The sequence below is a fragment of the Corynebacterium sp. H128 genome, from assembly GCF_037482625.1.
Classification (GTDB): Bacteria; Actinomycetota; Actinomycetes; order Mycobacteriales; family Mycobacteriaceae; genus Corynebacterium.
This window is the reverse complement of sequence record NZ_JBBHKW010000004.1, coordinates 1-114,076: the sequence shown is the minus strand read 5'-3', so window position 1 is coordinate 114,076 and position 114,076 is coordinate 1. Positions and strand designations below refer to the sequence as shown.

The 114,076-nt window shown below is 57.7% G+C and carries 117 protein-coding genes and 2 pseudogenes (1 of these 119 cut by a window edge); 81 read left to right on the top strand and 38 right to left on the bottom strand.

The genetic code is table 11. The features are described from left to right. Positions 1–1,072: the final stretch of a DNA-directed RNA polymerase subunit beta gene (gene rpoB / locus WG915_RS05275; RefSeq protein ID WP_339564419.1), read on the top strand. The gene continues 2,429 nt to the left of window position 1, outside the view; only the last 1,072 of its 3,501 coding nucleotides appear in the window; its start codon lies off the left edge, out of view; it ends in the stop codon at positions 1,070–1,072. A 120-nt stretch (positions 1,073–1,192) separates the two neighbouring features. Next, entirely contained in the window at positions 1,193–5,176 is a 3,984-nt protein-coding gene (locus WG915_RS05270) for a DNA-directed RNA polymerase subunit beta' (protein ID WP_339564333.1), read from the top strand. 109 nt (positions 5,177–5,285) lie between these two features. Here the strand turns inward: WG915_RS05270 and WG915_RS05265 are convergent, their stop codons facing one another. The 3 genes from WG915_RS05265 to WG915_RS05255 all read right to left on the bottom strand — a co-directional run bounded on the left by WG915_RS05265 (position 5,286) and on the right by WG915_RS05255 (position 7,597). Continuing rightward, on the bottom strand, positions 5,286–5,915 hold the full coding sequence (locus WG915_RS05265) for a DUF1707 SHOCT-like domain-containing protein (RefSeq protein ID WP_339564332.1): 630 nt from the start codon (positions 5,913–5,915) through the stop codon (positions 5,286–5,288). A gap of 225 nt (positions 5,916–6,140) precedes the next feature. Continuing rightward, a complete protein-coding gene (locus tag WG915_RS05260) occupies positions 6,141–6,437 on the bottom strand; it encodes a hypothetical protein (protein ID WP_339564331.1) in 297 nt (98 codons plus the stop codon). Between the two features lie 2 nt (positions 6,438–6,439). Continuing rightward, a complete protein-coding gene (locus WG915_RS05255; protein ID WP_339564330.1) occupies positions 6,440–7,597 on the bottom strand; it encodes an inorganic phosphate transporter in 1,158 nt (385 codons plus the stop codon). 415 nt (positions 7,598–8,012) lie between these two features. Here WG915_RS05255 and rpsL point away from each other — a divergent pair, with 415 nt between their 5' ends. The 4 genes from rpsL (at position 8,013) to tuf (ending at position 12,751) form a co-directional block, all read left to right on the top strand. Next, complete coding sequence (gene rpsL / locus WG915_RS05250) at positions 8,013–8,381, top strand: 30S ribosomal protein S12 (RefSeq protein ID WP_339564329.1); 369 nt, start codon at positions 8,013–8,015, stop codon at positions 8,379–8,381. Between the two features lie 5 nt (positions 8,382–8,386). Further along, the gene (gene rpsG / locus WG915_RS05245) at positions 8,387–8,854 is read left to right on the top strand and encodes a 30S ribosomal protein S7 (RefSeq protein WP_339564328.1); all 468 of its coding nucleotides are present in this window, start codon (positions 8,387–8,389) and stop codon (positions 8,852–8,854) included. A 270-nt stretch (positions 8,855–9,124) separates the two neighbouring features. Beyond that, on the top strand, positions 9,125–11,251 hold the full coding sequence (gene fusA / locus WG915_RS05240; protein ID WP_339564327.1) for an elongation factor G: 2,127 nt from the start codon (positions 9,125–9,127) through the stop codon (positions 11,249–11,251). A 309-nt stretch (positions 11,252–11,560) separates the two neighbouring features. After that, positions 11,561–12,751 (top strand): elongation factor Tu, encoded by a 1,191-nt coding sequence (tuf, locus tag WG915_RS05235; RefSeq protein WP_339564326.1) that lies wholly within the window; start codon positions 11,561–11,563, stop codon positions 12,749–12,751. Between the two features lie 83 nt (positions 12,752–12,834). Here the strand turns inward: tuf and WG915_RS05230 are convergent, their stop codons facing one another. From WG915_RS05230 to WG915_RS05205, 6 genes are read right to left on the bottom strand one after another with little or no spacing between them, the layout of a single operon-like run. Beyond that, positions 12,835–13,401, bottom strand: coding sequence for a hypothetical protein (locus WG915_RS05230; protein WP_339564325.1), 567 nt, complete (start codon positions 13,399–13,401; stop codon positions 12,835–12,837). Continuing rightward, the gene (locus WG915_RS05225) at positions 13,398–13,931 is read right to left on the bottom strand and encodes a DUF6286 domain-containing protein (RefSeq protein WP_339564324.1); all 534 of its coding nucleotides are present in this window, start codon (positions 13,929–13,931) and stop codon (positions 13,398–13,400) included. The genes WG915_RS05230 and WG915_RS05225 overlap by 4 nt, the downstream gene beginning before the upstream one ends. After that, positions 13,928–14,314 carry an Asp23/Gls24 family envelope stress response protein gene (locus WG915_RS05220; protein WP_339564323.1) on the bottom strand — a complete coding sequence of 129 codons (387 nt, stop codon included), beginning with the start codon at positions 14,312–14,314 and terminating at the stop codon, positions 13,928–13,930. The genes WG915_RS05225 and WG915_RS05220 overlap by 4 nt, the downstream gene beginning before the upstream one ends. After that, positions 14,314–14,505 (bottom strand): hypothetical protein, encoded by a 192-nt coding sequence (locus WG915_RS05215; RefSeq protein ID WP_339564322.1) that lies wholly within the window; start codon positions 14,503–14,505, stop codon positions 14,314–14,316. The genes WG915_RS05220 and WG915_RS05215 overlap by 1 nt, the downstream gene beginning before the upstream one ends. A 10-nt stretch (positions 14,506–14,515) precedes the next feature. Next, on the bottom strand, positions 14,516–14,797 hold the full coding sequence (locus tag WG915_RS05210) for a hypothetical protein (RefSeq protein ID WP_339564321.1): 282 nt from the start codon (positions 14,795–14,797) through the stop codon (positions 14,516–14,518). Further along, on the bottom strand, positions 14,798–15,223 hold the full coding sequence (locus WG915_RS05205) for an Asp23/Gls24 family envelope stress response protein (RefSeq protein ID WP_339564320.1): 426 nt from the start codon (positions 15,221–15,223) through the stop codon (positions 14,798–14,800). Between the two features lie 584 nt (positions 15,224–15,807). Between WG915_RS05205 and rpsJ the strand changes: the two genes are divergently transcribed. The 15 genes from rpsJ (at position 15,808) to WG915_RS05130 (ending at position 25,500) form a co-directional block, all read left to right on the top strand. Continuing rightward, positions 15,808–16,113 carry a 30S ribosomal protein S10 gene (gene rpsJ / locus WG915_RS05200; RefSeq protein ID WP_003848085.1) on the top strand — a complete coding sequence of 102 codons (306 nt, stop codon included), beginning with the start codon at positions 15,808–15,810 and terminating at the stop codon, positions 16,111–16,113. A 30-nt stretch (positions 16,114–16,143) separates the two neighbouring features. Beyond that, positions 16,144–16,800: a 50S ribosomal protein L3 gene (rplC, locus tag WG915_RS05195; protein ID WP_339564319.1), complete on the top strand. Its 657-nt coding sequence runs from the start codon at positions 16,144–16,146 to the stop codon at positions 16,798–16,800. Continuing rightward, a complete protein-coding gene (gene rplD, locus WG915_RS05190; RefSeq protein ID WP_339564318.1) occupies positions 16,797–17,453 on the top strand; it encodes a 50S ribosomal protein L4 in 657 nt (218 codons plus the stop codon). The genes rplC and rplD overlap by 4 nt, the downstream gene beginning before the upstream one ends. Beyond that, the gene (gene rplW, locus WG915_RS05185; protein ID WP_339564317.1) at positions 17,453–17,758 is read left to right on the top strand and encodes a 50S ribosomal protein L23; all 306 of its coding nucleotides are present in this window, start codon (positions 17,453–17,455) and stop codon (positions 17,756–17,758) included. The genes rplD and rplW overlap by 1 nt, the downstream gene beginning before the upstream one ends. A 32-nt stretch (positions 17,759–17,790) precedes the next feature. Beyond that, entirely contained in the window at positions 17,791–18,633 is an 843-nt protein-coding gene (gene rplB / locus WG915_RS05180) for a 50S ribosomal protein L2 (RefSeq protein WP_339564316.1), read from the top strand. Between the two features lie 13 nt (positions 18,634–18,646). Further along, positions 18,647–18,925: a 30S ribosomal protein S19 gene (rpsS, locus tag WG915_RS05175; RefSeq protein ID WP_339564315.1), complete on the top strand. Its 279-nt coding sequence runs from the start codon at positions 18,647–18,649 to the stop codon at positions 18,923–18,925. Between the two features lie 3 nt (positions 18,926–18,928). Then, positions 18,929–19,291 carry a 50S ribosomal protein L22 gene (gene rplV / locus WG915_RS05170; protein WP_339564314.1) on the top strand — a complete coding sequence of 121 codons (363 nt, stop codon included), beginning with the start codon at positions 18,929–18,931 and terminating at the stop codon, positions 19,289–19,291. After that, on the top strand, positions 19,291–20,037 hold the full coding sequence (gene rpsC / locus WG915_RS05165; RefSeq protein WP_339564313.1) for a 30S ribosomal protein S3: 747 nt from the start codon (positions 19,291–19,293) through the stop codon (positions 20,035–20,037). Before rplV ends, rpsC begins: the two co-directional genes overlap by 1 nt. Positions 20,038–20,039: 2 nt before the next feature. Then, entirely contained in the window at positions 20,040–20,456 is a 417-nt protein-coding gene (rplP, locus tag WG915_RS05160) for a 50S ribosomal protein L16 (RefSeq protein ID WP_339564312.1), read from the top strand. Further along, entirely contained in the window at positions 20,456–20,686 is a 231-nt protein-coding gene (gene rpmC, locus WG915_RS05155; RefSeq protein ID WP_339564311.1) for a 50S ribosomal protein L29, read from the top strand. Before rplP ends, rpmC begins: the two co-directional genes overlap by 1 nt. Positions 20,687–20,688: 2 nt before the next feature. After that, positions 20,689–20,976 (top strand): 30S ribosomal protein S17, encoded by a 288-nt coding sequence (gene rpsQ / locus WG915_RS05150; protein WP_339564310.1) that lies wholly within the window; start codon positions 20,689–20,691, stop codon positions 20,974–20,976. Positions 20,977–21,216: 240 nt separating this feature from the next. Continuing rightward, entirely contained in the window at positions 21,217–22,794 is a 1,578-nt protein-coding gene (locus WG915_RS05145) for an efflux RND transporter periplasmic adaptor subunit (protein ID WP_339564309.1), read from the top strand. A gap of 4 nt (positions 22,795–22,798) precedes the next feature. Further along, complete coding sequence (locus tag WG915_RS05140) at positions 22,799–23,503, top strand: ABC transporter ATP-binding protein (protein WP_339564308.1); 705 nt, start codon at positions 22,799–22,801, stop codon at positions 23,501–23,503. Beyond that, positions 23,493–24,797 carry an ABC transporter permease gene (locus tag WG915_RS05135; RefSeq protein ID WP_339564307.1) on the top strand — a complete coding sequence of 435 codons (1,305 nt, stop codon included), beginning with the start codon at positions 23,493–23,495 and terminating at the stop codon, positions 24,795–24,797. The genes WG915_RS05140 and WG915_RS05135 overlap by 11 nt, the downstream gene beginning before the upstream one ends. Before the next feature lie 19 nt (positions 24,798–24,816). Beyond that, complete coding sequence (locus WG915_RS05130) at positions 24,817–25,500, top strand: hypothetical protein (protein ID WP_339564306.1); 684 nt, start codon at positions 24,817–24,819, stop codon at positions 25,498–25,500. 4 nt (positions 25,501–25,504) lie between these two features. Here the strand turns inward: WG915_RS05130 and WG915_RS05125 are convergent, their stop codons facing one another. The 4 genes from WG915_RS05125 to WG915_RS05110 form a co-directional block, all read right to left on the bottom strand. Then, a complete protein-coding gene (locus WG915_RS05125) occupies positions 25,505–27,106 on the bottom strand; it encodes a GTPase family protein (protein WP_339564305.1) in 1,602 nt (533 codons plus the stop codon). 3 nt (positions 27,107–27,109) lie between these two features. Further along, the gene (locus tag WG915_RS05120; protein ID WP_339564304.1) at positions 27,110–28,786 is read right to left on the bottom strand and encodes a dynamin family protein; all 1,677 of its coding nucleotides are present in this window, start codon (positions 28,784–28,786) and stop codon (positions 27,110–27,112) included. Between the two features lie 80 nt (positions 28,787–28,866). Continuing rightward, a complete protein-coding gene (locus WG915_RS05115) occupies positions 28,867–29,559 on the bottom strand; it encodes a hypothetical protein (protein WP_339564303.1) in 693 nt (230 codons plus the stop codon). Between the two features lie 7 nt (positions 29,560–29,566). Continuing rightward, a complete protein-coding gene (locus tag WG915_RS05110) occupies positions 29,567–30,301 on the bottom strand; it encodes a hypothetical protein (protein ID WP_339564302.1) in 735 nt (244 codons plus the stop codon). Positions 30,302–30,533: 232 nt separating this feature from the next. Here WG915_RS05110 and rplN point away from each other — a divergent pair, with 232 nt between their 5' ends. From rplN to rplE, 3 genes are read left to right on the top strand one after another with little or no spacing between them, the layout of a single operon-like run. Beyond that, the gene (gene rplN / locus WG915_RS05105) at positions 30,534–30,902 is read left to right on the top strand and encodes a 50S ribosomal protein L14 (protein WP_339564301.1); all 369 of its coding nucleotides are present in this window, start codon (positions 30,534–30,536) and stop codon (positions 30,900–30,902) included. A gap of 3 nt (positions 30,903–30,905) precedes the next feature. After that, on the top strand, positions 30,906–31,220 hold the full coding sequence (gene rplX / locus WG915_RS05100) for a 50S ribosomal protein L24 (protein WP_339564300.1): 315 nt from the start codon (positions 30,906–30,908) through the stop codon (positions 31,218–31,220). A 1-nt stretch (position 31,221) separates the two neighbouring features. Continuing rightward, a complete protein-coding gene (rplE, locus tag WG915_RS05095) occupies positions 31,222–31,794 on the top strand; it encodes a 50S ribosomal protein L5 (RefSeq protein ID WP_339564299.1) in 573 nt (190 codons plus the stop codon). A gap of 296 nt (positions 31,795–32,090) precedes the next feature. On the opposite strand, the gene aceA is transcribed toward rplE, so the two are convergent. Further along, positions 32,091–33,386 carry an isocitrate lyase gene (gene aceA, locus WG915_RS05090; RefSeq protein WP_339564298.1) on the bottom strand — a complete coding sequence of 432 codons (1,296 nt, stop codon included), beginning with the start codon at positions 33,384–33,386 and terminating at the stop codon, positions 32,091–32,093. 467 nt (positions 33,387–33,853) lie between these two features. On the opposite strand from aceA, the gene glcB reads away from it, so the two are divergent. Then, complete coding sequence (gene glcB / locus WG915_RS05085; protein ID WP_339564297.1) at positions 33,854–36,058, top strand: malate synthase G; 2,205 nt, start codon at positions 33,854–33,856, stop codon at positions 36,056–36,058. A gap of 53 nt (positions 36,059–36,111) precedes the next feature. On the opposite strand, the gene WG915_RS05080 is transcribed toward glcB, so the two are convergent. Both WG915_RS05080 and WG915_RS05075 read right to left on the bottom strand, forming a co-directional pair. After that, positions 36,112–37,026 carry a DUF4862 family protein gene (locus WG915_RS05080; protein WP_339564296.1) on the bottom strand — a complete coding sequence of 305 codons (915 nt, stop codon included), beginning with the start codon at positions 37,024–37,026 and terminating at the stop codon, positions 36,112–36,114. Between the two features lie 11 nt (positions 37,027–37,037). After that, a complete protein-coding gene (locus WG915_RS05075; protein ID WP_339564295.1) occupies positions 37,038–37,916 on the bottom strand; it encodes a hypothetical protein in 879 nt (292 codons plus the stop codon). 187 nt (positions 37,917–38,103) lie between these two features. On the opposite strand from WG915_RS05075, the gene WG915_RS05070 reads away from it, so the two are divergent. After that, entirely contained in the window at positions 38,104–39,624 is a 1,521-nt protein-coding gene (locus WG915_RS05070) for a CoA-acylating methylmalonate-semialdehyde dehydrogenase (RefSeq protein WP_339564294.1), read from the top strand. A gap of 12 nt (positions 39,625–39,636) precedes the next feature. Further along, complete coding sequence (gene mmsB, locus WG915_RS05065; RefSeq protein ID WP_339564293.1) at positions 39,637–40,515, top strand: 3-hydroxyisobutyrate dehydrogenase; 879 nt, start codon at positions 39,637–39,639, stop codon at positions 40,513–40,515. Here the strand turns inward: mmsB and WG915_RS05060 are convergent. After that, positions 40,490–41,092, bottom strand: coding sequence for a TetR/AcrR family transcriptional regulator (locus WG915_RS05060; RefSeq protein WP_339564292.1), 603 nt, complete (start codon positions 41,090–41,092; stop codon positions 40,490–40,492). The two genes, mmsB and WG915_RS05060, sit on opposite strands and share 26 nt — an antisense overlap. Before the next feature lie 55 nt (positions 41,093–41,147). Between WG915_RS05060 and WG915_RS05055 the strand changes: the two genes are divergently transcribed. The 21 genes from WG915_RS05055 to eccB all read left to right on the top strand — a co-directional run bounded on the left by WG915_RS05055 (position 41,148) and on the right by eccB (position 59,083). After that, positions 41,148–42,575 carry a GntP family permease gene (locus tag WG915_RS05055; RefSeq protein WP_339564291.1) on the top strand — a complete coding sequence of 476 codons (1,428 nt, stop codon included), beginning with the start codon at positions 41,148–41,150 and terminating at the stop codon, positions 42,573–42,575. Between the two features lie 363 nt (positions 42,576–42,938). Then, positions 42,939–43,337 (top strand): 30S ribosomal protein S8, encoded by a 399-nt coding sequence (rpsH, locus tag WG915_RS05050; protein WP_339564290.1) that lies wholly within the window; start codon positions 42,939–42,941, stop codon positions 43,335–43,337. A 14-nt stretch (positions 43,338–43,351) separates the two neighbouring features. After that, positions 43,352–43,888 carry a 50S ribosomal protein L6 gene (gene rplF / locus WG915_RS05045; RefSeq protein ID WP_339564289.1) on the top strand — a complete coding sequence of 179 codons (537 nt, stop codon included), beginning with the start codon at positions 43,352–43,354 and terminating at the stop codon, positions 43,886–43,888. Further along, entirely contained in the window at positions 43,888–44,292 is a 405-nt protein-coding gene (gene rplR / locus WG915_RS05040) for a 50S ribosomal protein L18 (RefSeq protein ID WP_339564288.1), read from the top strand. The genes rplF and rplR overlap by 1 nt, the downstream gene beginning before the upstream one ends. 40 nt (positions 44,293–44,332) lie before the next feature. Next, positions 44,333–44,986, top strand: a complete 654-nt coding sequence (rpsE, locus tag WG915_RS05035) for a 30S ribosomal protein S5 (protein ID WP_339564287.1) — start codon at positions 44,333–44,335, stop codon at positions 44,984–44,986. A gap of 3 nt (positions 44,987–44,989) precedes the next feature. Further along, entirely contained in the window at positions 44,990–45,175 is a 186-nt protein-coding gene (rpmD, locus tag WG915_RS05030) for a 50S ribosomal protein L30 (RefSeq protein WP_339564286.1), read from the top strand. Between the two features lie 7 nt (positions 45,176–45,182). After that, a complete protein-coding gene (gene rplO, locus WG915_RS05025) occupies positions 45,183–45,629 on the top strand; it encodes a 50S ribosomal protein L15 (RefSeq protein ID WP_339564285.1) in 447 nt (148 codons plus the stop codon). A gap of 184 nt (positions 45,630–45,813) precedes the next feature. Beyond that, on the top strand, positions 45,814–46,503 hold the full coding sequence (locus WG915_RS05020; protein WP_339564284.1) for a DUF2786 domain-containing protein: 690 nt from the start codon (positions 45,814–45,816) through the stop codon (positions 46,501–46,503). A gap of 585 nt (positions 46,504–47,088) precedes the next feature. Next, positions 47,089–48,411: a preprotein translocase subunit SecY gene (gene secY, locus WG915_RS05015; RefSeq protein ID WP_339564283.1), complete on the top strand. Its 1,323-nt coding sequence runs from the start codon at positions 47,089–47,091 to the stop codon at positions 48,409–48,411. Continuing rightward, complete coding sequence (locus tag WG915_RS05010) at positions 48,408–48,953, top strand: adenylate kinase (protein ID WP_339564282.1); 546 nt, start codon at positions 48,408–48,410, stop codon at positions 48,951–48,953. The genes secY and WG915_RS05010 overlap by 4 nt, the downstream gene beginning before the upstream one ends. A gap of 69 nt (positions 48,954–49,022) precedes the next feature. Continuing rightward, a complete protein-coding gene (gene map / locus WG915_RS05005) occupies positions 49,023–49,817 on the top strand; it encodes a type I methionyl aminopeptidase (protein WP_339564281.1) in 795 nt (264 codons plus the stop codon). A gap of 66 nt (positions 49,818–49,883) precedes the next feature. Next, complete coding sequence (locus WG915_RS05000; protein WP_339564280.1) at positions 49,884–50,630, top strand: L,D-transpeptidase; 747 nt, start codon at positions 49,884–49,886, stop codon at positions 50,628–50,630. Between the two features lie 218 nt (positions 50,631–50,848). Next, complete coding sequence (gene infA, locus WG915_RS04995; RefSeq protein WP_291477496.1) at positions 50,849–51,067, top strand: translation initiation factor IF-1; 219 nt, start codon at positions 50,849–50,851, stop codon at positions 51,065–51,067. Between the two features lie 205 nt (positions 51,068–51,272). Further along, on the top strand, positions 51,273–51,641 hold the full coding sequence (gene rpsM, locus WG915_RS04990) for a 30S ribosomal protein S13 (RefSeq protein WP_339564279.1): 369 nt from the start codon (positions 51,273–51,275) through the stop codon (positions 51,639–51,641). Positions 51,642–51,643: 2 nt separating this feature from the next. Next, positions 51,644–52,048, top strand: coding sequence for a 30S ribosomal protein S11 (rpsK, locus tag WG915_RS04985; protein WP_339564278.1), 405 nt, complete (start codon positions 51,644–51,646; stop codon positions 52,046–52,048). Between the two features lie 25 nt (positions 52,049–52,073). Beyond that, positions 52,074–52,679: a 30S ribosomal protein S4 gene (gene rpsD, locus WG915_RS04980; RefSeq protein WP_339564277.1), complete on the top strand. Its 606-nt coding sequence runs from the start codon at positions 52,074–52,076 to the stop codon at positions 52,677–52,679. Between the two features lie 93 nt (positions 52,680–52,772). Beyond that, positions 52,773–53,789 carry a DNA-directed RNA polymerase subunit alpha gene (locus tag WG915_RS04975; RefSeq protein ID WP_339564276.1) on the top strand — a complete coding sequence of 339 codons (1,017 nt, stop codon included), beginning with the start codon at positions 52,773–52,775 and terminating at the stop codon, positions 53,787–53,789. A gap of 61 nt (positions 53,790–53,850) precedes the next feature. After that, on the top strand, positions 53,851–54,378 hold the full coding sequence (rplQ, locus tag WG915_RS04970; RefSeq protein ID WP_339564275.1) for a 50S ribosomal protein L17: 528 nt from the start codon (positions 53,851–53,853) through the stop codon (positions 54,376–54,378). Positions 54,379–54,456: 78 nt separating this feature from the next. Then, positions 54,457–55,320, top strand: a complete 864-nt coding sequence (truA, locus tag WG915_RS04965) for a tRNA pseudouridine(38-40) synthase TruA (RefSeq protein ID WP_339564274.1) — start codon at positions 54,457–54,459, stop codon at positions 55,318–55,320. An 80-nt stretch (positions 55,321–55,400) separates the two neighbouring features. Beyond that, on the top strand, positions 55,401–57,755 hold the full coding sequence (locus WG915_RS04960; protein WP_339564273.1) for a DUF6541 family protein: 2,355 nt from the start codon (positions 55,401–55,403) through the stop codon (positions 57,753–57,755). Positions 57,756–57,853: 98 nt separating this feature from the next. After that, entirely contained in the window at positions 57,854–59,083 is a 1,230-nt protein-coding gene (gene eccB / locus WG915_RS04955) for a type VII secretion protein EccB (RefSeq protein ID WP_339564272.1), read from the top strand. Here eccB and WG915_RS04950 read toward each other — a convergent pair. Beyond that, positions 59,080–60,237 carry a S8 family serine peptidase gene (locus WG915_RS04950; RefSeq protein ID WP_339564271.1) on the bottom strand — a complete coding sequence of 386 codons (1,158 nt, stop codon included), beginning with the start codon at positions 60,235–60,237 and terminating at the stop codon, positions 59,080–59,082. The two genes, eccB and WG915_RS04950, sit on opposite strands and share 4 nt — an antisense overlap. After that, entirely contained in the window at positions 60,237–61,616 is a 1,380-nt protein-coding gene (eccD, locus tag WG915_RS04945; RefSeq protein WP_339564270.1) for a type VII secretion integral membrane protein EccD, read from the bottom strand. The genes WG915_RS04950 and eccD overlap by 1 nt, the downstream gene beginning before the upstream one ends. Before the next feature lie 261 nt (positions 61,617–61,877). Here eccD and eccCa point away from each other — a divergent pair, with 261 nt between their 5' ends. From eccCa to WG915_RS04920, 5 genes and pseudogenes are all read left to right on the top strand, one after another. Further along, positions 61,878–65,462 carry a type VII secretion protein EccCa gene (eccCa, locus tag WG915_RS04940; RefSeq protein ID WP_445227786.1) on the top strand — a complete coding sequence of 1,195 codons (3,585 nt, stop codon included), beginning with the start codon at positions 61,878–61,880 and terminating at the stop codon, positions 65,460–65,462. After that, positions 65,462–66,364: a type VII secretion-associated protein gene (locus tag WG915_RS04935; RefSeq protein WP_339564268.1), complete on the top strand. Its 903-nt coding sequence runs from the start codon at positions 65,462–65,464 to the stop codon at positions 66,362–66,364. The genes eccCa and WG915_RS04935 overlap by 1 nt, the downstream gene beginning before the upstream one ends. 116 nt (positions 66,365–66,480) lie before the next feature. Beyond that, positions 66,481–66,798: a WXG100 family type VII secretion target gene (locus WG915_RS04930; protein ID WP_339564267.1), complete on the top strand. Its 318-nt coding sequence runs from the start codon at positions 66,481–66,483 to the stop codon at positions 66,796–66,798. Between the two features lie 18 nt (positions 66,799–66,816). After that, a pseudogene (locus WG915_RS04925) lies at positions 66,817–66,969 on the top strand (WXG100 family type VII secretion target); the annotation flags it as partial. Between the two features lie 81 nt (positions 66,970–67,050). Beyond that, positions 67,051–68,496, top strand: coding sequence for a recombinase family protein (locus WG915_RS04920; RefSeq protein ID WP_339564266.1), 1,446 nt, complete (start codon positions 67,051–67,053; stop codon positions 68,494–68,496). 93 nt (positions 68,497–68,589) lie between these two features. Here the strand turns inward: WG915_RS04920 and WG915_RS04915 are convergent, their stop codons facing one another. Continuing rightward, positions 68,590–70,020, bottom strand: a complete 1,431-nt coding sequence (locus WG915_RS04915) for a hypothetical protein (protein ID WP_339564265.1) — start codon at positions 70,018–70,020, stop codon at positions 68,590–68,592. Between the two features lie 261 nt (positions 70,021–70,281). Between WG915_RS04915 and WG915_RS04910 the strand changes: the two genes are divergently transcribed. After that, positions 70,282–70,521: an antA/AntB antirepressor family protein gene (locus WG915_RS04910; protein WP_339564264.1), complete on the top strand. Its 240-nt coding sequence runs from the start codon at positions 70,282–70,284 to the stop codon at positions 70,519–70,521. Here the strand turns inward: WG915_RS04910 and WG915_RS04905 are convergent. The 9 genes from WG915_RS04905 to WG915_RS04865 all read right to left on the bottom strand — a co-directional run bounded on the left by WG915_RS04905 (position 70,505) and on the right by WG915_RS04865 (position 77,058). Next, positions 70,505–70,771 carry a hypothetical protein gene (locus tag WG915_RS04905; protein ID WP_339564263.1) on the bottom strand — a complete coding sequence of 89 codons (267 nt, stop codon included), beginning with the start codon at positions 70,769–70,771 and terminating at the stop codon, positions 70,505–70,507. The two genes, WG915_RS04910 and WG915_RS04905, sit on opposite strands and share 17 nt — an antisense overlap. After that, complete coding sequence (locus WG915_RS04900) at positions 70,771–71,226, bottom strand: hypothetical protein (protein WP_339564262.1); 456 nt, start codon at positions 71,224–71,226, stop codon at positions 70,771–70,773. The genes WG915_RS04905 and WG915_RS04900 overlap by 1 nt, the downstream gene beginning before the upstream one ends. Before the next feature lie 449 nt (positions 71,227–71,675). Continuing rightward, positions 71,676–72,290, bottom strand: a complete 615-nt coding sequence (locus WG915_RS04895; RefSeq protein WP_339564261.1) for a hypothetical protein — start codon at positions 72,288–72,290, stop codon at positions 71,676–71,678. Between the two features lie 64 nt (positions 72,291–72,354). Beyond that, positions 72,355–73,122 (bottom strand): hypothetical protein, encoded by a 768-nt coding sequence (locus tag WG915_RS04890; protein ID WP_339564260.1) that lies wholly within the window; start codon positions 73,120–73,122, stop codon positions 72,355–72,357. A gap of 402 nt (positions 73,123–73,524) precedes the next feature. Continuing rightward, positions 73,525–73,821, bottom strand: coding sequence for a hypothetical protein (locus tag WG915_RS04885; protein WP_339564259.1), 297 nt, complete (start codon positions 73,819–73,821; stop codon positions 73,525–73,527). Continuing rightward, entirely contained in the window at positions 73,818–74,117 is a 300-nt protein-coding gene (locus WG915_RS04880; RefSeq protein WP_339564258.1) for an NUMOD4 domain-containing protein, read from the bottom strand. Before WG915_RS04880 ends, WG915_RS04885 begins: the two co-directional genes overlap by 4 nt. Before the next feature lies 1 nt (position 74,118). Beyond that, positions 74,119–74,322, bottom strand: coding sequence for a hypothetical protein (locus WG915_RS04875; RefSeq protein WP_339564257.1), 204 nt, complete (start codon positions 74,320–74,322; stop codon positions 74,119–74,121). A gap of 815 nt (positions 74,323–75,137) precedes the next feature. Then, a complete protein-coding gene (locus tag WG915_RS04870; RefSeq protein WP_339564256.1) occupies positions 75,138–75,641 on the bottom strand; it encodes an antA/AntB antirepressor family protein in 504 nt (167 codons plus the stop codon). A gap of 802 nt (positions 75,642–76,443) precedes the next feature. Next, a complete protein-coding gene (locus WG915_RS04865; RefSeq protein WP_339564255.1) occupies positions 76,444–77,058 on the bottom strand; it encodes a hypothetical protein in 615 nt (204 codons plus the stop codon). A gap of 239 nt (positions 77,059–77,297) precedes the next feature. Here WG915_RS04865 and WG915_RS04860 point away from each other — a divergent pair, with 239 nt between their 5' ends. Next, entirely contained in the window at positions 77,298–77,609 is a 312-nt protein-coding gene (locus WG915_RS04860; protein WP_339564254.1) for a hypothetical protein, read from the top strand. 515 nt (positions 77,610–78,124) lie between these two features. Here the strand turns inward: WG915_RS04860 and WG915_RS04855 are convergent. Continuing rightward, positions 78,125–78,592, bottom strand: a complete 468-nt coding sequence (locus WG915_RS04855; RefSeq protein WP_339564253.1) for a hypothetical protein — start codon at positions 78,590–78,592, stop codon at positions 78,125–78,127. Positions 78,593–78,667: 75 nt separating this feature from the next. Between WG915_RS04855 and WG915_RS04850 the strand changes: the two are divergent. From WG915_RS04850 to rpsI, 3 genes and pseudogenes are all read left to right on the top strand, one after another. Further along, a pseudogene (locus WG915_RS04850) lies at positions 78,668–78,814 on the top strand (WXG100 family type VII secretion target); the annotation flags it as partial. Positions 78,815–79,256: 442 nt separating this feature from the next. Continuing rightward, positions 79,257–79,700 (top strand): 50S ribosomal protein L13, encoded by a 444-nt coding sequence (gene rplM / locus WG915_RS04845; RefSeq protein WP_339564252.1) that lies wholly within the window; start codon positions 79,257–79,259, stop codon positions 79,698–79,700. Continuing rightward, positions 79,700–80,245, top strand: a complete 546-nt coding sequence (rpsI, locus tag WG915_RS04840; protein WP_339564251.1) for a 30S ribosomal protein S9 — start codon at positions 79,700–79,702, stop codon at positions 80,243–80,245. The genes rplM and rpsI overlap by 1 nt, the downstream gene beginning before the upstream one ends. A gap of 160 nt (positions 80,246–80,405) precedes the next feature. Here rpsI and WG915_RS04835 read toward each other — a convergent pair whose 3' ends face one another. The 3 genes from WG915_RS04835 to WG915_RS04825 are packed head-to-tail and all read right to left on the bottom strand — an operon-like array spanning position 80,406 to position 86,099. Continuing rightward, positions 80,406–83,594 (bottom strand): bifunctional proline dehydrogenase/L-glutamate gamma-semialdehyde dehydrogenase, encoded by a 3,189-nt coding sequence (locus WG915_RS04835; RefSeq protein ID WP_339564250.1) that lies wholly within the window; start codon positions 83,592–83,594, stop codon positions 80,406–80,408. Between the two features lie 43 nt (positions 83,595–83,637). Continuing rightward, entirely contained in the window at positions 83,638–84,666 is a 1,029-nt protein-coding gene (locus tag WG915_RS04830) for an ornithine cyclodeaminase (RefSeq protein WP_339564249.1), read from the bottom strand. A 23-nt stretch (positions 84,667–84,689) separates the two neighbouring features. Beyond that, positions 84,690–86,099, bottom strand: a complete 1,410-nt coding sequence (locus tag WG915_RS04825) for an amino acid permease (RefSeq protein ID WP_339564418.1) — start codon at positions 86,097–86,099, stop codon at positions 84,690–84,692. 484 nt (positions 86,100–86,583) lie between these two features. Here WG915_RS04825 and glmM point away from each other — a divergent pair, with 484 nt between their 5' ends. The 4 genes from glmM to WG915_RS04805 all read left to right on the top strand — a co-directional run bounded on the left by glmM (position 86,584) and on the right by WG915_RS04805 (position 90,071). Then, positions 86,584–87,927 (top strand): phosphoglucosamine mutase, encoded by a 1,344-nt coding sequence (gene glmM / locus WG915_RS04820; RefSeq protein ID WP_339564248.1) that lies wholly within the window; start codon positions 86,584–86,586, stop codon positions 87,925–87,927. A gap of 136 nt (positions 87,928–88,063) precedes the next feature. Continuing rightward, on the top strand, positions 88,064–88,336 hold the full coding sequence (locus WG915_RS04815; RefSeq protein ID WP_339564247.1) for a hypothetical protein: 273 nt from the start codon (positions 88,064–88,066) through the stop codon (positions 88,334–88,336). After that, positions 88,336–89,868 carry a hypothetical protein gene (locus WG915_RS04810; RefSeq protein ID WP_339564246.1) on the top strand — a complete coding sequence of 511 codons (1,533 nt, stop codon included), beginning with the start codon at positions 88,336–88,338 and terminating at the stop codon, positions 89,866–89,868. Before WG915_RS04815 ends, WG915_RS04810 begins: the two co-directional genes overlap by 1 nt. Continuing rightward, complete coding sequence (locus WG915_RS04805) at positions 89,862–90,071, top strand: hypothetical protein (protein WP_339564245.1); 210 nt, start codon at positions 89,862–89,864, stop codon at positions 90,069–90,071. The genes WG915_RS04810 and WG915_RS04805 overlap by 7 nt, the downstream gene beginning before the upstream one ends. Here WG915_RS04805 and WG915_RS04800 read toward each other — a convergent pair. Further along, complete coding sequence (locus WG915_RS04800; RefSeq protein WP_339564244.1) at positions 90,068–90,898, bottom strand: dienelactone hydrolase family protein; 831 nt, start codon at positions 90,896–90,898, stop codon at positions 90,068–90,070. The genes WG915_RS04805 and WG915_RS04800 overlap by 4 nt on opposite strands. 169 nt (positions 90,899–91,067) lie before the next feature. Here WG915_RS04800 and glmS point away from each other — a divergent pair, with 169 nt between their 5' ends. From glmS to groL, 10 genes are all read left to right on the top strand, one after another. Then, a complete protein-coding gene (gene glmS, locus WG915_RS04795; protein ID WP_339564243.1) occupies positions 91,068–92,933 on the top strand; it encodes a glutamine--fructose-6-phosphate transaminase (isomerizing) in 1,866 nt (621 codons plus the stop codon). Between the two features lie 377 nt (positions 92,934–93,310). Continuing rightward, on the top strand, positions 93,311–94,717 hold the full coding sequence (locus WG915_RS04790; protein WP_339564242.1) for an NAD(P)H-hydrate epimerase: 1,407 nt from the start codon (positions 93,311–93,313) through the stop codon (positions 94,715–94,717). Next, positions 94,692–95,777: an alanine racemase gene (gene alr / locus WG915_RS04785; RefSeq protein ID WP_339564241.1), complete on the top strand. Its 1,086-nt coding sequence runs from the start codon at positions 94,692–94,694 to the stop codon at positions 95,775–95,777. The genes WG915_RS04790 and alr overlap by 26 nt, the downstream gene beginning before the upstream one ends. Then, entirely contained in the window at positions 95,777–96,265 is a 489-nt protein-coding gene (tsaE, locus tag WG915_RS04780) for a tRNA (adenosine(37)-N6)-threonylcarbamoyltransferase complex ATPase subunit type 1 TsaE (RefSeq protein ID WP_339564240.1), read from the top strand. Before alr ends, tsaE begins: the two co-directional genes overlap by 1 nt. A gap of 5 nt (positions 96,266–96,270) precedes the next feature. After that, positions 96,271–96,906, top strand: coding sequence for a tRNA (adenosine(37)-N6)-threonylcarbamoyltransferase complex dimerization subunit type 1 TsaB (tsaB, locus tag WG915_RS04775; protein ID WP_339564239.1), 636 nt, complete (start codon positions 96,271–96,273; stop codon positions 96,904–96,906). Further along, a complete protein-coding gene (gene rimI, locus WG915_RS04770) occupies positions 96,903–97,355 on the top strand; it encodes a ribosomal protein S18-alanine N-acetyltransferase (RefSeq protein ID WP_339564238.1) in 453 nt (150 codons plus the stop codon). Before tsaB ends, rimI begins: the two co-directional genes overlap by 4 nt. After that, entirely contained in the window at positions 97,352–98,365 is a 1,014-nt protein-coding gene (tsaD, locus tag WG915_RS04765) for a tRNA (adenosine(37)-N6)-threonylcarbamoyltransferase complex transferase subunit TsaD (protein WP_339564237.1), read from the top strand. The genes rimI and tsaD overlap by 4 nt, the downstream gene beginning before the upstream one ends. A 97-nt stretch (positions 98,366–98,462) precedes the next feature. Then, a complete protein-coding gene (locus WG915_RS04760) occupies positions 98,463–98,882 on the top strand; it encodes a hypothetical protein (RefSeq protein ID WP_339564236.1) in 420 nt (139 codons plus the stop codon). A gap of 165 nt (positions 98,883–99,047) precedes the next feature. Continuing rightward, positions 99,048–99,341, top strand: coding sequence for a co-chaperone GroES (groES, locus tag WG915_RS04755; protein WP_339564235.1), 294 nt, complete (start codon positions 99,048–99,050; stop codon positions 99,339–99,341). Positions 99,342–99,347: 6 nt separating this feature from the next. Continuing rightward, the gene (gene groL, locus WG915_RS04750; protein ID WP_339564234.1) at positions 99,348–100,961 is read left to right on the top strand and encodes a chaperonin GroEL; all 1,614 of its coding nucleotides are present in this window, start codon (positions 99,348–99,350) and stop codon (positions 100,959–100,961) included. A gap of 55 nt (positions 100,962–101,016) precedes the next feature. Here the strand turns inward: groL and WG915_RS04745 are convergent, their stop codons facing one another. After that, positions 101,017–101,316: a WhiB family transcriptional regulator gene (locus WG915_RS04745; protein WP_339564233.1), complete on the bottom strand. Its 300-nt coding sequence runs from the start codon at positions 101,314–101,316 to the stop codon at positions 101,017–101,019. Positions 101,317–101,615: 299 nt separating this feature from the next. On the opposite strand from WG915_RS04745, the gene WG915_RS04740 reads away from it, so the two are divergent. Then, positions 101,616–102,179: a sigma-70 family RNA polymerase sigma factor gene (locus tag WG915_RS04740; protein ID WP_339564232.1), complete on the top strand. Its 564-nt coding sequence runs from the start codon at positions 101,616–101,618 to the stop codon at positions 102,177–102,179. Continuing rightward, positions 102,179–103,009, top strand: coding sequence for a hypothetical protein (locus tag WG915_RS04735; protein WP_339564231.1), 831 nt, complete (start codon positions 102,179–102,181; stop codon positions 103,007–103,009). Before WG915_RS04740 ends, WG915_RS04735 begins: the two co-directional genes overlap by 1 nt. Here WG915_RS04735 and WG915_RS04730 read toward each other — a convergent pair. Further along, entirely contained in the window at positions 103,006–103,374 is a 369-nt protein-coding gene (locus WG915_RS04730) for a DUF5319 domain-containing protein (protein ID WP_339564230.1), read from the bottom strand. The genes WG915_RS04735 and WG915_RS04730 overlap by 4 nt on opposite strands. Positions 103,375–103,456: 82 nt before the next feature. Here WG915_RS04730 and guaB point away from each other — a divergent pair, with 82 nt between their 5' ends. The 3 genes from guaB to guaA all read left to right on the top strand — a co-directional run bounded on the left by guaB (position 103,457) and on the right by guaA (position 107,976). After that, a complete protein-coding gene (gene guaB, locus WG915_RS04725; RefSeq protein ID WP_339564229.1) occupies positions 103,457–104,983 on the top strand; it encodes an IMP dehydrogenase in 1,527 nt (508 codons plus the stop codon). 12 nt (positions 104,984–104,995) lie between these two features. Then, positions 104,996–106,138, top strand: a complete 1,143-nt coding sequence (locus tag WG915_RS04720; RefSeq protein ID WP_339564228.1) for a GuaB3 family IMP dehydrogenase-related protein — start codon at positions 104,996–104,998, stop codon at positions 106,136–106,138. 281 nt (positions 106,139–106,419) lie between these two features. After that, a complete protein-coding gene (gene guaA, locus WG915_RS04715; RefSeq protein WP_339564227.1) occupies positions 106,420–107,976 on the top strand; it encodes a glutamine-hydrolyzing GMP synthase in 1,557 nt (518 codons plus the stop codon). Between the two features lie 115 nt (positions 107,977–108,091). On the opposite strand, the gene WG915_RS04710 is transcribed toward guaA, so the two are convergent. Then, a complete protein-coding gene (locus WG915_RS04710; protein ID WP_339564226.1) occupies positions 108,092–109,054 on the bottom strand; it encodes a PspC domain-containing protein in 963 nt (320 codons plus the stop codon). A gap of 73 nt (positions 109,055–109,127) precedes the next feature. Between WG915_RS04710 and WG915_RS04705 the strand changes: the two genes are divergently transcribed. From WG915_RS04705 to WG915_RS04690, 4 genes are all read left to right on the top strand, one after another. Then, on the top strand, positions 109,128–110,294 hold the full coding sequence (locus WG915_RS04705) for an ATP-binding protein (RefSeq protein ID WP_339564225.1): 1,167 nt from the start codon (positions 109,128–109,130) through the stop codon (positions 110,292–110,294). Then, positions 110,294–110,941, top strand: a complete 648-nt coding sequence (locus WG915_RS04700; protein WP_339564417.1) for a response regulator transcription factor — start codon at positions 110,294–110,296, stop codon at positions 110,939–110,941. The genes WG915_RS04705 and WG915_RS04700 overlap by 1 nt, the downstream gene beginning before the upstream one ends. 128 nt (positions 110,942–111,069) lie before the next feature. Next, on the top strand, positions 111,070–111,744 hold the full coding sequence (locus WG915_RS04695; protein ID WP_339564224.1) for a hypothetical protein: 675 nt from the start codon (positions 111,070–111,072) through the stop codon (positions 111,742–111,744). A 9-nt stretch (positions 111,745–111,753) separates the two neighbouring features. Beyond that, positions 111,754–113,250: a Y-family DNA polymerase gene (locus WG915_RS04690; RefSeq protein ID WP_339564223.1), complete on the top strand. Its 1,497-nt coding sequence runs from the start codon at positions 111,754–111,756 to the stop codon at positions 113,248–113,250. Here WG915_RS04690 and WG915_RS04685 read toward each other — a convergent pair. After that, a complete protein-coding gene (locus WG915_RS04685; protein WP_339564222.1) occupies positions 113,247–113,858 on the bottom strand; it encodes an AMIN-like domain-containing (lipo)protein in 612 nt (203 codons plus the stop codon). The two genes, WG915_RS04690 and WG915_RS04685, sit on opposite strands and share 4 nt — an antisense overlap. Between the last annotated feature and the right edge of the window lie 218 nt (positions 113,859–114,076).

The window sequence follows — 114,076 nt, the reverse complement described above, 5'->3', positions numbered from 1 at the left end:
CGCCATCTTTGGCGAGAAGGCCCGCGAAGTCCGCGACACCTCCATGAAGGTGCCACACGGTGAGACCGGCAAGGTCATCGGCGTGCGACGCTTCTCCCGCGAGGACGATGACGACCTCGCGCCAGGTGTCAACGAAATGATCCGCGTCTACGTGGCACAAAAGCGCAAGATCCAGGACGGCGATAAGCTCGCCGGCCGTCACGGCAACAAGGGTGTCGTGGGCAAGATCCTGCCGCAGGAAGATATGCCATTCATGCCTGACGGCACCCCAGTGGACATCATCCTGAACACCCACGGTGTGCCTCGTCGTATGAACATCGGCCAGGTTCTGGAAGTCCACCTTGGTTGGCTCGCAGCTGCGGGCTGGCACGTTGACCCTGAGGACATCAAGAACGCCAAACTGTTGGAGACCTTGCCAGAGGAGCTCTACGACGTTCCGGCTGGTTCGCTCACCGCAACACCAGTGTTCGACGGTGCTTCTAACGATGAACTGGCAGGTCTGCTGGCTAACTCGCTGCCAAACCGTGACGGCGAAGTCATGGTTAATCAAGACGGCAAGGCAGTGCTGTTCGACGGTCGTTCCGGCGAGCCATTCCCGTACCCAGTCTCTGTCGGCTACATGTACATCTTGAAGCTGCACCACTTGGTTGACGAGAAGATCCACGCTCGTTCCACCGGCCCTTACTCCATGATCACCCAGCAGCCACTCGGTGGTAAAGCCCAGTTCGGTGGCCAGCGCTTCGGTGAAATGGAAGTGTGGGCGATGCAGGCATACGGCGCCGCCTACACCCTGCAGGAGTTGCTGACCATCAAGTCTGATGACGTGGTTGGTCGTGTGAAGGTCTATGAAGCCATCGTGAAGGGTGAAAACATCCCTGACCCTGGCATTCCAGAGTCCTTCAAGGTGCTCCTCAAGGAGCTGCAGTCGCTGTGTCTTAACGTGGAGGTTCTCTCCGCCGATGGCACCCCGATGGAGCTCGGCACCACCGACGACGACGAGTTTGACCAAGCCGGTGCCTCCCTCGGCATCAACCTGTCCCGCGACGAGCGTTCCGACGCCGACATCGCGTAGCTCACGGTCTTTGCCGCTTTTCGACGGCCACTGGTTTGCACACTGTGGCCGTCGAAAAGCGAAAAGGCAAACACGCATTAGTTCTTTAGAAACCCAAGACATTTAGGGAAAGGGAGTTACGTGCTCGACGTCAACTTCTTCGACGAGCTCCGCATTGGGCTCGCCACTGCCGACGACATCCGTCGTTGGTCCAAGGGCGAGGTCAAAAAGCCTGAGACCATCAATTACCGTACTTTGAAGCCAGAGAAGGACGGCTTGTTCTGCGAGCGCATCTTCGGTCCAACGCGTGACTGGGAATGTGCCTGTGGCAAGTACAAGCGAGTCCGCTACAAGGGCATCATCTGTGAGCGCTGTGGCGTTGAGGTCACCAAGTCCAAGGTGCGACGTGAGCGCATGGGACACATTGAGCTCGCCGCTCCGGTAACCCACATTTGGTACTTCAAGGGCGTTCCGTCCCGCCTGGGCTACCTGCTGGACCTCGCTCCAAAGGACCTAGAGCGCATCATCTACTTCGCTGCCAACATCATCACCAGCGTTGATGACGAGGCACGCCACAATGACCTGACCACTCTGGAAGCAGAAATGCTCCTGGAGAAGAAGGACGTTGAGGCAGACATGGAGTCTGAGATCGCCGACCGCGCGCAAAAGCTGGAGGAGGACCTTGCTGAGCTCGAAGCAGCAGGCGCCAAGGCTGACGCACGCAAGAAGATCCAGAACGCGGCTGAAAAGGAAATGCAGCATATCCGCGAGCGCGCAGAGCGAGAGATCGCCCGCCTCGAGGAAATCTGGCAGACCTTTGTCAAGCTTGCTCCAAAGCAGATGATCATCGACGAGACCATCTACACCGAGCTCGTTGACCGTTACGAGGATTACTTCACCGGTGGAATGGGCGCTGAGGCGATCCAGAATCTCATCCGGGGCTTCGACCTCGATGCAGAAGCTGAAGAGCTGCGCACCATCATCAACGAGGGCAAGGGCCAGAAGAAGATGCGTGCCCTGAAGCGCCTGAAGGTCGTCGCGGCCTTCCAGCGCTCTGGCAACGATCCTGCTGGCATGGTGCTTGATTGCATCCCTGTGATCCCGCCAGAGCTCCGCCCAATGGTGCAGCTCGACGGTGGTCGCTTCGCAACCTCCGACCTCAACGACCTCTACCGTCGTGTGATCAACCGCAACAACCGTTTGAAGCGCATGATCGACCTGGGTGCCCCAGAGATCATCGTCAACAACGAAAAGCGCATGCTGCAGGAATCTGTGGACGCGCTCTTCGACAACGGTCGTCGTGGACGTCCGGTCACCGGACCAGGCAACCGACCACTGAAGTCCCTGTCTGACTTGCTGAAGGGCAAGCAGGGTCGTTTCCGTCAGAACCTGCTCGGTAAGCGCGTGGACTACTCCGGTCGTTCCGTTATTATCGTCGGCCCACAGCTGCGTCTCCACGAATGTGGTCTGCCTAAGCTGATGGCACTGGAGCTGTTCAAGCCATTCGTGATGAAGCGTCTGGTGGAGAACGATTACGCCCAGAACATCAAGTCCGCCAAGCGCATGGTGGAACGTCAGCGTCCAGAGGTGTGGGATGTGCTGGAAGAAGCCATCTCCGAGCACCCAGTGATGCTGAACCGTGCACCTACCCTGCACCGCCTTGGCATCCAGGCCTTCGAGCCTGTGCTGGTGGAAGGTAAAGCTATTCAGCTGCACCCGCTGGCCTGTGAAGCATTCAACGCCGACTTCGACGGTGACCAGATGGCAGTTCACCTGCCACTGTCCGCCGAAGCGCAGGCAGAAGCACGCGTGCTGATGCTTGCCTCGAACAACATCCTGTCTCCGGCATCCGGTAAGCCACTGGCCATGCCACGTCTGGACATGGTGACCGGCCTGTACTTCCTGACCCTAGACAAGAAGGAAGACGAATTCGGCGGCCAAGGCGCTTACCAGCCAGCAACCGCTGACGGTCCTGCCCAGGGTGTTTACTCCTCGATGGCAGAAGCCATCATGGCTTATGACCGCGGTGTACTTGGGCTGCAGGCTGAGATCAAGGTGCGTATTTCGCACCTGCGTCCGCCAGCAGACTTGGAAGCTGAGCTCTTCCCAGAGGGTTGGAACAAGGGCGACCGCTGGTTGGCCACCACCACCCTTGGCCGCATCATGTTCAACGAGCTGCTGCCATGGAACTACCCATACCTTGAGGGCGTTATGGTCCGTAAGGGTGGCGGCAGTGACAAGATCATGCTCGGCGACGTTATCACTGACCTTTCTGCGCGTTACCCAATGATCACCGTGGCGCAGACCATGGACAAGATGAAGGACGCTGGCTTCTACTGGGCAACCCGTTCCGGTGTGACCATCACCATGTCCGACGTTTTGGTGCTGCCGAACAAGGACGAAATGCTGGACCGCTACGAGGCCGAGGCCCGTACGATCGAGACCAAGTTCCAGTTCGGTAAGCTCACCGCCCGCGAGCGCTACGATCGCCTGGTTGAACTGTGGAAGGACGCCACCGACGAAGTCGGTAAGGCTGTCGAGGAACTCTACCCAGATGACAACCCGATTCCTATGATCGTGAAGTCCGGTGCTGCAGGTAACATGCGTCAGATCTGGACGCTTGCTGGCATGAAGGGCATGGTTGTGAACTCGAAGGGTGACTACATCACCCGACCAATTAAGACCTCCTTCCGTGAAGGCCTTACGGTGCTCGAGTACTTCAACAACTCTCACGGTTCCCGTAAGGGTCTGGCCGATACCGCGCTGCGTACCGCAGACTCTGGCTACCTGACCCGTCGTCTGGTCGACGTCGCACAGGACGTTATCGTTCGCGAAGAAGACTGTGGCACCCGCCAGGGCGTCCGCGTACCAGTGTCCGAGAAGTCTGGCGATAAGTTTGTGCGCCATACCCTCGTGGAGACTTCCGTTTCTGGTCGCGTGCTGGCAGCTGATGCCACCAACGCAGCCGGTGAGGTTGTCTTGCCAGCGGGCACTGACTTGGGCGAGCTTCAGATCGACGCGCTTGTCGACGCCGGTGTGGAAATGATCAAGGTTCGCTCCGTGCTTACCTGTCAAACGCCTACCGGTGTATGTGCGAAGTGCTACGGCAAGTCCATGGCCTCCGGACATCAGGTAGATATCGGTGAGGCTGTCGGCATCGTTGCTGCACAGTCCATCGGTGAGCCTGGTACTCAGCTGACCATGCGTACCTTCCACCAGGGTGGTGTCGGTGGCGACATCACCGGCGGTCTGCCACGTGTGCAGGAACTCTTCGAGGCCCGCGTTCCTAAGAACCGCGCCCCGATCGCTTCTGTCGCAGGTAAGGTACACCTCGATGATGAGGGCAACTTCTACACCCTGACGATCGAGCCAGAAGACGGCTCGGACAATGTTGTGTACGAGAAGCTCTCCAAGCGTCAGGGCTTGGCGATGATCAAGGTGCCAATGGAGTCGAATCCAGACGCCATGATCGAGCGCACGCTGCGTGAAGGCGACCGCGTCGAGGTGGGCGACCGCCTCCTGCGTGGCCCAGCCGATCCACACGACGTGCTCGAGGTCCTCGGTCGCCGTGGAGTGGAGCAGCACTTGATCGACGAAGTGCAGGCCGTGTACCGCGCCCAGGGTGTGGCTATTCACGACAAGCACATCGAAATCATCATCCGTCAGATGCTGCGTCGCGGTACCGTCATCGAATCCGGTTCTACCGAATTCCTGCCGGGTACCCTTGTTGATCTCTCCGAAGCAAAGCGCGCCAACGCCCAGGCAATCGCCGACGCTGGTCAGCCTGCCGAGCTGCGTTCCGAGATCATGGGTATCACGAAGGCTTCGCTGGCAACCGAGTCGTGGCTGTCTGCGGCTTCCTTCCAGGAGACCACCCGCGTGCTTACCGACGCCGCAATCAACAAGCGTTCGGATAAGCTCATTGGCCTCAAGGAGAACGTGATCATCGGTAAGCTAATCCCAGCTGGTACCGGTATCTCGCGCTACCGCAACATTTCGGTCAAGCCAACCGAAGCAGCACGTAACGCCGCGTACTCGATCCCAACCTATGGTGATTCGATTTACGGCGATGACGGCTACGGTGAGTTCACCGGTGCCTCCGTGCCTCTGGATGAGACTTACTAGTCTCCTTCTGCGGTCTGCATAACAATCAGCCCCGCTAGTCATAACTCCCAGTGGGTGGGAGCGACTAGCGGGGCTGATTCTTTAGATAAAAGAATGTTGGCGCTGAATCTCAGATGCGGGGCACTCGCCTCACATCCACGCCACCCATGAGTGCGAGGCCCGTTATTCGCACAGTCGGGGCATCATGTGGGATATCAGCCATTGCTAGGCGAACCTGCTTGTCATCGATGACCCCAAAACCGCCCATGAGCGCAACGCCGTCGCAAATGATCCGAACGTCTTCTGGAACAATAATGTCCACACCACCCATAACGGCGAAGGCGTTGATGGTTACCTTTTGTGCGGCAAAGCGAGCCTGGCGCAGGTCCAAAGAGGTACCACCCATGACTGAAATCGACAGGTGGCTTGGAGCTATGGTCCACACACCCTTCTTTTCGGTGCCGGACATCAGCGCAACACTGAAAGAGTCTCCGGCATCACCAGCGCTAATGGGCTGCCGACTTGGCACCACTGCGTGCGTCTGGGGGACAGCAACTTCACGCCCCAAGAACAACTCCGGATTGGGCATGAGATCTTGTAGGGGAGTAGCAAGCTCATCTCGGTAAGTTGCACTAGTAACTGCGTGTGAGCGTTCGTCGAACTCGGCGAAATTCAATTGCCCGTTCGTCATCGCCTCACTGAGGTAGGCAAGAACCTTGTTGCGTTCGGCGTCGGTGGCACGGATTCGAGGGTTGTTCATAACCTTAAGTCTATGCCGGGCTGCCGGACTATTTCTCGCGTGTGTCCTGCCCGGTGCCCGGGTTGTTCAGTACGACGAGGGGAATCAAAACCTCGTTGGCATCCTGGTGAAACCAATTCTTGACGATGGTTAACATTGCTTTTGCCTCCTTCGAGGTAGTTCGGTGTTAGAAACGATAACACCAGAATAGCAAAGAATTAACGCCTTGTTAACCGTTTGTTCACTTTACTTCATTTCGGTGCCAAATAAGTCGACCCCAAAGTGGTGGAAAACTACTGCCTTGGCGATCCAAAAGATGCCCACTATCACGGCTGCGATGATGATTCCGAAGATCACTACCGAGAGTGCGCGCTGCACGGGGGTGGCATCCTTCGTGTGTGTCACGCTGCCGTCCTCGTTGATCACGCCCGTGCCGGAGGCGAAGCGAATCCCCAGCGCAAACAGGGCGGGCAGTCCCGCGCCGAGCACTAGGCCACCCAGCAGTACATTGAAGATATCGGCGAGCATAGTCTGAAAGCTCATGGCTACTTGCCTTCCCAATCGGCGTTGACGTTAGAGGCGTTCACCGGCTCCTTAAAGGAGCGGATGAGGATGGCCGTGGTCATAGCCAGCAGCACTGCGAACGCGGCGATGATGCCCACCAGCTCAGTGGACAGTGCCCCCACATAGTGGGCGATGGCCCAACACAGTGCCCCCACGGCGGCGGCAGCGGGCAGTGTAATGACCCAAGCGATGGCCATTCGTCCCGCCACACCCCAGCGGACCTCGGCCCCGGAACGGCCCAGTCCCGTGCCCATGATCGAGCCCGTAGCAACGTGCGTGGTAGACAGTGCCATACCAAAGTGAGAGGAGGTCAAAATGATAGCGGCAGAAGACATCTCCGCGGCCATGCCCTGTGGCGGATCGATCTCTACCAACCCTTTGCCCAGGGTGCGAATCACGCGCCAACCGCCGGTGTACGTGCCAGCGGCAATGGCAATGGCACAAGCTGCCTTGACCCATAGCGGGACCTCGGCGGCGGCGTCGATATGCCCGGTGGCGATGAGCGCGAGCAGGATCACGCCCATGGTCTTCTGGGCGTCGTTTGTGCCGTGGGCCAGGGATACAAGGGCTGCCGAGCCGATCTGGCCCAGGCGGAAGAAGTGGTTCTTGCGTTCCTCCACCACGTGGTTCGTCAGCTTGTATACGATCCAGGTGCCCACGGTGGCCACGGTGCCCGCCACTACGGGGGCCGCGATCGCCGGAATGGCCACCTTTGCTGCCACTCCGGACCACAGCACGCCGTCCATGCCCAGTGATGCGACGGCGGCACCGATGAGGCCGCCGAACAGGGCGTGTGAGCTAGACGAGGGGAGCCCCAACAGCCACGTGAACAGGTTCCAGGTAATCGCGCCGATCAAGCCAGCGAAAACTACGATAAGGAGCTGGTGCGCGTCGTAGCTATCGGCGAGGTTAAAGCGCTTCAGGTCCACGATGCCCTTGGCCACGGTAGCTGCCACTTCCACCGAGAGGAACGAGCCGACCAGGTTCAGGCCAGCGGACAGCATTACGGCCGTTTTCGGGCGCAGTGCGCCCGTTGCGATCGAGGTCGCCATGGCGTTGCCGGTGTCGTGGAAGCCGTTGGTGAAGTCAAACACCAGGGCCGTGATGATAACAATGAGTAGGACGATTAATTCAGTCACAAGATTCCAGCGTGCAGAGTTGGGAGAGGTGTGAACCTATTGGCAACGCCGAGTTCACCCTTAATTAACCTCTAATGTTACAACCTCGCGCGCGAGGAAATGTAACGCAGGCGGCCAACTGCACTATTGGTGAGGAAATTCGGCGCGCCGAATGGGCGTTTCCTGGCGTCGAAAAGCGTGGCGGAAGCGTATAGGGGAGCGGTTTTTGTTTTTGGATGCGGGTGGGGTAAGGTTTGCTATCAGTCCCACGTCTAGATGGTGGGAGCCCAACTTTCCCAGTAAGCCAGCGAGAGCGGCTGACTGGGTTACGCACGTTTAAAAACGAACCGCGCACCTGTTGGGCTGTGAACGAGAACAATTCAATCTTCGGTCGGCCGCTAGGCCAAGACGGCCGACTTATACAGAAAGACGGTTCATGCCAACTATTCAGCAGCTGGTCCGCAAGGGCCGCCACGACAAAACTGCCAAGGTAGCTACCGCGGCACTGAAGGGATCTCCTCAGCGTCGTGGCGTGTGCACCCGTGTGTACACCACCACTCCAAAGAAGCCTAACTCTGCACTGCGTAAGGTTGCCCGTGTGCGCCTGACCTCCGGCATTGAAGTTTCTGCCTACATCCCAGGTGAGGGCCACAACCTCCAGGAGCACTCCATGGTGCTCGTTCGTGGTGGTCGTGTGAAGGACCTCCCAGGTGTTCGCTACAAGATCGTGCGCGGCTCCCTCGACACCCAGGGTGTCAAGGACCGCAAGCAGGCACGTTCCCGCTACGGCGCAAAGAAGGGATAAGAGGAATGCGTAAGGGAAAGGCTCCAGTACGCCCGGTCGTCAAGGACCCGGTATACGGCTCTGAAACTGTTACCCAGCTGGTTAACAAGGTGCTGCTCGACGGCAAGAAGTCTACCGCAGAGCGCATTGTGTACAACGCGCTTGAGGCTTGCCGCGAGAAGACCGGCACTGACCCAGTGCTGACCCTCGAGAAGGCACTTGGCAACATCAAGCCAGACCTCGAGGTTCGCTCCCGCCGTGTTGGTGGCGCTACCTACCAGGTTCCTGTTGAGGTTCGCCCCGGCCGCGCTAACACCTTGGCACTTCGTTGGTTGGTTAACTTCACCCGCCAGCGCCGTGAGAACACCATGGTTGAGCGTCTTGCTAACGAGATCCTCGATGCCGCAAACGGCCTCGGTGCTTCCGTGAAGCGTCGCGAAGATACCCACAAGATGGCGGAAGCAAACCGCGCCTTCGCGCACTACCGCTGGTAATAATTGCGTTAAGAAATGGCCCCGTCGCCGACAATCCCGATGCTGGCTCCTGCAAAGGTCCGCAGCGCGGCGACTCATCGGTACGGGGTCATATCTGTATCTAAGTCCACTGCGGGCACTACAAACCGAAACTTCGGGCTGTAATTCGCGAGAAATAGTGGCAGAATTAACCGAGTACATATATTCATCGGCGGATTTGGTGACCTGATCGCTACCCAGCGAAATATCCGGCACCAATAACGCCCACAACTGACGAGTTGGGGAACCACTGTGGCACAAGAAGTGCTTAAGGACCTGAAAAAGGTTCGCAACATCGGCATCATGGCGCACATTGATGCTGGTAAGACGACCACCACTGAGCGTATCCTGTTCTACACGGGTATTAACCGCAAGGTTGGCGAGACGCACGATGGCGCATCGACTACCGACTGGATGGAGCAGGAGAAGGAACGCGGCATCACCATTACCTCCGCTGCTGTTACCTGTTTCTGGCACGATAACCAGATCAACATCATCGATACCCCGGGCCACGTTGACTTCACTGTTGAGGTTGAGCGCTCCCTGCGCGTCCTCGACGGCGCAGTTGCTGTCTTCGACGGCAAGGAAGGCGTTGAGCCACAGTCCGAGCAGGTGTGGCGTCAGGCTGCGAAGTACGACGTTCCACGTATCTGCTTCGTGAACAAGATGGACAAGATGGGTGCGGACTTCTACTTCACCGTGCAGACCATCATCGACCGCCTTGGCGCCAAGCCTTTGGTTCTCCAGCTTCCTATCGGTGCTGAAGATGACTTCGACGGCATCGTTGACCTCGTCGAGATGCGGGCATTGACCTGGCGCGGCAAGGTTGAGGTCGGTGCCGACACAACCATCGAGGAAATCCCAGCCGATCTCGTCGATAAGGCTAACGAGTGGCGCGAGAAGCTGCTCGAAGCAGTTGCAGAGTCCGATGAAGCTCTCATGGAGAAGTACTTCGGTGGCGAAGAACTCACCATCGAGGAGATCAAGGGCGCCATCCGCAAGATGACCGTCAACTCTGAGGTCTACCCAGTTCTTTGTGGCACCGCATACCGCAACAAGGGCGTACAGCCACTGCTCGACGCCGTTATTGACTACCTGCCTACCCCGCTGGACATCGGCGAGGTTCACGGCCACAAGGTGAACGACGAGACCGTCGACTTGATCCGTAAGCCTTCTGACGAAGAGCCATTCTCTGCTTTGGCATTCAAGATTGCTGCACACCCATTCTTCGGCAAGCTGACCTTCGTCCGTGTCTACTCTGGCATGGTTGAGCCAGGCGCTCAGGTGATGAACTCCACCAAGGGTAAGAAGGAACGTATCGGCAAGCTGTTCCAGATGCACGCCAACAAGGAGAACCCTGTTGACGCAGCACACGCTGGTAACATCTACGCCTTCATCGGCCTGAAGGACACCACCACCGGTGACACCCTCTGCGATGCAAACGATCAGATCATCCTCGAGTCCATGGACTTCCCGGATCCGGTTATTGAAGTTGCCATCGAGCCTAAGACCAAGGCAGACCAGGAGAAGCTGGGTACTGCTATCCAGAAGCTCGCGGAAGAGGACCCAACCTTCACCGTGAAGCTTGATGAAGAGACCGGCCAGACCGTCATCGGCGGCATGGGCGAACTTCACCTCGACGTTCTTGTTGACCGCATGAAGCGTGAGTTCAAGGTTGAGGCTAACGTTGGTGCTCCTCAGGTTGCCTACCGCGAAACTATTCGTAAGGCAGTTGAGAACCTCGACTACACCCACAAGAAGCAGACCGGTGGTTCCGGCCAGTTCGCAAAGGTCATCGTTTCCATCGAGCCTTATGCTCCAGAGCTGGAAACCCTGGAAGAGGGCGAGTCCCCGATCTACAAGTTCGAGAACGCCGTCACCGGTGGCCGCGTGCCTCGCGAGTACATCCCGTCTGTGGACGCTGGTATCCAGGACGCCATGCAGTACGGCTTCCTTGCTGGTTACCCACTGGTCAACATCAAGGCAACCCTCGTAGACGGCGCATACCACGACGTTGACTCTTCGGAAATGGCCTTCAAGATCGCCGGCGCTCAGGTCCTCAAGGCTGCCGTCGAAAAGGCAAAGCCAGTTCTGCTGGAGCCTTTGATGGCCGTTGAGGTCACCACTCCAGAGGAGTACATGGGTGACGTTATCGGTGACCTGAACTCCCGTCGTGGCCAGGTCAACGCAATGGAAGATCGTTCCGGCGCAAAGGTCGTCAAGGCCAAGGTTCCACTATCTCAGATGTTTGGTTACATTGGTGACCTGCGTTCCCGCACTGCGGGCCGCGCAAACTTCACCATGATCTTTGATTCCTACGCGGAGGTTCCAACCAACGTTGCGGCTGAGATCATCGCTGAGCGTAACGGCACCAAGTAATCCCAGGTCAAGTGTTCGTGGAGGGCTAGTTTTGCCAGAACAATTAGCCCTCCTATAATGCGAATGAGCCAATGAGTAGTGGCCTGCTGAGCACCCGTTTGAACGGTTGTTGAGTTGGCCATTACTCTAGGCAAAAGCTAGGAGTACTTGAAAGGTTTGTTTTCTCAGGCCTTGGACCCTAGTATCATGTAACTGGCAGAAATAAAGCCGTGTGCTTCCTCACCTTAACTGCGGGGGAGGTGCATGGATACAAACCACCAAATGTGGCTGCGAAGGTCGTAGCCACCATGAAGTCCAGGAGGACATACAGTGGCAAAGGCGAAGTTCGAGCGCACGAAACCGCACGTAAACATCGGCACCATCGGTCACGTTGACCACGGTAAGACCACCACCACCGCGGCTATCACCAAGGTTCTGGCTGACGCTTTCCCTGAGCTCAACCAGGCTTTCGCTTTCGACGCCATCGACAAGGCACCGGAAGAGAAAGAGCGTGGCATTACGATTAACATCTCCCACGTTGAGTACCAGACCGAGAAGCGCCACTACGCACACGTTGACGCTCCAGGCCACGCCGACTACATCAAGAACATGATCACCGGCGCAGCTCAGATGGACGGCGCTATCCTCGTCGTTGCTGCTACTGATGGCCCAATGCCACAGACCCGTGAGCACGTTCTCCTCGCTCGCCAGGTTGGCGTTCCTTACATCCTCGTTGCTCTGAACAAGTGCGACATGGTTGACGATGAAGAAATCATCGAGCTCGTTGAGATGGAAGTTCGTGAGCTGCTCGGTGAGCAGGAGTACGACGAAGAGGCTCCTATCGTTCACATCTCTGCTCTGGGCGCCCTGAACGGCGAGCAGAAGTGGGTTGACTCCATCCTCGAGCTCATGCAGGCTTGTGATGATTCCATCCCAGATCCAGTACGTGAGACCGAAAAGCCATTCCTCATGCCTGTCGAGGACATCTTCACCATTACCGGTCGTGGCACCGTGGTTACCGGTCGTGTTGAGCGTGGCTCCCTGAAGGTTAACGAGGAAGTTGAAATCCTCGGTATCCGTGAGAAGTCCACCACCACCACCGTTACCGGCATCGAGATGTTCCGCAAGCTGCTCGACTACACCGAGGCTGGCGACAACTGTGGTCTGCTGCTTCGTGGTATCAAGCGCGAAGACGTTGAGCGTGGCCAGATCGTTGCTAAGCCAGGCGCTTACACCCCTCACACCGAGTTCGAGGGCTCTGTCTACGTTCTTTCCAAGGATGAGGGCGGCCGCCACACCCCATTCTTCGACAACTACCGCCCACAGTTCTACTTCCGCACCACCGACGTTACCGGTGTTGTGAAGCTTCCTGAGGGCACCGAGATGGTTATGCCTGGCGACAACGTCGACATGTCCGTCACCCTGATCCAGCCAGTTGCTATGGACGAGGGCCTGCGCTTCGCTATCCGCGAAGGTGGCCGTACCGTTGGCGCTGGTCGTGTAACCAAGATCAACAAGTAGTAACTACTTGATGCTCAGCGCTTAGGCGCAAAACACAAGGCTGTGGCCCGTAACCATCATGGTTACGGGCCACAGCCTTGTTTCTAGCGAGTCTTACGTTCGACTGGAGCGAAGTGAAGCTGGAATGCGAGCGCGATGGAATCGTCCTGCAGAGCTGCAGAAATGTCCTTCTGGGATTGCTCGGCATGTGCTATCAGTGCGCGCAGAGGGGCGCTGGGCTCTGCATCCACTTTGATGATCATCACTCGTTGACCATGGTCCCTCCGCACCACATCACGAGTGCGGATTACGCCCGGGACGATTTTGAAGCTAGTTGCTACCGCTGCTGCTACTTCGCTTAAGTCGACCTCAATCGCTCCAGCAGAGTTGGAAGCTACGGTGGCTACCCGGCGAATCCGATTACGTTGGAAGTTTCCGACGATGATCCATGCGGCCAAGAAGAACAGCACAATGCCGGCCATGGCGACAGCTGGCAAGAACCACGCGTGTCCAGGGATCGTGCCCCAGGCATGCGGCTGCAATAGATCGACAAACCTTTGCGCCACCGGATAATTCAGGTACAACCCTATGGATAGCATTCCGGCAAGAGTAAGAAGCAGCCCGACTGCGCAAACAAATACGCGGTCGAGGACATCAGTTAACGTATTCATCGATCTTCTCCATTCCGCGGGGAAGTGCGCAGCACCAACTGGGGTACCGTAGCCAGTTCCGCAATCAGCGGAGTGATGCTGGCGGAGACGCGCTCAGTGACATCATCGTCGTGACTGCTACAGGTGATAGTGACGGTGACGGTAGTGCGGGTGACATAGGTAGAGGCACGTCGGACCCCAGGTACCTTCTCTGCGGTCGCAGTGCATTGTCGTGCAATGTCGACATCACGAATCCAGATGTTGGCAGCTGAGGCAACTGCTCGGTGAGTCTTTCGCCGCGGCTTGATACCGATTGCCACCAGGACTAATCCGAGCAGCAATGCGAAGATGCCGGCGTAGAGCATCCAGTCTTCATAGGTGGCACGTCCGATGATCTCAAAGACTGGAACTAGCCAGCTTTCTAGCTGCGTTCCTGTACGTTTGGTCCACAACTCGCGGGCCGCGACGAAAGCCAACCCCAGGAGACTGAAACTGAGCAGCACTGCGACCCACCGCGCGGCTGGATGTGAACGCGGAATGTAGTTCTTCATCGCTGGCCTCGAATCTTAACTGGAATCGGAACCAGTGCAGGCAGCTGGAGATCTTCACGGTCGATGCGCCGGCTGGTAGAAATTACCGGGCCCACCACAACATTGCAAGTATCCACCTTTAATCCGGCCAATACTCGTACATGCTCGATGATCGTGCGTTGTACGGCGGCAGCTACCTCATTAACGGGACTAGGCCAGGTCACTGCGATGAAAACCTCGACGCTCATGGCGGTGGCAGTGTCATCGAGTTGGACGTCGCAGCGTGGAAAGGCTCTGCCCGTGAGCCGCCCCATCCCAGTAGAGAAACTGACAGTCCCGGGTACTGAGTCCACTGCGGCCTCTACGATCTTGGTCAGCGCGCGTTCGGTAACAACTACAGACATCAGCCGCGACGTCCCCGTCCGATGTTGTCCCACGCGCTACGAAGATCAATGATGCCGTCGAAATGCGCTCCGATAGCTGCGCCGATCGCGGAAAACAGCAGGGCCCAAAATAGGCCGAGCCAACCGCCGAGAATCAGCGCGAAAGCACAAGCGAGCCCCAAGAAAAGGCCAGTGCGTAAATTAGTTGGCATGGTGGGGTCCTTAGTCGATATCGCCGATAGTTACGTGAACTGGGAGGTTGCTCAGGGGCTGTGTGGCGGCCACGATGACGTTGCCAAGCATGCGTAGATCGCCTGCATCGCGCGTGGCGACGACGTGGATTTCCAAACAGTGGTCGGTGACCCGCACACCCGGGACACGCTCGCCGGGGTAGAGCAGTGCGACCTCCCCGAACAAGCCGGGATGCATGTCGTGCACACCCGGAATGCTGCGGACAATGCTGAGCAACTCCAGCGCGGCTGCCTTGGAAAGCTGCGCTGACATCTATTTGACTCGCGGAGGACTGGTCGGTTCCTCGGAATCCTCCTCGTCCCGGGCGAGGAAAATGTCATGGACCGTAATATTTACTTCAGCCACCTCGAGACCTGTCATACGCTCGAGCGCAAGGATGACATTGCGTCGAATTGCTTCGGCAAGCTCGTGGATGGCTACGCCGTATTCGGCAACAATGGCAATATCAACGGCTGCCTGTGTGGCACCAACTTCCACAGAGACGCCCTGTTGCATATTGGTTCGAGATCCGGGAATGTTCTCTCGAAGCGCGCCGACCATGCGGGCAGTTCCGCCGCCGAGCGCATGAACCCCGGAAACCTCACGAGCGGCCATACCGGCGATTTTAGAAACAACCACATCTTCGATCTGAGTGCGACCGCGACTGTCTGGCGTGGGTACTGGCAATGCTTCGGACATGTCGATGTCTCCTCTAGGTAAAAACAGCAGGTCTCACTCAATCCTAGGTGCATTTTCATCTTTGGGAAATGCTGATTGTGTACTTGCTAACATTTCCTGCGGACAGGGCTTGTATTTTTATTTCCTGCGTGCTTTACTAGTCAGGTTGCTTTAACAACGCGTTAATTCTGTGTGTCTAACACCGGAGATCGTGATGGTAGGGCAAACATGAACTTCCTTCTTAAAGGTGGGAGGTTGTTCGTACTCTGGAGCCCGGCTCAGGAGTGCGGAGGACCGAAGCATGAAGGGGCATGGCAAATAAACAGCGGCAGTCGGCAAGGAACACGCTTATCGCGAGATAGGATCCCTTCCACTTGATGAAGATGCGCAGAGTATGGCGTGGATAACACGGTGCTTTCCTCTTCAGTTCAAGGCCCGAGATGCAGGTGCGTTTGCAATGCAACTTCGTCTCTTCGGACCTTAACTAGTAAGTCAAGTAACTGGCGTTGGACGCCAAGCCCCAACAGGCTCGGACAACGTTATAGAGAAATCAGCGATTCCCACCGCTCAAGAATTGATGTGGGACAGCGAGGAAGAGGATAAGCGTGGCGGGACAAAAGATCCGCATTAGGCTCAAGGCCTACGACCACGAGGCGATCGACGCATCTGCGAAGAAAATCGTCGAGACGGTCACCCGTACCGGTGCCCGCGTTGTCGGCCCTGTGCCACTGCCTACTGAAAAGAACGTTTACGCCGTTATTCGTTCTCCACACAAGTACAAGGACTCTCGTGAGCATTTCGAAATGCGCACTCACAAGCGTCTGATTGACATCCTCGACCCGACGCCGAAGACGGTTGACGCGCTCATGCGCATCGACCTTCCGGCTAGCGTCGACGTGAACATTCAGTGATCGACGGAAATACTTGGCGGAGAATAGATAATGAGTGAAAACGAAGTAAAGGGCATTCTGGGCACCAAGCTCGGCATGACCCAGATCTTCGACGAGGATAACCGCGTAATTCCGGTAACCGTCGTCGAAGCTGGTCCATGTGTCGTAACCCAGATTCGCACCGTTGAAACCGATGGCTACAACGCCATCCAAATCGCCTTTGGCGAAATCGACCCACGCAAGGCAAACAAGCCTGCTGCCGGCCACTTCGGCAAGGCTGGTGTCACCCCACGTCGTCACGTAACCGAAATCCGCATGGATGATGTTTCCGGTTACGAAGTTGGCCAGGACGTCACCGTTGACATCTTCGAAGGCATCACCTTCGTTGACGTCACCGGCACCTCCAAGGGCAAGGGCTTCGCTGGTGGCATGAAGCGTCACGGCTTTGCTGGCCAGGGCGCATCCCACGGTAACCAGGCAGCTCACCGCCGCGTCGGCGGTATTGGTGCTTGTGCTACCCCAGGTCGCGTCTTCAAGGGCACCCGCATGGCAGGTCGCATGGGTAATGACCGCGTCACCACCCAGAACCTGAAGGTTCAGAAGATCGACGCCGAGGCAAACCTCCTGATCATCAAGGGTGCTATCCCTGGTGTTCGCGGTGGCCTCGTAACCGTTAAGACCGCAGTGAAGGGCGGTGCACACGCATGACCAATCTAAAGTTGGACGTCCACACCGCTGACGGCAAGACCTCCGGCACGGTTGAACTACCTGCCGAGATCTTTGACCGCGAAGCATCTGTTGCTCTCATGCACCAGGTTGTCAACGCACAGCGCGCAGCTGCTCGCCAGGGCACCCACGCAACGAAGACTCGTGCGATGGTCTCCGGTGGCGGCAGGAAGCCGTTCCGCCAGAAGGGAACCGGTCGCGCTCGTCAGGGCTCGATCCGTGCTCCACACTTCGCTGGTGGCGGCATCGCGCACGGCCCACAGCCTCGCAACTACGAGCAGCGCACCCCTAAGAAGATGATTAAGGCTGCACTGTACGGCTCCCTGTCTGACCGTGCACGCAACGATCGTATTCACGTGGTAACTGAGCTCGTACCGGGTCAAACCCCATCTACGAAGTCTGCACGTGCATTCCTCGAGCGTCTGACCGAGCGCAAGAACGTACTCGTCGTCCTCGGCCGTGAAGACATCACCGCATGGAAGAGTGTTAACAACCTCCCAGGCGTACACACCCTGGCAGCTGATCAGCTGAACACTTACGACGTCCTCAAGTCTGATGACATCGTGTTCTCTGTTGAGGCTCTTAACACCTTCATCGACCGCGCTACCGGCGCGGCCAAGGAGGAGGCTAAGTAATGGCTACCATCGCAGATCCACGCGACATCATCCTCGCACCGGTCGTATCTGAAAAGTCTTACGGCCTCATGGAGCAGGGTCAGTACACCTTCCTGGTGGCTCCTTCCTCCAACAAGACTGAGATCAAGATTGCTATCGAGCAGATCTTTGGTGTCAAGGTTGCTTCCGTTAACACCATCAACCGTGAGGGCAAGCGCAAGCGTACCCGCACCGGTTATGGTCAGCGTAAGGCCACCAAGCGCGCCATCGTCACCCTGCGCGAGGGCAGCGATCCAATCGACATCTTCGGCGGTTCCGCCTCCTAAGCGGCGGCGGAAAGTTAAGGACCAGAAAAACTATGGCTATTCGTAAGTACAAGCCGACAACCCCGGGTCGCCGCCAGAGCTCCGTTTCGATGTTCGAGGAGATCACTCGCTCGACTCCGGAGAAGTCTCTGCTGCGCCCGCTGTCCAAGTCGGGCGGCCGTAACGTACACGGCCACATCACCACCCGTCACAAGGGTGGCGGACACAAGCGTCAGTACCGTGTCATCGACTTCCGTCGTGCAGACAAAGACGGTATCACCGCTAAGGTCGCTCACATCGAGTACGACCCAAACCGTACCGCTAACATTGCTCTCCTTCACTTCCGTGATGGTGAGAAGCGATACATCATTGCTCCTAAGGGCCTGAAGCAGGGCGCTATCCTCGAGTCCGGCGCAAACGCCGACATCAAGGTTGGCAACAACCTGCCACTGCGCAACATCCCTGCTGGTGCAACCATCCACTGCGTGGAGCTGAAGCCAGGTGGCGGTGCCAAGATGGCCCGTTCCGCAGGTACCTCCATTCAGCTGCTCGGTAAGGAAGGCACGTACGCAATCCTGCGTATGCCGTCTTCTGAAATCCGTCGCGTTGACATTCGTTGCCGTGCAACCGTTGGTGAGGTCGGCAACGCTGACCAGATCAACATCCGTTGGGGCAAGGCCGGCCGTATGCGCTGGAAGGGCGTTCGCCCAACCGTCCGTGGTGTCGTTATGAACCCGGTCGATCACCCACACGGTGGTGGTGAAGGTAAGACCTCCGGTGGTCGTCACCCAGTTTCTCCTTGGGGTCAGCCAGAGGGTCGTACCCGCAAGCCAAACCGTCCGTCCGATCGCCTGATCGTTCGTCGCCGCCGCTCCAACAAGAACAAGAAGCGCTAAGAGGAGGTAGAAAATGCCACGCAGCCTTAAGAAGGGCCCGTTTGTCGATGAGCACCTCCTCAACAAGGTCGACGCTCAGAACGAAAAGGGCACCAAGCAGGTCATCAAGACCTGGTCTCGCCGCTCCACCATTCTCCCTGATTTCATCGGTCACACCTTCGCCGTCCACGACGGTCGCAAGCACGTGCCGGTATTCATTGATGACTCCATGGTTGGCCACAAGCTCGGCGAGTTCGCACCAACCAAGACCTTCAAGGGTCACATCAAGGAAGACAAGAAGGGACGTCGATAAGCGATGAGTGACCAAATCACCACCGCCCGCGCGACCGCGCGCTTCGTCCGGGTCACCCCGATGAAGGCACGCCGCGTCATCGATCTCGTTCGCGGCAAGACCGTGTCCGAGGCAATGGCTATCCTGAAGTACGCCCCACAGGCTGCTGCAGAGCCAGTTGCAAAGGTCGTTGCATCCGCAGCAGCAAACGCTGAGAACAACTTCGGCATGGATCCACGCACCTTGGTCATCTCTGAGGCATACGCCGATGAGGGACCAACCATGCGTCGCTTCCAGCCACGTGCTCAGGGTCGCGCATTCATTATCCGTAAGCGCACCAGCCACATCACCGTGGTTGTTGAGAGCCAGAAGGAAGGGGCCAAGTAGTGGGCCAGAAAATCCATCCACACGGCCTACGCTTGGGCATTACTTCCGACTGGAAGTCCCACTGGTACGCCGACAAGTCTTACTCTGACTACATCGCAGAAGACATCAAGATCCGCGAGTTCCTCGCTAAGGGCCTCGACCGCGCCGGCGTTGCCGACGTCGTCATCGAGCGCACCCGCGATCGCGTCCGCGTTGACATTCACACCGCCCGCCCGGGCATCGTGATTGGTCGTCGCGGCTCCGAAGCTGACCGCATTCGCGGTGAGCTGGAGAAGCTGACCGGCAAGCAGGTCGCACTCAACATTCTTGAGGTCAAGAACATCGACGCTAACGCTCAGCTGGTGGCACAGTCCATCGCCGAGCAGCTCACCAACCGTGTGGCATTCCGTCGCGCTATGCGCAAGGCAATCCAGGGCGCAATGCGTCAGCCACAGGTCAAGGGCATCAAGGTTGTATGTTCCGGTCGTCTCGGCGGCGCCGAGATGTCTCGCACCGAGCGCTACCATGAGGGTCGCGTTCCGCTGCACACCCTTCGCGCCGAAATCGACTACGGTACCTACGAAGCTCACACCACCTTCGGACGCATCGGCGTCAAGGTGTGGATCTACAAGGGTGACGTTGTTGGTGGCCGTCGCGAGTCCGAAATGAACGCACCAGCTGCCGGCCGTGGCCGCGGCGATCGTCGCGAGCGTCCACGTCGTGGTGGCCAGCGTCGTCAGCGTGCAGAGCAGAAGCAGGAGGGCTAAGAATGCTTATCCCTAAGCGCGTCAAGTACCGCCGTCAGCACCGCCCACACCGCACTGGTGTTTCCAAGGGTGGCAACCGCGTTACCTTCGGTGATTACGGCATCCAGGCTCTCGAGCCTGCCTACATCACCAACCGTCAGATCGAGTCCGCTCGTATCGCCATCAACCGCCACGTCAAGCGTGGTGGCAAGGTATGGATCAACATTTTCCCTGACCGCCCACTGACCCAGAAAGCACTCGGCGTGCGTATGGGTTCCGGTAAGGGTGGCGTGGAAAAGTGGGTCGCCAACGTCAAGCCAGGTCGCATTCTCTTTGAGATGAGCTACCCAAACGAAGAAACTGCTCTCGAAGCGCTTCGTCGTGCTGGCCAGAAGCTGCCTTGCAAGGTCCGCATCGTTAAGAAGGAGGACCAGTTCTAATGGCATCTGGTATCCCTGCACACGAGCTCCGCGAGCTCAATGCTGAAGAGCTGACCAACCGTCTGAAGGAAGCCAAGGAAGAGCTCTTCAACCTGCGCTTCCAGATGGCAACCGGCCAGCTGACCAACAACCGCCGCCTACGCGTGGTCAAGCAGGACATTGCCCGTATCTACACGGTTATCCGTGAGCGCGAGCTGGGCCTGTCCGTTGTCCCGGGAGCTGAGGCTTAATCATGAGTGAGGCAACTGTGAACAACACTGAAAAGAAGGAAAAGGGCGGCCGCAAGGTTCGTACCGGCTACGTTGTTTCCGACAAGATGACTAAGACCATTGTCGTCGAATTGGAAGACCGTAAGCAGCACGCACTGTACGGCAAGACCATTCGTTCCAACTCGAAGGTCAAGGCTCACGATGAAGAGGAGATCGCCGGCATCGGTGACCTCGTCAAGATCGAGGAGACCCGTCCGCTGTCTAAGGACAAGCACTTCCGTCTCGTCGAAATCGTCGAGAAGGCCCGCTAGTCTGGCCGAGTTATCAGCTCCACTCAGTGGAGTGTGGTAATTCAGCAAGGGCAAGCCCCAGCCAAGTTTTTGGCCGGGGCTTGCCCTTTTTGCACGTCTACAACACTCTTCCCAACAATGCTGAGCAAACAAGGGGGTAGGGTAAACCCTGATATTTGTCAGGGTTTGTTGAATCTATTTTTCCGTAGCTCCTATTCTTATAATGTTGGCTACCAGAAACTACACAAAGGAATCGCGGAAATGCGGAAAAAGCTCGTTGCAGGCATCGCAGCGTTGGCCGTCGTTGGCGGAGGGGGGGCCTGGGCTGCTGCCTCAATACTGGGCAAAGATTCCTATCCCGCGATCGCGGCCTCTGAGGTCAAAGAGGTAGAGAAGAAGGACGTGGTGGCCAAGGTCGCGACTACGGGCGAAGTCATGGCGGACAAATACACCTCGGTGACTTCGCGTCTGACTGGGCCAGTGCTAGAGCTGAAGGTGCGCGCAGGCGACAAGGTACAAGCGGACCAAGTCCTCGCCCGCATGGACACCACAGAACTCCAGCGTCAGGTTGAACTACAAGCTGCGCAGCAAGCGGAAGCAGCCGCAGCTGCTCAACAACAACTCGCTACGGCTCAAAATGCGTACCAGCAGTCGCGGGACCGCTACCAGATGGGCATGAACCCGGAGATCAACAGCGCTACGGCTGCGCTGCGCCAAGCTGACTCCGAACTAACCTTGGCCCAGAAGCAATATAACGACCTGCAATCCGACCGCCTCCAAGGCGCAGATCCGCGCATCGCTGAACAAGACCGGGCTCTCGTCGCAGCGCGTGACGAGAACCGAGATGCTGCTATCGAGCTTGCCCGGATTACTGCGACCACAATCTACGGGGTACTGGTGGAAGATACCGCCTCGCCGGTGGCAACCCTAGACATGGCGACTGCCGAGGATCGCCTCGACCGAGCTGAGCGCGACGCCGACCTCAAGCAGCAAGAAATGCAGCGCACCCTCGTGGCAGTGGATCGAGATCTCGCGGTAGCACAAGCCAAGGTCGCGGATGCTGCGGCGGCGCAACAAGAAGCTGCGTTGGCCGTGGAGTCCGCTCGACTCGCCACCCTGCAACAAATCGACGCCGAGAGAATCGCCGCTGAGCAAGCCGCGGCGGGGGTGGACGCAGCCGGTGCTAGCCAATCAGTTACTTCGCGACACATGCAGGTGGATATGTCGGAGGCTGAGGTGCGTGCACCGCATGCCGGGGTGATCTCAGAGTTGGGTGCGATAGAAGGCGCGGCCCCTGAAGGCGTGCTGCTTACTGTCGCCGATACCGATCGGCTCACCGTGACGGCGAAGGTGAAGGAATCTGAGGTCGGCAAGCTTAAGGCCGGAGACGAAGTCACGTTTACTACGCCGGCAACCGGGGATAAGAAGTTTAGTGGCAATGTGGTCCGGATTTCCCCGGTAGCGCAGACTCCACAGGCGGAAGGCGAGAAGCAGCCGAGTCAGAAGGCAGAGTTCCCGGTCGAGATCGCAGTAACCGGGGACAAGGAGGGGCTCCGGCTCGGAGCTAGCGCGAAGCTGCAGATTGTCGTCGATAAGCGCCCCCAAGCTCTCGCCGTGCCGCGGGAAGCCGTGATCAAAACCGAGACTGGTCATGACGTGCTCATCCTGGCGGAGGAGTCAGATGCCTGGCGGGTCAAGCGAGTCCCGGTGGACCTGGTCACAGAAAGCAACTTTGATGCGGTGATCACAGGGCCAGAAATTAAAGCTGGCACCAAGGTGGTGACGTCGGTAAGTAAGCACGAGGCGGACGTCGATAAGCTCGTATCGATTGAGGGGTAGCGCGATGACGCACCTCATCGACTTACGCGGCATCGTCCGCACTTTCAACGCCGGGCTTGACAGTGAATTAACCGTGCTGCACGGGGTGGATTTTCATATCGATCCGGGGGAATTCGTGGCGGTGATTGGTGCCTCGGGATCCGGTAAATCGACACTGATGAACATTGTCGGGATGCTGGATCGCCCCACTGCAGGCAGCTACAGTTTCGACGGCGTGAACGTGCTGGAATCCGACGACGATGAGCTCGCGCGCTACCGGAGCGAAAACATCGGCTTCGTCTTTCAGAACTTCAACCTCATCGGAAGGATTGACGCCCTGAAAAACGTGGAGATGCCGATGATGTACGCGGGAGTCAAGGTCAATCAGCGACGTGAACGCGCACAAGAGCTACTAGAAATGGTGGGGATGGCAGACCGCATGGGGCACCTGCCGAATCAGCTTTCTGGTGGACAGAAGCAGCGCGTAGCTATTGCCCGGGCATTGGCGAACAACCCGGACCTCATCCTGGCTGATGAACCTACCGGTGCGCTCGACACCGCGACCGGAAGGATGGTCATGGACCTGTTCCATGAGCTCAACCAGGAACATGGGACCACGATCGCCTTCATTACGCACAACCCCGAGCTTGCGGCAGAAACACAGCGCACCGTCATGATGGTCGACGGCAAAATCATGGCGGCAGAGGAAGAGACAACCGATGTCCATTAGAGAGGCCATTTCGCTAGCGCTCGGCAGCCTAAAGACTGCGAAAATGCGCTCCATGCTGACACTGCTCGGCATCATCATCGGTATCGCTTCCGTGATTACCATCATGACGCTTGGCCATGCCCTCAAAACCCAGACTTTCGGAAGCCTGGCTGCACTCGGGGCGAGTGACCTGTCAGTTTCCGTGACCCAGCGCAGCGAAGCTGCGGAAGAGGAACAAAACTACTTCAACGAAGCCGTGGCCGACCCGGATTCCCTCATCACCGAAGCACAAGTCGAGGCGCTCCGAGAACATTTCGGGCCGCAGATCAGTGGCGTCGGGATCGGTAACCCCAGCTATCAGCGAGGTGAAGTACACCGCCTCAGCTCCATTGGAGCCAGCCTTGCTGCGAAGGACCAGAAAGTGTCTTTGGCTCCCGTGAACGCAGATTTCCTGTGGATGAACAGCGTTGATATCGAAGCGGGACGCCCCATACTGGAGCAAGACCTTTCAGAGGAGCGGCATGTAGCGGTGATCTCGCCCGAAGTCTCCGATGCGCTATTCGAAGGCGATGCGAATGCTGCCTTGGGCTCCGAAATAGAGTTCACCGCTGAGGGTGAATCGCAGGTGTTCAACGTGGTGGGAGTGGCGAAGAAAGCGAAGCAAGGGCTGCTAGTCGGCTCGATGGAAACCGCCTCTGTATATATTCCTTATGCTTTGCTGCCCGCAGAAGTTGATTCGGATTCGGGGGTTCTGACGCCTGACGCGTACTCCAGCATCAGCGTTCGGGTTGCCGGGACTGGTGACAGTAATCAACTTAAGCAGGATATCCAGTCCTACTTCGATCAGCTTTATGAGAGCAATGATGACTACCGGGTCAAAGTGTCGGACTTTGGTAGCGAACTGGAGTCTGTCAATAGCGTGCTGAACTCGATCAGCATGGTGGTAGCGGCTATCGGTGGCATTTCCCTCCTCGTTGGTGGCATCGGCGTCATGAACGTCATGCTCATCACCGTGACTGAACGTACCCGAGAGATTGGCGTGCGGAAGGCCCTTGGGGCGCGCCGTCGGGACATCAAATGGCAGTTTGTGATCGAGGCGATGATTATCGGACTTGTCGGCGGAATGATTGGCGTGGTGATCGGTTCCGTATTCGGCATGATCGGTGCCCAACTGTTGGGTACTTTCGTGTTCCCTCCGCTCGGCGTGGTGCTGGTATCGCTGTTGTTCTCGCTGGCTACCGGCCTGTTCTTCGGCTACTACCCCGCAGCGAAAGCTGCGCGGCTGAACCCGATCGATGCCTTGCGCTACGAATAGCTCGCCTAGACTCAGGGGAGTGAAAGACCCCACTCGAATACCAAAACTGCTCGGCCAGGTTCAGGACCTATGGGAGGCGCTGCCGCAGCTCGACTTTGCCGACCTGCTCCGGTTACTGGACAACAGTGGCGTGGGTGGCTTGGATGATGCGGACGCGGCAGAGGCACTCCAACAGCTCGGCCAGCGCTATCCGCGCACCGTGCAGCACACTTCGGTGGCAGTGACGGTGCGAACACAAGAACATCTTCTTAGCCTAGATGCAGAAACCGTGGTTGTTCGAAGTTCTCACGCGCGCGCAGCGCAACGCCCCGTGACTTGGGCCTTGGACGAGGTCATCAAAGCTGAGGTGGGTGCACCGCTCATCCTGAGGGACACCACAGGAATACGCCGCCGCTTCGGGGTAGTCGAGCAGATCCGCCCGCTTATCGACGCCCCTAAACTTTCACTTACCCACTTACCAGCACTCGACCGACGCACGCTCGGCGAAGATAGCTTCGTGGTGTCCTGCGAAGGCGACGTCACGGTTTCGCTTGCCCACGCGCTGCGGACATTTCACCAGCAGCGCCGCAACACCACCATGACTGAATTGCCGTGGGACTTAGTACTCCCCACCGCAGTGGGAGAGCAGCTGGTGGTGCAGCTGCGCGATGGCGGTGGCAACGTAGATTTAGGCCGCATCACGGCCATCACACGGGCGTCCTAGACGGCTACCTCGCAGTGGCAATGGCGAGCTGCTTGTGGAAGTCGAGGTAGCGGCTCCGGACGTCGAGCAGCGGTGCGGTGACCTGCTCTGCACTAAGCTCCTGCACTTCGCGACGCAGCGCCCTGCGGGTCCGTGATTTGATACCCGCACCGATCGCTGCGCCAAACACCGCGGTGAACAGGCCGAGCAGTATGCCCAGGAGGAGACCTCCTGCGATGAGTAACGTCGGCAGCGGCCAGCCCTCAATGTGAGGGATGAGGGGGCCGTCAACCAGTGGGTCAATGAGCCCAGGGAAGAAGGCTACGGCCAGGTACCAGCCGATGCCAGCCAGAGCAGCGAGCAAAGCAAGCCACTGTACGAAGGTGAACAGCCCCCAGACCTTGCTGGGCTGTGCGGGCAGCTCAGTACGGGCAGCGGTGCGGTCGAGTTGCTCGGGCAGCGCCTCGATAATGTCCTCAGTGCGATCCGAGATCTGGTTTGCCCACCGTTCTGGCAATCCGCTGGCTACCGACGTAGCGTATTCGCGCACGCCCCGGTTGGCTACCGCGCGCCGGGATGCGTCGATAGGCGGGAGCGAGCTACGGTGAACGCCGACCTCATCGGACTTCTCCTGAAGGCCGAGTCTACGCAGCGGGTCTGGGCGAAGCCGCAGCATCCACGAGGTCAGCAGCCACCCCGTTTTGAGGCCGAGGCGCTTCCGGTATGCGGCTGCGGTGACGCCGGAGATGTATTCGGTACCAGCGGCCTGAGCGAGGGCATCATCCAGGGCCTTCTTCTCAGAATCGGTGACCTTCTTTAGCTTCTCACTCCCCAGCAGTGGGGCTGTCACGGCAGCTATGTCTGCCTCCAGGCGTGCCGTCTGGGCGGAATGCGCGGAGGCAACCTTTGCGATGGCGCCCCGGATGTCTGCCACGCCGGCGCCCGTCTTGGCACTCGTGGCAATGACCTTAACTTTCTGCAGCCCGTCTTCCACTAGGAGCTGCTCCAAGGATTGCGTGACGGGACGCAAATCCTCCGGGCGCAGTTTGTCTGACTTGTTGAGCACCGCTAGCGTCACCGAGCTGTGCGCGGCATGAGGCCGGATGAAGTGATCATGAATGATCGTATCCGCGTACTTTTCGGGATCGGTGACCCAGACCAACACATCAACTTGGCCAGCCAAGCGGCTAGCGATCTCTCGGTGGATCGGTTCCACGGAGTCAAAGTCGGGCAGATCCAGCAGGATCAGCGGACCCGCATCGCGTGCGAAATCCCCACTGCGATTGCGACGGTCCTCCACCTCCAACCAATCGAGTAGCTCTTCAGCGCCTTCGGGATGCCACACCGCCGCCAGGGGAGAGGAGGTAGTAGGGCGCCGCGCAGCGGTCTTACCTAGGTCTTCCCCAACGACGGCATTGAACAAAGAAGTCTTGCCGGAGCCGGTGGCGCCGAAAAAGCCCACGACAGTATGGTCCGCGGACAAGGCACGACGCTGCGCCGCACTATCGATGACGTGCCTGAGAGCCTCTTCCTCTGCCGGGCTGAGCATGCCTTGGGCGAGTTCAGCCGCGGTTTCTAAAGCCGCCAGGCGCTGGCCTAAGGTTGCCTTGGACTTGAAAACACCCATGTCTTAGGCACCTGCTTCCGCATTAGCGTGGTCGCGGGCCACGGTGAGGTCTTGTGAGCTCGAGCCACGCACAAGGTCGTCAGTAACCTCGTAATAACGGCTACGCTCTGACCCGAACAACGTTTCAATGCGACTATCCAGGTCAGTGCGGGCGTGCTTGGCCATCCGCCGCACAGCATCCTCACCAAAGATCGTCTCCAACATCTTTTGGCCGAGCACTGCGGAGCCGCCAGCGATCGCGATCTCGCCTCCAGTCAGCCCAGCGGTAGAAGCAAAGACAACCAGCATCAGCGCTACGGTGACCACATTGAGCCCCAAAGACATGATGCGGGCCTGCATCCGTTTGTCGCCCGCGCTGTTTTGAATAGTGTCCACGAGGCTTGCCTGCCAGTCGCGTACCAGCTGGGCAGTAGCCTCTGTGATGTCGGCGCTGGCATGAGCCAGCTCTGGGCTTGCCGACGCCCGCAACTCCGGAGCCGCAGTACCCAGATGAGACCAGCTGCGCGTCGCTGCAGTTTCTGCGGCATCCACGACGACCGCATGCAACCCGGCTTCAATTTCAGTCTCCACTTCCCGCACCGGCGCCGGCTTGCCAGTGAAGAAGCTACCGAGGCGATCCACTGCCAGGGAATACCACCGCTCCATGGTTCGGAAAGCATCCGAGGTTCCCACGAAGTCTTGCCAGCGCTGCATAACCTCCTTGCGCAGCAGGTTGCCGTCCTGGGTGGCATCAATCACCTGGTCGCGGGCGCGTGCATAGGTGTCATCGATGGCGCCGTCGAGCTGGGCGGCGAATTCTTCCTCACGCGCCTTAATCTCAGCGAGCCCGGTTACCTTTGCCGTGATCTGTCCAACCACGCCTTGCACCGTCTTCGCTGCCATTGCTCTGCGGGCGACAGAATCCGCAGCCAGCTGCGCCAAATGATCGCGCAGCGGAGCAACAAGGTCGGGTGCAAGCAGCCCGGAAAGATGCTCAACATAGGGCACCGTGATGAGCTTCGAATCACCGAGCTGGGCGTCGAGCATCATGCGCCGGAGATCCTCCGGGACAGTCCGCATCGCTTCCTCGTCGACCCGGTTGAGCACCACTATGACCTCGATGTTGCGGGATGCCGCATCGTGCAGGAAATTCCAAACCAGCTGATCTGCGTACCGCGCCGGGGTGGTGACAAAGATCCACAGGTCCGCCGCCGCAAGGAGCTGCGAGGCGAGGGCCCGGTTCTTATCATCGATGGAATCGAAGTCGGGGGCGTCGAGAAGCGCGAGGCCCGGCCGCAGAGTCTCGGTGGTTACGGTGCGTAGTGAGGTGGCGGTGGGATTCGCAGCAGCCGCGCCGTGTTCGCGGGCGAGGCCTGGTAAAACCTGTCCAGCGGCGAACCACTCGGCATCCTCCGGATTGGCCACCAGAACCGGTTGGCGGGTAGTCGGCCGGATCGCGCCGGAAACACTCACTTGCGAGCCCACAACGGCGTTGACCAGCGTCGATTTTCCGCTGCCGGTGGAACCGCCGATCACGGCAAGTAGCGGTGCATCGATGTTTGCCAGCCGCGGCAGAACATAGTCGTCTACCTGGTGGACGAGGGCCTGGGCAGTCTCCTGCGCGGAAGGTTCCAACACGAAGGTGGTGTCGGAGAGTACGTCGCGCAGCTGAGTGACTGAGGCGGAAGTGTGCTCGATCATTTCTCTATTGTTCCACTGTTTAGGCGCTGCCGGTGTAAATCGTGCAAAGACTCAACACGGTGAGAAGCGCAGGAGGGGCCTTAGGTTTGTCGATAAGACTTGAAGCACGCAATCGCAGTCAGCAGAGCGGCAGGGATCCACGTAACGGGTGACAGCGCCACAGTGAGGAAGCCAATCACTGCAATGATGCTGGACATTAGAGACAGGTCGCGCGCCGGCGACGGCAGTACCGCGAGAGTTCGTGTCAACTGCAACACGCCGACCATGGCGGGGACGGCGTGGAGCTGCGAAATGACCCAATCCTGTGAGAACGGGTACAAAGAGCAGAGCAGCCAACACGGCCCTGCCAGCGCGTAGCCGAGAAGGAACGCTAGCGGCCAGGGGCTTTTCGCCGCAGCGGAGGCGTGCTTAGTGAAGCGAGCTGAAGTTGCCGCGAAGAGCGCAACACCGAGAGCGAATACGGTGAACAGAGCGTAATGGATGTGCAGGCCAGGAGAAAGCACGTCATCACCCGGATCCATGGTGTCAAGGGCCGCGATGATCCACAGCAAAATCCCAATGACTGCACTTAGGGAGCCAAGAATGCGGCTGGAAAGCAGCTCGCTGCGGTAGCACGCTAGGCCGATAACGGCACACGTGACGAGCCCTAGGATTGCCACCAATGGTGTTCGGGTTGGCAAAAGAAAAACGGAACCAAGAATCAGCAGACTAAACCAGCCTGCGATCAGCATCGGCCCCGGCGGAACTGAGTTCAGAAGCTTTGAAGTGAACATAACTCCGCTACTCTTCGCGTGCCGGGCGTTCTTGCCGGCCCCGGCGCCAGGGACGCAGCTGGAACGATTCAACGACCGCAGCAGCAAAAGTACTGAGTAGTGCCAATTCGCTACCAAAAAGCCCGAAGAAGGGAATGGCCCCCAGCATGCATAGCACCGCGCCAATGGTGGACAAGATCTTCGCGTGCGGGTTGTGCTTGACGTTAGTGGCCACCAGCAACTGGATGCCGCCGATGAAAACGGGCACCAACAGCAATGGGATGAACCAGTCCTGGAGAGCCGTATCTAACGCCTGGTTTGAGTATCGGTACCACGTGAAGGCCTGAGCTGCTAGCTGCAAAGCCAGGAACAGTGCGGCCCAGGTGAAGCGGTATTGTGCCCGCTCTAGCCACGGTTGGACAATCGCTCCGAACAATGCAAAGGCTGTGATCACAAATCCCACAACGGCCAAAAGACCAGTGATGTTGATGACGGGATCGCCTGGTTCTGAGGTGAGCGCAACAAGCAGCCAACTGCCCCAACCTGGCAAATTGAGCAGAGAACCGACGATCGCTAGCGCCTTGGGTGTTCCCACCGTGTGCTTGCGGTATACGCTGAACAGGACTACGGCAGAGCCGAGTAAGGCTAGAACGCTGGGGACAATGAGACGTGCCGGCCAGGAGAGGCCAAATCCGCTGCCGAGGAAAACTAACGCAGCGATCGCCTGCAAGGTGAGGCCGGCTAACAGTAGGCGATAGGTCATAGCTTTAGAGCTTAGCTGGCGTGGAAAGCTTTATCGGAAACACGGATTTTGAAGCGAAACTCCAGCGTGTTAGGCTACTTCAGTTGCACAACCCGCGAGATCCATAATCCCAGCTTTGGCTAAGGAAATGGGCCCGGAACTTTTTCGTGTTTTACCTTGTGCAACACCGACCGCGTGCGCTCGGGACGGAAATCCGGCGCACATCAAGTTTCAACCAGGTCAGGAGACCCTAGTGATTCAGCAAGAATCGCGTCTGAAGGTTGCCGATAACACCGGTGCACGTGAAATCCTGTGCATCCGCGTTCTCGGTGGCTCCACTCGACGCTTTGCTGGCATTGGCGACGTCATCGTCGCTACTGTCAAGGAAGCTGCCCCAGGCGGCAACGTAAAGAAGGGCGAGATTGTCAAGGCAGTCATCGTCCGCGCCAAGAAGGAAACCCGTCGCGCAGACGGCTCCTACATTCGCTTCGATGAGAACGCTGCAGTTCTCATCAAGAACGACAACGAGCCAAAGGGAACCCGTATCTTCGGCCCAGTCGCTCGTGAGCTTCGTGACAAGAAGTTCATGAAGATCGTTTCTCTCGCACCGGAGGTGATCTAACCCATGAAGATCCATAAGGGCGATAACGTACTCGTCATCTCCGGCCCAGACAAGGGCGCAAAGGGCAAGGTCATTCAGGCTTTCCCAAAGACCAACAAGGTCATCGTTGAGGGTGTCAACCGCATCAAGAAGCACGTTGCTAACTCCGCACCAGAGCGTGGCGCAGAGTCCGGCGGCATCGTGACTCAGGAAGCCCCGATCCACGTTTCGAACGTCATGGTTCTCGACGCCGACGGCAACCCAACTCGCGTTGCCTACCGCGTAGACGAGAACGGCAAGCGCGTTCGTATCTCGCGTAAGAACGGGAAGGACATCTAAAATGAGCGAAAACTACACTCCGCGTCTCAAGACCCGTTACCGCGAAGAGATCCGCACCAAGCTGAATGAAGAGTTCTCCTACGAGAACATCATGCAGATCCCTGGCGTAGTCAAGGTTGTTGTCAACATGGGTGTCGGCGACGCCGCTCGTGACTCCAAGCTGATCAACGGCGCACTCGAAGACCTCACCCTGATCACCGGTCAGAAGCCAGAGCTTCGTCGTGCGAAGAAGTCCATCGCTAACTTCAAGCTTCGCGAAGGCATGCCAATTGGCGCTCGCGTTACCTTGCGTGGCGACCGTATGTGGGAATTCCTCGACCGTCTGCTGACCGTCGCCCTCCCACGTATCCGCGACTTCCGTGGTCTCTCCGACCAGCAGTTCGACGGCCATGGTAACTACACCTTCGGCCTCACCGAGCAGACCATGTTCTACGAAATCGATGTTGACAAGGTCGACCGCCCACGCGGTATGGACATCACCATCGTCACCACGGCTACGAACAATGACGAAGGCCGCGCGCTGCTGCGCGAACTGGGCTTCCCATTCAAGAAGCCAGGCCAGGCTGAGCACTAGCCTTTCTCGGTTCTAAACCCGCTACCTTGTTTTAGGTAGCGGGTTTTCTGCTGGGATAAGAGGATTCTAGCGGCTTAGAAGGCTGCGACCATGATTTCGCCCCATGATTTTGTGAATGGCCGTTCAGAATGCTGACTAGTAGCGCTCTTGTTACCTGCAAAATCATGGGGGCGAAATCATGATCGTGTTGTCGCCGACTGGTGGGTGGCTATCGGATTCCGTCGACGCGTAGAAGAGAGTACAGAATTGGCTCACTACCGCCATGTGATATGCCTGAGACAGAAAACGGGCGAGGTCTAGTGGAACTGCTCTTCCTCAGTCGAGCCCTTCAGGGCAGCAGTGGAGGTATTTGGATCCACGGTGGTGGCGATCTGATCGAAATAGCCTGCGCCCACTTCGCGCTGATGCTTGACGGCGGTGAAACCACGCTCTTCGGCAGCCTGGAACTCGCGGTTCTGCAGGTCAACGAAGGAGGTCATGCCGTTGCGGGCGTAGCCGTGAGCCAGATCGAACATGCCGTAGTTGAGGGCATGGAAGCCAGCCAGGGTGATGAACTGGAACTTGAAGCCCATGGCGCCGAGTTCGCGCTGGAACTTGGCGATGGTGGCGTCGTCGAGGTGCTTGGACCAGTTGAAGGATGGGGAGCAGTTGTAGGACAACAGTTGGTCTGGGTATTCGGACTTGACGGCTTCAGCAAACTTCTTGGCGAGCTCCAGATCCGGGGTACCGGTTTCCATCCAGATCATGTCGGCGTAAGGCGCGTAAGACTTCGCACGTGCGATACATGGTTCGATGCCGTTCTGAATCTTGTAGAAGCCTTCTGCGGTGCGTTCGCCGGTGATGAATGGGCGGTCGCGCTCGTCGACGTCGGAGGTGATGAGGGTTGCTGCTTCGGCATCGGTGCGGGCGATCACCACAGTCGGGGTGTTAGCAACGTCGGCTGCTAGGCGGGCAGCGTTCAGGGTGCGGATGTGCTGCTGGGTTGGGATGAGGACCTTGCCGCCGAGGTGACCACACTTCTTCTCGGAAGCGAGCTGGTCTTCCCAGTGGGTGCCAGCGGCACCGGCAGCGATCATTGCCTTCTGGAGCTCGTAGACGTTCAGCGCTCCACCGAAGCCGGCTTCGCCGTCGGCGACGATCGGAACGAGCCAGTCTTCAACGGTAGTGTCACCCTCGGCGCGTGCGATTTCGTCGGCACGCAGTAGCGCATTGTTGATGCGGCGAACAACGTTAGGGACGGAGTTCGCTGGGTATAGGGACTGGTCTGGGTAGGTGTGCCCGGAAAGGTTGGCATCACCTGCGACCTGCCAACCGGAGAGGTACACCGCCTGCAGACCAGCGCGTACCTGCTGGACAGCCTGGTTACCGGTCAGTGCGCCGAGTGCGTTGATGTAGGAATCATCCTTGCGGCTGACCTTTTCCCACAGGATCTCGGCTCCGCGACGCGCAAGCGTGTGCTCTTCGACGACGTTGCCCTGCAGCTCAGCTACCTGCTCGGCAGTGTAGTCACGGCTGATGCCTTCCCAGCGGGGGTTGGTGTCCCAATCCTGCTGGATCTCGGCTGCGGTACGTGGCTTGCCTACGTTGCTCATGGGATTAGCTCCTTAGTGTGTGCAAAAGGTGGGGTGTCGGAGCTGTTGGATCTCCAGAAAGGGGAGTGTGTTGCTCGACATGTCCCCAAGCATGTGTGATTTAGGTCTCGCGGTCAATGGCTTTGCAGGGTTAAGATTTGCTTGGGGGTGGGAGGGGGTTTTGTGAAAACTGCAAAATGTTAGCTTGCAAAGTTCTCTGTGATGTTGGTCTCAAAAACGGCTCGGCCTGCAGGGATTGCGGGCGCATTTTGCAAATGTAGGACGCCGGAAGAACATGAAATGAATCACTATTGTCGCCAATTTGTAAAGTTGGTAAAGGGGTAGTTTTCAAAATTTCCTTCACTTTGTGATGGGCGTCACCTAGGGTGGCTGTTACCTCGCTAACACACTTCCCCTCCGGCTCGCTGCCGGATCAGTGAAGTTTGTGACGGACCAACCAAACATCGAAAGCTTCCCGAGGAGTAACCATGAGCGCGCCCATCACGATTGATTTCCAGGAACCGCACACCGAACGCGTAGAAATTGGTGGCATGAACGTCGCCCGCGTGCTGTATGACTTTGTCAACGCGGAGATTCTGCCTCACGTCGGCAAGGATGCGGACCACTTCTGGAGTGGCTTTGGCCGCATCGTGCGCGACTTCACCCCTCGCAATAAACAGCTGCTTGCCAAGCGCGATGAGTTGCAAGCCAAACTCGATCAGCACTACGCCGAAAATCCTGGTCAGCCAGACCCCGCGGAGCATGAAGCATTCTTACGCGAGATCGGTTACCTGGTAGCACAGCCTGATCCGCAGCCAATTCGGACCGCTAACGTCGATGAGGAAATTGCTAGCATTGCAGGCCCACAGCTCGTGGTTCCCGTACTGAATGCCCGCTTCGCCATCAACGCGGCAAATGCCCGCTGGGGTTCCCTCTATGACGCCCTATACGGAACCAACGCCATTTCTGAGGACGGCGGCGCTGAGAAGAAGGGCGGCTACAACAAGGTTCGCGGTGACAAGGTTATTAAGTGGGGTCGAGACTTCCTCGACCGGGCCGTGCCCCTCGACGGCATTTCCCATAAAGACGTAGAGAAGTACAAGATCATGAGCGGCGAGTTCGTCGCAAAGGCTAAGGGCGATGAATACTGCCTGAAAGATTCCAAGGCGTACCGCGGCTTCCGGGGCACCATCGATCATCCGGAATCCATCCTGCTACGCAACAATGGTCTGCACATCATCCTGGAGCTGGACCCGATGTCCCCAATCGGCTCCACCGACCCGGTTGGTATGAAGGACATCATCCTGGAATCCGCGGTCACCACCATCATGGACTTTGAGGACTCCGTCGCCGCCGTCGATGCAGAAGATAAGGTGCTTGGCTACCGCAATTGGCTGGGCCTGATGGATGGCACTCTCACTGAGGAGGTCACGAAGGGTAACGAGACCTTCATTCGTGCGCTGCACAAGGACCGCATGTTCATGGGGCGCAATGGTGCGGAGATTCGACTGCATGGACGTTCCCTGCAGCTGGTTCGAAACGTAGGCCACCTGATGACAAACCCTGCGATCCTCATCGATGGTGAGGAGATCTTTGAGGGCATCATGGACGCCATCATCACCTCGGCCGCCGCCATTCCGGGAATGGAAAAGCGCAACCAGCTGCGCAATTCACGCACCGGTTCCATCTACATCGTGAAGCCGAAACAGCATGGTCCTGAAGAAGTAGCATTCACGAATGAGCTTTTCGGTGCCGTCGAGCGACTGCTCGAGCTGCCAGAATTCACCATCAAGGTTGGCGTGATGGATGAGGAGCGTCGTACCTCTGTCAACCTCGACGCTTGTATCCAGGAGGTTGCGGATCGCCTGGTATTCATTAACACCGGATTCCTGGATCGTACCGGCGATGAGATCCACACCTCCATGAACGCGGGCGCCATGGTGCGCAAGGCTGACCTGCAGACTTCGCCGTGGAAGCTCGCCTATGAGGACAACAACGTTGATGCGGGCATTGCGAACTCGCTGCCGGGCAAGGCTCAGATCGGCAAGGGCATGTGGGCAATGACCGAGCTCATGGCAGAGATGTTGGCTGCGAAGGGAGGCCAGCCACGCGAAGGTGCGAACACGGCATGGGTGCCATCTCCAACGGGAGCTACCCTCCATGCGACGCACTACCACGAGGTCAACGTGGCGGCGGTGCAGGAGCAACTGCGTAGCGACGGCCGTCGCGATGCATTCCACGACCTGCTCACGGTTCCGGTCGCACCAACTACGGACTGGTCCGAGGAAGAAAAGAAGGAGGAACTGGACAACAATTGCCAGTCCATCCTGGGCTACGTGGTGCGTTGGGTCGAACAGGGCGTCGGATGTTCTAAAGTGCCGGATATCCACAACGTGGACCTCATGGAAGACCGTGCCACGCTGCGTATTTCTTCTCAGCTGCTGGCCAACTGGCTGCATCACGGCATCGTGACTGAGGAACAAATCGTTGACTCCCTGCAGCGCATGGCTGTGGTCGTCGATAAGCAGAACGAGGGTGACGTCACCTACCAGCCGATGGCCGCGGATTACAACGAATCCATCGCCTTCCAGGCCGCCAAGGATCTGATCCTGCTGGGAACGAAGAGTCCGGCGGGCTACACCGAGCCGATCCTGCACATTCGCCGTCGCGAGTTTAAGGCGAAGAATGCTTAAGTTTGCGCAGTAAAAGAGCCGGTCTGGGATTATCCCCAGGCCGGCTCTTGGGCTTAATTGCTCATAGCTGCATGGACCGCGCGGAGCATTGCAATGCGCGTTGCGATGTCGGAGTCCTTGGGTACTTGGATCTTTATTCCTCGGTAGGCCTCTGCCCCCTTCGCCGCGCTGCAGAATTCGGCCACTGTACTTGGTGTCATCCAGCTCGATGGTTCGTCAGTGCTGAGCGGTAGGTGTGCATCGGCCCATGCTGGGCCGTACTGAGTGGCATCGGGGCCAGCTCCGGAACACATGATGCCGCCCAACAGTCCGGACTCCCTTAGCTGGTTCACCTGCTTTGTGGGCTGATCGGTGTCATGTGATTCCACCACGCTGCGTCCCCAGTTGATCGTGATCGGGGTCTTGGTATCGGCGCATGCGGCGATTTCTTCTTCGAGAGTGAGGAACTCCTTTTCTCCGGGGCCGATTCCATCATGGGCATCGCAGTGCTCGACGATGAGGGTAAGACCGAGGCTGGTCGCAATCGGAACTAGCTCAGCGAGAGACTCACTCAGTGCATTGCAGAGGGGAGTGCGGCTCGGTGCAGAGTGAACCGCTACCCGAGAAATGGTTTGCTCGCCGGTGGCTTCGTTGAGTTGGGCTGCCTTCTGCAAGACCTGGGTGGCAAAAGTCACGCCCTCTGCTCGGCCGGTCGGATCGCCGGAAGCAATTCCGAAAAGGGGATTGTTTCCCAGCGTTTTCATGGTGCCTGGGATTGCGGTGACGATGCAGCCGCGGAATCGACCAGATAGCTGCTCGGCCAGCCAGCCCCAGTCTGGGTCGGGTGCAAACGCTGTGCCGAGCCAAGGGACCTCGATGCCAGTGACGAAACCGGAGTCCGCGAGCGCGTTATAAAACTGTTCGCTTTCTACCTGTGTCGTCGGCATAGCGGCGTAGGCACCCACAATGTATTCAGGGATACTAGTCATGCCTTAAAAGTTTAGTCCTCTGAGCGCCTTCGTTCTTCGGCGGCAAAAGTCTCTGGGATCACCCAGGCAAATTGGCTTAGGAAGCCTGGTTCTGTGAACCTCAGGTAGACCTGCCCGTGTAGCGCGACCTTATAGATTTCATTTTCGCGAGGAAAAGCGCAGTTCTTGAGGAAGCTGCGGCCCACGCCAGTCTGGTACCCCGCCAGTCCGGCCTTTTCTTTGTGAGTCCAACAGCGGAAACCGCGGTCGCTGAACTTGTGCGGGATGCTCACGGTTTTGAAGTAAGTGAAAGACAAAAAGAACAAGGCCAAAGTGATGGTGAAGTTAACGGGCCCGTCAGTATTCCATTCGGTGATTTTGTACACATAACAGAGGTTGATCCACCAGCTGACCATGCTTAGGGCAAAACCGCCCACAGTGAATACTGAATTGATGAACGAGCAAACGCCCAATGGCAGACTGACGTCTTTCAGATGAGTGCCCCAGAGCTTGTGGGCTTCCAGCTCGCGAACCGCCAGTGACATTTCAGTGGGCGAGTTGGGGCGCCAGTGTATGTCATCGGAGTTGCCTTTGCGAAGCATCTCGATGAACTGCCGGACGAAAGGGGAGTGGATGGCGGTCGTGTTAGAGAGGAAGAACTTGCCCTGCTGATCTTGGGTTAAGATGCCGAGCTGGCGGAGTCGAAAAAGCATGACCCAAATAAAGTTGTGTCGTCCACCGCTGAGTATCGCTATGGCCTCTGGAGATAGGCGGGGGATTTGTATGTGGTCCACGCTGCGACGGTTTTCTACAACCCACGCCAGCTTGCCGAAAGTAGAAGTAAGTACCATGCCCAGCAAGCAAGCGACATAGATTGCGTTGACCGAAAACAAAAACTCAATATCTGACATCCTTTGTCCCTCTTTATACGTCTTTTGCACGTGAAATGTGCGCGGGGATAGGAATGTTCCCAGCTGAGCGCCATTAACCGCCCCTTAGGGGTAAACGGCGTTTTCTATCACACTTTTGCTTCCAATGTGACCCACCTCTCCGTATGGTGTGCTTTAGAACACATCAATCTGCGTGAGGAGAAGCTCCATGGTTAATACTGTCCCGCACTTCATCGGCGGCAAGAAGGTCGAAGGCTCTGCCGAGCGCACGGCCGACATCATGAACCCATCTACCGGCCAGGTCCAGGCCAAGGTCCACCTGGCGAGCAGCGTAGAGGTCAATCAGGTCATCGAGAACGCTGCCAAGGCCCAGATCTCCTGGGCAAAGACCAACCCACAGAAGCGCATCCGCATCATCATGAAGTGGATCGCCCTCATCAACGAGAACATCGATGAGATTGCCGCCACCCTCTCCCTCGAACACGGCAAAACCCACGAGGACGCGAAGGGCGACATCATCCGTGGCACCGACGTCCTCGAGTTCGCCCTCGGTGCGCCGCACCTGCTCAAAGGGGAATACACCACCTCTGCTGGCACCGGCATCGACGTGTACTCCATGCGCCAGCCGCTCGGCGTGGTCGCAGGCATCACCCCATTCAACTTTCCGGCCATGATCCCACTGTGGAAGGCCGGGCCGGCGCTTGCTTGTGGAAACGCCTTTGTGCTCAAGCCATCCGAGCGCGACCCATCCGTCCCGGTTCGCCTGGCGGAACTCTTCATCGAGGCCGGCGGCCCGGCGGGCGTGTTCAACGTTGTCCATGGTGACAAGGGTGCCGTAGACGCGATCCTCGATTCCGAGATTATCCAGGCCGTCGGTTTCGTCGGTTCCACCCCGATCGCGCAGTATATCTACGAGCGCTGCGCAGCAACTGGCAAGCGTGCCCAGTGCTTCGGCGGTGCGAAGAACCACGCGCTGATTCTCCCAGACGCGGACATGGATCAGGTGGTTGATGCCCTCATCGGTGCTGCTTATGGCTCCGCTGGCGAGCGCTGCATGGCCATCTCCGTAGCTGTTCCAGTAGGAGAGGAAACCGCTAACGAGCTGCGCAAGAAACTGGAAGAGCGTATTCCAGAGCTCAAGGTCGGCCATTCTCTCGACCCACAGGCTTCCTACGGTCCGGTCGTCGCGCAGTCCGCCCTTGAGCGGATCGAAAAGCTGATCGGCGAGGGCGAGGCTGCGGGTGCTGAGCTGGTTATCGACGGCCGTGGCAAGGGAGCCACCGACGAGGAATTCAACGGCGAATCCCTCCAGGATGGCTACTTCATCGCCCCAACTCTCTTCGATCACGTCACCCCAGAGATGTCCATCTACACCGAGGAGATCTTCGGCCCAGTGCTCACGATCGTCCGTGCAGACACTTTTGAAGACGCCATCAAGCTGCCAAATGAGCACGCATACGGCAATGGCGTAGCCATCTTCACCCGCAATGGCGGTGCCGCCCGCGAATTCGCTGCCCGCGTCCAAGTAGGAATGGTTGGAATCAACGTGCCAATCCCAGTGCCAATCGCCTATCACACCTTCGGTGGCTGGAAGGCCTCCGGCTTCGGCGACCTCAACCAGCACGGACCGGACTCATTCCGCTTCTACACCAAGACCAAAACAGTTACCTCGCGCTGGCCATCCGGCACCGCCACCGGCGCAGACTTCTCCATGCCACAAATGGACTAGAAAGGAACCCACATGAGCACCATTGCATTTATCGGACTCGGCAACATGGGCGGCCCTATGGCCCGTAACCTGGTGCAGGCCGGACACACCGTCCGTGGCTTTGACGTCATGGAAGAAGCTAAAACCCAGGCGCGTGCTAACGGTATTGAGGTATGTGACAGCGCAGCTCAAGCCGCAACAGGTGCGCAGGTCATCTTCACAATGTTGCCAAATGGCAAACTCGTGGACCAGGTGTTGGAGGAGGTGTTGCCGTCGACAAGCGGCAGTGTGCTCTTCATCGACAGCTCGACCATCGCCGTCGACGAGGCCCGTGCAGCAGCGGCCAAGGTTGAGTCGCAAGGACACCGCTTTGTTGACGCCCCGGTCTCTGGTGGCATAGTCGGCGCTGATGCCGGCACACTAGCCTTCATGGTTGGTGGCACAGACGAAGCCTTCGCCCAGGCACGCCCAATCTTTGACACGCTCGGAAAAGTGGCAACCCATTGCGGCGCGATTGGCGCAGGTCAAGCGGCTAAGGTATGCAACAACATGATCCTTGGTGTGCACCAAGTTGTCCTCGCGGAAGCCATGGTGCTCGGAGAACGGCTCGGCCTCAACCCGCAGGCGTTTTTCGACGTCGTGTCCAACTCCACCGGTGCCAGCTGGGCGCTGACCACCAACTGCCCGGTCCCGGGCCCCGTGCCCACCTCTCCTGCGAACAACGATTTCAAGCCCGGCTTCGCTTCCGCGCTCATGAGCAAAGATCTGAACCTGGCTAAGAAGGCCTTGGAGGAAACTGGGACCTCGGCGGTGCTCGGGCAGGCGGCCTGCGCTTTCTACCAGGAGACGGTGGACGCAGGCTTCGGTGACAAGGATTGCTCCTACGTCATTGAGCTGGTTCGTGACCGTTAAGGATCTTTTGGACAAGACCCGCGTAGTAGTCCGCGAGATCGGCGGGTGGGAACTCCTGGAAATCGGTATCGCCCACCCGTCGCATGAGCGATAGCCCCGTGAGCAGCGCCATTGCCGCCTGTGCTCGTAGCTGGGGTGCTGGCTGCGCATGCGGGGCCTCCTCTCGGATGCGTTTTTCCAACACCGACAGGATGTCCCTCTTGATGCGCTCGCCGATTGCGCTCAAAGACTTTTCTGAACCGTCAGTCACGGTCATGGTTCGAATAATTGAATAATGCGCGGTGGTCGGGGCCGTCAAAGTCTCATGGATGGAGGTCTGGCCTAGCTGCTCGAACGGCCCCTTAAACAAAGCCGCTGCGCTTGCGGAGAAATCCACCGTGAGTTCAAACAAGTTTTCCTTGCTCTGGAAGTGCTTGATGATCAGCGGTGCACTCACCCCGGCAGCACTCGCAATGTCTTTCAAAGACACCTGGGCAAAAGTGTGCTCGCTGAAAAGCTTCCGTGAGCACTCCATAATGCGCATCTTGGTGTCCGACGGGGGATTCGCCGCATGCCGCGCATTCTTGCGTTCCATCATTTTTCCACTCCCGGTTACGGCCCCTTAACGATCGGAGCTTTTCATGGTTATCCCGATGATAGGCATTTTCCTCTCACTTATTGTGCTAATTGTGTTGGCGTATCGCGGGCATTCGGTGGTTATTGCCGCTCCGATTGCGGCGCTACTGGCCACAGCACTTTCTGGGGCGCCGCTACTGGCCACCTACACCCAAATTTTCATGCCAGCACTGGGCAAGTTCATTACTAACTACTTCCCGCTCTTCCTCACCGGCGCGATCTTTGGCCGTCTGATGACGGTATCCGGCCTTGCACATGACCTAGCCCAAGGAATCTCTAGGGCCTTTGGTCCGAAGCGGGCGATGGCTTCCACAGTCCTCGCCACGGCCCTCCTTACCTATGGCGGTGTGAGTGCCTGGGTGGTGGCATTTACCATCGTGCCGATCGCCACGGCACTGTTCAAAGAAGCCGGGATTCCCAAACGACTAATGCCAGCGGCTATTGCGTTTGGCACCATTACTTTTGCTATCGCCGCGTTGCCGGGCAGCCCCCAGGTACACAACGTGATTCCAACCAAATACTTCGGTACCACGTCATATGCTGCGCCCGCGCTTGGGCTGACGGGCACCGCATTGATGCTCGTGCTCGGCATGGTCTGGTTGGAGTATCGAGTTCGCTCACTGCAACGCGCCGGGGAACTCTATGAACCGGAAGGCGGCTCCACATCAAATGCCGTAGCTCTGAAAGAACTCGAGGATGCTGAGGGCGGGCACGCTGATCTACCAGCTCACCGGGGTCCTGGCAGCATCACGCTCCGTGGCTTCCTGGGATTCATTCCTATTGCGGTTGTGGTGGCAATGAACTACCTGTTCATCTACGCGATTTCCAAGGAGCTTGATTTCAGCTATTTGGCGGAAAAGAAGTTTGGTGCCGTCAAACTGGATTCTGTGTTGGGCACGTGGTCGGTGACCGTCGCGCTAGCTACAGCAATCCTTGTCATTTTTCTCATGCGCCCGGGGCTATTTGCGGTATTCATTACCGGTTTGGGTGAGGGAGCACGATCGGCGATTCTGCCGGTGTTCACCACCGCCAGCGAAGTGGGTTACGGCGCTGTGATCGGCTCACTCGCCGCTTTCACTGTGCTTCGCGACGGCGTATTCTCTGTCGCGGATAATGCCCTCATCGTCGGGGTGATTTCTACCGGCGTCATCGCGGGTATCACGGGATCCTCCGCGGGCGGCCTGTCTATGACCTTGGAAACCTTCGGTGCGGACCTGGGCCGCATGGCAACTGAACAAGGGATTTCTATGGAGGCAATGCACCGCATCATGGCGATGGCCTCTGTGAGTTTCGATTCCTTGCCCCATAATGGCGCGGTACTGACCATGCTGTTGGTCTGCGGGATGACCCATAAACAGTCCTATAAGGACATTGCGATGGTGACCGTGGTCATCCCGATCGTGGCCGTCACCGCGCTGCTTCTCGGCGTCACTGCCCTGGGATAGTTGTTGGCAATTGAGCTGCTCGGGCGAGCAAAGATGCGGCAGGGGAAATCCGGTGGTGAGGGGCGCGAAGAAGCGCAAGCAGTACCCAGTGCACAGATTTGGGAAACGCTCGTGTTATGCGGTAGTGTTGCGCGTTGGACTTAAATCGTTGCTCTTTGGCATGCCCAAATAGGCGAACTTAAGTACCACTTGTACATTTTCCACCTACTTTGTTGTAGGCCCCCCGCCCAATGCGTCCAGCAAATTCTAAGGCAGCGAGCTCCCTAACTATTGAGTTAGGTGAGCGGCAGTGGCCGGCTAGTTAGCTGATAACGCCGGGTGGGAAGGGAACCGCAGCGAGAAAGGCATCAAGGTCACAATCCTATGACCATGACTGATCCAATTGCAGACATGCTGTCGCGTGTGCGCAACGCTAACCACGCGTACCACGACTCTGTGTCCATGCCTTCTTCCAAGTTGAAGGCAAACATCGCTGAGATCCTCAAGCAAGAGGGCTACATTGCTGGCTATGCCGTTTCTGACGAAAAGGTTGGCAAGACCCTTAAGCTAGATCTCAAGTACGGTCCATCCCGTGAGCGTTCCATTTCTGGCGTTCGTCGCGTGTCCAAGCCTGGCTTGCGCGTTTACGCTAAGTCCACCAACCTGCCAGAGGTTCTGGGTGGCTTGGGTGTGGCAATCATTTCCACTTCCCAGGGCCTCCTGACCGATCGTCAGGCTACCGAGAAGGGCGTAGGCGGAGAAGTTCTCGCCTACGTCTGGTAAGGGAGGATTGACATATGTCGCGTATCGGTAAGAACCCAATCGCAATCCCATCCGGCGTTGAGACCAAGATCGATGGTCAGAACATCGAGGTCAAGGGCCCTAAGGGCACCCTGTCTTTCGAGCTGCCAGCTCCGATCACCGTTTCCGTTGAGGGATCCGAGATCGTCGTCGCCCGTCCGGACGACCAACGTAAGAACCGCGCTCTGCACGGCCTGTCTCGCTCCTTGGTAAACAACCTCGTTGAGGGCGTTACTAAGGGCTACACCATCAAGATGGAAATCTTCGGTGTCGGCTACCGTGTGCAGCAGAAGGGCCAGAACCTTGAGTTCGCCCTGGGTTACTCTCACCCAGTTCTGATCGAAGCTCCAGAAGGCATCAAGTTCGCTGTTGATGGCAACACGAAGTTCTCGATCGAGGGTATTGACAAGCAAAAGGTCGGACAGATCGCTGCAATCATCCGTCGTCTGCGTAAGGATGACCCTTACAAGGGTAAGGGCATCCGCTACGAGGGTGAGCAGGTCCGTCGCAAGGTCGGAAAGACGGGTAAGTAATGAGCAACGAGAACAACGTAACCAAGCGCCTCCCAGTAGGCAAGGACATCTCCTCTCGTCGTCGCGAGGCTCGTGCCCGCCGCCACTTCCGCATCCGCAAGAACCTGCGTGGCACTGCCGAGACTCCACGTCTCGTCGTGCACCGCACCTCTCGCCACATGCACGTGCAGATCATCGACGACCTCGCAGGTCGTACCTTGGCTGCAGCTTCCACCATGGAAGACGCAGTGCGCGCATTTGATGGCGACAAGAAGGCACGTGGCGCCGAGGTTGGCAAGCTCATCGCTGAGCGCGCCAAGGCTGCTGGTATCGAAGCTGTGGTCTTTGACCGTGGCGGCTACCAGTACCACGGTCGCGTCGCCGCTTTGGCCGACGCTGCACGTGAAGGTGGTCTGAAGTTCTAATGATCACCGCAACCATGAACATCAACGGAAGGATCGCGTAATGCCGGGACGTGAACGGCGTAACGGCGGACGCTCCGCCGACGAGAACAACAACAGCAACAGCAACGAGCGCAACGAGCGCCGCGGTCGTGGCCGTGATCGTGATGATCGCCGCAACCAGCAGCAGGACGAGCGTTCGCAGTACATCGAGCGTGTTGTAACCATCAACCGCGTGTCTAAGGTCGTTAAGGGTGGTCGTCGCTTCAGCTTCACCGCTCTCGTCATCGTTGGCGACGGCAAGGGCATGGTTGGTGTTGGCTACGGCAAGGCCAAGGAAGTTCCAGCAGCTATCCAGAAGGGTGCAGAAGAGGCTCGCAAGAACTTCTTCCGCGTTCCAATGGTCGCTGGCACCATCACTCACCCAGTCCAGGGCGAAGCTGCAGCAGGCATCGTAATGCTGCGCCCAGCCGCTCCTGGTACCGGTGTTATCGCTGGTGGCGCTGCACGTCCAGTTTTGGAATGTGCTGGCGTTCAGGACGTCCTGTCCAAGTCCCTCGGTTCTGACAACGCTATTAACGTTGTCCATGCAACCGTGGCTGCGCTCAAGCAGCTGGTTCGCCCTGAAGAGGTTGCTGCCCGCCGTGGCAAGACTCTCGAAGAGGTCACCCCAGCCCGTATCCTGCGCGCTCGCGCAGTAGCAGCTCAGGAGGCTTAAACAATGGCCCTCAAGATTACTCAGGTTAAGGGCATCGTTGGTGCCAAGCAGAACCAGAAGGACTCGCTGCAGACTCTCGGCCTTCGTAAGATCCACCAGTCCGTCGTGCGACCTGACAACCCTCAGGTGCGCGGTCTGATCAAAGTGGTTCGTCACATGGTCGTCGTTGAAGAAGTAGCGGGGGAGTAGGTAAACAATGAGCGAACCAATTAAGCTCCACGACTTGCGCCCAGCACCGGGCTCAAACAAGGCTAAGACCCGCGTTGGCCGCGGTGAAGCATCCAAGGGTAAGACTGCAGGTCGCGGTACCAAGGGTACCAAGGCTCGTAAGCAGGTTTCGGCCTCCTTCGAAGGTGGCCAGATGCCACTGCAGATGCGTCTGCCAAAGCTGAAGGGCTTCAAGAACCCTAACCGCGTCGTTTTCCAGGTGGTAAACGTAGCGGATCTGGAGAAGGCCTTCCCTAAGGGCGGCGACGTCACCATTGCTGAGATCGTCGCAGCTGGCCTGGCTCGTAAGAACCAGCCAGTCAAGATTCTTGGCAACGGCGACCTGAGCGTCAAGCTCAACGTCACCGCAACCAAGTTCTCCAAGTCTGCCAAGGAAAAGATCGAAGCCGCTGGCGGCTCCGTCACCGAGGCTTAAGAACTTAAAGCACGAACGGCTCCTTCCCTCTTGCAGGGAGGGGGCCGTTTTTGCATGCCGGTCCGGGATGAATCCTTATCCACAGTCTCGCGCTGCATAGCAGTTATCCACAGCTGCGCCACTAGGGGCGTCGCATAGCGGCACCGAAAGCGGTATCACTGTTGGCAAATGACTAACAGGGGGAATGATGGAGCGAATTAAAGCCCGGGTACGCAAGCTGCTGAATCAAGCCATAGATCGGCAGGGTACCCCGGAGGGGGACGTGTTCTATGAGAAGGCCTTTCAATTGCTGGCGCAGTATGGGCTGGACCGCAGTGAACTAGAGGCCGATGATGGCGCTGTTATGGTCCGAGAGTTTCCTATCACCGGCAATTATTCCGCTATGCAAGCGCGCCTACTGCTCTCGATAGCGGAAGTTCTCCATTGTGTTGGGTTCAATATTGGCCTGCGGCCGTCGCGAATCGCTTCGGTTACTCTCTTCGGCATGCCTCGGCACCTAGACAGAATCGAGCTGCTCTATTCAATCTTGCGGCTGTCCATGCTGAGCGGTGCCCAAAGAATCGACAGCACCATGGGCCTGGTCAGGGCACGTAGATCCTTTATGGCCGGGTTCGTCGCGCGCATAAGTCAGCGGTTGGCGGCAGCGGAAGCAGAGGCGTCGGACAGTGCGCAGGCTTATGCGCTAGCGCTTATCGACGACCGTACCCGCGCGAACCAAGTCCAAGCGGAGTTCTTGCGACAGCAACAGCTCCAGCTCTCGCAGCACCGCAGCCGGCAGCAGGTGGATCCCAGGGCGTATCGGCAGGGAACTATTGCCGGAGATGGTACAGATATCGGGCAAACCGGGGTTGCTGGTATGCGAGCCATTGGCTGAAGCTTCACCCAAAGCTAGCGTGCCAGCCCATCGCAGGCACCGATGACAATCGCTCCGGTTCCCCGGTCAAGCGTTGGCTGGAGGAGTGGTGCAAAAGCCGGATTGTGGTTGTCGCAAGCTCAAAGGGGGGGCTGATGAAAGTGCATAAAAGGCTTCGCTCTCAGGGCGGGTGCCGTCCAAATCAACAAGAATCGCTTGTACTGGAGCCGTTTTGCGGTCATTTTGTGCGCCCTCCAGAGCTCTGTGAACGCTGTTACAGCACTGGATACCGTGCGGTGACAAGGAGTCTAAAATTCTAGCCAGCTTCCGGCTGTCCGCAGCGGAAGACTGTGGTTTGTGAACAATGCTCCAATGCCAATGCGCTGCTGAACCTCTTGCCTGTGGGGTGCATTTGCCAGGTACCTAGCCCGCCTGTTGGGGTGCGTCCAAGGGTGAAAAATGTGTGGGGAAATTCTCTTGAGGCCTAAACACTGGTAAAGTTGCCGTGTTGAATCTCTGTCGCGCCTCTCAGCGCGTGGCGTTCCTGAACTTAAATACACCGTCTCCCTTGATTCCCCTTGCGGGCAGGGGATGCTTGGAGGATATGTGTCCGCCCTTATTGCAGCATTCAAGGATGTGGATCTTCGTAAGAAGATCTTGTTTACCTTGGCGATGATCATCTTGTACCGCATTGGTGCGCAGATCCCTTCGCCAGGCGTTGACTACGCTTCGATTGCTGGCCGTCTGCGTGAGCTGACAAACGACCAGAACAGCGTCTACTCGCTGATCAACCTGTTCTCAGGTGGCGCGTTGTTGCAGTTGTCGATTTTTGCCATCGGCATCATGCCGTACATCACGGCGTCGATTATCGTGCAGTTGCTCACCGTGGTGATTCCGCACTTCGAAGAGCTGAAGAAGGAAGGCCAGTCCGGCCAAACCAAGATGACGCAGTACACGCGTTATTTGACGGTAGGCCTGGCTCTCCTGCAATCTTCGGGCATCACCGCACTGGCAGACCGTCAGCAGCTGCTCGGTCAGGGCATCGAGGTGCTTAAGGCGGATCGAAACGTTTTCGACCTGATCCTCCTTGTGTTGACGATGACCGCAGGCGCTGTGCTTGTGATGTGGATCGGTGAGCTCATGACCGACCGTGGCATCGGTAACGGCATGTCTTTGCTCATCTTCGGCGGCATTGCAACTCGCCTTCCTGCCGACGGCATGAACATCTTCCGTTCCTCGGGGCCGATGGTGTTCTCCCTGGTCATGGTGGCTGTGGTTATCCTCGTGGTTGGCGTGATCTTCATTGAGCAGGGACAGCGTCGTATCCCCGTGCAATATGCCAAGCGCATGGTCGGACGTCGTCAGTATGGCGGCACCTCCACCTACCTGCCGCTGAAGGTTAACCAGGCTGGCGTTATTCCAGTGATCTTCGCGTCCTCGCTGATGTATGTGCCGGTGCTCATCACACAGATCGTGAACTCTGGCTCCACTGCAGTGCCGGATAACTGGTGGCAAAGAAACGTCATCCAGTACCTCCAGACGCCGTCGTCTTGGCAGTACATCCTCGGCTACTTTGCGCTGATCATCTTCTTCTCCTACTTCTACGTTTCGGTCCAGTACGACCCGAATGAGCAAGCAGACAACATGAAGAAGTACGGCGGATTTATTCCGGGTATTCGCCCGGGCCGTCCGACGGCCGAGTACCTTGGATATGTAATGAATCGTCTGCTGTTTGTCGGTTCGTTGTACCTCGGTGTTATTGCTGTGCTGCCGAACATCATGATGGATCTTGGTGTGAACTCCGGTGCAGCGAACTCAACGCCATTCGGTGGTACTGCTATTTTGATTCTCGTTTCTGTTGCACTGACTACGGTAAAGCAGATTGAGAGCCAGCTCCTCCAAAGCAACTACGAAGGATTCCTTAAATGAGACTCGTACTCCTCGGCCCTCCGGGCGCAGGCAAAGGTACCCAGGCCGCTATTCTCTCCGAAAAGCTCGGCGTGCCACACATCTCCACTGGCGACCTGTTCCGCGCCAACATCGGGGAAGGTACCCCTCTTGGCGTTGAGGCAAAGTCTTATATTGACGCTGGCAAGCTGGTTCCGACTGATGTCACGGCTCGCATGGTGGAATCCCGACTTGCAGAAGAAGATGCTGTGAATGGTTTCCTCCTCGACGGCTTTCCACGCACCGTCGAACAAGCAGACATTCTCGAGTCCCTTTTGGCGTCGAAAGGCGCGCAGCTCGACGGCGTTGTGAACTTCAAGGTTTCTGAGGACGTCGTTGTCGAGCGCATGCTTGCGCGTGGTCGTGCCGATGACAACGAGGCAACTATTCGCACCCGCCTTGGTGTGTACCGCGATGAAACTGCGCCTCTGATCGATCACTACGGTGACAAGATCATCACCATCGAGGCAGAGGGTAGCGTTGAGGATATCAACGCCCGCACAATGGAAGCTCTGGGCAAGTAGCGCCCGCTCCATAGAAAACCGGTTGCTTGAGTTTCCAAGCAGCCGGTTTTTAACTTTTGAAAGCAGAAAATGGGATTTCGTAAAAAGCAAAAAGTAATCGCCGCCAAGACCCCTATGGAACTTGACGCAATGCAGGCCGCCGGTGAAATCGTTGGCCGCACTCTCCAAGCTGTGAAAGCCGCAGCCAAACCAGGCATGAGCACTCTGGACCTGGACCGTATTGCCGAGGATACGATTCGCTCCGCAGGGGCAATCCCTACCTTCCTGGGATACCAAGGTTTCCCAGGTTCCATCTGTGCTTCCGTCAACGAAGTGATCGTGCATGGGATACCTAACGCCGAGACAATCCTGTGCGAAGGCGATCTAGTCTCGATTGACTGCGGCGCCACCTTTGAAGGGTGGGTAGGGGACTCCGCGTGGTCTTTTGGCATCGGTGAGGTCGATGAGGACGTCGACAAGCTCAACCGCGCCACTGAGTGGGTGCTCATGGAAGGTCTCAAAGCCATGGTCCCTGGTAATCACCTGACTGACGTTTCCCATGCGCTGGAAGTGGCTACGCGCAAGGCAGAACAGAAATTTGGCGTAGATCTTGGCATCGTCGATGGCTACGGTGGCCACGGTATCGGGCGAACCATGCATGAGGAGCCCTACCTTGCTAATGAGGGAAAGCCGGGCCGCGGACCTATTATTCAAGAGGGTTCCGTGCTTGCGATCGAGCCAATGTTGACCCTGGGCACGGAAGATTCTGCCGTGCTTGACGACGACTGGACCGTGGTTACCCTCGACGGATCGTGGTCAGCACACTGGGAGCATACGGTAGCTGCTACCACCGGGGGGCCGCGGATCCTCACCCCAAGATTCTGAGAAAATTCATATAATATCGTCATACAATTGGCGGTTTTCTAGTTGAAAGCCCTATACTTCTGCACTATGAGTAAGCACCGCAAGCCTTCTGTATTCAAGCGACGCGCGGGAATCGCCGCATCCACCGCTGTGGCCGCTTCCGCCATCTTGGTGCAGCCGGCATTCGCCGCGCCGGCACTACCGGCTGTAAATATCCCAGGATCCTCTGACATGCAGTCTGGCTCCTCCGATGCGGCAGCCGAGGCAGCCTGGAATGCGCGCAATGCTGTGTACAACTCCACCGCTGGCCTGCCACCGGCACAACGTGATGCGCTTCGCAAGGCTGCTGATGACAACTTGCGAGTTCACTTCCCAGGTCTGCTTGAGTCTAAGCTGCCACAGCCAGCTCCGGCACCAGCCCCAGAGCCAGTTCCAGCACCGGCCCCGGCTCCGGCACCAGCCCCAGAGGCTCCGCAGATTGACCGTGGCTCTTGCCCGCCACAGGCACGTGCTTGCCTTGATAAGGCAGGCAACCGTGCATGGTTGCAGCACGGTGGCGAGGTTACCTATGGCCCCGTTCCGGTATCTCATGGTGCGCAAGGGTATGACACTCCTAACGGAACGTTCAGCGTCACCCGTAAGGTGAAGGACGAAATTTCCTACGAGTTCAATAATGCTCCGATGCCTAACGCGGTTTACTTCACCAACAATGGCATCGCGTTCCACTCGGGTCGGATTGACTGGCTGTCGCATGGTTGCGTGCACCTGCGCCATGAGGACTCTGCAGCGTTCTTCAATGACTTGCAGGTCGGCGATATGGTATACGTGTACTAGTCATCGCTCGGATTTTCCGCGACTCCGCCACAACTGGGAACAGTTGGGCGGAGTTTTGCTTTTGCTGGCAGCGTCATTCCTTTTTGCAAAATACCAGGTGCGCACTGTAAGCTGTCCCATTGGTGTGTGTACACGTGCACATGCCCGCGTTTCGCATCTCGCGGAAGTGGAAACTACCAGGCATTTTGCACTTGGGAATGTCAGGGAAAGTGGAGGATATGGCTAAAGAAGGCGCTATTGAGGTTGAAGGCAAGATTGTTGAGCCTTTGCCAAATGCAATGTTCCGTGTCGAACTCGACAATGGTCACAAGGTACTTGCACACATCAGTGGCAAGATGCGTCAGCATTACATCCGTATCCTTCCTGAGGATCGTGTCGTAGTGGAGCTTTCTCCGTACGATTTGACCCGCGGTCGCATTGTCTACCGCTACAAGTAAATAATCATTCGCCTTCACACTCCAGGCGCACTGCAGTTCTGCTGAATTCTTTTAGCGGATGTGCGCTTCATCTACCTCTGGTTACGGTGGCCGGAGCCCTGTGTTTGCGTAGCCCACTTCCCGGCATATCCGTCCGGGTGAAGTGCTATGAGACGGGGACGAGTGTGGAGAAAACCACCGCAACAACCGGAAAGGTACGTACCACATGGCACGTCTAGCTGGTGTTGACCTCCCTCGCAACAAGCGCATGGAAGTCGCACTTACCTACATTTACGGCATCGGCCCAGCCCGTGCTGCCAAGCTGCTCGAAGAGACCGGAATCTCTCCTGACCTGCGCACCGACAACCTCTCTGATGAGCAGATCGCTGTTCTTCGTGACGTTATCGAAGCAACCTGGAAGGTGGAGGGTGACCTCCGCCGCCAGGTAGCAGCCGACATCCGTCGCAAGATCGAAATCGGCTCTTACCAGGGTCTGCGCCACCGCCGTGGCCTCCCAGTTCGTGGTCAGCGCACCAAGACCAATGCGCGTACACGCAAGGGTCCTAAGAAGACGATCGCCGGAAAGAAGAAGTAATCATGCCTCCTAAAGCACGCTCTGGCGCGCGCCGCACTGGCCGTCGCGTCGTAAAGAAGAATGTGGCGCAGGGCGCCGCATACATCAAGTCCACCTTCAACAACACCATCGTGTCCATCACGGACCCATCCGGTGCTGTCATCTCTTGGGCTTCCTCTGGCCACGTCGGATTCAAGGGCTCTCGTAAGTCCACTCCGTTCGCTGCTCAGATGGCTGCCGAGAATGCTGCTCGCAAGGCTATGGAGCACGGTATGAAGAAGGTTGACGTCTACGTCAAGGGCCCAGGCTCTGGACGTGAGACCGCTATCCGTTCCCTGTCCACCGCGGGGCTTGAGGTCGGTTCTATTACTGATGTCACCCCACAGCCACACAATGGCTGCCGTCCGCCTAAGCGCCGTCGCGTTTAATCAGGGAAAGGAAGCGTAACAAACAATGGCTCGTTATACCGGCCCTGTAACCCGTAAATCCCGCCGCCTCCGTGTCGACCTCGTCGGCGGAGACATGGCATTCGAGCGTCGCCCTTATCCTCCGGGACAGGCTGGCCGCGCTCGCATCAAGGAGTCTGAGTACCTCCTCCAGCTGCAGGAGAAGCAGAAAGCTCGCTTCACCTACGGTGTCATGGAGAAGCAGTTCCGTCGCTACTACGCCGAGGCTAACCGTCGCCCAGGCAAGACCGGCGAAAACCTCATGGTCCTGCTCGAGGCTCGCCTCGACAACGTTGTCTACCGCGCTGGCCTCGCACGCACTCGTCGTCAGGCACGCCAGCTTGTTTCTCACGGTCACTTCACCGTGAACGGCAAGAAGATCAACGTTCCTTCTTTCCAGGTTTCTCAGTACGACATCATCGATGTTCGTGAGAAGTCTCGCAAGATGATCTGGTTCGAAGAGGCTCAGGACAACCTCGTCGACGCAGTTGTGCCAGCATGGCTGCAGGTCGTTCCGTCCACCCTGCGCATTCTCGTGCACCAGTTGCCAGAGCGCGCTCAGATCGACGTTCCTATCCAGGAACAGCTCATCGTCGAGTTCTACTCGAAGTAATCTCCGTGAGCGCTACCAAATTTGGTGGCGCACACAAAAAGTCAATACTTGCCTATCGACGTCAAATAGCGGGCGTCACACAAGGAGAAGTTCATGCTCATTTCACAGCGTCCTACCCTTACCGAGGAGTACGTAGACGAGGCACGCTCCCGGTTCATCATCGAGCCACTGGAGCCAGGCTTCGGTTACACCCTGGGTAACTCGTTGCGTCGTACCCTGCTGTCCTCTATCCCGGGTGCAGCAGTGACCAGCGTCAAGATCGATGGTGTCCTCCACGAGTTCACCACCATCAACGGTGTGAAGGAAGATGTTTCTGACATCATCCTGAACATCAAGGGCATCGTGCTGTCCTCTGACTCGGATGAGCCAGTGGTCATGTACCTGAGCAAGACCGGTGAAGGTGTTGTTACCGCTGGTGACATTCAGCCTCCAGCGGGTGTGGAGATCCATAACCCGGATCTGCACATCGCAACGCTTAACGAACAGGGCCGTTTGGAGATCGAGTTGATTGTGGAGCGCGGCCGCGGCTACGTTCCTGCCACCTTGAACACCAACACGAGTGAGATCGGCCGCATCCCTGTGGACCAGATCTACTCCCCAGTTCTCAAGGTCAGCTACAAGGTGGAAGCTACTCGTGTTGAGCAGCGCACCGACTTTGACAAGCTGATCATTGACGTTGAGACCAAGAACTCCATCTCCGCGCGTGACGCTCTAGCTTCCGCAGGCAAGACCCTAGTTGAGCTGTTCGGCCTCGCTCGCGAGCTGAACACCGCTGCCGAGGGCATCGAGATCGGTCCATCCCCACAGGAGACCGAGCACATCGCTGCTTATGGCATGGCAATTGAGGATCTGAACTTCTCTGTTCGCTCCTACAACTGCCTGAAGCGCCAGGAGATCCACACCGTTGGTGAACTCGCAGAGTGCACCGAGTCGGACCTGCTGGATATCCGCAACTTCGGTCAGAAGTCCATCAACGAGGTCAAGATTAAGCTTGCGGGCTTGGGCCTGACCTTGAAGGATGCTCCGGAAGACTTCGATCCAACCCAGATCGAAGGCTACGACGCTGAGACCGGCGAATTCATTGACTTTGATCCGGAAGATTCCGAGTAAGACGCCCTAAGGCCCTGTTTCAGGGTCTGCGCTCACATACCTGTACACGAGGAGTACATCAATGCCTACCCCTAAGAAGGGCGCCCGTCTCGGCGGTTCGGCTACCAACCAGAAGAAGATCCTTTCTAACCTGGCTGCTCAGCTGATCGAGCACGGCGCAATCAAGACCACCGATGCCAAGGCAAAGGTGCTGCGTCCATACGTAGAAAAGCTCATCACCAAGGCTAAGGCCGGCTCCGTGGCGGATCGTCGCAACGTTGCAAAGCTCATCACGAACAAGGAAGTTGTTGCTTACCTGTTCAACGAGCTGGCTCCAAAGTTTGACAGCCGTGAGGGTGGCTACACCCGCATCATCAAGCTGGAGAACCGTAAGGGCGACAACGCCCCTATGTCCCAGATCTCCCTCGTTCTCGAGGAGACTGTTTCTGCCGAGGCATCCCGCGCAACTCGCGCTGCTGCTTCCAAGAAGGCTGAAGAAGAGACCGCTGTAGTCGAAGAGGCTCCAGAGGTTGAAGCTGAAGTGGCTACCGACGCTGCTGCTGAGGCAGAAGCTGTCGAGGCTGAAGCTGAGGAGAAGGAAGAGAAGTAATTCTCTTCCTTCTAGGCCCGTACCCCACTGGGGTACGGGCCTTTACCTTTTCAATGGCCAGCTAGAATGATCTTCATCATGACATCCAAAAGAATCCGCATTGATGTTGCGTACGACGGTACTGATTTCCACGGCTGGGCTCGGCAGCTTCCAAAGGAGGGCGAGCCGGAGTTGCGAACTGTCCAGCAGGTGCTCGAAGACACGCTGCGGATGATTCTGCGGGAGCCACTAGTTCTCACCGTGGCTGGTCGCACGGATGCCGGTGTGCACGCTCGCGGCCAAGTCGCGCACTTTGATGTGAATGAACAAGCTCTGCAACAGCGTTCGATTGAAGGGGATCCAGCTCGTCTTGTACGTCGATTAGCGCGCCTGCTGCCGGAGGATATCCGCGTCAGCGCCTGTCAATTCGTACCTGACACCTTCGACGCCAGGTTCTCCGCGTTGCGGCGCCACTATGTATACCGGGTCACCACGGACCAAGCAGGGGTCCTGCCGACGCGGGCCCGGGATACTGCTTCGTGGCCTAAGCCAGTTGACCTAAAGAAGATGCAGGAGACTGCGGATGCCTTGATTGGCCTTCACGATTTTGCTGCGTTTTGTAAGTACAAACCAAACGCCACCTCAATCCGAGACCTCGAGCGCTTCGAATGGATAGACGCATCTACCCCTGAAGAGCCGTACCTTTACGAAGCACACGTGAGCGCTGATGCCTTCTGTTGGTCCATGGTTCGCTCTCTAGTCGGCACATGTTTGGCGGTGGGCGAGGGGCGCAGAGACGCAGAGTTCGCACCGCGGCTCCTTGGTATGGATCAGCGCTGTTCGGAGATCCCCGTCGCAGCAGCGAAGGGCTTAAGTTTAGTTGCGGTGGATTATCCTGCTGAGGGGCAATTGGGGGAGCGGGCCGAAGCCACTCGAGAAATGCGAACTCTTGCCGATAACTAGTCGTGCCTTGCCATGAAAAAGGCAGCGCATGCCCTAAGCTGATTTAGGTCAAATGGGCGGAAGATTGAAGGCGGTCAACAATGGGAATGGTTAGCGCGGCAGCAGTAGCAGTTGCGGTATTTACCATCCCCGGTTTGGTTGTCTCGTGGCTCTCCGGTGTGCGCGGGCAATGGTCGATTGCTGCCGCATTGCCAACCACCTTTGGTATCTATGGCCTGGCCGCATGGTTCTTCGGCCTTACACCGATCCGCTTTGAAGTGGTCTCGGTAGGGATCTTTAGTGCTGTGCTGGCGGTCCTGGCGCTACTGTGGCGCTTGGCATTTGTTGCCTTTGGACGCCGGCGGCGTAAGCAGTCTGAAGTTTCAGCTCCGCTGGATGGTGATGGCGACGCTGTTGCCGTCGAAAAGCCCAAGCGGGACTGGCGCAGGGGTACGTTGCTGGATGAATACTGGCTGATCCCAGGGCTAGGAATGCTCGCTGGCGTGGCGCTCATCGGCGGGCGGTCTTTGGAGCTGCTCAATAAGGCAGCCCGCAAGATGGATAACATCATTCAAGGCTGGGATGTGCATTGGCATGCCAGCACTGTGAGATACATCGTGGAGACGGGTATCGCATCGCCCACGCGCATGGGCGACCTGCAAAATACTGAAACGCAGGCGAAGATGTATTACCCGACCGCGTGGCATGCCGGCGCGGGGCTCGTAGCCGACCTAGCAAACATTTCTCCTATCGCTGCCACAAATCTAACGGGGCTGCTGGTGCCCGCGATCGGTTTTCCGATCTCCGTGGGGCTCATCGCGTGGCGACTAGTCGGGAGACGGGGTCTTACCGCACAGATTGCCGCTGGATTGGCGCCCATCATCGTCGGCGGAATCCCAGTGCTGTACTGGATCGGTCTGTACGTTGGCGCATGGCCCTATGTTGCCGCAGTTTCCGTATCTGGGATTGTGCTCGCGCTGTTCATGTCAGTGCCCTATTTCCCGATTCGTAGCTTTGTGGCTGCGCTGGCATTCATCGGCATGGTACAGCTGCATCCGTCCGCGGCGACTATCGTCGTGCTCGGCTTGGCGCTGTGGTGGCTGCTGTATTTGGTGTGGGTCCCCGCGCGGAAGCCGGGCAGCTTTAAAGGTCATATTGGTTGGCGGCTCCGCGACCTAGCGTTGCTTGGGGCGACTGGCCTGGTTGGTGTGATTGCGCTGCTGCCGCAGATTCTGATCGGGGCGGAACAGTCTGAAGAGGTGAAATCCTTCACGGCTACCGAAAATCTTTCCCTCACCGAGGCGTGGCGGGCTGCGATCTTCATGAATACTCGCCACGCGCCAACTTTCGAACTCAATGTGGTGCCGTGGATCTGGCTCGCGCTGTTTGGCGCTGTCGCTCTGCTGGTTTGGCGTCGCAACCTGTGGGCGCCGACGTTTTGGTTCCTCAGTGTCTGTTGCACCGTTAACTCGCTGCGCCCGTTCGGTGATCCTTGGGGTGAGTGGCTCGGGGCGGTCGGCGCACTCCACTACAACACCGGACACCGCTTGATCATGCCGGCGGCGCTCTTCGTAGTTGCGGGGGCTGCAGTCGCGCTTGCCGTGCTCATCCGCCTCATCGCCCTTGCGCCTCTGAAGAAGTTCGCGGTGGTGTCTGCGGTGGTGTCCATTCTCTTGGCCGGTGGCGCTGGATTCGTGATCCAGAAGGTAGTCCGTACCGGGATCGAGCCAGGCTCAGCCTGGGCAATCAATGCTGCGCGTGATGACCGGCTGGTCAACGGCAGGGATGTGAAGGCCTTCGATTGGCTCGCCCAGCAACCGCATGCTTATGAAAGGGCGATCTTCACTAACCCTGATGAAGGCTCTGGCTGGATGTATGCCTACAACCGGTTGCCGGCCGTCTTCAAGCATTATCTCTGGCCGAATACCACGTTGGAGTCCGCCACTAACCGTCTCTTCTGGCACCCTATGCGGTTGGGGCAAGGCAACTTCGACAACATGGACGAAGCCAACATGGTGGATACCGCAGCTCAGGAACTGGGTGTCAATTTCATCTACATTTCGCCGCCACATTTCTGGCACTTCCAAATACCTCGCCCTGATTTTGAGACTGGTTTGATCCATACTCCTGGTGTGACGCCGGTGTACAAGGATCATGAGGTGATCATTTACGCGGTCAATGCCGAGTTCAGCGACGAAGAGATCTTAAAGATGCGGGCCCCTGGCAATTCGCCAGAGGAACTGCCATCGCTTGTGACCAAGGAAGAAGCAGGCAAGGCGACCTCCTATGAGGATGCCAATGAACCCTACATCCACCGTCCGACGGTTCCGAACCGTGGCCGGGATTCCCACTTCGAGTGGCTGACTCAGCGAAATGAACTATCTGACATGGCTGACGAGGGAGTGAAGACCGGCGACTCCGTGGCTGCGGAGCTGCAAGATCAGCAGCAGCACTAGTCCTGCCGGTTTGGCGCTAACCCGGTAGGGTGTGAGGCATCGGCCGTTGACAGCAATTGGGGGATTGCTCGGTCGCGTCTTTTCTGGGGGTATTGCCGATGAGTTCGGTACTGCTAGCGACAACCAAAGCCCAGGTCAGTGGGCACAAGTTTCTTACTCGACGCGTGGAACACGGCGTAGTGTTGGGTGACATCCGGATGATTTCGGATCCGCTCGGCGCGCGCCGAAGAGCAGCGCTCTTTGGGCTGATCGGCACTGCAATTATCGCGGCCGGCTCCGGTGCGCTGGCCATCTTTGCGCCGCAGGTAGATCCGGGCGATGCCAACATCGTGCGTGCCGAGTCCGGTGGGATGTACGTGCGACTGCCGGCTGAGCAGGAGGCAGTGCTGCACCCAGTGGCGAATCTTGCCTCAGCGCGCCTGATCTTAGGCAGCCCAGAGGAAGCAGCGAAAGCCTCAGATAGCGTGCTTGGCGATGCCCCGAAGGGAGTTCCGGTGGGCATCCCGGATGCGCCGGGCATCATTGCGCCGCACCCACAGCCAGCCCACGATTGGAGTGCGAGCCACAGTGGTGGCGCGGTCACGGTAGTTGCAGGGCAGGCGCCGCCAGCGCTTATCGACGGCCATGGCGTCCTCGCGCGCAGTGACGGCCGCACCTGGGTAATCACGGCTTTTGGCCGGGCGGAGTTGCCCGCCGAGGATTCTCCCTTAGGGCGTAGTCTCCGGCGTCGACTAGGGATTACTCCCGATACCCCGATCTGGGAACCTCCGGCCGCAGTGCTCTCCGCGGTAACTGAGTTGCCTCCCTATCGGGAGATCGCGGGGACGTTGCTAGTAGGCAAGGATGAGTACTGGCTTGAACAGCCCAAAGGTCTGGTACCACTGAGCGAGCTGCAGTATCGGATCGGCCTTGATTTGGGCCTTGAACACCGCGAATTGGCTGCTAGCGAGTTGAGCAGCTTCCCGGATAGTGTTCGATCTGTGGCGGAATTGCCCGTTTCCCCGGTGCAGTGGCAGCGCCCAGAGCACGTGTGGGTGCGAGGTGACGGCAAGATCGCACTGGCAGCTGCACCGCCTGCGGGAATTCAGCTGTCGGGGGATAGTGCAGCTCATGCTTACTCGGGGCCGACAATAGGCGGAATTGGAGTGGATACGGGACATGGCACCGTCATCGTGACGGAACATGGCCGTGTCCACCGTGTGGCCACTCCTGTGGATGCTGCTGCGTTAGGGATCGTGGAGCCCCAATCTGCCCCATGGGCGATCCTCTCCTTGCTGCCGGAAGGAGCGCCCTTGAGCCACAAGGATGCGCTCCGCCCGACCTATTAGCGGGCTGCCCTAGAGACGGCACAGAACAAGGTGGCCGCCACGATTCCCAGGCCTAAAAGAGCGATGGACACCAGGATCGCGCGGTTGCGCACTGCTTGAGAACTCGGCTTCGGGGCGTCAATTGCAACGGGGTGTGGAGCTGAAGCACTGAGCAATTGGGACATTGCTGAGGTAGGGGAGAGATCACCGGTACCAGGACTTGCTGCTGCCCGGACACGTGCCCGGGTTTGCGCCGCAGTATCGCTTGGATAGCGTTGTTTCAATTGTGCTACTACGCCAGAGACCACTGGTGCTGCAAAGCTGGTGCCACTAAAAGGGGACTCCCCGCGTGAAGTACGCATGGCGGCAGCGAAGGTTCCGTCGCGGGGCGAGAGCCCAACGGGCACTGTGCCGGGGGCAGAAACCACTTGGCCTTTGACCGGCAGTGAGTAATCAGCCAGCTGATAGGAATCCTGCGCAGCGGATACCGCTAGGACGCTCTCCGAATGCGCTGGGTAGGCGACGGAGTCCGCTGGGCACTGCGGGCTGATGTTTCCGGCAGCGGCTACGACTACCGCATTCAATTCCTCAGCCCTGGACAAGGCATCATCGAGGATTCGGGTATCCAGCGATGCCTGCGCGCTGGCAGGGACACAAGAGGCAAGGGAGACGTTGATAACCTGTGCGCCGAGGTCTAGTGAGCGGTGGATTGCCGCTGCGAGGGTAGCGATCGTTCCCGCAGCCTCTTGTGGTGCAGCCTGGGAACGAAGGTAGGAGCTGCTTTGCCGTATCGCGATGATTTCTGCATCGGGTGCAATCCCCAGCAGGCCGTCTTGAAGCGCGGGATCAGGCTGTCCGGCGATGATGCCGGCAACGATGGTGCCGTGCCCATCGCAATCTTCTAAAGCACCTTGGTTGCCACCAGCCGGATGAATGAGGTCTGCTCCTGGTATGACCGTGCCTAACCGCGGATGTGGAGCCACTCCGGTGTCAATCACCGCGACCTTGAGGCCGTTGCCAGTGGCAAAACGGTGGCTGAGTAAGAGCTCTTCGGCAGGAGGTCCTTTCGGTGCGGCCCCAGGCATAGGCTTCGGACATTCTTCAGGTAGCGGATCAGCGTGGGCAGGTAGTGGCAGGAAGAACAGCGCCAGCCCTAGGAATACAAGCTTGCGCATCAGCCGAGCCCCCGGATGGCTGCGAAGACGCCTGCAAGATGAGCAGCCAAAGGAAACGCGGCAGCTAGGGATAGCGCCTCGAGCTTTTCCAGCCAGTTGAGTGCTGTCGGTGGCAAATCACGCACACGCGCCGCCCACAAAGGAGCAGACATTGCGGCAAGTGCAATGAGAATGACTACCAGCACGCCCCCTGTTCCTACCCGCAGTCCCGACAGGGTGGCAGACACGAGTCCGGCAAGAAGCCAAAGCCACAACCCCCACATCGCTGGGGCGCTGCGGTGGCGGGTGGCATGTAAAGCCACCGTGGCTACACATACGATGCTTAAAGCTAGGGCGAACCCCGGCTGTTCGCTGCGCCAACCAATGCAGATCACCGCGATCGCCGCTGCGGTTCCTGTCCCGAGGCAGATGCCGTCGAGAATGTCGGTGGCTCGCTGTGCCCGGTGTTCTGGATTTGGGATCGACTGGTCGGCCACCTTGAGATCTTGGCCAGCGGAGGGCAAACGTGGCACAGTCAGTCCTGCGAGCGCAGTGCTCAGACTAGGCGAGAACAACACCAGCGTCATAGAAGCCAGAATCGCGCATGCTGCCGCGGCCGTCGCATCGCTGACGAAGATCGCCCCGAGGGCAGCGGAAAACATGATGGCTATGAAGCTCGCGAGCCCTGCCAGCACGAAGATCGCAGGGCGAGCCAACCACGTCAACCCGATGCTCATACCTAAGCCTCCGAGTAGGGCGGAGATCGCCGCCCAGCCGACTTCTTTCGGAGTGCTGGGAGTAGCGTGGCCCACGCTCAATAGCCAGCAGCTGATCCCTGCAAAAGCCGATGACAGAATCGTCAGGGTATTAATTGCACAGCGCTCCGGCAGTGACGAGATGAAACGCAGCCACACAGTGACTGAAGCTGAAACCAAGGTCAATAGTATGAACAGCACGGAAACTGGCACCGTCGGCATTGTGGAATGCCACGCCAGGACTCCGAGTGAAAGCAGTCCGATCGTGGCGGCGCTGGTAGCAAGACCGAAAGGTTGGAAATTGATTCTCAAATCGCCGAGGGATTCCGCCGCGTCTTTTCGCAGAACTGGCTCTATGTCCTGAAATGGGGACAGCACAACGATGGCGCCTTGAGAAAGCCCTAGGTGACCTAGCGGAACTGCATGATCTATTTCTTGCCCACCTGCTGTGCGGGCCATCCACGGCACGGAGATCACCGGAGCGGATGCCAGATCTAGAATCTCCGGTAAAGCCTCCGCCAGCGATGAAGAAGCTGGGACGGAAACATCCACGGAAGTAGGTGAATCTTCGGCCGAAAGGCTGCTGAGCTCAATACGAAAACTCAGGCGTAGTGATTGTTCGACATGGGTGTACGCCAACGTCATTGTGTTATCCCCCTAATTGGCACGGCAAAAGCTGTGGCGCAGTCAACCCCCTTGACAACGCCAGCGCAGCACATTGTGACTGCGGACACGAACAGCATGGCTTAAACTGTCTGCTGTGTCCACTTGAAGCTTCGGGGGAAGCGTGGATCGCAAACGGCCAAAGACCATCGGGGGGAACCTATGACCGCAACTTCACTTGAGCACGGCTATCCAGCTGCAGCTGCTACAGAAATTGACACTGACCAGTATGTTGTCCATCCGATGACGCTGGCGGAGCGGGAGCCTGCACCACCAATGCCGAGCGGAACGCTCGCTACCGAAAAGATTCCGCCCGTGGCCAAACCGCAGCCGCTGCCACTAGTGCGGATACTGATGCCGGTGCTGATGATCGTCATGGTTGGCGGCATGCTGATGTTGATGCTCAACAGCGGGGGAGACCCGCATCCGATGATGTTGATGTTCCCGGTGATGATGCTTGTCAGTATGGCCACGATGTTCGGAGCATCACCCGGGGACGATATTGATGAAACCCGGCGAGCCTATCTGCGTCATCTGGGTGCCGTACGTGCGGCGGCATTGCGGAATGCGCAGGCCCAGCGGGCCGCTGAAGTACACAAACACCCGGATCCTGCGCAGCTATGGGCGTCGATAGGCGGGCGACGCATGTGGGAACGGCACGCCGATGATCCCGATGCCCTCGAGGTAAGAATTGGGCTGGGGAACACCGCTTTGTGCACCCCGGTGACAGTGGCGGATTCCGGCGCGCCCGAGGATCTTGATCCTGTGTGCGCGGTGTCGCTGCGGCACACAGTCCGATCCGTCGGGTCCGTGCCGGAAATGCCCGTGGCAGTGCAGCTCCAGGCCTTCCGATTTATCGGGCTCGGTGGCGCTCTCGCGGAAGAACTAGCACGGGCCCTCTTGCTCCAATTGGCGTTCCACCATGGCCCGGATTGTGTCGGATTAGTAGTCAAGGCAGGCACGATGCCGTGGACGAAATGGCTGCCGCACACGCAGGACCCCGACAGTGCGCAGTATCGCATCCTCGTGGTTGACGCTGACTCTGCGACGCAGGTCGACTTGGATGACCCGCGCTGGACCACCATCATCGGTATTGGAGTGCATCAACATGCTGTGTTGGGGGAGCGGGCACTCAGCGAAGGGCTCTTTCTCACAGTCGGTGCAGATCAGACGCACACACTCACCGTGCATACGGAGGGCGGGTTGGAAGACATCGGTGTTGCGGACCTGCTCCGACCCGAGGTAGCCCTCCATGCGGCCAGGTTGCTGACTGCTTATCGACGCCCGATGCGCTCCGCCTCCCGCGCTCTAGACTTCCTCGGCCTCCATGGCATCAGTGATGCCGAGCACGTGCCCCCAACTGCGCTGTGGTCGCGAGGCGGCCGCACTCTACAACAGCGTCTCAACGTGCCGATTGGCGTCACCGCCTCCGGGGACCCCTTGTATCTTGACCTTAAGGAATCCGCACATGGCGGAGTGGGGCCACACGGGCTGTGCATCGGGGCGACGGGTTCGGGTAAAAGTGAGCTGCTAAAAACCCTTGTGCTCTCCTTAGCACTTACCCATTCCCCGGATGAGCTGAACTTTGTGTTGGTGGATTTCAAGGGTGGCGCCACCTTCCTCGGGCTAGAAGAGCTGCCGCATACTTCAGCAGTGATCACGAACCTCGCCGAGGAAGCCAGTTTGGTTGAGCGGATGCATGACGCGATCAGTGGTGAGCTGAATCGGCGGCAGGAGCTGCTGCGTTCTGCTGGCAATTTTGCCAATGTGCATGATTACAATCAGGCCCGAAGTAAAGATAGGCCCGAGTTGCCTCCACTTCCGGCCCTGGTGATTGTGCTGGATGAGTTTTCCGAGTTGCTCGGCCACCATCCGGATTTTGCGGATCTGTTTGTAGCTGTGGGCCGGGTGGGACGCTCCTTGCAGATTCATTTGTTGCTTGCCAGTCAGCGTCTTGAGGAAGGCAGGCTTCGTGGCCTGGACTCACATCTGTCCTACCGAATCGGGTTGAAGACCTTCTCTGCTTCAGAATCACGGCAGGTCCTCGGTGTGACCGATGCGTATCAGCTGCCCGCGCAGCCTGGTGCCGGCTTCATTAAGACAACTGCTTCCGAAGTCACCCGGTTCCAAGCGAGCTATGTTTCCGGTCCTGTTCCCATACGCGCAGAGTCGCCGCTACAGAGTTCGGGAGGGGTGCGCCTGTTCAATAGCTGGGAGGACTTAGCGACGTCGGAATCCGAGAGCTACATCTTGGATAGCTCTCTGACGGTGCTTGGTGTGCTCGCGGACGCGATTATTGCGGCAGGCGCTACAAGCGGGGCGCGGGCACACCAACTGTGGTTGCCCCCGCTGCCCGCAAGCTTGCCGTTGGCGGGAGTTGCAGATCAAGTAGGTCAGCTGCATGCTGCGATCGGCATGGTGGATAGGCCATATCTGCAGAGTCAAGATCCTTTCGTGGTTGATCTCAGCGCAGGTGCTGGTCATCTCGCAGTGTGCGGCGGGCCGCGCAGCGGTAAGACTAACGCGCTGCGCACTCTGATGCTTTCGTTGGCCGCTACGCACAGCACCGATTCCATTCGGTTTTATGTGCTGGATCTCGCGGGGACGGAGCTCGGACCCGCCGCAGCGATGCCACACGTGGCGGGCATCGCGCACAAGAATGATCCTGAAAAGGTACGTCGCATCGTCGATGAGGTTCGGGGCTTTCTTGAGTGCACGGAAGATCGACACACCTTCTTGTTAGTGGACGGTTGGCATGTGGTGGCCGCCGATTTCGAGGATCTCTACGATTCCTTTGTCGCCATCGCCGCAGACGGGTTGGCCGCCAGAGTCCACCTTGCGATCAGTACGCCTCGTTGGACGCTGATTAGGCCCGCCATTCGCGATTTGTTGGGGACTCGCATTGAGCTGAAGCTTGGAGAGCCAATGGATTCCTTGATCGATAGGAAAGCGCAGCAAAAACTCCCAGAGAAGCCTGGTCGGGGCCTGACTCCGGAAGGTGAGGCGATGCTGCTGGCGCAGTCCACCAACCAGGACATCGGCCATGTCATCATTGCTGCCAGGCAGCAGGGCTTCGCGCCGGTGCCGAAGCTGAAGCAGTTGCCGGAGCGATTGGCTATCACAGCGCTCGATGCTGGCGCGCCGGGCATTCCCTTCGGTATTGGTGGTCCGCAGCTGGGAACCTTGGGGTGGGATTGGCAGGAGTCACCGCATCTGCTGTGTATTGGCGGTCAAGGCGCGGGTAAGTCAGCGTTCTTGCGTGTGGTGGCGTTGGGCGTCGAGAAGCTGGGGCGAGCATCGGCCCGCCTCGTGGTGTTGGATCCGCGCCGCACGCACCTCGATACCTTTGCCCCAGACATGGTGGCGGCCTATGGCGCAACACCGGATGCCGTCTCGCAGACGGTCGCGAGCACGGTGGCCACGCTACGCACGCGGCTCCCCGGTCCGGAGGTGACAGCGCAGCAGCTCAAGGAGCGGTCCTGGTGGGAAGGGCCGGAGATTTTCGTGCTTATCGACGACACCGAACTCCTCCCGGAAGGGGCCCTGCAACCCCTGGTAGAACTTATCCCGCATGCCCGTGACATCGGGTTGCATGTGGTGCTGGCGCGCAAGGCAGGTGGCATTGGTAGGGCGTTGTACAGCCAATTCTTCGCGGCGCTGCGCGACAGCATTCCGGGTGTGTTGCTGCTGGATGCGGATCCCGAGGAAGGAAGGATCTTCGGGATTAAGCCGACGAGGCAAATACCGGGGCGTGGTCAATGGCAGGTGCGTGGCACCACGGTGGGTGCCTGCCATGTTGCCTTTGTTAAGCCGGAGGGGGAAGCCTGATGTCACCGATCAAAGTTACGGTGTTGGAAAATGCCACCATTTTCGAGGCCGAGGAACAAATACATCGTTATGACCTGCCGAGTTCGGGAATTTTGGCCGGCTGGGCAGTGGCTGCCGTCGTCGACCAAGTCAAGACGATTGCCGATGCTCGCTGGCCAGATATTGAGGTAGCGGTGGCGGGAAATCAGCGCGCGATTGAGGTGCTGACCCGCACCCTTTTGAATAAGGGGGTCGCGGCTTATGACGCAGAGGCGCTGGAGGAGGACAAGACAGTCGAGGAAGAGCTGCCGATTGAGCGCCCGACTAAGGGGCGCCGGAGGCTAGCCACACCTATGCCGAGCCTTTTCCATGTGCTCTTGGCGGGTGTCATTCTGACCGTGTTGGGGATTAGTTGGTGGGGAATGGGCGCGATGCCGGAGGGGAGCGTGGCGGCGGAGCGGCCGGCGTCGACAAGCGATATGCCAAGCGCATCACCGCCCTCCTCGCCTGAGGGAGGCACAGTAGTGACTGAATACGATCGCGTCCGCATGCAGTTGCCAGTTGGGTTTGTACTGGCGCCACGGGAGGATGGCCTGCTCGTTGCGACCGGCCCAGATCCAGAGTTGCGGGTTATCGTTGCGATCGATCCAACTTTTGGGATTGATGCGGGCAAGGTGCGTACGGAAATCGCGGCGATGGTGGCGGATGATCCACTGCTGACCGAGCAACCGAATCGGAATATACGTCCCGCCGAGCCCACTGTGGAGTACGTGGAGGATCCGGGGGATGGTTCCCGGGTGGCGTGGGTGGCGTGGGTTGCCACGGGGCATCAGTTCTCAGTGGGCTGCCACAGTAAAACAGAGCTCACTGTTTCACAGCGCGCGACCTGCAGGATGGCAGTAGAAAGTCTGCAATTCAAATGATTTTTGGATTCAATGCAACCTTTTTGGGGTCTGCGACAGTCTAAACATAATGAGGGCAAAAACAGTTTGGCCTCGCGAATTTCATTCAACACTTGCTCGTTCGGGGAGGGGCGACAATGACTCAAATGTTTAGGACCGAAGCTGATGTCATGCTGGCGGCTGCCGGCCGCGTTGACGGCACCAACAATGAGGTTCAGGGGGAGATCAACCGCCTGCGCGGCGTGGTGGACGGGCTGCGGGGCAGCTGGGCAGGTAACGCCCAGGTCAGCTTCGACGGGCTGATGAACCGTTGGAACACGGCGGCCCGCGACCTACAGGAGGCGCTGCAGGCGATTTCAGACAACATCCGCGGCAACGCTAAGAACTTTGACGGCATGGAGGCCGAAAACGCCAGTGCCTTCAGCAACATCGAAGCACAGGGCCTCGCGCTCTAACTCACATAAGGGGGAATCATGGAAAGCGTAATCAAGTACCAGTTCGGCGAGATCGAGTCCGCAGCCGCTGACATCAACTCCACGTCCGGCCGCATCAATTCGCTTCTCGACGGCCTGAAGCAGCAACTCCAACCAATGGTGGCAACGTGGGAGGGCGAATCGGCAGCTGCGTGCCAGTGCAAATGTCCCAAGGTTTAGGTGAGCGTATTGCTTGAGTAGGCTGATGCGTAATCTAGTGATAATCTCTTAGGTGTGAGAATACTAGCGAGGGTTCGACTTAGCAAGTCAACCGAAGAATCTACGTCGGTAGAACGTCAACGAGATCTAATTCAGACGTGGGCATCTGCCAATGATCATGAGATCATCGGGTGGGCCGAAGATGTTGACGTATCAGGCAGCATCTCCCCGTTCGATGCTCCAGCCTTAGGCCCGTGGCTACGGGAACCCAAGCAGAACGATTGGGACGCGCTGGTTTGTTGGAAGCTAGACCGCGTAGCCCGCAATGCTATTGAGTTGAACCGTCTGTTCGGGTGGCTGACTGACAACGAAAAATCACTGGTAAGCATCAACGAGAGCTTGGATTTTTCCACTTGGGTAGGCCGCATGGTTGCCAGCGTTATCGCTGGAGTTGCTGAGGGAGAGCTGGAGGCTATCAAAGAGCGCATATCCGCTTCTCAACGGCACCTCAGGCAGGTTGGCAGGTGGCGAGGCGGTCACGTGCCGTTCGGTTGGACTACAGCGCCTAGGGAGGAGGGCGGACTGAAACTGGTTCACGATCCGATCTCATTCCCGGTGCTGAGGCGAATTATCGAGGAGTACATAGCGGGTAAGTCCGCTGCTCGTATCGCGCGTGATCTCACCGCCGAGGGGATCCCAACTCCTAGGCGGCACAGTGCAGGCAAGCCCGGTGGTGTGTGGGGTCAAGATACGGTTCGTGTCATGCTGGAGAACCGGCAATTGCTTGGTTGGACAATGCACAACGGCAAGCCAGTGATTGGTGATGACGGCAAGCCAGTGCTCAAGTGTCCACCAGCCGTAACGCCTGAAGAATGGGACTTGCTACAGCAGACGCTGGCAGGCAGACGTTGGGAAAAAGGGAGTTCCGATAGGACTAGCCCGCTGCTGGGAGTCTTAGAGTGTTGGTTTTGTGGCGCTCGTATGCATCACAAAAAGCAGCGAGAGCGAAAGACCGGGGTTTACAAATGTGCTGACGGTTGCAAAGGTTCATCGGTCAACGATGCTGCGATAGAACCTCTCGTTTCTGAGTTGGTGTTAGCTGAGCTGGGAGGGCTTGAGATTCTGGAGCTACGCCACAACAAGGTGGATACCTCCCAAGCTGAGCTAGAGCTAGCTAGATCGACGTATGAGGAACTTGCTAAGTACATTCCAACTGTCGAATCTGAAACTGCCAGATCAACGCTGTTCACACAGCTAGACACCGTAGGCAAGCGAGTTGCTGAGCTTGAAAAACTGGCAACCCCAAAACCTCATTCTGAGTACATACACACCGGGGAGACCTACGCTCAACGCTGGGAGACTCTGGATACCGAAGCGCGGCGGCAACTGCTGATCGTGTCCGGCATCCGATTCCGAGCTAGGCAACTAGCAAAGGTAACTACAGGTGGCTTACCTCCGATTGAGTCTGAGATGATCATCCCACACGATCTCAAACAGCGGTTGCAACAACAGCACGATTAGCTCAAGTGTTCCACGGCTCAGAACCCCGCCAAATCACCCTTCAGCAGGCTGGTAGGCGGGGTTTTAGCCTTGTCTTGATCTAGAACACGTTTGCTACTTTCCAAATGGCCTGCGAACACGTGTAAAGGATGCACTGCTCACCCGCGATTCCCAGCCTCCCCCTGGTTCAATATCCCAAACAAAAGTAAGCGCCTGGCTGGGATCCACCTCAGGCAAAGTAGGATCATGGAACTTGGAAAGGTCGCAGGGAGCGCCCGTAGACTCCCTCTCTTCGATCTCTTGGAGCTGGCCTCTAATCTCTTCTCTGAGCCTAGATTGAGCGTCGAGTACCGCCATATTATCGGCGGTAAAAGGCCCTCCGTCCCCTTGCGGAATCCTAAGGCTGACAAACACTTCTTGCAGCGAGTTGGGGGCGTACTCTCGCAATACCTCAGGGGGCGAACAAGGATCCACACTAGGGTCACGATCTTTAATCCGCTGAGATCCCTCCGGGGTGAGTCGGTAAGTGAGCTTGGTGATCGGATCGGATCGCCATCTACGGGCGAATCCCTCAGTAGTCCGCTGTACTTCATAAGGATAGTTACGGGCGTGGTTATAGATTTCCCGTTCCTGCCTGTGCCGCTGCTTCGCAGCCTCAACAGCCCCGCTAGCATCTGCAAGTAGCTCGGTAGGATCCGCTAACAGGTTGATCACCGCTCGGTAGCCGCGTCCAGTGCCTGTAATAACAACTAGGCCGTGCTCTTGCATCACCGCGAGCTTCGCCTGGATGGTGCGGCGGGTAGATCCGGTGAGATGGTGAATCTCAGCTACGCTTGTCCAGCAAAGGCGGGTAGCCGTGTAGATCTTCTCAGCGGTGGAGCCTAAGCCATTGCTACTCCAGATCAGGGAGTTTCCTGCAAAAGGCCGGGGATCGTTGTCAAGGCAGATTCCTGGGTCTAGATCAAGGTCAATCTCAAATGTTCGCGCTTTGCCTTGACCGTTGAACACGGTTCGACGTATTAGCGAGGAATCGGATAACAAGCGCAGATGCTTTGCTGAAGTGGCGATTGTTAACCCTGTGCGCTCGCTCAACCTGCGAGTGCTCATATCAACAGCCCATGTGCCTACCTCAGCAGCTATCTCAACAAGAGCCCTGGCACTTGGAAGTGCTGACTGTGGAATATCGAGACTATCCAAGTCATTAGCAATCCTCAGCAGCGCCGGGCGAACGTCATTAGGGGCCGTGGTGTAATTGCCTTGATCCTCTTCGGCCTTAGCGAAAGCTGACGATACCCGGCGGTCGAGATCGCGGCGTTTATAAGTGCTCCCAAGGGTATTCAAGGCTACCGCCTCAAACAGCCCGGCCTCGGATCCACCGGCATTCACCCATGAGTTAGCCAGCGACATAATGCACGATGAGAACTCTGAGTTGGAACCTCCGTCTGCCTCTAACTTCTGCAGTGCTTCTGCACGTAACCGGCTAAGTGTGTCTTGAGTTTCCTGTGAATACTCAATAATTGCGCTATCGCGCTTATCGTTGGTCACTCTGCAACCTCAGCTAGCCTCTGATTGATAAGGCGGTCTAGCTCCTTGAGCTGATCAACGTTGAGAATCAGCTTTCGGCTCGTACCCTCCACTGTGAGGTGGAATACCGGGTGATCTGTTGCCGACCTCTTGATTAACTTGGGTTTTCGCTCATTGTCTGTCATTGGTTGTCCTAGTCTGGAAAGTGGTTCAAAGTATACACATATCTCTATGCATAGACTATATGTGTATACCTAGAGCCACTTTGGTTAAGGTTGGTTGGTGAATCTCCCAGCTTGGGAAGAGGGCGGTAAAGCCCCGTGGGCTAATTACCACTTCTTGGAGATCACCACCCCGTATCCGAAGTGGTTTTCTCGAATGGTTGATTACGGCTTTGTTGCAGGTCAAGATTTTGCCGAAAATTCGGTAAAACCCATTGGCGCTTGGCCGTTATTGCCTGCGTCGTCCGTGACGGCCACGGCTACAGCTGCTCGCTGCGAGGTGATCAAGGTTGGCCGGTGAATCGGTGGCGATACCATGAGGCGGGGTCCGTGCCCAATTGCTGAGCCACAGCCAGTGGCGTTAGATCTACTGCCTGAAGCCCTTGCGCCTCCACTTCATGAATTACAGCAATCAGGGATTCCGTGTACCCGTGGTAAGCATCGGTATCTGCCGGTAACTCTCGCAACGCTGCTGGTAACGCCGCAGCCAGCGCCTTAGGCGTGATCACCGGCCGGTGATCCGGGCGTTTAGCCCGCTTCCGGGGCGGCATTAGTGGCTGGTTCCGTAGCGCGACCGCATTCCTGCCTTACCGGCATCGGAACGTTTCTCACTCAGAGTCCTGGTGTCTTTATTAGTTTCCCGTGGATCCGTGCCTAGCAATCCAAGCGCTTTAACGTGCTGCTCGTACAGCTTCTTCAGATCCCGCCGCATCTTTGTTAGCGGGTGTTCAACGAGTTGGCCCATGCTGCCTTTAGCGGTACGCGGTCGGCCTGCCTGCTCCCATTCCTGCGTTACAGAATCCAGTTCGGTAAGGGTGCCCAAAGCTTCTTTTAAAAGCTCCAGCTCAGCTGCATTGAATTGGAAGCCGTCTGAGGTCACGGATTGCCAAACGCTAGCTGCACGACCCGTCATGCCCTCCGGCATGGGCAGCGGCTGGTCTGACTTCTCAGGGTTCGTATCGAGGCTTTCTACGATTGCTTTAAGATCGTCTGGGGTTAGTTCCATAAGTTCTCCTTGTTGTATTCCACCCGGCCTACGTCTGGCCGGGGGTGGTTGATATTGGTTTTCGCCCGCTGGATCGGGCATTCTGAAAAATGAAACGGTCACCATTTGTTACACGGGAGCGCACCCGCACTACGCTCCGGTGTGACCCCCGGGTGGAGGGTATACCGGGTGGGGCGTAGGCATGGCCGGCCACCCCCGTTGCAGGTTTACGAGTACACACCACGCTACCCCCGGTGCGGTAGCGAGCAACACGCTCAAACCACCGCCCAGCAAGCCCGTAGACGGCCTAACTCTGCGTGCAGGCAGTAATACCCAAACCCAACTCCCAAGCCCGCATACGGGCATATACCCAGTGACCCCTGCCACACCCGGTAGGTAGGTAGGTGCCCTGCACGGGGACCGACTGGGTACGCGGGTGGGTAGCCGGTGCTCCCTCTCCTACTCCAGCACTAGGCCGGGATACCCAGCTCAGCCAGCGTCTTATCCCGCTTGATCATGGTGTTGAACGTGAGTGAAGATGGACGCAAGTTTGCGATTACATGCCCGGCACTCCCCGGCTTACACAGGGGCTCCACGTGGTCTATGTGCAGGGTGTCCCGTGTCAACGCTTCCCCTGTGTAAGAGCAACGATCCACGCTCCAGCCTTGGGAACTCCAGTAGTCCAGCAGGTCTTGAGGATCTATGTCATGGGCTGGCAATCCAACTTTCCGTGCCCGGCGTTGACCGTCCCACAGTCTGACCAACAGCCAGTTCTCTTGCCTCCAGCGGTGGCTACGCTGTCGCTCCTCCTCATGATGCTCACGGTAGTAATTGGTGCGGTAATTCTCGTTGGTTTGAAAGTAGTCATGGAGTGCTTGATTGCTGCAACTGAGGCAACGGCTAGCAAAGCCGTCCACAGATGATCTATTCCGAGCGAACGCGGTAGTCTCCTTGACTCGCTTACAGCCTGGGCACCTCTTCAGGCCAATCTCGCTGAGGCTTTGTTTCAGCACTGGCGGCATGGTCTTGAGTTGGCGCGTGGCCAACACAAGGTTGGTCACGTCTGAGACGAATTGCAAGGTCATGGTGGTTTATTTCCTTTTGGTCAAGCCGGGGGCACGAAGCCCCCGGCGTGGTGGCGGTGGTGAGCTACTTCACAAGCGCCTGGCAGGCGCGCTGGTAATCGAGCTGTGGCATCAGCTGACGCTTGTTCTCAAGCTCCACATACGCTGCGTTGGCATCGTCGCCGAGTCGAGGCTCTAGGCTAATACCGTTAACAAGGGCTTTGCGTAGCTTCGGCGCGATAGCAAGGTAAGCAGAGTCACGGCTACTACCTCCGAGACCGTTCTCAACCTGCGTAAACACGAACTGAGCAACGTCCTCAGGGGCCATAATCAGCATGTCGTTGGCGACGTGTTGGCCAAGCTGCTTCCCAGGAATTATCTGGCTGAGAGCTGCGAGAGCGTTACGAACTGCGAGCAGCTGATCTGCTGCCTGTTTTGCCATGGCGTATGCAGCCATGGTCTCGGGGTTGAATCGAAGAACTTGATCAGCGTCAAACTCCATAGGGAGCATCTGGACGGACTCAACATACTCTTCACGGGCCTCATCAAATACAGGAAGCAATTGCTCTAGGTAGCCGTCGGCGCATTCCCGCACCGCGTCTAACACCTTTGCTTCCAATGCGGGCTTGAGCTGGAGCTTCGCCGCGCTGAGCTTATCGACAACTGATAGGTGTTTAGCCAGGGCCTCCACGGAATTGTGAACCTGCGGGCGTGTATTCAGCAGTGCTTTAGGCTCTGATAGCTCTACCGTATCGAGGGCCGCAAGTAGATCAAGTGCGTTTTGGACTGGGGTGGGGTGAATCAGGCCGTGGCTGGTTAGCAGCTTTACCTGGGAGATTACATAGTCGTACAAGGGAATTGCCTTTCGGTGGGGTTGCTCCATAGCGAGGTGCTGTGGCTTGGGAGTAGGTGGTGATTATCGTCGGTTTGCAGCGCGTGAAAGTGCGGTTACCAGCGGGTCTGAGAAACTGAAGCGTTCGGTGCCGCGACCTTGGCTGGGGTCAATGGGCCGTGAGCGGTCGGACTTGACGGCTCCGTTAGTGCCATCGGGTGCATCGGCGGCGAACTGGCTTTGCTGATCAAGTTCTTCGGCTTCAGCCTGGGTGAGCTGCTGCTGAAGCAGCGCGGGCGTTGAGGTTCCTGAGCTATAACCCCCGGTAAGCGCCGATGCGACACTTGCAAGCAGTCGCTGGCCGTTGAGTGGTGTAGTGATTGTACGCTCCTAAAATGACGAAAGCCCCTGGTAGAGGGGCTGTTAGTTGATGATTGCCGGGGTTCCGGCAAGCTGCGGTTGATAAGGTCGGTGATCCGGGTAGCGGTATTGTTCTGGTCTTACAAAGTGCCGAGGCCTGAGCTTTGCCGAGCGTTCGGAATGTTCGATGAGTCCCAACTCTCGCTTAGCCTCCAGATATGCGCCTGTACCTTGGAGACACGGCAATAGCGGTGTTGCACGGTGGGCACCGGCCCGCACAGGCTTCAGTGCGCGTGAGCCATGCCGTGCCCATGCGGGGAATACCCGGAATGTCGAGGTTGGGTTAGTGGTCTTTATCATGCATCCTGCTCCAGGTCTGTGTAATCGAGATTGCTGAGCCTGCAGTTGGTCGGATCGCCATCGCGGTGGAAGAACGTGTGTTGGCGACCGTCGAACAATGTGTGAGCATTGAGCACAAGCCAATCAACACGGAATCTACTGCCGATCCCGTCCGGCCTATACAGCCTCACCTGCTGGTGGCCGTGCTTGCTGATCTTCGGCCTGAGCAGGTTCTTCCTGTGGAGATGGCAGACGTTGCCACGGTTGCTAACTTCATACTCTGGGTAGCCAGGTATCGGTTCCCAGTACTCGCGCATGCTAGGCCTCCATGCTGTCTGGTTCGAGTACGTAGGCCGCTGCGATTGCAGGCGTTAGCGCCAGTAATCGGCGCTTATCCATGCCCGCTGATGCGGCGAATGAGTCTATCCACGCACGGACGCGGCGCTGTTCCTCTCGGTATCTCTGATCAGCAGCGCGCTGCTGTTCCGGCGTGTTGCCGTTGGTGTATCGGTATGCGGTCATGATCCCCCTTTCGTAGTTGAGCTAATCTGGCATAGCGCTATGGTTTGTTTGAAAAAACAAGAGCCCCACCGCACACGAGGTGCGGCAGGGCAATTGGTGAAGAAGAGTTTGGTGAGGCAGAGTCACCGGCGAAGATTCCCGACACAATGGCCGAGGATCAGCCCGCTAACAACTCCATGATGCGTGAAGCTGCAATTGTGCAGCTCCCCAAACGGGTGGCATGTAAACGGAAAGGGAAAACCTATCTGGCAAAACCATGCCACCTAGAGGCCGAAAACCCCTGGTCATGGACACGACATACCCCATGCACAAGCCAAAGGATCTTGTCCACCACAGCAAGAAACCTAATGCAAAGATTGTCGTATCCATGCCACAAGCTGTCGGCAGGCAAAAAAATAGCCCCGTTATGGGGCGTGGGGCGGGAACCGTTTTTGATCCCTCATAGTATATATAGTAGTCCGAATTCAGAATTCAGTCCAAAAGTCAAGAGATTGTGATCAATCTCATACTAATAGTGATTCCCACCTGGGGAAACGGGATTCTGGATGAATATAACCGTGCGGCCCTCAAGGCCGCTTATGGGGTGGCCCTAATGGCTGAGGCTCAATTCTTTCGCCCCTCACTATATATATAGTAGTGATAGCTTCAAATCTATGACGGTTTAGCTCTAAAGTGTGACACGATTCATCCCCCAACCTATATATACTAGTGATAACTCTGAATTTATGACGATTCGGCTTTACAATGTGGCCAATCTCATATTCTACTCTCTTGACAAACGGCTCATACTCTGATATAACCCGGTGAGCCGGCTCCTACCATGTCAAATCACCGCCTAGCAGGCTGGTAGGCGGACTAAAATAGCTCTCCGGTAGTTTGGTATGGCTAGGCAGGTTTAAGCCGTTACACGGCATTCTGGGTGGGGTAGTTTTTCGAGGTGCAAGATTGGGTGCGGTGTGAGACGCTGTAGCCAGCCACGCCACAACCCCCAAGGCTGTGGTCAGGTCCCGCTGCGTTGGCATCCCCCCCGGTGCCCCGGCGGGATCGCTCTTTTCTATCTGCCTGGGTCGCTGGATCATTGAAAGCTCTTTCGCCATGTCCAACGTGATGATGTGGTCGGTGGCTTCCCGTTCACGGCCTAGAGAATCTTGTACCCGTCGAATTTCCGACGTGTAGTCTATGCCCTCGTCAAAGCCATAAACGACCATTCGAGGGAACCACTCTCGGTAGTTGGATTTGATCTCCAAGAAGGCGTGAAGATCGCGGCCCATGATGGCCTTTATTCCGTCGTTGTCCTGGATCGGCAGCAGTTCGCTCATACTATGTGCCGTCTCAATTTTGAGAAGATAATCCTGAACTGCATAAACGTGCTGTACCCCTCATAGAGCGATTGAGCCGTGCCTTAGCATGCGGTAGGCAGGTTCAAAGCTTCTACGGGGCGTTGTGACCGTCTAGCCCATCAAGATCCCTAATCTAGATACGTAACTGTGACAGATTGCCCAACAGAACATAACAATTTGATAACGGGAGATAGTCCTAACCGTAGAATTGTCAACAATTAGGAAACTTTCAGCCCCCAATTAGGTAGCAGAACTACTAAATGTGGGGGTTAATCTAATCCCATCATGGTAATTTCATCAGTGTAACTACTATATGTAGTGTCCGTTGCGCTTAGTTCCCCCAGCATATAGATTTAGTTCAGTGCTCGAAGTCCGGGCACCTTAACAAAGGCAGTTGCTAAGGGCAACTGCCAGAAAGGACTCTTTATGAGTCACGCCACATGTTGTAGCAGTTACGAAAACCCAAAATCCTCCCCAGTGCGGCGAACACTGGAGAGGATCTTAGGCAATGCGATTGGATCGTTTGTTTTCGGCGGTACGAAAATGATCATCAAACACATCGACAGTGTAATTAGCTAATTGCAGATACCAAGGCCGTGTAATCTTCCTAGGGATTGCACGGCTTTCTGCTGTCTATATCATCTCAGGTATTGATCAATAATGTCAACCGGGGTGACACCTCAATACTGCTGTCTCAGCGTCACTACCTGCACAAATACGGTAGCAGCCTCTATAACAGCCTCAAAGGCACTGGAGCGTGACTAGGCAATGCTCAAGGCTTCTACGGGGCTGCTGCAAGCTCTGATCCAAGCAGTGTGAAGCTCTCTGCATCGTCGGGGTCTATGACGTACTCGTTCTTCCCCAATGTATTGATATGCGCGAGAATCGCCGGGGCTTTAACCTCAGCGGTGAAGATGCAACCGCCACGGTTCGAGTGGTAATCGTTGGCGAAAAACTCAGCGGTCTCACGATCCGATGTCCATGACATGCCGAAGCCCGATTCAGTTTCTCTTGGGTGTCCACCACGGTAGAGCGTGATAGATTCCGGCGGCGTAGCCACTCCGGGTTCAGTGCTAACAAAACCTCCGTACCGGAACATATCTAGCCACTGATTCTTGCTTAGATGCGCGAGTGGCGTAACCGAAAATTGCCATGCGAAACATGTGAGCCGGGTTATCTGTTCTGGTGTTACCGCGAGCTTGCCGCTCTTAAACAGTGCGTAGTTAGCAGTCGCCCGCCTGGTGTCCTGGAGTATTGCCAACGCGGTCATGGCCCGCTCGTAGGTGATTCCATCTGCTGGCTCGTAGTCGATTACGCCGCCTTTGCCGTCGTACACGGCGTAGAGATCATCAGAGATCTGGACGCGGCCCTCAAGGCCGTAGGGTTCAAGCGACATGAACTCTCCGAATACCGGGGCGTATGTCCTGCCTTGATATACAAATTGGACTCCGAGGTACGGATCTACAACGAGGTTGAGCAAATGATTCTCCTTGGTGATGGTTGTTGGGTTGCTGCTGTGGGCTAACGCTTCTACAGGGCTGTGGGAGAGCCAGCGTTGCTCGCTGGTTGGGGATCCATCACGCCTGCGGCTTTAGCACCTCTGGGAGTGTCACTAACCGGCGTAGCATTATCTGCATGAGCAGTTTTCTCCAGGCAGTGGCGGGCGTGATTCCAGTGCTGCTGTTAGCGACATTTTGGGATCAGAATTACCTGAAGCGACTTGGACAATCCCCCCGCAGGTGGCTTGCATGGGTTCACCTGGCAATGGTTGTTATTACTATGCTGTGCCTATTTGGGGTTCTGTGGTGCCTGTACTCGGAAGCCAGCTATGGCAATCACGAGTGGTTTAGGCAGTTTGCCTTCTACTGCTCGCTGGTTGGGGTCTTATCCGGTGGCGGTGGCCTTATGGGGGTTGCTGCAGGGTCATTGTTCCCAACCAAGTACTAACGGAACACCTACAGGTGTGCCCTGGCTTCTTGGTGACCTCCCAAGCATTACCTCCCATTTGACCGGTTCCCGTTGTCACCCCACGACTTCTAGCCCATGTGCTATTCTGCACACAGGTTTTCCGTATGACCTCAACCTGATTTTGCGGATCAGGTAGCCGTTCATCTCAACCGAGGGATAGGCGCTGTTTTTGAATCGACAGTGCTTAAGATTCCCCGAACGAGGTGGACGGCCTTTGTATGGAGCTACCACACAACGAGGTGGCAAGGGGGCGCGATAGCCCTGCTTCTTACGTGAACCACGTTTACGCGCCGGTAGTCGGTTAACGTCGGACTACCTGAAGCGACGGCACCTGCCTAGGGTGCGTTAGCGGTTCCTGTACCGCTGGTAGGCGTAGTGGATAATGACGGGTGCATTAGACACGCTGCACCCAAGCGTGGAAGATCCGTAGATCCTGTGCGCTCCCCGGCATCGAACACGGGGCGGTGGCCACTCCACTAGCGCATTGTGTGGCGCTAGGGACGGTCAAACCAGATGCACAGCTCAGCACAGCTGAGGTAGTCCTGCGAGGCCCTTGCACGGACTGAGACGGGCACTAGATTGTTGGCGGCAACAACTCCCCAGACATCGGAAAGTGCGGTGTCAACAAGGAAAATATCCAGGTCACAGACTAGGAATACCTTGTGATCCTCAACGCATGCGTAAGCGAAGTGGGGAATAGCCGCTAGCTCTCGTTCGGTGTCGATTCCTGTTGAGGTCTGCTGGGACGCGATACGCCTGACTACCGCGTTAGTGATGCTTTTAGGGTCGGCGGCTTCTTGAACATCAGCCTTGTATAACTGATCAGAGGGCGGCAATAGCTCAGGCAACAGCTCGAATACCCGGCTCATGCTAGAGCGGATCTGTTGTTCAAACACCTCAGCGCTGCTGTGGGGAGCGGTGTTTTCAGCGCGGGCGTGGCGCTCATCGGTTGCCGTTTTCATGGTGTAATCTCCTAGATACCGGGGGAATGTGCAGGTAGAACACACTTTTCTATCTGGAGATAACCGCTAGATTAGGCAGCAGCCTATAACGAGGCCCAGGCCAAGTGGGATCGCTCTGCCGCTGAGCTCAACACGATTCTGGCTACAATCTCCAACACTGTCCGAGACGGTAATGATCGCATGAGCGAGATCAACCGAATGGCCGCAGCTAGCTGGGGCTAAAACTCAGTACACCACTTGTTTCCGTGTTAGCGGAACTTCGCAGTACGCACTGGATACGCTCGCTGTGCATCTATTGGCGCCGCGCGCTCTGGATTTTCATCTTCTCCTCGTTGTGGAAGGCGAAGTGAAGATGGGATGAGCGCGGGGCGTTTTCCTATTCTGTTTTTGTTCTGTTCTAACTCAATGCTGAACATAACTCGTCATAGCGCCTAGCAGTCTATTTGGGTTACAGTGGCCTACCTCGGACGTAGCCAAGAGAGCTAATGCTGCTCCAGAAGGTGCGATTTTCATTTCGCTCCTCACATGCTTTATGCTTGTGTGTCTGTGTGTGCAGTCTCCGTTTGGGGACATCAACTGTTCGGGTCTCCACCGGCCGCCGAATCAGCTTGAATGCGCGCGCGGATTGGCTGGCAGTTACTAGACAGACTTATAAGGAGTCATTTTGTCTACTTTCCACCCTAAGAGCGGTGACATTACCCGCAAGTGGTACGTCATCGACGCCACTGACGTGGTGCTGGGTCGCCTGGCTGTTACGGCAGCTGACCTTTTGCGCGGCAAGCACAAGCCATACTTCGCTCCTAACGTTGACTGCGGTGACAACGTCATCGTCATCAACGCTGACAAGGTGCACATCTCTTCCAACAAGCGCGACACCGAGTTCCGTTACCGCCACTCCGGTTACCCAGGTGGCCTGACTAGCATGACCCTTGGTCGTTCTTTGGAACTGCACCCAGAGCGCGTCGTCTTCGAAGCTATCGAGGGCATGATGCCGCACAATAAGCTGACCCGCGCTTCCGTAAAGAAGCTGCACGTTTTCGCCGGCTCCGAGCACCCATACGCTGCTCAGAAGCCAGAGACCTTCGAAATCAAGCAGGTGGCACAGTAATGACCGAACAGAACGTAACCGAGAACCAGGATCTTCAGGCTGACGCTGCAGACATCGCTGCTGCAACCGCTGCTACCGAAGAGTTCACCAACACCATTGGTGACGCAATTGCTCCTGAGGCCACTGAAGAAGCTGCTCCGGCTGCTCCTATCGAGATGGACGGCCCAATCCAGACCGTTGGTCGCCGTAAGCGCGCCATCGTTCGCGTCCGCATGGTTGCTGGCTCCGGCCAGTTCCTCTGCAACGGTCGCACCCTGGAAGAGTACTTCCCGAACAAGCTGCACCAGCAGCTGATCAAGGCTCCACTGGTCCTCATCGACCGTGAAGGCCAGTTCGACATCATCGCTAACCTCACTGGTGGCGGCCCAACCGGCCAGGCTGGCGCTATGCGCCTCGCGATCGCTCGTGCGCTCATCGCGTACAACCCAGCTGATCGTGCAGTCCTGAAGAAGGCTGGCTTCCTCACTCGTGACGCTCGTGCCGTTGAGCGCAAGAAGGCTGGTCTGCACAAGGCCCGTCGCGCACCTCAGTACTCCAAGCGTTAATCACTTTTCGCTTCGCGCTACGCCGCTTCTGCTTCATGCAGGAGCGGCGTTTGCCGTTGTAGGGCGAACAGAATCGCGATAACCCCGAAAGCTCAGACACGAAACCGCCGACCCGAGAAAATTCTCAAAGGGCGGCGGTTAAGCATGTCGGTAGTAGCGCTTAATCCAGAATCACACCGAAACGGTGCATCGTCTGGGACACGGCTTGCTCCTGCAGGAAGCCGAGGAGCTCGCGACGGCCGTCGGCAAGCAGCGGCCCTTCGGTGAGGAACGAGCCCGTCTCGGCGGCCGCACGGTGCAGCTCGGCAGGTGCCTCGCCAAAAACACGCACGCGTGACGACGCCGGCAGCTCCCATGTGCTGAGGCGTCGTAGCGGCACCCCGGTGAGCATGCTCATGATTTCCAGTCGTAGTTCCTCGCGCGGAGAAAGCTCTGCAGCATAGTAGAGGTACTCAGGAGCCGGCACGTAGCGGAATACGTTGGACTCGCAGCGCAGGGCAGAGCGATCGTGCTCCAGGCTGAACTCCGTTGCCCAGGCGTGCGCGTCCGACTTCGCAGCTAGGGTTACCCAGGCGGCGTCCTCCGCACTGAGGTTGCTGGCCTGTAGCTTCCGGGAGATCTCTGGGCTGAGCGTGGCATCTGCTGCGGAGTCGATGTCTTCCCACGTACCAAACTGAGTGACATAGTTTGGGCCACCGGCCTTGGCTCCGGGGCCAATGGCTGAGTTCTTCCAGCCGCCGAAGGACTGGCGCTGCACGATGGCGCCGGTGATACCACGGTTGATGTAAGCGTTGCCTACTTCGACGTGACCTCGCCAATACTCGATCTCTTCTTCATCCAGGGAATGCAGTCCTCCGGTAAGCCCGAATCCGGTAGAGTTCTGCCATTCGATGGCCTCTTCTAAGCAGGAGGCGTACATGATGCCGGTGACGGGACCGAAGCACTCGGTGGTGTGGAACCAAGACCCGGGTTGGACATTGTCTCGAATGCCTGGTGTCCAGAGATCTGGCTCGATTTCCTGTGGCTCGAGGAGCCAGGATTCCCCCGGTTCGAGCTGGGTGAGGCCGCGTTTTAGCTTGTCGTCTGGAGCACCGATGAGACCGTTCATGGTGGTAGAGATGTCGGTGCCGCGGCCGACACGGAGGGTGGACACGGCGTCGATAAGCTGATTCTTAAAGCGACCGCAATCGCCGACCAAGATCAGCAGCGAGGCCGCGGAACACTTCTGGCCGGAGTGACCGAACGCGGATTTGTAGGCGTCCGCGACGGCCAGATCTGGGTCGGCGTGCGGCGTAATGACCATCGCGTTCTTACCGGAGGTTTCCGCGTACAACTTCATCTCTGGTCGCCAGGAACGGAAGAGTTTGGCGGTATCGGAAGCGCCGGTGAGGACCACCGCATCAACGTCTTCGTGGGAAATCAGGCGCTTGCCCGCTTCCGCTTCATTTGCATTGACCAGTTGCAGCAGGTCCTCGGAGATGCCGGCTTCTCGCAAGGCTGCCACCGCAACCTCGGCGCAGCGTAGCGTCTGCGGCGCGGGCTTGAGAATGACCCGCGCGCCGGCCGCGATTGCGGCGAATACGCCACCCATCGGGATGGCGACTGGGAAATTCCACGGCGGAGTGATCACCACGACATCATAGGGAGTGAAGCGTTCGTCGAGTTCCGCGCCACAGTGCGCATAATAGGTGGCAAAGTCGATCGCTTCGGAGATTTCCGGGTCTGACTGATCGACAGTTTTGCCCGCCTCATGCGCCATGACGGCGATCAGGTCGCCGCGGTGGCGGGCCAGCGCATCAGCCGCATTGTGGAGCAGCTCAAGCCTGTTTTCTGGGGTGCGGGCCTGCTTCGCGCGGGACACCGCGCGGTCAATCTCTGTGGGGTCAGTGACCAGGGGGGAGATACAGGGTCCTGGAGCTGCTGCGAGGTGACGCAATGCCCAGTCTCGATTTGCGCGCAGCGTCGGATCGGTATCTGGTTCATTGCGGAAGTCACCCCGAGAGTAGCGCGCTCCTTCTTCGGTGTTGCGGTCCTGGGTGCGGCGAGGTCGGTCTGAAACCTGCCAACGGTCCGCCACAGCAGCGAGAAAGGCCTGCCGCTGCCCGTCTGTATCGCCCACAGCTTGGGCATGAAGGAAGTTCTCGGCGGAGCTGTTTTCCTCTAGGCGGCGTACCAGGTAGGAGACCGCCACATCAAAGTCCTCGGCACGAACCACGGGGGTGTACAGGATTTCCTCGCCAATAGCCGGTGCCATGCCTTGAAGCATTTCCAGGTCGATTTGGCGTTCGACACCGCGTTCTGCGGCGAGCTCGCGTGCGAAAGCAATGCTGAAGAGATTGTGGCTGGCTACGCCGACGCGCACGCAGTCCGCGAATTCTGGTTGCAGAATGTAGTCCAGTAGGCGGTAGTAGTTGGCATCTACCTCGTGCTTGGTGGCATAGGGAGCCTGCTCCCAGTCATGCAGCTCCGCTTCCACTCGTTCCATGGAGAGGTTAGCGCCCTTAACCAGGCGAATCTTAATGTTCGGCCCAGTGCCATCTGAGCTGCGACGCTGTTCGAAGCGCTGTTTAGCAAAGGCGGCAACTTCCTCGAGTGCGTGGAACGAGTCCGGTAGGTAGGCCTGCAACACGATCCCGGCCTCGTAGTTGCCGAACTCTTCCTCTGCCAGCAGTTCGGTGAACAGGCGCACAGTGAGGCGAAGGTCCTTGTACTCTTCCATATCGAGGTTGACGAATACCTCGTTATCCCGTGCCTCGCGGTACAGCGGACGGAGTCGCTCCTTGAGCAAGTCCAGGTTGCCTTCCATGTCCCATGGGTTGAGTTGCGCGGCGATGGAGGAGGCCTTGATCGAAACGTAGGACACCTGCGGGTTGCGAATCAGCTCAATTGTGTCGCGCAGTCTCTTGTCCGATTCCTTCTCGCCCAAAACAGCTTCGCCCAGTAGGTTGAGGTTTAGCTGGATCCCCTGCTCGTTGGCTTCTGTGAGCAGCTTCTCGAGCGCAGGCCCGTCGGCGTTGAGGATCAGGTTTCCTACTAGCTGGCGAAAGCGCGCCTTGGCGGCGGGAATGACCACTGCCGGCAGCAGTGGTGCAATTTTGGTTCCAACCTGGAACAGGAGGCGGTCAGCTCCCTGAATGAAGCCGGGCGGGGTGGGCATATCTCCGAGAGCCTTGGCGGCAGCTGCGTTATCAGCTGGGCGTGCGACGCGGTCGACAAATCGCATCGTGAAGTCAATGCCACCGTCATGGCGGACCATGTCTGCCACTGCGTTGTCGTTGTGTGTTTCGTTTTGCCACTTGGTTGCTTGCTGCTCGGCACGGTGGATGACGTTGGATAATGGCTCGGTCATGAGGACACTTTCTGTGGTCTGAGTTGCTAGGGGTGAAGGCGGTTCAGGCTACGGGCAAGCTGGCGCCCACCATACCGAAAAGGTCTTTCGGATCGTCGGGGTCAGCAACCAGGTCTAGGGACTGTTGTAGGTCGGTTCCAGCAGTGGCATCGCGGAGGTAGCGCAGCGCTGAAAAGTCTGAGATGGCAAAACCTACGGAATCGAAGATCGTGATCTGTTCGGCTGAGATACGCCCTGGTTTCCGATTAAGGAGTACCTCCCAAAACTCGACGACTGGGAAATCCGGTGCCATCTGTTGAATCTCACCTTCGATTCGGGTCTGTGGGGTGAATTCCACGAAAACATCGCCGCGGGTGAGGATCTCAGCCTCCAGCTCGGTCTTCCCAGGACAGTCGCCACCGATAGCGTTCAAGTGCACTCCGGGCCGGACGTCTGCAGAGTGGAGCACAGTGTTGTGAGCCTTGTCGGCGGTGCATACAGTGATGATGTCAGCGCCCTGGACGGCTTCAGTGGCGCTAGTGGCAGCATGAATCCGGAAGCCTAGCGGCTCAAGGTTTCCGCGTAGCTTCTCGGTCGCCGCGGAGTCGATGTCATAGACGCGCAGTTCTTCGATGCCGAGCACGCCGCGGAATGCCAAGGACTGGAATTCAGATTGGGAACCCGCTCCGATGAGGGCCATGGTGGTGGATTCTGGGCGAGCTAGCCTTTTGGCGACCATCGCGGACACCGCCGCAGTGCGCAGTGCTGTGAGCAGGGTCATTTCAGCTTCAAAGGTGGGGTAGCCATTATCGACGTCGGCAAGCACCCCGAACGCAGTGACCGTCTGGAATCCGCGTTCTGGGTTGCTTGGGTGACCGTTGACGTATTTGAAGGAGTATTCCTCGCCGTTTGAGGTTGGCATCAGCTCGATGACACCGAAGGGGGTGTGGCTGGCAACGCGCGGGGTTTTGTCGAAGCGTTGCCATTGGGCGAAGTCATGTTCCAAGTAGTCCACCATGTTGCTGATGATCTTTTCCACGCCTTCGCGCTGGATCCAACGAACCATGTTGGCTACGTCTACAAACTGAGTCATTGTTGTCCTTTCACCTGGTGGGGTTAGTTTTCTTCAGCGGGGTGCAGGGTAACCTCCGCCTTGTCGACGCCGAGTGCTTCGGCTTTCGCAGTGAGATGTTCATCCTTGACCTCTGCCACGCGTTTGCGCACGAATCTCCAACCGATTGCCAGCGCAGGCCAGAACAGTAGGGAAGCAGCTAGTGTCCACGTCCCGATCGGGTAGTCAAAAGCCATCAACACGATGACGCAGGCGAGGAAGGCAAGCGTGAGATAGTTGGTGAAGGGGGTCAGGTGTGCCCGGTAATGCGGGCGTTCATACAGCCCCTTCTTGGTCATAGCGACAAACTTCATGTGGCTGAGTGTGATGGCGGCCCAGCCGGCCATGGTGCCAAGGGCGGCGAGATTCAGGACGATTTCAAATGCCTGGCTTGGCACCACGTAGTTCAGGACTACACCAAATAGGGCCACGATCGTTGTCAGTAGTATGCCGCCGAAGGGCACGCCTTTCCGGGTCAATTTACCGGCGATTTTTGGTGCGCAACCGGTCAGCGCCATTGAATGCAAGATTCGTCCCGTGGAGTACATTCCCGCGTTCATCGAGGAAAAGGCCGCCGTGATCACCACTAGCTGTGTCAGGGGTGCCGCAGCGTCGACGCCGATGGAAGCGAAGAACGTTACAAAGGGAGACTCGTCTGCGGAGTACGCAGTGTAGGGCAGCAGCATGCACAGCAGTAGTACCGAGCCGAAGTAGAACACTGCGATGCGCAGCATTACGGCGTTGATGGCACGTGGAATTGCTCGTTCCGCATCTTTAGTTTCTCCTGAGGTGGTGCCCACCAGTTCAATACCTGCGTAGGCAAAAACCACTCCCTGCACCACGATCATTGCTGGGATGAGGCCGTTGGGAAAGAAGCCGCCGTTGTCGGCGATCAAATGGAATCCCGGATTGGTGCCATTCGGAGATCCAAAAAGAACGAAGTAGCTTCCTACCAGCAAGAAGATGACTAGCGCCGCAATTTTGACGATAGAAAACCAGTATTCTAGTTCGCCGAATAGCTTCACGGAGACCAGGTTCAACGCCAGTACTGCAAGGACTACTAAGAGGGCGGAGAGCCATTGCGGGACGTTGTTGATCCACTGCGAATACTGTCCAAACCAGCGGAAATAGATGGCGATTGCGGTGGCATCCGCGACGGCTGTCATTGCCCAGTTGAACCAGTACAGCCAGCCGGTGGCATAGGCGGCCTTCTCCCCGAAAAACTCTCGGCTATAGGATACGAAAGAGCCAGAAGATGGGCGATGCACGATGAGTTCACCCAGGGAACGCAAGATCAGGTAGCCGATGAATCCGCAGATCAGATAGAGGATTGCGAGTGAAGGGCCCGCTTGCTCTAGTCGGCCACCGGTGCCGAGGAACAGTCCGGTTCCCATGGCAGAGCCGATGGCGATCATTTGAAGTTGTCTACCAGAAAGCCCCTGTTCGAGGCCTTCAGATTCTACGGCGAATGGGTCGTACGCCGCGTCTCCTCGAGGAGACTTCTTTCGTACTAACTTTGCCAAATCCCCACCTTAGATAGTGTTGTTTCACTCATGAAGGCAAAACTATGATGTGGGACACATATTGCGCAACCATTGCTTTCTGGGGGGTTGTGCATAACATGCGGTGAGGCATATATGTGCCGTCGCGCCTTGTTGGCAGACACTATCTATAAGGCGAGGTTTTGGCTGGCTGGAAGCTTACGCAGTGGTGCATAATTTCCGGTTGGGCGTGACTGGATTGTTATCAAAAGGTGCGCTGAAGCTGTGGGATGGCTCCGATGCACGTCTCATTTTCGCGCCGAAGGGGCGGTCTAGGAAGTGGGTTTTGGGCTGCCACACCTCATAATTCTTCAGTTCTTGGGCAGTTTTCTTAGGGCAGATCTGCATAATGGAAAGTATGACTCGACTATTTGGTACCGATGGCGTCCGCGGACTCGCGAATGAAACCCTGACTGTCAACCTCGCTCTCCGCCTTGGGCAAGCTGCAGCGGAAGTGCTTACGAAGGAAAACCGCACCTCAAAGCGCCGTCCAACTGCTGTTGTTGGCCGTGACCCGCGTGTCTCTGGTGAGATGCTGGCCGCAGCACTGGCTGCAGGTATGGCCTCACGCGGTGTCGACGTACTCCGAGTGGGAGTACTTCCGACGCCAGCTGTTGCTTATCTCACCGATGACTATGGTGCCGATATGGGTGTCATGATCTCGGCCAGCCATAACCCAATGCCCGATAACGGTATTAAGTTCTTCGCCTCCGGCGGGCACAAGCTTGCCGACGAGGTTGAGGATGAAATCGAAGCCGTCATGAACTCGATGAGCGACCAAGGCCCTACCGGTCATGGCGTCGGACGCGTCATTGAAGAAGCTCCGGATGCGCGGGAACGTTACCTGAGCCACTTGGCCTCTGCGATCAAGACTGACCTGAAAGGCATCAAGGTCGTGGTCGACTGTGCCAATGGCGCAGCCTATGAGGTAGCTCCGATGGCTTATGGCGCAGCTGGCGCTGAGGTCATCGCGATTCATGACAAGCCAAACGCCTACAACATCAACGATAGCTGCGGCTCTACTCACATTGAGCAGGTCCGCCAGGCCGTCGTAAAGCACGGCGCTGACCTCGGCCTTTCTCACGACGGTGACGCAGACCGTTGCCTCGCAGTCGATGCAGAAGGAACCGTGGTAGACGGTGACCAGATTATGGCGATCATTGCCCTGGCAATGAAGGAAAACAACGAGCTGCGCAAGAACACCTTGGTTGCTACCGTGATGTCCAATCTTGGTCTCATGCTTGCTATGAAGGAAGCCGGAATTGAGGTCAAGACGACGAAGGTGGGCGACCGCTACGTCTTGGAAGAGCTGCGGGAAAACAATTTCTCCCTGGGTGGCGAACAGTCCGGCCACGTTGTCATTCCTGATTACGGCACCACCGGTGATGGCACTCTCACAGGATTGTGCCTGATGGCTCGTATGGCGGAGAAGAAGCAGTCGCTGAAGGAACTAGCCACCGCAATGACTGTGTTGCCACAGAAGCTCATCAATGTCCCTGTCACTGACAAATCGGTTATCGAGGGCGATCCTCGTGTCATTGCTGCCATCCAGGAAGCAGAACAGGAGTTGGGTGAGACCGGCCGCGTGCTCTTGCGCGCATCCGGAACTGAGGAAATCTTCCGAGTCATGGTCGAAGCAGCCGATGCCGATACGGCAGTTCGGATTGCCGGTCAGCTTGCGGCAGTTGTAGCTGCGGTTTAACAAAAGTTTCCCGGGATAGGGAACCATTTGCCCCCTTGTGTCAGTCAAAACTAGTGAAGGGGTTTTCACTTTTTGACAGTTCACAAGGGGGATTTTTGTGTTCAATTTGAGCCTGGATGTCGGGCAAACTTCGAAAATGATCGGCGATCTAATCGCAGGAACCGAGCAGGAAATAGCAAAGCAGCGCAGCGTTTCGCCATCCTTCGCGATTTCCGCAGCCGGGCGTGACTTCGCTGCGCATGGGGCTGCATTAGACGAAATGTTCCGGTCCTTACACGCAGCCAATTTGGATCGCATGCTGCGCACGAACATGGTCGCTAACTCGGCGCTCGCAGAGGTGGAACACATGGCCAAGGCCGATCAAGCTGGCGCCACAGTCATCGCTGGCATCGGTGTGGAGGGCAAGTAATGGCGAAGAAGAAAAAGGGCACAGACGCTGCCGCCTCGCTTTACGACGACGCCGTTGAGGCACTCCGCAACGCCGCCGGCGGCGACTGGAAAGGGCCAGCACAGCCCCCAGAGCAGGTCAAAGATGCAATCGAAAGCACCAAAGGGCTGGATACGGATGTGCTGCGTGAATCAGCAGATGACCTCGTCGGTGGTGGCAAACCGGATTCCATAAAGGGCAAGGGGTTGCTAAAGCAGCTGGGTGGCATGCTGATGGGTGTGATCTCCGGGCTCATCATCGATGAAATCTGGAGTAAAGCTCAGGAGTGGTTCGAAAACGACGAACAAAACACTGAGCTGAGCAACTCCGTGTCCGAAGCGGCCGAGTCCATTGACAAGGTCACTGCTGAATCTTCCCAAGCCAACGAAATGGTCTGCGATTCGACCAAGAGCCAAATCCAGCAACTATGTGCCTTGCTGGCAACAATCGATAAGACGAAATTTCCGGATGAGTATGAAGGAGTTTTGCGCAGTGCGGATGGACTAATCAACGAATGTGCGTCCAGCGTGGTCGGCATCTCCAACGATCGTGACCGCTGCATAGCGGACATTTTCAACCAGATCCTGGAGTGTGGTGCACAGATCTGCAATACAGAGTGCACCCCGCTTCCTGCTGCTTGTGACGCACCGCCAGCGGCTCCACCAGCGCAAGAATGCGAAAGTACACCGGCAATGCCTACGGCCCCGGCAACCTCAACTGGAGGTGGGGGAGGTGCCGCACCGGCCCCGACTCCCGCACCTACTCCAAGCTCGCCAGCACCTGCACCAGTAGAACCCTCTCCGCAGCCTGCGCCGCCGGTAACTAAGCCGGTGACCCAGGACTGCCCGGAGGAACCGGTAAGGAAGCCTGCGCCGCCGGTAACTAAGCCGGTGACCCAGGACTGCCCGGAGGAACCGGTAAGGAAGCCTGCGCCGCCGGTAACTAAGCCGGTGACCCAAGACTGCCCGGAGGAACCCGTAAAGAAGCCTGCGCCGCCGGTAACTAAGCCGGTGACCCAAGACTGCCCAGAGGAACCGGTAAAGAAGCCTGCGGTAGACGCCTGCCCGGAGGAGCCGGAATCGGAATGTGAAGACAAACCTGAAGACACCTGCGAATCTTCAGATGCGATGAGCGGACTCACCGCTGTCTTGGGTATTGGCGTTGTTGTTGCCGTGATCGGGGCGATCGTAATGGCAGCTGAAGAGTTCCTACAAGTTCCAGAGCCTCCAGTCCCGGAGCCCGCACCGGAACCGGCGCCATCTGCCCCAGTTGAACCACCGCCACCGCCGAAACAGAATGTCCCTGAGCCACCGCCACCGCCGAAACAGAATGTCCCTGAGCCACCGCCACCGCCGAAGCAGAACGTTCCTGAGCCACCGCCACCGCCGAAGCAGAACGTTCCTGAGCCACCGCCACCGCCGAAACAGAATGCCCCTGAGCCAGCCCCGGCACCAGAACTAGTCGGTAGCGGTGTCGGAAGCACTGGCCAGGCCAGGAAGGTGGGTGCGTGGTGAAACCCGACTTTGATGTCGTGATGGATCGTTTTCGTGCCCGCGCCGCTCAGCGCATGACGGAGTTCGAAACTGAATTAGAGAAGTCGCAACGCGTGAGCATGCGTGCTCAGGAACGGGCGTCGAAAAACGAAACACCGCAGCGACGCCCTAGACAGGAGCGTACTGCTGCGGTGCAGTCAGTGCTGAGAAGACCGCGCTACTAACGAGCGGACTCTGCCACCTTGAGTCGAACCCCCGAGGCGTCGAAACCAGTTACCTTTTTGGCGGTCGCAGTAGCGTCCGAGAACGCAGAGTATTTGTTCTGGTTATCAAGGCGGTGGAGCAGGAACCCAGTCAGGAGGCCACGGGCGATCTGTTGCGCTGTGCCTTGTGGTCGGCCGAGTCCAAGTGCCATTCGCCCCAGTGAGAACTCGGTGAAACCCTCTTGGGTCGCGCCATCAATCTCACGGTAAATGCAGGAACCTGCCCAGTTTGCTGCTACCTGGACCGGATTGCCGGTGGCTACAAAATCGCGGTCAGGCTCACCGAGGATAAAGCCTGGAGTGGACACATTGCGGGCGGCTTCCTCATTGGATGGTGAAGTTACCGACGGGTACAGCGCAGCTACCGCATTCAAATGGTCGCGGCCTGCGGCTGCCAGGATGGCGCAACCAGCGCCCATACCGTGTCCCACGAGGCCGATTTTTCCGGGAGCAACAGAAATATTGCCAGTGCCGAGTTTGACACCCGTGAGAATCTGCAGGGCAGTTTCAAGGTCCGAGGCAAAACCGCGGTGATTAGGCAATACACCCGACTCGGTGCTTGGTGCGGCTACCACGATGCCCCAAGAGGCCAAGTGACGCAGCGTCGCATGGTAACGCTTGATGTCCGTTGACCAGTCGTGCCCGAATGCTACTGCGGGCAGTCCGTTACCCTCAGCCGGGGTGTAAATCTTGCCCGGCAAGCCGGCATATTCAAGATCGCCGACCAGAACGCGGTGCGGTCCTCGGGAGGAAAGTTTGCTTAGGTGTTTGTTCAGTTTCTCAGCCACAATCCCCAAGGATAGTGGAAACTTCCACCTGAGATGTCGCTGCCATGAGGCAAACATGAGACAAAACTGCGTCAAAGCACTGTCAAATTGCTGAAATTCAATAGCTAGCCGAATTTTTTATTGCGGTTGACTAACGCTAGTGAGCGCTTTTACCCCTAAAATAGACCGCATGTGTGGAATCGTAGGATATGTAGGAAATCAACAGGGTCTATCCGTAGCTGTCGAGGCGCTACGTCGAATGGAATACCGTGGCTATGACTCTTCGGGAGTAGCCGTGGCCGATGGTAGCGGTGCTATCAACGTCGTTAAGCGTGCAGGCAAGCTTGCCAACCTTGAGGACAAGATTAGTGAAGTTGGGAAGGAAACTCTTTCCGGCACTACTGCGATTGGTCACACCCGGTGGGCAACCCATGGTCGTCCAACCGACCAGAATGCGCACCCGCATGTCTCTTTCGATAACAAGGTGGCAATTGTCCACAACGGCATCATTGAGAACTTTTCCCCTCTGCGTGCTGAATTAGAAGCACAGGGGATTGAACTGAAGTCAGAGACCGACTCCGAAGTGGCCACCCACTTGTTGGCGCTGGCTTACAACGAAGGGGAAACCGCGGGCGACTTCAAGGCATCCGCCATGAAAGTTCTGAACCGCCTCGAGGGCGCATTCACGCTGCTGTTCACCCACGCCGACCATGCGGGTACCGTGATCGCTGCTCGCCGTTCCACCCCGCTGATCGTTGGCGTGGGCGAGGGGGAAATGTTCCTCGGTTCCGACGTTGCCGCATTCATCGAGCACACCAAGGAAGCCATCGAGCTCGGCCAGGACAGCGTTGTCATCATCACCGCTGACAGCCACGAGATTCTCAACTTCGACGGCACCCCGGCCGAAGGCAAGCAGTTCACCATTGACTGGGATCTCGCTGCCGCAGAAAAAGGCGGCTATGACTCCTTCATGATGAAGGAAATCTTCGAGCAGCCAGATGCTGTACGTGACACCCTTGTTGGACACTTCGTTGACGGTCGCGTAGTTCTCGACGAAGACAACATTTCCGAGCGTGATCTGAAGTCCATCAACAAGGTCTTCGTCGTCGCCTGTGGCTCTGCATACCACTCCGGTTTGCTGGCTAAGTACGCAATCGAGCACTGGGTACGTATCCCGGTTGAGATTGAGGTTGCCTCTGAATTCCGCTACCGCGACCCAGTACTGGATGCCAACACCCTTGTTGTCGCGGTATCTCAGTCGGGTGAGACCGCTGACACCCTGGAAGCCGTGCGTCACGCAAAGACACAGGGCGCAAAGGTGCTGGCTGTCTGTAACACCAACGGCTCTCAGATCCCACGCGAATCCGACGCTGTTTTGTACACTCACGCTGGACCAGAAATCGGCGTTGCCTCCACTAAGGCATTCTTGGCGCAGGTGGCCGCGAATTACATTGTCGGCTTGGCGCTAGCTCAGGCCAAGGGCACTAAGTACCCCGATGAAATCAAGGAGATCTGGGAGAACCTCGAGGCTATCCCAAACAAGATTTCTGAGGTCCTGGGATGCGAAGACCAGGTTATGGAGATCGCCCGTACCCTCGGAGCAATCCAGACCATGCTTTTCCTTGGACGTGGCGTAGGCTTCCCAGTCGCGTTGGAAGGCGCTCTGAAGCTCAAGGAGCTGGCCTACATTCACGCTGAAGGCTTCGCCGCTGGTGAGCTCAAGCACGGCCCGATCGCCCTGATCGAGGATGACCTGCCGGTTGTCGTCGTCGTGCCGTCCCCTCGTGGAGTGAAGGTCTTGCACTCCAAGATCGTCTCCAACATTCAGGAGATCCGTGCCCGTGGCGCGAAGACCATCGTTATTGCTGAAGAGGGCGATGATGCCGTGGAGCCATTCGCAAACTGGCTGATCCGCATCCCACAGTCCTCCACGATCATGCAGCCACTGCTGGCTACCGTGCCGCTGCAGTTCCTCGCAGCAGAGATCGCCCGCCAGTGCGGCAACGAGGATATTGATAAGCCTCGCAACCTGGCTAAGTCTGTGACCGTGGAGTAATTGCTCCTGTTGGGCCGCCCCTGTTTATGCCGTGTGCGTTCCAGGGGCGGTTTTTAGTGCCTGCGCTTGTCCGACGGCAAGTCAGCCCCTTTTGCGTAGCTCTCTGGGTAATAGAAGCGTCCTAGAGCATAACCAGCGATTAGTTCCATCCACTTCGCATTTAGTTTTCCTAGGATGCCTCTATTTGGTTGCAAACGTAATTTTGTAGAAATCAGCAGAAACGAAGTGAGCTATTTCATGCTGCCGTCGCTGCCTAATTCTGAACCTGGGCGCACATGCCTAGCTGGCATGTGCGCCCAGTCTTCCTGACGCGTCCGAGAAGCTATTTGAGTTGATGTACCGCCGTAGTGGCCTACGCCGACGCTAAATTGGAGAATATGCTTCCCCAAAAACATCTGCCGCTGTACTCTCCGGAGCAGATCCGAGCCGCAGAAGCGCCCCTCGTGGCGCAACTCGGCGAAAAACTTATGCGGCGGGCCGCGTTCGCTGTTTCGATCCGCGCTGCGCGCATGCTCAAGTCGATCCGCGGGCAAGTTTCCGGTTCCAGGGTCCTCGTGCTGGCTGGAACCGGGAACAATGGCGGTGATGCCCTCTACGCCGCCGCGGAGCTGGAAAAACGCGGTGTTGTTATCGAGGTGTGGCAGCTAGGGGAGCGCATTCACCCAGCCCTTGGCGCCATCAAACATCCCCGGTTGGTCTGTGGAATCAGCAACCCGGACCTCATTATTGACGGCATCCTTGGCATCGGGTCGCGTGGCGCGCTTCGCGGCGTGGCAGCTGAAGCCGCGGAGCGCGCCAGAGCTCATCCAGTTTTGGCTGTTGATATTCCCAGCGGTATCGACCCGATGACAGGAGAGTCCTTGGGGGCGTCGATAAGTGCGCGCTGCACGGTGACCTTCGGTGGGCTCAAACCTGCGCATATCCTGGGGTGGGAGCATTGTGGGCAGGTGGTGTTGGAGCCCCTTGGTATTGATCAGTATCTGCCTCGGCCGTGGGGATATTCGGCGGGGATGGAAGCCTGGCCGATGCCCGGGCCAAGCGACCATAAGTACACCCTTGGGGTAGTGGGGATCCACGCGGGAAGTGAACAGTATCCCGGAGCTGCGGTGCTGTGTACCACGGCCGCTGCGCGCGCTAGCTCTTCGATGGTGCGCTATGTCGGCCCCTGTACGTCCCACGTGTTGCAGGCCCAGCCCGAGGTGGTCGCTGGTGCCACGCTGGCTGGGAAAGTCGACGCGTGGGTGACTGGGCCGGGAACGGGCACCAGTGATCCAATGCTCGCGGAAATCCTGAGAGACAACGTGCCTGTGGTCATCGATGCAGACGCCCTCACCCAACTCGCCGGGAACCCTCAGCTGCAGAAACTGCTCCAACAACGGGATTCCCTCACCATATTAACTCCCCATGATGGGGAGTTCCAGCGACTATGTGGCCGCAGCCCTAAGGGCCGTGTTTCCGACGCGCAGGCCATGGCCCGCGAATTTAATGCTGTGGTGGTGCTCAAAGGGCGAGTGACGGTGATCGCAAGTAGTGACGAGGTCTATTTAGCGGAAGCGGGTAGTTCCTGGGCGGCTACGCCCGGATCGGGGGACGTGTTAGCAGGGATTATTGCCAAGGGAGTCGCTTTTGAGGCGTCGATAAGCATGGTTGCGAGCGCCGTTCGCCTGCACTGCCTTGCGGCTGCGAGCTTAGGGGGACCAGCGCCAGCCGGGGACATAGCTGCAGCGCTCACTAGGGTGTTGACTACGATTGATAACCATGGAATTGCTGACCACCACCATTGACCTCGACGCCATTGCGCACAACACTCGGATTATTAAGGATTTGGCGGGGCAGGCGCAGCTCATGGCGGTGGTGAAGGCGGACGCCTACGGGCACGGCGCTGTCGAGGTAGCGCGGGTCATGGCTGAAAACGGCGCAGATCAATTCGGTGTGGCCACGCTCACGGAAGCCCTGAGCCTGCGGGAGAAAGGCATCACCCAGCCAATCCTCGCGTGGATCTGGTCCCCCGAACAGGATTTTGTGGCTGCTATTGACCGCGGCATCGAGCTTGGTGTCCCTACCCTCGCACATGCGCGGGCCGTGGCTGACTATGATTGCCGCGTCGCCATCAAAATCGATACCGGCCTGCGTCGTTCTGGTCTGCCGGAGGAACACTGGGCGGAGGTCTTCCAACTGCTGAAGCGCTCCAAAACAACGGTCACCGGGCTTTTTAGCCACCTAGCCTGCGCGGATGAACCGGGAAATCCGATTACCGACGAGCAAGCCAGCACCTTCGAGCGCGCCATCGCCGCTGCCCGCGCAGCTGGACTGGACATTCCCGTCAACCACATCTCAAACTCGCCGGCCACGCTCACTCGCCCGGACTTGCACTACCAAATGGTTCGCCCAGGACTGATTCTCTATGGACTGGAGCCGATGCCAGGGCAGGACCATGGCCTGAAACCTGCGATGACCTGGTCGGCGCGAGTGAGTGTGGTCAAGCGGATCTCCCAGGGTGAAGGCACCTCTTACAACCTGACCTGGCGGGCACCCCGCGACGGCAACTATTGCGTCGTTCCGGTGGGCTATGCTGACGGCCTGCCTCGCGCCACGCAGGGCCACCTTGAGGTCACCATCGGCGGCAAGCGCTACCCGCAGGTGGGGCGTGTCTGCATGGACCAGATCGTGGTGTGGTTGGACCAAGACACCACCGAGCCTGGCGCTGAAGCGATCCTGTTCGGACCAGGCGAGCGCGGTGAAATGAACGCCACCGAGCTTGCCGACGCCATCGGCACCATCAACTATGAAATAATCTGCCTACCCAAGGGGCGAACCCTTCGCACATACGTGGGAGGAAAGTGATGAAGTCGAGTTTTCCGGCATCCGGTGAGGAACGCTTTGAAACTCCCGAGCAGACCCAGGCTTGGGGGGAACAACTCGGCGCGGCTCTCGAGGCTGGTGACGTGGTGATTTTGGATGGCCCGCTCGGTGCGGGAAAAACCACGCTTACACAGGGGATCGCACGTGGCCTTGGCGTGAAAGGACGCGTCACATCCCCAACCTTCGTCATTGCGCGTGAACATCGCTCGCTTTCTACGGGGCCGAGCCTGGTCCACGTGGATGCCTATCGACTCCTTGATTCCGGCGTGGATCCAAGCGGTGCCCTCGACTCACTTGACCTGGATACAGACCTCTTGCAGGCCGTGGTAATCGCAGAGTGGGGCGGGGGACTGGTCGAGCAGATTGCAGATGACTATCTTTTCGTCTCGCTGGACCGGACGACGGCCGTTGCAGAGGACCCGGAATCTGAGGCGCGGATCGTCTCGTGGCGGTGGCAGGCGCTAGCATAGAGCCCGTGCTAGTCCTCGCAATTGATACCTCCACATCCACTGTTGTCACCGGCCTCGTTGAAGACGGCAAGTCGGTAGGTGAAAGCATTCTCGAAAACTGCCGTGATCACAATGAACAATTGGTCGCGGCGACTCAACGCGCACTTAGTGCGGCTGCTAAGCAATTTAGCGATGTGGACGCCGTAGTGGTCGGCGCTGGGCCCGGGCCTTTCACCGGCCTGCGCGTCGGTATGGCCACCGGTCTAGCATTTGCTGATGCTTTAGGCATTCCGGTGTACGGAGTGTGTTCCCTCGATGCTATTGGGGTTCAGCTTCCTGGAAAGGCACTGGTGTGTACCGATGCGCGTCGCAAAGAAGTGTATTGGGCAAGGTATGAAGACGGTGCTCGCGTTGCAGGTCCGGAGGTCAGCGCCTATGCGGACATCTCGACGGCTGGTTTTGATGCAGTGAACATGCCAGAGTCGGTGCGCACACACCTCGCTGGCACTCATGATCTTTATCCCACTCCGGTGGCATTGGTCGGGTTGGTAGATTTCAGTGTGGCTCCTGAGCCCCTGATCCCGCTTTACCTGCGTCGTCCTGATGCTAAGGAGCCGGCGTCTAAACCTAAAAGCCCAGCTATCCCGGATGTGCAGCTGTGATTCGCAAGCTAGAGGTGGCAGATGCGCGGCGCTGCGCGGAACTAGAACAGTTGCTCTTTCCAGGGGATGATCCGTGGTCAGAAGCTGCCTTCATGCAGGAGTTTCAGCAGCCCAACAATCACTATGTGGGGTTTGAAGACGCAGGCCAACTGGTTGGCTATGCCGGCCTGAGCTTACTTGGGACTCACGAAGATCCCGAGTTTGAGATCCATACCATTGGCGTGGATCCTGCTAGCCAAGGCGAGGGGATTGGGGGCCAGCTCATGGATCAATTAATGCACGTTGCTGACCTTATGCGGGGACCGGTGTTTCTTGAGGTTCGCACAGACAACGTTCCAGCAATCAAAATGTATGAAAAGTACGGTTTCAGCAACATTGGAATCCGTAAGAATTATTACCAACCATCAGGCGCGGATGCGTACACGATGAAACGGGAGGCCCAGCAATGATCATTCTTGGAATCGAATCCTCCTGCGATGAGACCGGAGTGGGCATCATTGAGTTGCTGGACGGCCAGATGACGGTGCTTGCAGACCAGGTTGCCTCATCGATGGAGCAGCATGCGCGTTTCGGCGGGGTGGTCCCGGAGATTGCTTCGCGTGCGCACCTGGAGGCCATTCGTCCGGTGATGCAGGCGGCGTTGGCCGAGGCGGGGATTGATAAACCGGACGTTGTTGCGGCCACCGTCGGCCCTGGGCTGGCTGGTGCGTTGTTGGTGGGGGCTAGCGCGGCGAAGGCCTATGCGGCTGCTTGGGGGGTGCCGTTCTACGGAGTGAATCACCTCGGCGGGCACGTAGCGGTGGCGAACTTGGAGGGCGAGCCTCTTCCACATGCGATCGCATTGCTGGTCTCGGGCGGACATACGCAGCTTCTTGAAGTCACCAGTGTCGGTGCGCCCATGCGCGAGTTGGGTGCGACGCTTGACGACGCCGCCGGCGAGGCCTACGACAAAGTCTCACGACTACTTGGCCTGGGTTACCCGGGTGGCCCGATCATTGACAAGCTGGCGCAGCAGGGCACTCCAAACATCAAGTTTCCCCGGGCCATTCCGCATTCTCTCGACTTTTCCTTTTCAGGTTTGAAAACTGCAGTAGCGCGCTTTGTCGAGGCTGCAGAACGGTCAGGGGAGCAGATCGTTGTAGCCGATGTGTGTGCTTCCTTCCAAGAGGCGGTGTGCGATTCTTTGACCAAGAAGGCGGTAGCCGCGTGTAAAGAGACCGGTGCGAAGGTGTTGTTGCTTGGCGGTGGAGTAGCTGCGAACTCTCGGCTGCGGGAGCTGGCTGCGCGGCGATGTGCTTCTGCAGGGATTGAGCTGCGGGTGCCTCGTTTCAAGTACTGCACGGATAATGGTGTCATGATCGCTGCACTGGCTGCCCAGTTAATTCATGAAGGTGCGGTGGCATCTGCAATGACTGTTGGATGCGATCCTGCGCTCGAGGTTGAAGTACCGCTTGTCTAAATGAACAGTTAGTTAAGTGAGCGCAAATATTGGGTAAACCCATGTATGATGATATCCAGTAATTGCAATCCCCTCTTTAAGTATTGGGAGAGAAGAAATGACCCTCGGTTACTTGGTAAACCCTGATCTGACTAGTCGTAAGATCGAATTCGAGCTGGAGCAGGCAGCCCAATTCTTGGGACGTGTTGAAAGTGACCGTGTTTCTGTAGCTTTCCAGGAGGATGGGACTGCGTTGGCGGCACTGTATTCGCCAGATGCTCGCGAAGATGGTTCGGAGCCTAACCCGGTTGCTTCCATGGCTCGAAATGAAGCTGCCACTGGTAACTCTGCGTTCTATACCGATCCGACTACCGCGATTTGTGGCCCTGTTATTTTCGTAGGCGTTGCGGGCGAGGATATTAGCGATGCTGATATTGAACGGGTTGAGCATGGGATTCGCGCGGCTCGTAACTACCGTGCGGACGAGCCGGAGGACTTTCAGCTCTGGCGAGATGCCGTCATTAACCTGCACTCTTAATAGCTCTGCCGGCCAGGAACGATGGCCGGTTTTTTATTGTGTTGAGAGCTGGCACTCCTAAGGGTAGAGTGCCAGTAGGTTGTTTAGAACACAGTTGTTCACCCGCGACGACGGCTGTGCAGGCATCGCAACCGGCACATCTCATACTCATAAGGAGCTTTAATCGTGGCAAGCATCAAGCCTTTGGAAGATAAGATCCTCGTCCAGATCAACGAGGCTGAAACCACCACTGCGTCTGGCCTGGTCATTCCAGACTCCGCCAAGGAGAAGCCACAGGAGGCAACTGTTATCGCCGTGGGCGCTGGTCGTTTCGACGAAGACGGTGACCGCATCCCTATGGACGTCAAGGAAGGCGACATTGTCATCTTCTCCAAGTATGGCGGCACCGAGATCAAGTACCAGGGTCAGGAGTACCTCATCCTGTCCCAGCGTGACGTGCTTGCTGTCATTGAAAAGTAGGGGCCAATGCCTAAACTCATCGCATTTGACGAAGACGCTCGTAAGGGCATCCAGGCTGGCGTCGACGCGCTTGCCGACGCCGTCAAAGTAACCCTCGGCCCACGTGGCCGAAACGTGGTTCTAGACAAGGCGTTCGGTGGCCCTACCGTCACTAATGACGGCGTCACCATCGCCCGCGAAATTGACCTCGAGGAGCCGTTCGAGAACCTCGGCGCTCAGCTGGTGAAGTCGGTGGCGGTGAAGACCAATGACACCGCTGGTGACGGCACCACTACTGCAACTTTGCTCGCGCAGGCACTGATTCAAGAAGGCCTGCGCAATGTAGCAGCCGGAGCCAACCCGGTTGAGCTCAACCGCGGTATCGCTGCTGGTGCAGAAAAGGTTGTGGCACTGCTCCAAGAGCGTGCTGCCGATGTCTCTTCTGCGGCGGAGATTGCCAACGTCGCTACCGTGTCCTCCCGCGATCCTGAGATCGGCGAGATGGTCGCTGGCGCAATGGACAAGGTTGGCAAAGACGGTGTAGTCACTGTGGAGGAATCCCAGTCGATGGAGACCGTTCTTGACATCACTGAGGGTGTGTCCTTTGACAAGGGCTTCCTGTCCCCATACTTCATCACTGACGTTGACACGCAGCAGGCGGTACTCGACGATGCGCTGATCTTGTTGGTTCGCAACAAGATCAGCTCCCTGCCGGACTTCCTTCCGGTGCTGGAAAAGATCGTTGAGTCCAGCAAGCAGGTATTGATCGTCGCGGAAGACCTTGATGGTGAGCCACTGCAGATGCTCGTGGTCAACTCGATTCGCAAGACTCTCAAGGTCGTCGCTGTGAAGTCGCCGTACTTCGGTGATCGCCGCAAGGCCTTCATGGATGATCTGGCTGTGGTTACCGCTGCTACCGTCATTGACCCAGAGGTCGGCATCAACCTGAATGAAGCTGACTTGGGCATGTTTGGTTCTGCCCGTCGCGTCACCGTGACCAAGGATCAGACCATCATTGTCGACGGTGCTGGCACTGCTGAGGCCGTAGAAAACCGGCGTGAGCAAATCCGCCGCGAGATCGAAACAACGGATTCCACCTGGGACAAAGAAAAGGCTGAGGAACGCCTCGCCAAATTGTCTGGTGGTATCGCTGTCATCAAGGTGGGAGCAGCGACCGAAACCGAAGTGAACGAACGCAAGCTTCGTGTGGAGGACGCGATCAATGCGGCCCGTGCTGCGGCCCAAGAAGGCGTCATCGCTGGCGGCGGCTCTGCACTGGTGCAGATCGCTGAAGAGCTGAAATCCTATGCTGAGCAGTTTGAAGGCGATGCAAAGGTGGGCGTGCTCGCACTATCCCGCGCGCTTGTGAAGCCGGCTTACTGGATTGGTGCGAACGCGGGTGTCGACGGCGCAGTCGTCGTTGCACGTACCGCAGAGCTGCCTAACGGTGAAGGTTTCAACGCTGCGACGCTCGAGTATGGCAACCTGCTGGAGATGGGCATCATTGACCCAGTGAAGGTCACCCACTCGGCAGTAGTGAACGCTACTTCGGTGGCCCGGATGGTGCTGACGACGGAAGCATCTGTCGTCGAAAAGCCAGCGGAGGAAGCTCCGCAAGCTGGGCATCACCACCATCACTAATTGCTGTGACGGCAAAAGCCACCCATCGTTTTAAAAGGCGATGGGTGGCTTTTTGTTATACAACCATGCGACGGTTGCCGCGGCGAGGGCGCAGGAGCATGTCACGTTCGGACTCGCTCAAGCCACCCCAGATGCCATAAGGCTCGGCAACTTCGAGTGCATGGCGACGGCATTGGGTCAATACGGGGCACTCGCGACAAATCGCCTTTGCGCGGTTCTCACGCTGCGTGCGGGCGCGACCACGCTCGCCGTCTGGGTGGAAGAAAACTGCGGAGTCTTCGCCTCGGCAAGAGCCGTGAAGCTGCCAATCCCAAAAGTCTGCGTTCGGGCCTGGAAGCTGGCTAGGCTGCGGCATGGGACTTCCTCCTGTGTCTGGAATTTTCGGTACGCCAGTGAATCTTGAACGCCTTGGGTAAACAACTGGTGTCGAAACAGATGAACTGCAGTTGACACGCAAGGTTTGCGGAGGGAAAAACTTGTCGCTATCAGTGGCAATGCGCGTAGATTAACTGTAGGTGAACTTTTTCCTATCGGCCTGATTGGTCACAATTTGGTGTCGGACGCCAGTCAAATGTGAAATATTCTTAAAAGTCGCGTAACAATGATCTGTCGGACCCATGTGTATGGGAGATCAGAATCGAAAGGCGTATTTAGGTGAATGACTTCGAACGGGAGCTAGCGGAACTGGTTCCGCTTGCAGCCGACGGAGATCGTCGGGCGCTCCAACGAGTCATCTCGATCATTCACCCGCCGATTTTGCGGTATTCCCGTGCCCGCGTTAGTGGTGGCAAGCATCCCACCGCAGATGACGTTACGCAGGAAGTCCTACTTGCTGTAGCAACCTCGATTGGCAACTATGTGGATCGCGGACGGCCGTTCATGGCCTTTGTATACGGTATTGCGTCGAATAAGGTGGCAGATGCCCACCGTAGTTTTGCTAAAGATCTTTCCAATCCTACTGATGAAGTACCAGATTCCGTACAAGACCGCGATACTCCCGAGGAGTTTGCGCTGGTCAGCGATGGTAGTAACAGAGTGCGTGAACTTCTCGATTCATTAAATGAGAAGGCACGAGAAATCGTAACACTACGGGTTTTTGTTGGTCTTTCGGCGGAAGAAACCGCCGAAATTGTAGGAAGCACCCCGGGAGCCGTCCGAGTCGCTCAGCATCGAGCACTGGCGGCGCTCCGGAAGCAATTGGATGGGCAGGAAAAATAATGACCGATCGTCGTGATGAGAAAGGCACCACCGAACAGTTCCATGAGCTGTTCGGCACCGACGCCTTTCTCGATGACCTTTCGCGCGGCGTCGATCCTAGCGACGGAGCCGATCCGCTAGCCGCGATGATGCTGGAACTGCATCGTGAGGTCAACGCACCGATTCCGAATGCGCCTTCCTTGGATGAGCTTCTGCCAGCGGCTCCAGCCGTCGCTTCGCTGGACAAACAACGGCGTCGTCGGGTGAGCCCGTGGATGGCCAGCCTAGTTGGCGCCGCTGCCGCAACGGTGCTCCTCGCTGGCACGGGTGGTGCCATCTACAATGCGGATCCATCCTCGCCATTGTGGGGTGCCAAGACTGCCGTATTTGGCGGGCATGCAGCAGTGGTTGATTTGGCCAGTGCCTTGGATGAGGTTGACAAGCGCCACGCAGAGGGCGATGTCGAGGGTGCGATGCGTGTGCTTGAACAAGCTCGGATACTCGCGGATGCGGTCAACTCTCAGGATCGCCAATCCACGCAACGGGCAATCAATGAGCTCGAAGCACGTATCGTCGAGGTGGAGACCACCGTCACTCAGAGTGTCCCAACCACCGCAACCTCGGTTGCTGTAGAGACCTCCGTTGCCACCACCACCGAAAAAGAGCCTGTGATCCAGCTGCCACCAGTGATTGTGACTGAGGTAGAAACGGTCACGGTTACCGTGGTTCAGCCACCTACTGCGCCGGAAACCTCAGGGACAGTGACGCCACCTACCACGGTGACAACCACGAAGTCTCCTACCGGTGAGCCGACCGAGGTCACCGGTACCGCAACGCGGCCGATGCCTTAACGAGCGTTGAACCCGTCCAAGTAACCTAAGCAGTAATCCCAAGGCACATACGCATCAACGTCAGGGTGCGCGCTGGGTTCATGGACGGGACTTTGCTCTCCGCTTAGCAAGGAGCGCATGTTGTCCTTCATGATCTCCCAGTTGTAGTAGTGCGGTTCCTCACAATCTTCGCAGAAGAAGAAAATTCCTTGGACTCCACGTGGCTCCAAAGCCGCCTGAAACTTCTCCAACAGGGTGAGATCTTCGAGGACGTGTGCGCGTTCGTCAACTGTGAGCGGAGGGAAGTCATCGTCCGGCTCCAAGAACGACGCCGGGTCGTTTGGGTCGTCCGCAAAAGGGTCGAGTGGCATTCCATCAAAGTTCACAGAGCAAACCTTACCGCGATTTACCCTAAATGCCGGCAAAGCACTACTCTAGGTATCAATTGACGGCTTTGAGGAGGGCTTTATGATGAACAATCAAGTTGCGACTGGTGGAGAAGATCCAAACAAGGTAGCGCTAGTGGGGCTGACCTTTGACGATGTCCTGTTGATCCCGGACGAGTCGAACGTAATCCCATCCGACGTGGACACCTCGAGTCAGCTGACGCGGGAGATCCGCCTGAAGACTCCTATCGTGTCCGCTGCTATGGACACTGTCACCGAAGCCCGCATGGCAATCGCCATGGCTCGGCAAGGCGGCATGGGCGTGCTGCACCGCAACTTGTCTACCGACGATCAAGCCGAACAGGTAGAAATTGTTAAGCGTTCCGAGTCCGGCATGGTGACTAACCCAATCACTTGCTCCCCGGACATGAGCATCGGTGAAGTGGATGCGCTGTGCGCTCGCTTCCGTATCTCCGGCCTTCCCGTCGTTGACATGGACGGCAAGCTCGTCGGTATCTGCACCAACCGAGACATGCGTTTCGAGCAGGACATGAGCCGTCGTGTCGCTGAAGTCATGACTCCAATGCCTCTCGTCGTCGCAGAAGAAGGCGTCTCCAAGGAAGAAGCACTGAGCTTGCTGTCCACCAACAAGGTGGAGAAGCTCCCGATCGTCGATAAGCAAGGCAAGCTCGTCGGTCTGATCACCGTCAAGGACTTTGTAAAGACCGAGATGTACCCGGACTCCTCCAAAGACGGCTCCGGTCGACTGCTCGTCGGCGCAGGTATCGGCACGGGTGCGGATTCCTGGTCGCGTGCCGGAGCGCTTGTCGACGCCGGCGCTGACGTGCTCATCGTAGACACCGCGCATGCCCACAATCGTGGCGTACTTGAGATGGTGTCCAAGGTAAAGCAAGGTTTCGGAGACAAAGTACAGATCGTTGGCGGCAACTTAGCCACCCGTGGCGCTGCTCAGGCGATGATTGAGGCTGGCGCAGACGCAGTAAAGGTCGGCATCGGCCCAGGCTCCATCTGCACCACCCGTGTTGTTGCAGGTGTGGGTGCTCCGCAGATCACCGCGATTATGGAGGCCGCAGTCGTCGCTAAGAAGGCGGGCGTTCCTATCATCGCCGATGGCGGCATGCAGTTCTCTGGGGATATCGCCAAGGCACTGGCAGCCGGCGCTTCCACTGTAATGCTCGGCTCGATGCTCGCGGGCACTGCTGAATCCCCAGGCGAGATCGCAGTGGTCAACGGCAAGCAGTACAAGATGTACCGCGGCATGGGCTCGCTTGGCGCGATGCAAGGACGTGGGCTCACCGGCGAGAAGCGTTCCTATTCCAAGGACCGCTACTTCCAGGCTGATGTTAAGAGCGAAGAAAAGCTCGTACCAGAAGGCATCGAAGGACGCGTGCCATTCCGCGGCAGCATCGATTCCATCCTGCACCAGTTGGTTGGTGGCCTCCGCGCTGCCATGGGCTACACCGGTTCCGCAACTGTTGAAGACCTACAGAATGCTCGCTTTGTCCAGATCACGGCCGCTGGCCTCCGCGAGTCACATCCTCATGACATCCAGATGACCGTCGAAGCACCTAACTACTACCAGCGCTAGGAAACACCCCCAATGCGAGACATTGTTGAAATCGGCATGGGCCGCGAGGCCCGCCGCGCCTACGGCCTAAATGACATCTCTATCGTCCCTTCGCGTCGCACCCGCTCCTCCAAGGATGTGGATACCACCTGGAACATTGATGCCTACACGTTCCAAATCCCATTCATGTCCCACCCGACGGACGCGCTAGCGACTCCGGAGTTCATCATCGAGATGGACAAGCAGGGCGGCATGGGCGTCATCAATGCCGAAGGTCTCTGGGGACGGCATGCCGACCTCGCCGGCACTATTGCTCAGGTGGTAGCGGCCGCAGGCGAAGAACTGCTTTCTACTGACATCCTCAATTCCAAGGCGATCGCGCTGCTGCAGCAGCTGCATGCTGCGCCGTTGGACGAAGAACTGCTTGCTGAGCGCATCGCTGAGGTTCGTGCCTCTGGTGCCACCGTTGCGGTGCGGGTTTCCCCACAGCGGGCACACGCTCTCGCCCCAGTGGTGATCAAAGCCGGCGCTGAACTGTTGATCATTCAGGGCACGCTGATTTCCGCCGAGCATGTGCAGGCAGACGGTGAACCGCTGAACCTCAAGGAATTCATCGGCAACCTTGATGTGCCCGTCATTGCTGGTGGGGTAGGCGACTACACCACGGCTATGCACCTGATGCGCGCCGGAGCGGCAGGCATCATCGTCGGTGGCGGAGACAATACCAACGCCTATGCGCTTGGCATTGAGACCCCAATGGCAACGGCCATCGCTGATGCAGCAGCTGCTCGACGTGACTACCTTGACGAGACCGGTGGCCGTTATGTGCACATCATTGCTGACGGCGAAATTGAGTCTTCCGGCGACGTCGTGAAGGCCGTCGCCTGTGGCGCAGACGCCGTAGTGCTGGGTGCGCCACTCGCTCAAGCAGCAGAAGCTGCCGCTCAGGGCTACTACTGGCCTGCCGTTGCCGCTCATCCGCGTTTCCCACGTGGTGTGGTTACGGCAGAAAACCTCGAAGAGCAACCGCTGCCGTCCTTGGAGACTGTCCTGCATGGGCCATCCACGGATGCCTTCGGCCACCTCAACTTTGTGGGCGGCCTTAAGCGCGCGATGGGCAAGTGCGGATACACGGACCTGAAGAGCTTCCAAAAGGTCTCGCTGGCACTGCGCTAGTTCACCGGGCTAGCAATATTATGCGTTGAGTTCTCGGAGCAAATCAAAGCTTCGGGTACTCAACGCATTTTTTCATTGTGAATCGCTACCACGGTACTGACCCACTGCATACTGGGGCAGCTTGTGCCCTGATCTTGTTTGGCTCTGTAGCTAAAGATTTCTCACTAATGCTTTGTTTGTGGGGCGCGGACAGAACGCCGCTTTGGTACACGAGATTCTGCGCCGAAAATACGTCGAAGGTGAATCGCGCCCACACGTGCACGTGGGATAGACTTTGGGGCGTGAATCCGCAATCTCAACGCCCAGTACTTGTCGTCGACTTCGGCGCCCAATATGCACAGCTCATTGCGCGCCGCGTGCGTGAAGCCCGGATCTACTCCGAGGTCATTCCGCACACCGCAACCATCGAAGAGATTAAGGCCAAAGATCCGCTGGCCTTGGTCCTCTCCGGTGGGCCTTCCTCCGTTTATGAGGAGGGCGCTCCCAAGATCGACGAAGCTATCTTCGAGCTTGGTTTGCCTGTCTTTGGCATCTGCTACGGCTTCCAAACGATGACCCACGCAATGGGCGGTACGGTGGCCAACACCGGCAACCGTGAATACGGCCGAACTGACATGACTGTCTCCGGTGGTCTCTTGCATGAGGGCTTCGAGCAAACCCACAAAGTGTGGATGTCACACGGCGATGCAGTGCATGAAGCCCCCGCCGGCTTCACTGTCACCGCTTCTTCCGCGGGCGCGCCAGTGGCAGCGTTTGAATGTGTAGAAAAGCGTATGGCTGGTGTGCAGTACCACCCAGAGGTGCTACACAGCCCGCATGGCCAGGAAGTGCTGGTTCGTTTCCTCACCGAGATCGCTGGTCTGGAGCAGAACTGGACGGCGGCTAACATCGCGGAGGAGCTGATTGCGGCTGTCCGTGAGCAGGTCGGCCCAGAAGGCCGTGCTATTTGTGGTCTGTCTGGTGGCGTCGACTCGGCCGTGGCAGCGGCTTTGGTGCAGCGCGCAATCGGCGACCGGCTGACCTGTGTTTTTGTTGACCATGGTCTGCTGCGCGCTGGCGAGCGTGAGCAGGTAGAGACTGACTTCGTGGCAGCGACCGGCGCCCGCCTCGTCACTGTGCATGAGGCGGATGCCTTCTTGGCTAAGCTCGCTGGTTTGACTGATCCAGAGGCGAAGCGCAAGGCTATCGGCGCCGAGTTTATCCGCTCCTTCGAGCGCGCCGTGGCCTCGGTACTTGAGGGGCAGGAAGTTGGCTTCTTGGTGCAGGGTACCTTGTACCCGGATGTGGTTGAGTCCGGCGGTGGTGCGGGTACCGCTAACATCAAGTCTCACCACAATGTGGGCGGGCTGCCCGATGACGTCGAGTTCAAGCTCGTCGAGCCGCTGCGCGCACTGTTCAAGGACGAGGTCCGTGCCGTCGGTCGTGAGCTCGGCTTGCCGGAGGAGATTGTTAACCGCCAGCCATTCCCAGGGCCTGGCCTTGGCATTCGCATTATCGGTGAAGTGACCCAGGAGCGCCTCGAAACTCTGCGCGCTGCAGACCTGATTGCACGCACCGAGCTCACCGCGGCTGGGTTGGACAATGAGATTTGGCAGTGCCCAGTTGTGCTGCTTGCCGACGTCCGTTCCGTTGGTGTCCAAGGCGATGGCCGCACCTACGGCCACCCAATTGTGCTGCGCCCAGTGTCCTCCGAGGATGCAATGACCGCAGACTGGACCCGCCTGCCTTACGACGTCCTAGAGAAGATTTCCACCCGCATCACCAATGAGGTACCTGACGTTAACCGCGTGGTGCTGGATTGCACCTCTAAGCCTCCAGGAACCATCGAATGGGAGTAAACATCAGCTAGCTATCGGATTAGCAGTGGTGTACTAAACCGCTTGGGCATCGTCATTCTCAGAATGCCCAAGCGGTTTTTGGTTGCTGGAGTGTCTTAAAGGGCGGGGTAGTTTTCTAATCCACCGTTACTTGTCCGATACCGCTGTCGATCTTGATGGTGAGTACCTTGCCAGGGCCTTCGTTGTGTAGTCCTGGGGTGCAGTTTGAATCCCCGAGACCGGTTTCGCACTCAAGCTTGGTTGGTACTTCCTTGGGGAGTCGGATTTCCACATTGCCGATGCCACTATCTACCTGCACGGTGCGGTTTTCCGTTAGTGGTGCGAGGTCAGAGAGATCGAGGGTCAGGTTGCCGATGCCGTTCTCGTAGGTGTCCTGCAGCTGGGACTCGTTGCTAACTACTGAGGTGAGGTTGCTAGCGGAAGTGTGGAAATCGGTATTGGTGACTGCCGTAACGAGGGCGAGCACCGCAATGGCACCACCAATCCAGAGCCACCCATGCGACTTCTTTTTAGGGGCAGGTGCTGGTGCGGGGCCTGGTTCGGGTAGATCCCAGAGGGCCGGCACTGCGCCGAGTGGGTCCCATGCTGGTGGGGTGGGTGTTTGGAAACCTTCTGCCGGCCCCACGTCGGCATAAGGAGTGGTAGGCGTCTCTGGCTGCTTAGAGTGCAGGTAGTACCAGACCGCGAAGGCTAGGGCCAGGGAGACCAGTGTGGAGCCACTGACTAGGTCGCCGCTGCCGCTGGTAGCACTAAAACCGAAGACTATCAGCGCTGCAAGGAGCCACCAGCCGGTGTTTTTCTCGTGTTGGTATTCCTCCCCAGAGTTTTTCAGTACCGCTTCAATGGGGGAGAGCTCCATGGAGTAGCGAGGCATGATCAGCCAGGCGACTAGATAGACTCCGAGGCCACCGCCAACTAGACCGGCCGCTACGAAGAGTATTCGGATGAGTGTGGGATCGACCTGGTATCGGACCCCGATACCTTCGCAGACACCTGCGACCTTAGCGTTGCCACCTTGGCTGCTAGGGATACGTGTTGGGCGGGATTCCCACATGGCATTGATTGCTTGTGTGTTCATACTCTTAGTGTGGCGTGGCGAGGAAAAGAAAACATCGGGGGAAACCCGGATTTCTTTTCCTCAGGGTCATGCGATGATTGGTCGCATGATGTATCCGAAGTTTTATCGGCCGAAGACCCGCGTCGTTGGCGGCGTGGCGTCTGGCCTTGCCGTGCATCTGGGCGTAGATGTGCTGACTGTGCGCCTCGCGCTGCTCGTTTCTTCCTTGTTCGGTGGCATGGGCTTGCTGTTCTACATGGCTACGTGGATGCTGACCAAGCCGACTCCGCCGGGGCTGGAAGCGGAGATCCCTGAGAACACCTCCACCCCGCGCATCGTCAACATGGGCTTTGTGGTGGTTGGTATCGCTGCTGCCTTGTTGAGTTTTTCTTTGCTCACCGGTTTTGAGGGATCTGCGTTGATCCCAGCCTTGGTGGTTGGTGTGGGTGCCTTGGTGGTGTGGCGCGCCTATGACCAGGGCGTGGAGTCTCTGGCTAAGCCTAAGAACGCGTTCTCTATCATCTCCGGTGTTTCTTTGGTGTTGGCAGGCGTGTTCCTAGTGGCGGTGAATTGGGCTGACCCCGCGGTGTTCGGGGCTACCTTTGCCGCGGTGTTGATTACGTTCGCGGGCGCGGCGGTGCTCGCAGTGCCGCTCCTGCTGCGGATGTGGCAGCGGGTAGTGGAGGAGCGGGATGAGAAGACTGTTGCGGCTGAGCGGGCAGAGATCGCTTCGCGGCTGCATGATTCGGTGCTGCAAACACTGGCGTTGATCCAGAAGCGTGCCGGCGATGAGCAAGAGGTGGCGCGTTTGGCTCGCGGTCAGGAGCGAGAGCTGCGCCAGTGGCTTTTCGACGGCAAAACCGCCTCTACTAGTACCGTTACCCAGGCCCTGGAACTGGCAGCAGGTGAGGTGGAGGACATGTTTGGTATTCGCATCGCTCCGGTGACGGTCGGGGATGCCCCTATCACTGATGCGACTCAAGCCGCAGTGTTGGCTGCACGTGAGGCGATGGTAAATGCTGCCAAGCATGCGCAGGTATCTACTGTGGATGTGTATTCCGAGGTGTTCGGTGACGTGGAGATCTTCGTGCGTGACCGTGGCGTTGGTTTTGATCCGAAGGACGTGGATGGCTCGCGCCACGGTCTGTGCGATTCCATTTTTGGCCGCGTGGAGCGCGCGGGCGGTAAAGCAGAGCTGAAGACGGAGCCGGGTGAGGGCACAGAAATCCACATCACAATGCCGGTAGACTCGGAGACATGATTCGTGTCTTTCTTGTCGATGATCACTCCGTTTTCCGTGCCGGGGTCCGTGCGGAGATTTCTGCGCAGGTGGATATTGTCGGCGAGGCCGGTGGGGTAGCGGACGCTATTGCGGGGATTGTGGCGACGAAGCCAGACGTCGTTTTGCTTGATGTGCACATGCCCGATGGTGGTGGGCAGGCTGTCATCGCAGGGGCGCCAACTCCGCGCTACTTGGCGCTGTCTGTTTCGGACGCTGCGGAAGATGTGATCTCGGTGATTCGGGCTGGTGCGCGTGGGTATGTCACTAAGTCCATTAATGGAGCTGAGCTTGTCGACGCCATTCGCCGTGTCCACGATGGAGATGCCGTATTCTCGCCTCGGCTGGCTGGCTTTGTTCTTGATGCCTTTGCTGCCCCGGACTCCCATGCGGGTGCTGGCGTGGTGGATGAGGCCGCAGAGCAGCCGGAACTGGTAGATGCGCTTACGCGTCGAGAACTTGAGGTGCTTCGCTTGCTTGCTCGTGGCTACACCTACAAGGAGATTGCTGCTGAGCTGTTCATTTCTATTAAGACGGTGGAGACTCACGCCTCGAATATTCTGCGCAAGACGCAGCAGTCGAATCGCTATGCGCTCACACGGTGGGCGCAGCGTTATGACTTGGCGTGAGGTTGTGCTGTTTTTCTCACTCCGCAGGGTTGCTGTGAGCTAGATTTTTCCAGCTCAAGTGACAAATTCGGCGCAGGGCCTTGGTGATCCGGTTGAACTGAGCCGACAATTCCGCAATACTAGAACGCATGTTGGGAACAGGCGTTCGAAAAGAAGTGGGGATGGATCTTTCCGGGCTTAGCCGGCAAGAGCGCATCGTCGCGCTTCGAACGCGGATGGAAGCGGTGGGGGCTGCTCCAGCTCCAGAGGTGACCTCGGCGGATGTTCTCCCTGTGCCGCGGGGGCTGGATCTGCAGCTAGCCCGCCAAATGGTGTGTCAGGTCAGTGATACTCCCGCGTTTATTGTAGAGCTGATTCGGGCAGTGGTGGCGGACAATAACTTTGTGGCCATCGTTGGCTGGCCGGAGTTATTGCTTGCGGAACTGCAGTGCGGTCTCGAACGTATTGTCGCTGTTCCGGATCCGGGGCCCGATCCACTGAATACGGTAGCCGTGCTCACTGAGGGGATGGATCTGGTGCTCTATCGCACGGAGGTGCCTTTGGAACTTTCTCCGGTACGGGCGCGTCCTTTGTTGGGCAAACTGCGAAAGTCTCATGCTGTCCTGCTGCTAGTGAATGTGCGAGTGTCGTCGCCACAGCTCAGCATCACGGCGCGGGTGAGTGACTATCAGGGCATTGGCCCAGGGGTAGGGCGGATTCGTGGCATGAATATGACGGTGCATATCGTCGGGAAAACTGGTGTTACTACCCAAAGCTTGACTGTGGGCAGTGTGTCGCAGAAGCCGCAGCTTCGGGTGGTTTAGGTGCGGGTCATGGCGGTATGGTTTCCCGATTGGCCCCCGCATGCCGCTGGCGTAATGGCAGTGACTCAGGATCATCGGGTGCGCGCTTGCACTGCCTCCGCCCGTGGCAAAGGGGTGAAACGTGGCATGCGGGTGCGGGAGGCTCAGGCATTGTTCCCGCAGCTCACGATCGCTGAATGGGATGAGGATAGGGATGCGCGTGAGTTTGAGGTGGTGGTTTATGGGCTGGGGGAGGTCGCTGCAAGCGTCGAGGTTTTGCGGCCGGGGCTTGCGCTTATCGACGCCGGTGCTGCTGGCCGCTTCTACGGCAGTGAGGCCCGCGCCGTGCAACTGTTGGCGGATGCGGCTGCGCTGAAAGGCGTGGATTGCATGGTCGGGGTGGCAGATGACATTGCCACCGCGGTGATTGCTGCGCGCATCGGGGCGGTGGTGGCTCCTGAGGGGAGTCAAGCCTTTTTGGCTAATCAGCCACTGGCCCTACTCATGGCTGAAGAAGCGCTGCACTGTGACGCGGATACTGTTCGAGCATTCCGCACGCTGGGCATACGTGTGCTCGGAGAATTGGCTGCGCTGCCAACATCGGCAGTGGTGACGCGCTTTGGCAGGGCGGGCTTGCGTTGTCAACGTATTGCGCAGGCCCGCGAGGATCGTAAGGTGGCGCCGGAGCTGCCGACGAGTGAGTTGCGAGTGGAACTTACTCCAGAGGAGCCGATCACCCGTGTGGATGAGGCGGCGTTCCTTGCACGCACACTAGCGGTGACTTTGCATGGGAAACTGCAGCGCGCCGGGGTGATCTGCCAGCGCCTTAAGGTGATCGCGGTGGCGGATACGGAGCTGGCGCGGGTGTGGCGCACGCGGGAACCGTTGACGGAATCGGCGACAGCGGATCGGGTGCGGTGGCAGCTCGACGGCTGGCTCACGAGTAGACAGATCCCAGAGATTACTACGCTGGCGCTCGAGCCGCTTGAGGTGAGCGTTCCTGTTCATGACCAGGGGTTGTGGGGAGCCTCCGATGACAAGGCGGCGCAGGCGCGTCGCGTGATTAATCGGGTGCAGTCCTTGCTGGGGACGGATGCGGTATTGCAGCCGCGAGCTACTGGCGGACGTGGAGCAACAGAACAGGTGGAGCTGGTGCCTTATGGGGAGGAGGTTCCGGAGCGTCGCCAAGCGGGGCCGTGGCTTGGGGCGTTGCCCTCACCGCTCCCGGCGCGCGCCGCCAGTCACCCTGCCTCGGCTATACAGCTAGTGGATGCTGCTGGGGATCCGGTTTTTGTTAGGGCGGACGCGGTCCTCAGCGGGGATCCGGTCTGGGCGGTGCAGGGCGCGCGGCGGTGTGCCGTGCTGGGATGGGCGGGGCCTTGGCCTATCGACGACCGGTGGTGGGAGCCTGACGCCGCGCAAAAATATGCCCGACTCCAATTGGTGGTAGATCAAGCAGGCGCCCAGCGCGCCTTCTTGCTGGTGTGGTTGGCGGGGCGGTGGCGGATAGAAGCTAGCTATGACTAGCTTTGCTCAAAGTCGATGACCAAGCGTTTGGGGTCTTCCAGGAAAGCTACAGAATAGGGACGCCGATCGCCTTTGAGTCCGATGACGAACTGGGAGCGGCCTTCAAAAGTTCCACCGGATACCACTTCGACCACGGCGGGGCCTTCGCCTTTAACGGGGGTGAGCTCAGGGTCTGGGATGCCTACCTCGAATGGGTAAGTGGTGCCGTCAATGTTGACGTTAAGGAAAGAGTCACCGCTGACCTTTAGATCGAGCCCGCTAGCTTGCTGCTGTGGGGTGGTGGTGTAGTCAACATGCCAGCCAGGTGTGCCCTCGCCGGCGAGCTCGATGACCACGCGATCAAAATTCTGGTGTGCTCCGGCGCGCATCGCAGTGGGTACCAGCTTCGCGGGTGCTTCGGCGCGCTGCGTCTTCATCGTGGAGTTGGTATCCCCGAGTGGTTGGATTGCGGAGGCGCTGTTGCTTCCGTCCGCGCTCAGAGATTGTTGCTGGATTTGGGTGGGCCCACCCGAAGATGTCTGATTGGAGCCACAGGCAACAAGGCCAGCGGCGAGGCCGAGGATGGCAACAACCGAGGAACTGCGGACGACACGGGTGAGGGCATTCATGCTTTTACCGTAGCTAGAGTCGCGGGAGAAATGAAGCCAGATTTGAAAATCGTTGCAGAACATTAATAACAACCGCCCCATCAGCAACAGTTGAACTGCTCCCCATTAGTTGGACTGAGAAATCAGTTTCCGACTAGTGGGGAGTTTTTCTTTTGAGAGCACGAAGTTCGTTGAGTCAGGTACAGCGGGAGCAGCTCGTTGAGTTATTTGAACAGGGG

Coding starts and splice junctions, on each gene's coding strand:
- rplD (WP_339564318.1), top strand. CDS start 16,797: ATGACCAATCTAAAGTTGGACGTCCACACCGCTGACGGCAAGACCTCC.
- infA (WP_291477496.1), top strand. CDS start 50,849: ATGGCTAAAGAAGGCGCTATTGAGGTTGAAGGCAAGATTGTTGAGCCT.
- aceA (WP_339564298.1), bottom strand. CDS start 33,386: ATGAGCAACGTAGGCAAGCCACGTACCGCAGCCGAGATCCAGCAGGAT.
- rpsQ (WP_339564310.1), top strand. CDS start 20,689: ATGAGTGAGGCAACTGTGAACAACACTGAAAAGAAGGAAAAGGGCGGC.
- WG915_RS04905 (WP_339564263.1), bottom strand. CDS start 70,771: ATGCCGCCCCGGAAGCGGGCTAAACGCCCGGATCACCGGCCGGTGATC.
- guaB (WP_339564229.1), top strand. CDS start 103,457: ATGATGAACAATCAAGTTGCGACTGGTGGAGAAGATCCAAACAAGGTA.
- rpsK (WP_339564278.1), top strand. CDS start 51,644: ATGCCTCCTAAAGCACGCTCTGGCGCGCGCCGCACTGGCCGTCGCGTC.
- WG915_RS04860 (WP_339564254.1), top strand. CDS start 77,298: ATGAGCAGTTTTCTCCAGGCAGTGGCGGGCGTGATTCCAGTGCTGCTG.
- rplV (WP_339564314.1), top strand. CDS start 18,929: ATGAGTGACCAAATCACCACCGCCCGCGCGACCGCGCGCTTCGTCCGG.
- WG915_RS04870 (WP_339564256.1), bottom strand. CDS start 75,641: ATGAGCGAACTGCTGCCGATCCAGGACAACGACGGAATAAAGGCCATC.
- rplQ (WP_339564275.1), top strand. CDS start 53,851: ATGCCTACCCCTAAGAAGGGCGCCCGTCTCGGCGGTTCGGCTACCAAC.
- alr (WP_339564241.1), top strand. CDS start 94,692: ATGGAATTGCTGACCACCACCATTGACCTCGACGCCATTGCGCACAAC.
- WG915_RS05215 (WP_339564322.1), bottom strand. CDS start 14,505: ATGCCAACTAATTTACGCACTGGCCTTTTCTTGGGGCTCGCTTGTGCT.
- rplB (WP_339564316.1), top strand. CDS start 17,791: ATGGCTATTCGTAAGTACAAGCCGACAACCCCGGGTCGCCGCCAGAGC.
- tsaD (WP_339564237.1), top strand. CDS start 97,352: ATGATCATTCTTGGAATCGAATCCTCCTGCGATGAGACCGGAGTGGGC.
- WG915_RS05135 (WP_339564307.1), top strand. CDS start 23,493: ATGTCCATTAGAGAGGCCATTTCGCTAGCGCTCGGCAGCCTAAAGACT.
- WG915_RS04815 (WP_339564247.1), top strand. CDS start 88,064: ATGATCGGCGATCTAATCGCAGGAACCGAGCAGGAAATAGCAAAGCAG.
- WG915_RS04960 (WP_339564273.1), top strand. CDS start 55,401: ATGGGAATGGTTAGCGCGGCAGCAGTAGCAGTTGCGGTATTTACCATC.
- WG915_RS05140 (WP_339564308.1), top strand. CDS start 22,799: ATGACGCACCTCATCGACTTACGCGGCATCGTCCGCACTTTCAACGCC.
- WG915_RS04895 (WP_339564261.1), bottom strand. CDS start 72,290: ATGACCTTGCAATTCGTCTCAGACGTGACCAACCTTGTGTTGGCCACG.
- rplF (WP_339564289.1), top strand. CDS start 43,352: ATGTCGCGTATCGGTAAGAACCCAATCGCAATCCCATCCGGCGTTGAG.
- WG915_RS04875 (WP_339564257.1), bottom strand. CDS start 74,322: ATGACCGCATACCGATACACCAACGGCAACACGCCGGAACAGCAGCGC.
- WG915_RS05115 (WP_339564303.1), bottom strand. CDS start 29,559: ATGTTCACTTCAAAGCTTCTGAACTCAGTTCCGCCGGGGCCGATGCTG.
- rpsE (WP_339564287.1), top strand. CDS start 44,333: ATGCCGGGACGTGAACGGCGTAACGGCGGACGCTCCGCCGACGAGAAC.
- WG915_RS05000 (WP_339564280.1), top strand. CDS start 49,884: ATGAGTAAGCACCGCAAGCCTTCTGTATTCAAGCGACGCGCGGGAATC.
- WG915_RS05265 (WP_339564332.1), bottom strand. CDS start 5,915: ATGAACAACCCTCGAATCCGTGCCACCGACGCCGAACGCAACAAGGTT.
- rplW (WP_339564317.1), top strand. CDS start 17,453: ATGGCTACCATCGCAGATCCACGCGACATCATCCTCGCACCGGTCGTA.
- WG915_RS04930 (WP_339564267.1), top strand. CDS start 66,481: ATGACTCAAATGTTTAGGACCGAAGCTGATGTCATGCTGGCGGCTGCC.
- WG915_RS04710 (WP_339564226.1), bottom strand. CDS start 109,054: ATGAACACACAAGCAATCAATGCCATGTGGGAATCCCGCCCAACACGT.
- rpsS (WP_339564315.1), top strand. CDS start 18,647: ATGCCACGCAGCCTTAAGAAGGGCCCGTTTGTCGATGAGCACCTCCTC.
- rpsL (WP_339564329.1), top strand. CDS start 8,013: ATGCCAACTATTCAGCAGCTGGTCCGCAAGGGCCGCCACGACAAAACT.
- WG915_RS04935 (WP_339564268.1), top strand. CDS start 65,462: ATGTCACCGATCAAAGTTACGGTGTTGGAAAATGCCACCATTTTCGAG.
- WG915_RS05120 (WP_339564304.1), bottom strand. CDS start 28,786: ATGATCGAGCACACTTCCGCCTCAGTCACTCAGCTGCGCGACGTACTC.
- WG915_RS04835 (WP_339564250.1), bottom strand. CDS start 83,594: ATGACCGAGCCATTATCCAACGTCATCCACCGTGCCGAGCAGCAAGCA.
- glmM (WP_339564248.1), top strand. CDS start 86,584: ATGACTCGACTATTTGGTACCGATGGCGTCCGCGGACTCGCGAATGAA.
- map (WP_339564281.1), top strand. CDS start 49,023: ATGGGATTTCGTAAAAAGCAAAAAGTAATCGCCGCCAAGACCCCTATG.
- rpsH (WP_339564290.1), top strand. CDS start 42,939: ATGACCATGACTGATCCAATTGCAGACATGCTGTCGCGTGTGCGCAAC.
- WG915_RS04735 (WP_339564231.1), top strand. CDS start 102,179: ATGACCGATCGTCGTGATGAGAAAGGCACCACCGAACAGTTCCATGAG.
- eccD (WP_339564270.1), bottom strand. CDS start 61,616: ATGACGTTGGCGTACACCCATGTCGAACAATCACTACGCCTGAGTTTT.
- WG915_RS04900 (WP_339564262.1), bottom strand. CDS start 71,226: ATGGAACTAACCCCAGACGATCTTAAAGCAATCGTAGAAAGCCTCGAT.
- WG915_RS04790 (WP_339564242.1), top strand. CDS start 93,311: ATGCTTCCCCAAAAACATCTGCCGCTGTACTCTCCGGAGCAGATCCGA.
- eccB (WP_339564272.1), top strand. CDS start 57,854: ATGAGTTCGGTACTGCTAGCGACAACCAAAGCCCAGGTCAGTGGGCAC.
- WG915_RS05225 (WP_339564324.1), bottom strand. CDS start 13,931: ATGAAGAACTACATTCCGCGTTCACATCCAGCCGCGCGGTGGGTCGCA.
- rpsD (WP_339564277.1), top strand. CDS start 52,074: ATGGCTCGTTATACCGGCCCTGTAACCCGTAAATCCCGCCGCCTCCGT.
- WG915_RS05110 (WP_339564302.1), bottom strand. CDS start 30,301: ATGACCTATCGCCTACTGTTAGCCGGCCTCACCTTGCAGGCGATCGCT.
- eccCa (WP_445227786.1), top strand. CDS start 61,878: ATGACGCTGGCGGAGCGGGAGCCTGCACCACCAATGCCGAGCGGAACG.
- WG915_RS05070 (WP_339564294.1), top strand. CDS start 38,104: ATGGTTAATACTGTCCCGCACTTCATCGGCGGCAAGAAGGTCGAAGGC.
- rplP (WP_339564312.1), top strand. CDS start 20,040: ATGCTTATCCCTAAGCGCGTCAAGTACCGCCGTCAGCACCGCCCACAC.
- WG915_RS04760 (WP_339564236.1), top strand. CDS start 98,463: ATGACCCTCGGTTACTTGGTAAACCCTGATCTGACTAGTCGTAAGATC.
- rpsM (WP_339564279.1), top strand. CDS start 51,273: ATGGCACGTCTAGCTGGTGTTGACCTCCCTCGCAACAAGCGCATGGAA.
- WG915_RS05075 (WP_339564295.1), bottom strand. CDS start 37,916: ATGTCAGATATTGAGTTTTTGTTTTCGGTCAACGCAATCTATGTCGCT.
- WG915_RS05010 (WP_339564282.1), top strand. CDS start 48,408: ATGAGACTCGTACTCCTCGGCCCTCCGGGCGCAGGCAAAGGTACCCAG.
- mmsB (WP_339564293.1), top strand. CDS start 39,637: ATGAGCACCATTGCATTTATCGGACTCGGCAACATGGGCGGCCCTATG.
- rplX (WP_339564300.1), top strand. CDS start 30,906: ATGAAGATCCATAAGGGCGATAACGTACTCGTCATCTCCGGCCCAGAC.
- groL (WP_339564234.1), top strand. CDS start 99,348: ATGCCTAAACTCATCGCATTTGACGAAGACGCTCGTAAGGGCATCCAG.
- WG915_RS04855 (WP_339564253.1), bottom strand. CDS start 78,592: ATGAAAACGGCAACCGATGAGCGCCACGCCCGCGCTGAAAACACCGCT.
- glmS (WP_339564243.1), top strand. CDS start 91,068: ATGTGTGGAATCGTAGGATATGTAGGAAATCAACAGGGTCTATCCGTA.
- WG915_RS04695 (WP_339564224.1), top strand. CDS start 111,070: ATGTTGGGAACAGGCGTTCGAAAAGAAGTGGGGATGGATCTTTCCGGG.
- WG915_RS05145 (WP_339564309.1), top strand. CDS start 21,217: ATGCGGAAAAAGCTCGTTGCAGGCATCGCAGCGTTGGCCGTCGTTGGC.
- WG915_RS05020 (WP_339564284.1), top strand. CDS start 45,814: ATGATGGAGCGAATTAAAGCCCGGGTACGCAAGCTGCTGAATCAAGCC.
- WG915_RS04865 (WP_339564255.1), bottom strand. CDS start 77,058: ATGTCGCTTGAACCCTACGGCCTTGAGGGCCGCGTCCAGATCTCTGAT.
- WG915_RS04705 (WP_339564225.1), top strand. CDS start 109,128: ATGATTGGTCGCATGATGTATCCGAAGTTTTATCGGCCGAAGACCCGC.
- tsaE (WP_339564240.1), top strand. CDS start 95,777: ATGAAGTCGAGTTTTCCGGCATCCGGTGAGGAACGCTTTGAAACTCCC.
- rpmD (WP_339564286.1), top strand. CDS start 44,990: ATGGCCCTCAAGATTACTCAGGTTAAGGGCATCGTTGGTGCCAAGCAG.
- rpsG (WP_339564328.1), top strand. CDS start 8,387: ATGCGTAAGGGAAAGGCTCCAGTACGCCCGGTCGTCAAGGACCCGGTA.
- WG915_RS04830 (WP_339564249.1), bottom strand. CDS start 84,666: ATGACTCAGTTTGTAGACGTAGCCAACATGGTTCGTTGGATCCAGCGC.
- rplE (WP_339564299.1), top strand. CDS start 31,222: ATGAGCGAAAACTACACTCCGCGTCTCAAGACCCGTTACCGCGAAGAG.
- WG915_RS05205 (WP_339564320.1), bottom strand. CDS start 15,223: ATGTCCGAAGCATTGCCAGTACCCACGCCAGACAGTCGCGGTCGCACT.
- WG915_RS05060 (WP_339564292.1), bottom strand. CDS start 41,092: ATGATGGAACGCAAGAATGCGCGGCATGCGGCGAATCCCCCGTCGGAC.
- WG915_RS05220 (WP_339564323.1), bottom strand. CDS start 14,314: ATGTCTGTAGTTGTTACCGAACGCGCGCTGACCAAGATCGTAGAGGCC.
- WG915_RS04685 (WP_339564222.1), bottom strand. CDS start 113,858: ATGAATGCCCTCACCCGTGTCGTCCGCAGTTCCTCGGTTGTTGCCATC.
- rplC (WP_339564319.1), top strand. CDS start 16,144: ATGAGTGAAAACGAAGTAAAGGGCATTCTGGGCACCAAGCTCGGCATG.
- WG915_RS04745 (WP_339564233.1), bottom strand. CDS start 101,316: ATGCCGCAGCCTAGCCAGCTTCCAGGCCCGAACGCAGACTTTTGGGAT.
- WG915_RS05230 (WP_339564325.1), bottom strand. CDS start 13,401: ATGAATACGTTAACTGATGTCCTCGACCGCGTATTTGTTTGCGCAGTC.
- truA (WP_339564274.1), top strand. CDS start 54,457: ATGACATCCAAAAGAATCCGCATTGATGTTGCGTACGACGGTACTGAT.
- WG915_RS04810 (WP_339564246.1), top strand. CDS start 88,336: ATGGCGAAGAAGAAAAAGGGCACAGACGCTGCCGCCTCGCTTTACGAC.
- WG915_RS04880 (WP_339564258.1), bottom strand. CDS start 74,117: ATGCGCGAGTACTGGGAACCGATACCTGGCTACCCAGAGTATGAAGTT.
- rpsI (WP_339564251.1), top strand. CDS start 79,700: ATGACCGAACAGAACGTAACCGAGAACCAGGATCTTCAGGCTGACGCT.
- WG915_RS05055 (WP_339564291.1), top strand. CDS start 41,148: ATGATAGGCATTTTCCTCTCACTTATTGTGCTAATTGTGTTGGCGTAT.
- WG915_RS04825 (WP_339564418.1), bottom strand. CDS start 86,099: ATGATCGCCATCGGCTCTGCCATGGGAACCGGACTGTTCCTCGGCACC.
- rpmC (WP_339564311.1), top strand. CDS start 20,456: ATGGCATCTGGTATCCCTGCACACGAGCTCCGCGAGCTCAATGCTGAA.
- WG915_RS05125 (WP_339564305.1), bottom strand. CDS start 27,106: ATGGGTGTTTTCAAGTCCAAGGCAACCTTAGGCCAGCGCCTGGCGGCT.
- WG915_RS04885 (WP_339564259.1), bottom strand. CDS start 73,821: ATGATAAAGACCACTAACCCAACCTCGACATTCCGGGTATTCCCCGCA.
- glcB (WP_339564297.1), top strand. CDS start 33,854: ATGAGCGCGCCCATCACGATTGATTTCCAGGAACCGCACACCGAACGC.
- WG915_RS04950 (WP_339564271.1), bottom strand. CDS start 60,237: ATGCGCAAGCTTGTATTCCTAGGGCTGGCGCTGTTCTTCCTGCCACTA.
- WG915_RS04975 (WP_339564276.1), top strand. CDS start 52,773: ATGCTCATTTCACAGCGTCCTACCCTTACCGAGGAGTACGTAGACGAG.
- WG915_RS04690 (WP_339564223.1), top strand. CDS start 111,754: ATGGCGGTATGGTTTCCCGATTGGCCCCCGCATGCCGCTGGCGTAATG.
- WG915_RS05080 (WP_339564296.1), bottom strand. CDS start 37,026: ATGACTAGTATCCCTGAATACATTGTGGGTGCCTACGCCGCTATGCCG.
- rplR (WP_339564288.1), top strand. CDS start 43,888: ATGAGCAACGAGAACAACGTAACCAAGCGCCTCCCAGTAGGCAAGGAC.
- WG915_RS05210 (WP_339564321.1), bottom strand. CDS start 14,797: ATGTCAGCGCAGCTTTCCAAGGCAGCCGCGCTGGAGTTGCTCAGCATT.
- rplO (WP_339564285.1), top strand. CDS start 45,183: ATGAGCGAACCAATTAAGCTCCACGACTTGCGCCCAGCACCGGGCTCA.
- WG915_RS04720 (WP_339564228.1), top strand. CDS start 104,996: ATGCGAGACATTGTTGAAATCGGCATGGGCCGCGAGGCCCGCCGCGCC.
- WG915_RS05260 (WP_339564331.1), bottom strand. CDS start 6,437: ATGAGCTTTCAGACTATGCTCGCCGATATCTTCAATGTACTGCTGGGT.